At 66.6% G+C, this 115,343-nt stretch carries 105 protein-coding genes, 2 tRNA genes and 3 pseudogenes (1 of these 110 cut by a window edge); 83 read left to right on the top strand and 27 right to left on the bottom strand.

What is annotated here, in order from left to right; all coding sequences use genetic code 11:
* A pseudogene (gene glgX, locus CBI38_RS18630) lies at positions 1–553 on the bottom strand (glycogen debranching protein GlgX) (its annotated part extends 1,442 nt beyond the left edge of the window); the annotation flags it as partial.
* A gap of 50 nt (positions 554–603) precedes the next feature.
* Here glgX and CBI38_RS18625 point away from each other — a divergent pair.
* From CBI38_RS18625 to CBI38_RS18605, 5 genes are all read left to right on the top strand, one after another.
* A complete protein-coding gene (locus tag CBI38_RS18625; RefSeq protein WP_109331097.1) occupies positions 604–1,425 on the top strand; it encodes an ABC transporter ATP-binding protein in 822 nt (273 codons plus the stop codon).
* 73 nt (positions 1,426–1,498) lie between these two features.
* The gene (locus CBI38_RS18620; protein WP_109335191.1) at positions 1,499–2,389 is read left to right on the top strand and encodes an NUDIX hydrolase; all 891 of its coding nucleotides are present in this window, start codon (positions 1,499–1,501) and stop codon (positions 2,387–2,389) included.
* Between the two features lie 11 nt (positions 2,390–2,400).
* Positions 2,401–3,180, top strand: a complete 780-nt coding sequence (locus tag CBI38_RS18615) for an enoyl-CoA hydratase/isomerase family protein (protein WP_109331095.1) — start codon at positions 2,401–2,403, stop codon at positions 3,178–3,180.
* Between the two features lie 56 nt (positions 3,181–3,236).
* Positions 3,237–4,208 (top strand): class I SAM-dependent methyltransferase, encoded by a 972-nt coding sequence (locus tag CBI38_RS18610; RefSeq protein ID WP_109331093.1) that lies wholly within the window; start codon positions 3,237–3,239, stop codon positions 4,206–4,208.
* Between the two features lies 1 nt (position 4,209).
* Complete coding sequence (locus CBI38_RS18605; protein ID WP_109331091.1) at positions 4,210–5,367, top strand: THUMP-like domain-containing protein; 1,158 nt, start codon at positions 4,210–4,212, stop codon at positions 5,365–5,367.
* Positions 5,368–5,406: 39 nt separating this feature from the next.
* Here the strand turns inward: CBI38_RS18605 and CBI38_RS18600 are convergent, their stop codons facing one another.
* Positions 5,407–6,714, bottom strand: coding sequence for an outer membrane protein assembly factor BamB family protein (locus CBI38_RS18600; protein ID WP_109331090.1), 1,308 nt, complete (start codon positions 6,712–6,714; stop codon positions 5,407–5,409).
* 139 nt (positions 6,715–6,853) lie between these two features.
* Between CBI38_RS18600 and CBI38_RS18595 the strand changes: the two genes are divergently transcribed.
* Both CBI38_RS18595 and CBI38_RS18590 read left to right on the top strand, forming a co-directional pair.
* On the top strand, positions 6,854–7,597 hold the full coding sequence (locus CBI38_RS18595) for an acyltransferase (RefSeq protein ID WP_109331088.1): 744 nt from the start codon (positions 6,854–6,856) through the stop codon (positions 7,595–7,597).
* A gap of 21 nt (positions 7,598–7,618) precedes the next feature.
* A complete protein-coding gene (locus tag CBI38_RS18590) occupies positions 7,619–7,873 on the top strand; it encodes a DUF3253 domain-containing protein (protein WP_109331086.1) in 255 nt (84 codons plus the stop codon).
* A gap of 57 nt (positions 7,874–7,930) precedes the next feature.
* Here the strand turns inward: CBI38_RS18590 and CBI38_RS18585 are convergent, their stop codons facing one another.
* From CBI38_RS18585 to CBI38_RS18575, 3 genes are read right to left on the bottom strand one after another with little or no spacing between them, the layout of a single operon-like run.
* Complete coding sequence (locus CBI38_RS18585) at positions 7,931–9,175, bottom strand: glycosyltransferase family 4 protein (RefSeq protein WP_109331084.1); 1,245 nt, start codon at positions 9,173–9,175, stop codon at positions 7,931–7,933.
* Complete coding sequence (locus CBI38_RS18580) at positions 9,172–10,773, bottom strand: 1,4-alpha-glucan branching protein domain-containing protein (protein WP_204164975.1); 1,602 nt, start codon at positions 10,771–10,773, stop codon at positions 9,172–9,174. Before CBI38_RS18580 ends, CBI38_RS18585 begins: the two co-directional genes overlap by 4 nt.
* Before the next feature lie 14 nt (positions 10,774–10,787).
* Complete coding sequence (locus tag CBI38_RS18575; RefSeq protein ID WP_109335190.1) at positions 10,788–11,591, bottom strand: class I SAM-dependent methyltransferase; 804 nt, start codon at positions 11,589–11,591, stop codon at positions 10,788–10,790.
* Between the two features lie 239 nt (positions 11,592–11,830).
* On the opposite strand from CBI38_RS18575, the gene CBI38_RS18570 reads away from it, so the two are divergent.
* The 3 genes from CBI38_RS18570 (at position 11,831) to CBI38_RS18560 (ending at position 14,533) form a co-directional block, all read left to right on the top strand.
* Positions 11,831–12,631, top strand: coding sequence for an electron transfer flavoprotein subunit beta/FixA family protein (locus CBI38_RS18570; RefSeq protein WP_109331080.1), 801 nt, complete (start codon positions 11,831–11,833; stop codon positions 12,629–12,631).
* Between the two features lie 46 nt (positions 12,632–12,677).
* The gene (locus CBI38_RS18565) at positions 12,678–13,634 is read left to right on the top strand and encodes an electron transfer flavoprotein subunit alpha/FixB family protein (protein WP_109331078.1); all 957 of its coding nucleotides are present in this window, start codon (positions 12,678–12,680) and stop codon (positions 13,632–13,634) included.
* A 134-nt stretch (positions 13,635–13,768) separates the two neighbouring features.
* Positions 13,769–14,533 carry a GNAT family N-acetyltransferase gene (locus CBI38_RS18560; RefSeq protein ID WP_109331076.1) on the top strand — a complete coding sequence of 255 codons (765 nt, stop codon included), beginning with the start codon at positions 13,769–13,771 and terminating at the stop codon, positions 14,531–14,533.
* On the opposite strand, the gene CBI38_RS18555 is transcribed toward CBI38_RS18560, so the two are convergent.
* Positions 14,455–15,516 (bottom strand): IS110 family RNA-guided transposase, encoded by a 1,062-nt coding sequence (locus tag CBI38_RS18555; protein ID WP_109331074.1) that lies wholly within the window; start codon positions 15,514–15,516, stop codon positions 14,455–14,457. The genes CBI38_RS18560 and CBI38_RS18555 overlap by 79 nt on opposite strands.
* A 257-nt stretch (positions 15,517–15,773) precedes the next feature.
* Between CBI38_RS18555 and CBI38_RS18550 the strand changes: the two are divergent.
* The 7 genes and pseudogenes from CBI38_RS18550 to CBI38_RS18520 all read left to right on the top strand — a co-directional run.
* A pseudogene (locus CBI38_RS18550) lies at positions 15,774–15,935 on the top strand (phosphohistidine phosphatase); the annotation flags it as partial.
* Positions 15,932–16,852 (top strand): lysophospholipid acyltransferase family protein, encoded by a 921-nt coding sequence (locus CBI38_RS18545; RefSeq protein WP_109331072.1) that lies wholly within the window; start codon positions 15,932–15,934, stop codon positions 16,850–16,852. The pseudogene CBI38_RS18550 and the gene CBI38_RS18545, both read left to right, overlap by 4 nt.
* A 17-nt stretch (positions 16,853–16,869) precedes the next feature.
* Positions 16,870–18,090: a cysteine desulfurase family protein gene (locus CBI38_RS18540; protein ID WP_109331070.1), complete on the top strand. Its 1,221-nt coding sequence runs from the start codon at positions 16,870–16,872 to the stop codon at positions 18,088–18,090.
* Positions 18,090–19,184 carry a tRNA 2-thiouridine(34) synthase MnmA gene (gene mnmA, locus CBI38_RS18535; RefSeq protein ID WP_109331068.1) on the top strand — a complete coding sequence of 365 codons (1,095 nt, stop codon included), beginning with the start codon at positions 18,090–18,092 and terminating at the stop codon, positions 19,182–19,184. The genes CBI38_RS18540 and mnmA overlap by 1 nt, the downstream gene beginning before the upstream one ends.
* Positions 19,181–20,203 carry a methionine synthase gene (locus CBI38_RS18530; RefSeq protein ID WP_109331066.1) on the top strand — a complete coding sequence of 341 codons (1,023 nt, stop codon included), beginning with the start codon at positions 19,181–19,183 and terminating at the stop codon, positions 20,201–20,203. The genes mnmA and CBI38_RS18530 overlap by 4 nt, the downstream gene beginning before the upstream one ends.
* A gap of 41 nt (positions 20,204–20,244) precedes the next feature.
* Positions 20,245–22,335, top strand: coding sequence for an NAD-dependent DNA ligase LigA (ligA, locus tag CBI38_RS18525; RefSeq protein WP_109331064.1), 2,091 nt, complete (start codon positions 20,245–20,247; stop codon positions 22,333–22,335).
* 57 nt (positions 22,336–22,392) lie between these two features.
* Positions 22,393–22,881, top strand: a complete 489-nt coding sequence (locus CBI38_RS18520; protein ID WP_109331063.1) for a GNAT family N-acetyltransferase — start codon at positions 22,393–22,395, stop codon at positions 22,879–22,881.
* A gap of 21 nt (positions 22,882–22,902) precedes the next feature.
* Here the strand turns inward: CBI38_RS18520 and CBI38_RS18515 are convergent, their stop codons facing one another.
* A complete protein-coding gene (locus CBI38_RS18515; protein ID WP_109335189.1) occupies positions 22,903–23,553 on the bottom strand; it encodes an ACT domain-containing protein in 651 nt (216 codons plus the stop codon).
* Positions 23,554–23,902: 349 nt separating this feature from the next.
* Between CBI38_RS18515 and gatC the strand changes: the two genes are divergently transcribed.
* Positions 23,903–24,202 carry an Asp-tRNA(Asn)/Glu-tRNA(Gln) amidotransferase subunit GatC gene (gatC, locus tag CBI38_RS18510; protein ID WP_109331061.1) on the top strand — a complete coding sequence of 100 codons (300 nt, stop codon included), beginning with the start codon at positions 23,903–23,905 and terminating at the stop codon, positions 24,200–24,202.
* Positions 24,199–25,695, top strand: coding sequence for an Asp-tRNA(Asn)/Glu-tRNA(Gln) amidotransferase subunit GatA (gene gatA, locus CBI38_RS18505; RefSeq protein WP_109331059.1), 1,497 nt, complete (start codon positions 24,199–24,201; stop codon positions 25,693–25,695). Before gatC ends, gatA begins: the two co-directional genes overlap by 4 nt.
* Here the strand turns inward: gatA and CBI38_RS18500 are convergent.
* Both CBI38_RS18500 and CBI38_RS18495 read right to left on the bottom strand, forming a co-directional pair.
* Positions 25,669–27,126: an alpha/beta-hydrolase family protein gene (locus CBI38_RS18500; protein WP_109331058.1), complete on the bottom strand. Its 1,458-nt coding sequence runs from the start codon at positions 27,124–27,126 to the stop codon at positions 25,669–25,671. The two genes, gatA and CBI38_RS18500, sit on opposite strands and share 27 nt — an antisense overlap.
* A complete protein-coding gene (locus tag CBI38_RS18495; protein WP_109331057.1) occupies positions 27,123–27,764 on the bottom strand; it encodes a hypothetical protein in 642 nt (213 codons plus the stop codon). The genes CBI38_RS18500 and CBI38_RS18495 overlap by 4 nt, the downstream gene beginning before the upstream one ends.
* 165 nt (positions 27,765–27,929) lie before the next feature.
* Here CBI38_RS18495 and CBI38_RS18490 point away from each other — a divergent pair, with 165 nt between their 5' ends.
* The 4 genes from CBI38_RS18490 (at position 27,930) to gatB (ending at position 32,490) form a co-directional block, all read left to right on the top strand.
* Positions 27,930–29,099: a sensor histidine kinase gene (locus CBI38_RS18490; RefSeq protein WP_109331055.1), complete on the top strand. Its 1,170-nt coding sequence runs from the start codon at positions 27,930–27,932 to the stop codon at positions 29,097–29,099.
* 10 nt (positions 29,100–29,109) lie between these two features.
* Positions 29,110–29,772 carry a response regulator gene (locus tag CBI38_RS18485; RefSeq protein ID WP_109331053.1) on the top strand — a complete coding sequence of 221 codons (663 nt, stop codon included), beginning with the start codon at positions 29,110–29,112 and terminating at the stop codon, positions 29,770–29,772.
* 132 nt (positions 29,773–29,904) lie between these two features.
* Complete coding sequence (locus CBI38_RS18480; RefSeq protein WP_109331051.1) at positions 29,905–30,936, top strand: ATP-dependent 6-phosphofructokinase; 1,032 nt, start codon at positions 29,905–29,907, stop codon at positions 30,934–30,936.
* Positions 30,937–30,978: 42 nt separating this feature from the next.
* The gene (gene gatB / locus CBI38_RS18475; RefSeq protein WP_109331049.1) at positions 30,979–32,490 is read left to right on the top strand and encodes an Asp-tRNA(Asn)/Glu-tRNA(Gln) amidotransferase subunit GatB; all 1,512 of its coding nucleotides are present in this window, start codon (positions 30,979–30,981) and stop codon (positions 32,488–32,490) included.
* Between the two features lie 141 nt (positions 32,491–32,631).
* On the opposite strand, the gene CBI38_RS18470 is transcribed toward gatB, so the two are convergent.
* Positions 32,632–33,786: a PQQ-dependent sugar dehydrogenase gene (locus tag CBI38_RS18470; protein WP_109331047.1), complete on the bottom strand. Its 1,155-nt coding sequence runs from the start codon at positions 33,784–33,786 to the stop codon at positions 32,632–32,634.
* A gap of 98 nt (positions 33,787–33,884) precedes the next feature.
* On the opposite strand from CBI38_RS18470, the gene CBI38_RS18465 reads away from it, so the two are divergent.
* Complete coding sequence (locus CBI38_RS18465) at positions 33,885–34,748, top strand: DoxX family protein (RefSeq protein ID WP_109331046.1); 864 nt, start codon at positions 33,885–33,887, stop codon at positions 34,746–34,748.
* 75 nt (positions 34,749–34,823) lie between these two features.
* Here the strand turns inward: CBI38_RS18465 and CBI38_RS18460 are convergent, their stop codons facing one another.
* From CBI38_RS18460 to CBI38_RS18450, 3 genes are all read right to left on the bottom strand, one after another.
* Positions 34,824–36,359 carry an amino acid permease gene (locus tag CBI38_RS18460; RefSeq protein WP_109331044.1) on the bottom strand — a complete coding sequence of 512 codons (1,536 nt, stop codon included), beginning with the start codon at positions 36,357–36,359 and terminating at the stop codon, positions 34,824–34,826.
* A 314-nt stretch (positions 36,360–36,673) separates the two neighbouring features.
* Positions 36,674–38,518, bottom strand: a complete 1,845-nt coding sequence (ilvD, locus tag CBI38_RS18455; RefSeq protein WP_109331042.1) for a dihydroxy-acid dehydratase — start codon at positions 38,516–38,518, stop codon at positions 36,674–36,676.
* Positions 38,519–38,570: 52 nt separating this feature from the next.
* Positions 38,571–39,062: a PH domain-containing protein gene (locus tag CBI38_RS18450; RefSeq protein ID WP_109331040.1), complete on the bottom strand. Its 492-nt coding sequence runs from the start codon at positions 39,060–39,062 to the stop codon at positions 38,571–38,573.
* A gap of 266 nt (positions 39,063–39,328) precedes the next feature.
* On the opposite strand from CBI38_RS18450, the gene CBI38_RS18445 reads away from it, so the two are divergent.
* The 5 genes from CBI38_RS18445 to CBI38_RS18425 all read left to right on the top strand — a co-directional run bounded on the left by CBI38_RS18445 (position 39,329) and on the right by CBI38_RS18425 (position 45,728).
* A complete protein-coding gene (locus CBI38_RS18445) occupies positions 39,329–41,272 on the top strand; it encodes an acetolactate synthase large subunit (protein ID WP_109331038.1) in 1,944 nt (647 codons plus the stop codon).
* The gene (gene ilvN, locus CBI38_RS18440; RefSeq protein WP_109331036.1) at positions 41,269–41,772 is read left to right on the top strand and encodes an acetolactate synthase small subunit; all 504 of its coding nucleotides are present in this window, start codon (positions 41,269–41,271) and stop codon (positions 41,770–41,772) included. The genes CBI38_RS18445 and ilvN overlap by 4 nt, the downstream gene beginning before the upstream one ends.
* A 50-nt stretch (positions 41,773–41,822) precedes the next feature.
* A complete protein-coding gene (gene ilvC, locus CBI38_RS18435) occupies positions 41,823–42,824 on the top strand; it encodes a ketol-acid reductoisomerase (RefSeq protein ID WP_172652251.1) in 1,002 nt (333 codons plus the stop codon).
* 224 nt (positions 42,825–43,048) lie between these two features.
* A complete protein-coding gene (serA, locus tag CBI38_RS18430) occupies positions 43,049–44,644 on the top strand; it encodes a phosphoglycerate dehydrogenase (protein ID WP_109331034.1) in 1,596 nt (531 codons plus the stop codon).
* 73 nt (positions 44,645–44,717) lie between these two features.
* Positions 44,718–45,728 (top strand): 3-isopropylmalate dehydrogenase, encoded by a 1,011-nt coding sequence (locus tag CBI38_RS18425; protein WP_109331032.1) that lies wholly within the window; start codon positions 44,718–44,720, stop codon positions 45,726–45,728.
* Positions 45,729–45,742: 14 nt separating this feature from the next.
* Here CBI38_RS18425 and CBI38_RS18420 read toward each other — a convergent pair whose 3' ends face one another.
* A complete protein-coding gene (locus tag CBI38_RS18420; protein WP_109331030.1) occupies positions 45,743–46,969 on the bottom strand; it encodes an MFS transporter in 1,227 nt (408 codons plus the stop codon).
* Between the two features lie 114 nt (positions 46,970–47,083).
* Between CBI38_RS18420 and CBI38_RS18415 the strand changes: the two genes are divergently transcribed.
* From CBI38_RS18415 to CBI38_RS18400, 4 genes are all read left to right on the top strand, one after another.
* Positions 47,084–47,857, top strand: a complete 774-nt coding sequence (locus CBI38_RS18415; protein ID WP_109331029.1) for a fumarylacetoacetate hydrolase family protein — start codon at positions 47,084–47,086, stop codon at positions 47,855–47,857.
* Between the two features lie 73 nt (positions 47,858–47,930).
* Positions 47,931–49,406, top strand: a complete 1,476-nt coding sequence (gltX, locus tag CBI38_RS18410) for a glutamate--tRNA ligase (RefSeq protein ID WP_109331027.1) — start codon at positions 47,931–47,933, stop codon at positions 49,404–49,406.
* Positions 49,407–49,543: 137 nt separating this feature from the next.
* A tRNA-Gln gene (locus CBI38_RS18405) sits at positions 49,544–49,615 on the top strand.
* A 92-nt stretch (positions 49,616–49,707) separates the two neighbouring features.
* A tRNA-Glu gene (locus CBI38_RS18400) sits at positions 49,708–49,780 on the top strand.
* Positions 49,781–49,839: 59 nt separating this feature from the next.
* Here CBI38_RS18400 and CBI38_RS37920 read toward each other — a convergent pair.
* The 3 genes from CBI38_RS37920 to CBI38_RS18390 form a co-directional block, all read right to left on the bottom strand.
* Positions 49,840–50,007, bottom strand: coding sequence for a DUF5302 domain-containing protein (locus CBI38_RS37920; RefSeq protein ID WP_159926095.1), 168 nt, complete (start codon positions 50,005–50,007; stop codon positions 49,840–49,842).
* 112 nt (positions 50,008–50,119) lie between these two features.
* The gene (locus CBI38_RS18395; RefSeq protein WP_109335188.1) at positions 50,120–50,638 is read right to left on the bottom strand and encodes a pyridoxamine 5'-phosphate oxidase family protein; all 519 of its coding nucleotides are present in this window, start codon (positions 50,636–50,638) and stop codon (positions 50,120–50,122) included.
* A gap of 40 nt (positions 50,639–50,678) precedes the next feature.
* A complete protein-coding gene (locus CBI38_RS18390) occupies positions 50,679–51,380 on the bottom strand; it encodes an IclR family transcriptional regulator (RefSeq protein WP_109331025.1) in 702 nt (233 codons plus the stop codon).
* Positions 51,381–51,518: 138 nt separating this feature from the next.
* On the opposite strand from CBI38_RS18390, the gene leuC reads away from it, so the two are divergent.
* The 3 genes from leuC (at position 51,519) to CBI38_RS18375 (ending at position 54,408) form a co-directional block, all read left to right on the top strand.
* Positions 51,519–52,940 carry a 3-isopropylmalate dehydratase large subunit gene (leuC, locus tag CBI38_RS18385; RefSeq protein WP_109331023.1) on the top strand — a complete coding sequence of 474 codons (1,422 nt, stop codon included), beginning with the start codon at positions 51,519–51,521 and terminating at the stop codon, positions 52,938–52,940.
* Positions 52,941–52,967: 27 nt separating this feature from the next.
* Positions 52,968–53,576, top strand: coding sequence for a 3-isopropylmalate dehydratase small subunit (gene leuD / locus CBI38_RS18380; RefSeq protein WP_109331021.1), 609 nt, complete (start codon positions 52,968–52,970; stop codon positions 53,574–53,576).
* Between the two features lie 157 nt (positions 53,577–53,733).
* Complete coding sequence (locus tag CBI38_RS18375; protein ID WP_109331019.1) at positions 53,734–54,408, top strand: HU family DNA-binding protein; 675 nt, start codon at positions 53,734–53,736, stop codon at positions 54,406–54,408.
* Positions 54,409–54,503: 95 nt separating this feature from the next.
* Here CBI38_RS18375 and CBI38_RS18370 read toward each other — a convergent pair whose 3' ends face one another.
* The 3 genes from CBI38_RS18370 to cofC all read right to left on the bottom strand — a co-directional run bounded on the left by CBI38_RS18370 (position 54,504) and on the right by cofC (position 58,461).
* The gene (locus tag CBI38_RS18370; protein WP_109335187.1) at positions 54,504–55,439 is read right to left on the bottom strand and encodes an NUDIX hydrolase; all 936 of its coding nucleotides are present in this window, start codon (positions 55,437–55,439) and stop codon (positions 54,504–54,506) included.
* Positions 55,440–55,473: 34 nt separating this feature from the next.
* On the bottom strand, positions 55,474–57,678 hold the full coding sequence (locus CBI38_RS18365; RefSeq protein WP_109331017.1) for an RNA degradosome polyphosphate kinase: 2,205 nt from the start codon (positions 57,676–57,678) through the stop codon (positions 55,474–55,476).
* Positions 57,679–57,744: 66 nt separating this feature from the next.
* The gene (gene cofC / locus CBI38_RS18360) at positions 57,745–58,461 is read right to left on the bottom strand and encodes a 2-phospho-L-lactate guanylyltransferase (protein WP_335743628.1); all 717 of its coding nucleotides are present in this window, start codon (positions 58,459–58,461) and stop codon (positions 57,745–57,747) included.
* A gap of 123 nt (positions 58,462–58,584) precedes the next feature.
* Here cofC and CBI38_RS18355 point away from each other — a divergent pair, with 123 nt between their 5' ends.
* The 3 genes from CBI38_RS18355 (at position 58,585) to CBI38_RS18345 (ending at position 61,913) form a co-directional block, all read left to right on the top strand.
* A complete protein-coding gene (locus CBI38_RS18355; protein WP_109331013.1) occupies positions 58,585–59,583 on the top strand; it encodes an NAD(P)H-dependent glycerol-3-phosphate dehydrogenase in 999 nt (332 codons plus the stop codon).
* Positions 59,584–59,587: 4 nt separating this feature from the next.
* Complete coding sequence (locus CBI38_RS18350; protein ID WP_109331011.1) at positions 59,588–60,712, top strand: cystathionine gamma-lyase; 1,125 nt, start codon at positions 59,588–59,590, stop codon at positions 60,710–60,712.
* Positions 60,713–60,806: 94 nt separating this feature from the next.
* Positions 60,807–61,913 carry a D-alanine--D-alanine ligase family protein gene (locus CBI38_RS18345; protein WP_109335186.1) on the top strand — a complete coding sequence of 369 codons (1,107 nt, stop codon included), beginning with the start codon at positions 60,807–60,809 and terminating at the stop codon, positions 61,911–61,913.
* A 37-nt stretch (positions 61,914–61,950) separates the two neighbouring features.
* On the opposite strand, the gene CBI38_RS18340 is transcribed toward CBI38_RS18345, so the two are convergent.
* Positions 61,951–62,541: a DUF3515 domain-containing protein gene (locus tag CBI38_RS18340; protein ID WP_109331009.1), complete on the bottom strand. Its 591-nt coding sequence runs from the start codon at positions 62,539–62,541 to the stop codon at positions 61,951–61,953.
* Positions 62,542–62,543: 2 nt separating this feature from the next.
* Entirely contained in the window at positions 62,544–62,774 is a 231-nt protein-coding gene (locus CBI38_RS18335; RefSeq protein ID WP_109331007.1) for an Lrp/AsnC ligand binding domain-containing protein, read from the bottom strand.
* Between the two features lie 259 nt (positions 62,775–63,033).
* On the opposite strand from CBI38_RS18335, the gene CBI38_RS18330 reads away from it, so the two are divergent.
* From CBI38_RS18330 to CBI38_RS18320, 3 genes are read left to right on the top strand one after another with little or no spacing between them, the layout of a single operon-like run.
* A complete protein-coding gene (locus tag CBI38_RS18330) occupies positions 63,034–63,945 on the top strand; it encodes a thiamine-phosphate kinase (protein ID WP_418328270.1) in 912 nt (303 codons plus the stop codon).
* Positions 63,946–63,954: 9 nt separating this feature from the next.
* Positions 63,955–64,476, top strand: a complete 522-nt coding sequence (locus CBI38_RS18325; protein WP_109331003.1) for a gamma carbonic anhydrase family protein — start codon at positions 63,955–63,957, stop codon at positions 64,474–64,476.
* Positions 64,473–65,150 carry a uracil-DNA glycosylase gene (locus tag CBI38_RS18320; RefSeq protein ID WP_204164974.1) on the top strand — a complete coding sequence of 226 codons (678 nt, stop codon included), beginning with the start codon at positions 64,473–64,475 and terminating at the stop codon, positions 65,148–65,150. The genes CBI38_RS18325 and CBI38_RS18320 overlap by 4 nt, the downstream gene beginning before the upstream one ends.
* Positions 65,151–65,153: 3 nt before the next feature.
* On the opposite strand, the gene CBI38_RS18315 is transcribed toward CBI38_RS18320, so the two are convergent.
* Positions 65,154–65,954, bottom strand: a complete 801-nt coding sequence (locus tag CBI38_RS18315; protein ID WP_109331000.1) for an enoyl-CoA hydratase/isomerase family protein — start codon at positions 65,952–65,954, stop codon at positions 65,154–65,156.
* 122 nt (positions 65,955–66,076) lie between these two features.
* A complete protein-coding gene (gene rpmB / locus CBI38_RS18310) occupies positions 66,077–66,268 on the bottom strand; it encodes a 50S ribosomal protein L28 (protein WP_109330998.1) in 192 nt (63 codons plus the stop codon).
* Between the two features lie 235 nt (positions 66,269–66,503).
* Here rpmB and CBI38_RS18305 point away from each other — a divergent pair, with 235 nt between their 5' ends.
* From CBI38_RS18305 to mutM, 10 genes are all read left to right on the top strand, one after another.
* Complete coding sequence (locus CBI38_RS18305) at positions 66,504–68,195, top strand: DAK2 domain-containing protein (RefSeq protein WP_109330997.1); 1,692 nt, start codon at positions 66,504–66,506, stop codon at positions 68,193–68,195.
* Between the two features lie 8 nt (positions 68,196–68,203).
* Entirely contained in the window at positions 68,204–70,462 is a 2,259-nt protein-coding gene (gene recG, locus CBI38_RS18300) for an ATP-dependent DNA helicase RecG (protein WP_109330995.1), read from the top strand.
* 176 nt (positions 70,463–70,638) lie between these two features.
* The gene (locus CBI38_RS18295) at positions 70,639–74,043 is read left to right on the top strand and encodes a pyruvate carboxylase (protein WP_109330993.1); all 3,405 of its coding nucleotides are present in this window, start codon (positions 70,639–70,641) and stop codon (positions 74,041–74,043) included.
* Positions 74,044–74,053: 10 nt separating this feature from the next.
* A complete protein-coding gene (gene rsmD / locus CBI38_RS18290; RefSeq protein WP_109330991.1) occupies positions 74,054–74,620 on the top strand; it encodes a 16S rRNA (guanine(966)-N(2))-methyltransferase RsmD in 567 nt (188 codons plus the stop codon).
* On the top strand, positions 74,617–75,108 hold the full coding sequence (gene coaD / locus CBI38_RS18285; RefSeq protein ID WP_109330989.1) for a pantetheine-phosphate adenylyltransferase: 492 nt from the start codon (positions 74,617–74,619) through the stop codon (positions 75,106–75,108). Before rsmD ends, coaD begins: the two co-directional genes overlap by 4 nt.
* 108 nt (positions 75,109–75,216) lie before the next feature.
* Positions 75,217–75,990, top strand: coding sequence for a DivIVA domain-containing protein (locus CBI38_RS18280; protein WP_109335185.1), 774 nt, complete (start codon positions 75,217–75,219; stop codon positions 75,988–75,990).
* A gap of 83 nt (positions 75,991–76,073) precedes the next feature.
* Positions 76,074–76,685 (top strand): YceD family protein, encoded by a 612-nt coding sequence (locus CBI38_RS18275; protein ID WP_284707201.1) that lies wholly within the window; start codon positions 76,074–76,076, stop codon positions 76,683–76,685.
* Between the two features lie 2 nt (positions 76,686–76,687).
* A complete protein-coding gene (gene rpmF, locus CBI38_RS18270; RefSeq protein ID WP_109330985.1) occupies positions 76,688–76,870 on the top strand; it encodes a 50S ribosomal protein L32 in 183 nt (60 codons plus the stop codon).
* A gap of 19 nt (positions 76,871–76,889) precedes the next feature.
* On the top strand, positions 76,890–77,648 hold the full coding sequence (rnc, locus tag CBI38_RS18265) for a ribonuclease III (RefSeq protein ID WP_109330983.1): 759 nt from the start codon (positions 76,890–76,892) through the stop codon (positions 77,646–77,648).
* On the top strand, positions 77,641–78,519 hold the full coding sequence (gene mutM / locus CBI38_RS18260; protein ID WP_109330981.1) for a bifunctional DNA-formamidopyrimidine glycosylase/DNA-(apurinic or apyrimidinic site) lyase: 879 nt from the start codon (positions 77,641–77,643) through the stop codon (positions 78,517–78,519). The genes rnc and mutM overlap by 8 nt, the downstream gene beginning before the upstream one ends.
* On the opposite strand, the gene CBI38_RS18255 is transcribed toward mutM, so the two are convergent.
* Positions 78,461–79,132: a pyridoxamine 5'-phosphate oxidase family protein gene (locus CBI38_RS18255; protein WP_109330979.1), complete on the bottom strand. Its 672-nt coding sequence runs from the start codon at positions 79,130–79,132 to the stop codon at positions 78,461–78,463. The genes mutM and CBI38_RS18255 overlap by 59 nt on opposite strands.
* A gap of 165 nt (positions 79,133–79,297) precedes the next feature.
* Here CBI38_RS18255 and CBI38_RS18250 point away from each other — a divergent pair, with 165 nt between their 5' ends.
* The 21 genes from CBI38_RS18250 (at position 79,298) to CBI38_RS18150 (ending at position 102,285) form a co-directional block, all read left to right on the top strand.
* Entirely contained in the window at positions 79,298–79,738 is a 441-nt protein-coding gene (locus CBI38_RS18250; protein WP_109330977.1) for an OsmC family protein, read from the top strand.
* Entirely contained in the window at positions 79,738–80,667 is a 930-nt protein-coding gene (locus CBI38_RS18245; protein ID WP_109335184.1) for an NHL repeat-containing protein, read from the top strand. Before CBI38_RS18250 ends, CBI38_RS18245 begins: the two co-directional genes overlap by 1 nt.
* A 1-nt stretch (position 80,668) precedes the next feature.
* Positions 80,669–80,944 carry an acylphosphatase gene (locus CBI38_RS18240; RefSeq protein WP_109330975.1) on the top strand — a complete coding sequence of 92 codons (276 nt, stop codon included), beginning with the start codon at positions 80,669–80,671 and terminating at the stop codon, positions 80,942–80,944.
* 22 nt (positions 80,945–80,966) lie between these two features.
* A complete protein-coding gene (smc, locus tag CBI38_RS18235; protein ID WP_109330974.1) occupies positions 80,967–84,572 on the top strand; it encodes a chromosome segregation protein SMC in 3,606 nt (1,201 codons plus the stop codon).
* A gap of 66 nt (positions 84,573–84,638) precedes the next feature.
* A complete protein-coding gene (gene ftsY, locus CBI38_RS18230) occupies positions 84,639–86,054 on the top strand; it encodes a signal recognition particle-docking protein FtsY (RefSeq protein WP_204164769.1) in 1,416 nt (471 codons plus the stop codon).
* A 225-nt stretch (positions 86,055–86,279) separates the two neighbouring features.
* Positions 86,280–87,599, top strand: a complete 1,320-nt coding sequence (locus CBI38_RS18225; protein WP_418328346.1) for an ammonium transporter — start codon at positions 86,280–86,282, stop codon at positions 87,597–87,599.
* Between the two features lie 4 nt (positions 87,600–87,603).
* Positions 87,604–87,942 (top strand): P-II family nitrogen regulator, encoded by a 339-nt coding sequence (locus CBI38_RS18220; protein WP_005240467.1) that lies wholly within the window; start codon positions 87,604–87,606, stop codon positions 87,940–87,942.
* Positions 87,932–90,475 (top strand): [protein-PII] uridylyltransferase, encoded by a 2,544-nt coding sequence (locus CBI38_RS18215; protein WP_109330970.1) that lies wholly within the window; start codon positions 87,932–87,934, stop codon positions 90,473–90,475. The genes CBI38_RS18220 and CBI38_RS18215 overlap by 11 nt, the downstream gene beginning before the upstream one ends.
* Positions 90,476–90,551: 76 nt before the next feature.
* On the top strand, positions 90,552–92,135 hold the full coding sequence (gene ffh, locus CBI38_RS18210) for a signal recognition particle protein (protein ID WP_109330968.1): 1,584 nt from the start codon (positions 90,552–90,554) through the stop codon (positions 92,133–92,135).
* A 4-nt stretch (positions 92,136–92,139) separates the two neighbouring features.
* Positions 92,140–93,225, top strand: a complete 1,086-nt coding sequence (locus tag CBI38_RS18205) for an amidohydrolase family protein (protein ID WP_109330966.1) — start codon at positions 92,140–92,142, stop codon at positions 93,223–93,225.
* A 179-nt stretch (positions 93,226–93,404) separates the two neighbouring features.
* Entirely contained in the window at positions 93,405–93,866 is a 462-nt protein-coding gene (gene rpsP / locus CBI38_RS18200) for a 30S ribosomal protein S16 (protein ID WP_109330964.1), read from the top strand.
* On the top strand, positions 93,863–94,105 hold the full coding sequence (locus CBI38_RS18195) for an RNA-binding protein (protein WP_005240479.1): 243 nt from the start codon (positions 93,863–93,865) through the stop codon (positions 94,103–94,105). The genes rpsP and CBI38_RS18195 overlap by 4 nt, the downstream gene beginning before the upstream one ends.
* A 13-nt stretch (positions 94,106–94,118) precedes the next feature.
* Positions 94,119–94,664: a ribosome maturation factor RimM gene (gene rimM / locus CBI38_RS18190; protein ID WP_109330962.1), complete on the top strand. Its 546-nt coding sequence runs from the start codon at positions 94,119–94,121 to the stop codon at positions 94,662–94,664.
* Positions 94,665–94,674: 10 nt separating this feature from the next.
* The gene (gene trmD / locus CBI38_RS18185) at positions 94,675–95,367 is read left to right on the top strand and encodes a tRNA (guanosine(37)-N1)-methyltransferase TrmD (RefSeq protein WP_109330961.1); all 693 of its coding nucleotides are present in this window, start codon (positions 94,675–94,677) and stop codon (positions 95,365–95,367) included.
* Positions 95,368–95,516: 149 nt separating this feature from the next.
* Entirely contained in the window at positions 95,517–97,832 is a 2,316-nt protein-coding gene (locus tag CBI38_RS18180) for a Tex family protein (protein ID WP_204164768.1), read from the top strand.
* A 121-nt stretch (positions 97,833–97,953) separates the two neighbouring features.
* A complete protein-coding gene (locus CBI38_RS18175; protein ID WP_109335181.1) occupies positions 97,954–98,859 on the top strand; it encodes a hypothetical protein in 906 nt (301 codons plus the stop codon).
* A gap of 94 nt (positions 98,860–98,953) precedes the next feature.
* Entirely contained in the window at positions 98,954–99,295 is a 342-nt protein-coding gene (gene rplS, locus CBI38_RS18170) for a 50S ribosomal protein L19 (RefSeq protein WP_072687550.1), read from the top strand.
* Positions 99,296–99,376: 81 nt separating this feature from the next.
* Entirely contained in the window at positions 99,377–100,156 is a 780-nt protein-coding gene (gene lepB, locus CBI38_RS18165) for a signal peptidase I (protein WP_109330959.1), read from the top strand.
* A complete protein-coding gene (locus tag CBI38_RS18160; protein WP_109330957.1) occupies positions 100,153–100,833 on the top strand; it encodes a ribonuclease HII in 681 nt (226 codons plus the stop codon). The genes lepB and CBI38_RS18160 overlap by 4 nt, the downstream gene beginning before the upstream one ends.
* Positions 100,834–100,892: 59 nt before the next feature.
* Positions 100,893–101,210 carry a DUF2469 domain-containing protein gene (locus CBI38_RS18155; RefSeq protein ID WP_005240496.1) on the top strand — a complete coding sequence of 106 codons (318 nt, stop codon included), beginning with the start codon at positions 100,893–100,895 and terminating at the stop codon, positions 101,208–101,210.
* A gap of 25 nt (positions 101,211–101,235) precedes the next feature.
* Positions 101,236–102,285 carry a patatin-like phospholipase family protein gene (locus CBI38_RS18150; RefSeq protein WP_109330955.1) on the top strand — a complete coding sequence of 350 codons (1,050 nt, stop codon included), beginning with the start codon at positions 101,236–101,238 and terminating at the stop codon, positions 102,283–102,285.
* Here CBI38_RS18150 and CBI38_RS18145 read toward each other — a convergent pair.
* Positions 102,282–102,656 (bottom strand): HAD family hydrolase, encoded by a 375-nt coding sequence (locus CBI38_RS18145; RefSeq protein ID WP_109330953.1) that lies wholly within the window; start codon positions 102,654–102,656, stop codon positions 102,282–102,284. The two genes, CBI38_RS18150 and CBI38_RS18145, sit on opposite strands and share 4 nt — an antisense overlap.
* A 299-nt stretch (positions 102,657–102,955) precedes the next feature.
* On the opposite strand from CBI38_RS18145, the gene CBI38_RS18140 reads away from it, so the two are divergent.
* The 9 genes and pseudogenes from CBI38_RS18140 to CBI38_RS18100 all read left to right on the top strand — a co-directional run bounded on the left by CBI38_RS18140 (position 102,956) and on the right by CBI38_RS18100 (position 112,619).
* Positions 102,956–103,312: a YraN family protein gene (locus CBI38_RS18140; protein ID WP_109330951.1), complete on the top strand. Its 357-nt coding sequence runs from the start codon at positions 102,956–102,958 to the stop codon at positions 103,310–103,312.
* A pseudogene (locus tag CBI38_RS18135) lies at positions 103,312–104,736 on the top strand (YifB family Mg chelatase-like AAA ATPase); the annotation flags it as partial. The gene CBI38_RS18140 and the pseudogene CBI38_RS18135, both read left to right, overlap by 1 nt.
* Positions 104,737–104,770: 34 nt before the next feature.
* Entirely contained in the window at positions 104,771–106,192 is a 1,422-nt protein-coding gene (locus CBI38_RS18130; protein ID WP_109330947.1) for a recombinase family protein, read from the top strand.
* 224 nt (positions 106,193–106,416) lie between these two features.
* On the top strand, positions 106,417–106,623 hold the full coding sequence (locus CBI38_RS18125; RefSeq protein ID WP_418328269.1) for a hypothetical protein: 207 nt from the start codon (positions 106,417–106,419) through the stop codon (positions 106,621–106,623).
* A 189-nt stretch (positions 106,624–106,812) separates the two neighbouring features.
* Complete coding sequence (locus CBI38_RS37915) at positions 106,813–107,010, top strand: hypothetical protein (protein WP_162603254.1); 198 nt, start codon at positions 106,813–106,815, stop codon at positions 107,008–107,010.
* Positions 107,004–109,604: a hypothetical protein gene (locus CBI38_RS18115; protein WP_109330943.1), complete on the top strand. Its 2,601-nt coding sequence runs from the start codon at positions 107,004–107,006 to the stop codon at positions 109,602–109,604. Before CBI38_RS37915 ends, CBI38_RS18115 begins: the two co-directional genes overlap by 7 nt.
* Positions 109,605–110,569: 965 nt before the next feature.
* On the top strand, positions 110,570–110,860 hold the full coding sequence (locus CBI38_RS18110) for a hypothetical protein (RefSeq protein WP_162603253.1): 291 nt from the start codon (positions 110,570–110,572) through the stop codon (positions 110,858–110,860).
* The gene (locus CBI38_RS18105) at positions 110,857–111,171 is read left to right on the top strand and encodes a hypothetical protein (protein ID WP_109330939.1); all 315 of its coding nucleotides are present in this window, start codon (positions 110,857–110,859) and stop codon (positions 111,169–111,171) included. The genes CBI38_RS18110 and CBI38_RS18105 overlap by 4 nt, the downstream gene beginning before the upstream one ends.
* A 257-nt stretch (positions 111,172–111,428) precedes the next feature.
* The gene (locus CBI38_RS18100; protein ID WP_109330937.1) at positions 111,429–112,619 is read left to right on the top strand and encodes a phage major capsid family protein; all 1,191 of its coding nucleotides are present in this window, start codon (positions 111,429–111,431) and stop codon (positions 112,617–112,619) included.
* A gap of 328 nt (positions 112,620–112,947) precedes the next feature.
* Here CBI38_RS18100 and CBI38_RS18095 read toward each other — a convergent pair whose 3' ends face one another.
* Positions 112,948–113,238, bottom strand: coding sequence for a hypothetical protein (locus CBI38_RS18095; protein WP_109330935.1), 291 nt, complete (start codon positions 113,236–113,238; stop codon positions 112,948–112,950).
* A gap of 604 nt (positions 113,239–113,842) precedes the next feature.
* On the opposite strand from CBI38_RS18095, the gene dprA reads away from it, so the two are divergent.
* The gene (gene dprA, locus CBI38_RS18085; protein WP_109330931.1) at positions 113,843–115,021 is read left to right on the top strand and encodes a DNA-processing protein DprA; all 1,179 of its coding nucleotides are present in this window, start codon (positions 113,843–113,845) and stop codon (positions 115,019–115,021) included.
* Positions 115,022–115,343 lie beyond the last annotated feature (322 nt).

Here is a 115,343-nt window from a genome sequence, read left to right as displayed (position 1 = left end):
GATGTCGGGCGGTGTACGCGCCGAGGTGCAGTTCGTAGAGGACGGTTTCCTCCCAGGGCCTTTCGATCCTGGGACCGGTGGTCCGGGGGACGGCGGGCGTGACCACGGACAGCGGCGCGTGGCCGAGGCTGTCGAGCGGCGAAGGTTCGCCGAACGGGTCTCCGGCATGCGAGATGAGGGCACGGTGGTCGCCGGTCCCGCCGGTAATGCGTTTCGCCCACGGATCTACGAGGAGTTTGGCCGGGTTCATCCGGACTCCCGCGCGCGGGTTCCACTCTCCGTGCACCCGGTAGCCGTAGCGCTGGCCGGGACCGACGCCGTCGACCACCCCGTGCCAGATTCCGTAGGTCCGCTGCACGAGGTCGATTCGTGTCTCCGCACCGTCCGGAGAAATCAGGCACACCTGTACCAGGTCCGCGTCCGGAGCGTGGACCGAGAACTGGGTGCCGGTGCCTCGCACGTGTGCTCCCAGGGGAAACGGCGATCCGGGCAGGCGCAGGCTCGGCGGGAACGACGCTCTCTCGCCGGCACGTGAATCGATGTGAGACGACACGTAACTGATCCTGCCGCGAATGCGCCGAAGATGTGCGGGAAGATGGATCCGTGCATCAACCTGATCCTGATCTCCTCATCGATTTCGACGACGTCCTCCTCCGGCGCGGGGGTAACACTCTCGTGGGGCCGGTGTCCTGGAAAGTGGAGCTCGACGAGCGATGGGTGGTCCTCGGCCCGAACGGAGCCGGCAAGACGTCGTTGCTCCGCATCGCGGCTGCCGAACTGCATCCGACGAGCGGTAGCGCCCACCTTCTGGGGGAACGGCTCGGGCGAGTCGACATCAACGAGCTACGACCACGAATCGGGCTGTCGTCGTCGGCGCTGGCGAACCGGGTGCCTGCCGAGGAGGTGGTGAGCGATCTCGTCGTGTCCGCCGGCTACGCCGTACTCGGTCGCTGGCGGGAGCGGTACGAAGACATGGATACCGAGCGGGCGGTCGAGATGCTCGAAAGTCTCGGGGCCGAGCACCTGGCCCATCGCAGCTACGGCACCCTGTCCGAGGGGGAACGCAAGCGCGTGCTCATCGCCCGTGCGCTGATGACCGACCCCGAACTTCTCCTCCTCGACGAACCCGCCGCCGGACTCGACCTCGGCGGGCGAGAGGAACTCGTCGCGCGACTGACCGACCTGGCCGCAGATCCCGACGCTCCCGCAACCGTTCTCATCACCCACCACGTCGAGGAGATCCCACCCGGCTTCACCCACGCGCTGCTCCTGAACGAGGGCCGCGTGGTCTCGCAGGGTCTGCTCGACGACGTGATCACGTCGGAGAACCTCAGTGAGGCCTTCAGCCAGTCCATCAGCCTCGACAAGGTCGATGGACGGTACTTCGCGCGGCGCAGCCGGGTCCCGGGCGCCCACCGGGCGTGAGGGTCGAAACGGGCACCTGTTCCAGTGGGGTGCCGGTGCGACGCACATCACCGGAGGCGTAGGTTCCAAGATCATGGTCTCGAAGCAAGAACAGGCGGCAGTCGACGCCGTCGACGTGTCACCGAAGGACGCGTCGACGGTCATCCTGATCAGGGATGCAACACCGGAACTCGCGGGGGGCGGCATCGAGGTATTCCTCCTGCGCCGCGTCAAGGGCATGGCGTTCGCCGGAGGTATGACGGTGTTTCCGGGAGGTGGTGTCGACCCGTCGGATGCCGTGGCGGACGTGCAGTGGGCCGGACCTCCCGTCGAGTGGTGGGCCGAACGCTTCTCCACCGATCCCGCCCGGGCGAAGGCTCTGGTGTGCGCGGCGGTACGTGAAACTTTCGAGGAATGTGGGGTGCTGCTCGCGGGCGGAAGCACGGACACGGTAGTGGCCGACACGTCGCACTACGCGCAGGCGCGCATTGCGCTCGAACGACGTGAACTTTCCTTCGGTGAGTTCCTGGCGCGCGAGGAACTCGTGCTCAGAGCCGACCTCCTGCGCCCCTGGGCGAATTGGATCACGCCGATCGGCGAAGGGCGGCGTTACGACACCCGGTTCTTCGTCGCGGCGGCTCCCGACGGGCAGATCGCGGACGGGGCCACGTCCGAAGCCGAGGAAGTGACCTGGCTGAGCCCCGCGGCGGCCCTGGACGCATGGAAGGGGGGCGGCAGCGTCCTGCTCCCACCCACGTGGAGTCAGCTGACGGCATTGCAGAACTTCGATTCGGTGGCAGAGGTCCTCGCCGCGGAGCCGGAGATCCCGGTGATCCTGCCGACCCTCATCACGGACGAGGAAACGATTCGGGTCGAGTTTCCCGGGCAGGACGGTTATTACGAGGCAGGCCCGCACCCGTGGTCGGTGCGGGGACGGAAGCGGACACCGCCGGGTCGCGCCGAGTCGGCCGAGCGGAGCAAGTAGCCTCTTGCCTCATGGCTGAATTCGTCACTCTCGAGGTTTCCGAAGGCATCGGCACCATTCGACTCGCGCGTCCCCCGATGAATGCACTGAATCGGCAGGTGCAACAGGAGTTGCGGGCCGCCGCACGGGAAGCGACAGTGCACCCCGACGTCAAGGCAGTGATCGTGTACGGCGGAGAGAAGGTGTTCGCCGCAGGCGCCGACGTCAAGGAGATGGCCGAGATGAGCTTCGGCCAGATGACCGATGTCATCACCGATCTGCAATCGGACCTGGCCGCGGTCTCGGAGATTCCCAAGCCGACCGTCGCCGCGATCACGGGGTACGCGCTCGGCGGCGGCCTGGAGGTCGCACTCTCGGCGGACCGGCGGATCGCCGGCGACAACGCCAAGCTCGGTGTCCCCGAGATCCTTCTCGGCATCATTCCCGGTGGTGGCGGCACTCAGCGTCTCGCTCGGCTGATCGGTCCCTCGAAAGCGAAAGACCTGGTGTTCACCGGGCGCTTCGTCAACGCCGACGAGGCGCTGGCGATCGGTCTGGTCGACGAGGTGGTGGCGCCCGACGACGTGTACGAGGCAGCTCGACGATGGGCGTCCCAGTTCACGACGGGCGCCGGCCGCGCGCTGGCCGCGGCGAAAGCCGCCATCGACCAGGGATTGGACGTCGACCTGCACAGCGGACTGGCGGTCGAGCGCCAGCTGTTCGCGTCCCTGTTCGCCACCCAGGACCGCACGATCGGGATGGAATCGTTCATCGAGAACGGCCCTGGCAAGGCTCAGTTCACCGGCGAGTAGTCTGAGCCCGGAAAACTAGAACCTGTTCACTCTTACCAGCGAGTAGGATTTGCCGCATGACTGCTAGCGCCCACGACGACCCCGCTCCTCATCCGCACGCCACCGCCGAAGAGGTCGAGGCGGCGCTGAAGGACACCAAACTCGCCCAGGTGCTCTACCACGACTGGGAAGCCGAGACGTACGACGAGAAGTGGTCCATCTCGTACGATGAGCGGTGCATCGACTACGCGCGGGGCCGCTTCGACGCCGTCGCGGGAGATCAGCCCCTTCCGTACGAGCGGGCGCTGGAACTGGGCTGCGGGACCGGCTTCTTCCTTCTCAATCTGATGCAGGGCGGGGTCGCGAAGACCGGTTCGGTGACCGACCTCTCGCCAGGCATGGTCAAGGTGGCATTGCGCAACGCCGAGGGTCTCGGGTTGCCCGTCGACGGTCGTGTCGCCGACGCCGAAACGATTCCGTACGAAGACAACACGTTCGACCTCGTGGTCGGGCACGCTGTGCTACATCACATCCCGGATGTGGAGCAGTCGCTCCGCGAGGTACTGCGGGTGCTGAAGCCCGGTGGGCGCTTCGTGTTCGCCGGCGAGCCCACCACCATCGGCAACTTCTACGCCCGCTGGCTCGGCCGCGTCACCTGGGAGACCACGACGCGTGTCACCAAGCTGCCCTTCCTTGCCGATTGGCGTCGCCCGCAGGCGGAACTGGACGAATCCTCCCGCGCTGCGGCACTGGAAGCCGTCGTCGATCTCCACACGTTCGATCCGAGTGATCTCGAGAAGATCGCCGAGTCCGCGGGCGCCGCGCAGGTGCACGCCGCCACCGAGGAATTCGCAGCCGCCCTGCTCGGGTGGCCCGTCCGCACCTTCGAGGCCGCTGTTCCGCCGGAGAAGTTGGGCTGGGGCTGGGGCCGTTTCGCGTTCACCGGATGGAAGACGCTCAGCTGGGTCGACGAGAAGATCCTCCGCCATGTGGTGCCGCGCGGTTTCTTCTACAACGTCATGATCACCGGCGTGAAGCCCGGCAACTGAATTGGGCTATGCGTTCACTCCCGAAGACGTGGAGTTCCTGCAGAGTGCTGCAGGCGCAGCAGCTCTCGCCGAGGTAGACGAACTTGCGTTGACCACGTCGACGCGCCTGGCCGATATCGGCCGGGCGCGTTCGCGTTTCGGCTCTCGGGTAGCCATGCTGGTGGAGACGGTGCTGTTGCGGCGCAAGGCCTCGGCCAAGTTGCCCGGCAGCGAGCACTGGCTCTTCACCGATGATGCACTGCAACAGGCGACTCCGCGTGCCGTGGCAGCCCACCGCGCGAGGCGCCTGGCAGAGCGGAACGTTCACGACGTGACCTGCTCGATCGGTGCGGAACTCGCTGCTGTCATCGGGACGGCCGATACGGTGGTCGGCAGCGACATCGATCCCGTCCGGCTGCGCATGGCCCGGCACAATGTGCCCGCTGCGGCGATCGTGCGCGCAGACGCATTGGTGCCGTGTACCCGCGACACCGTCGTGCTCGCAGATCCGGCGCGGCGGTCGGGTGGCAGGCGCACGCATGATCCCGCTGCTCTCGAGCCGCCACTACCCGACCTCATCGACGCGTACCGAGGCCGTGATCTCGCGGTGAAATGCGCTCCCGGCCTCGCTTTCGATCGGCTCGACTGGGAAGGCGAGGTCGAGGTCGTGTCCCTCGACGGTGGCGTCCGTGAGGCGTGCCTGTGGTCGGCCGGACTGTCGGGCGCCGGAGTCACTCGCCGGGCAAGCGTCCTCGACTCCGGAGGCGCGGTGTGGACGGTGACGGACGCCGAGGACGACGACATCCCCGAACGCGCGCCGGGGGAGTGGATCGTCGATCCTGACGGGGCTGTTGTCCGGGCGGGTTTGGTGCGGCACTACGCCGCCCGGCACGGACTGTGGCAGCTCGATCCTCGGATCGCTTATCTCACGGGCGATTCGGTTCCCGCGGGCGTGCGGGGCTTTCGAATTCTCGAGCAGGTGAAATATTCGGAGAAGTCGCTGCGGCAGGAGCTCGCCCGCCACGACTGCGGTGCGGCGGAGATCCTCGTGCGCGGCGTCGACGTTGATCCGGCCGTGCTGCGTCCCAAGTTGAAGCTCCGCGGAAGCCGCTCGCTCAGTGTGGTGATCACGCGGATCGGCCGATCGGGCGTCGCCTTCATCTGCGCTCCGCGCCCGTGAGTACTTATTAACCGCCGGACGTTAATAAGTACTCACGGGTCAGCGGAGGACGAACAGCTCCCCGAGCAGCGTCGGAGTGAGGACCTCACCCTCAGGGCCGATGGACGTGCCGACGGTGAATCCCTTCGCCCCCGGCAGGGTGTCCTGATCGAGCGTTTCGCCGGTGGAGGTGTCGAACGTGAGCACCGCCAGTCCGTCGACACCCTCGCGGACCACCGAGTAGCCGGTGGATCCGGCCGTCTGGGCGGGGACTCCCAAATGCCGTAGATCCTTGCGCTCCCAAACGAGTTCGGCGTGGTCGCCCTTGTCCTGCAGTGCGAGGAGGTGGCCGTCGAGTCCGCCCGCGGGAATGATCAGACCGTCCGCGGACGTCGACGGGCTACCTGCTGCGGCGTACCCGATGTCGTAACTCCACTTCGGATCACCGGTCGCAGCGTCGATCGCCCACACCGTGCCCCAGTTGTCGTTGATGTAGACGACGGAACCGTCAGCCGACAGATCGGGGCTCGATGCGCTGCCCCCCGGCAGGGTGTCGCTGGACCATTCCTGGCTGATCGTGGGATTGTCGCCGCCGGAGTATTTCATCGCGACGAGGTCGGCCTCGGTCGCGCCGGGCGCATAGAACGTGAAGTAGAACGTGCCGGACGCCAGGTCGATGGCCGGCATGTTGGCCACCGGGCAGTCGGGGGAGCCGAAGAAGCAGCCGCTGAGGCCCTTGTCGTCGGGAAGGATGTCCACGTTCGCGCCGTCGGCGACGGACGGTGGTGGGATGAGGTCGTACGACGCCACCACTTTCTGCCCGGTCTGCGGATCGAGCACGCTGATCTGCCCGAGCTGGGTGATGAACAGGAGGTTGCCGTCGCCCGTGAATTGTGCCGACAGCGGCGTTCCGACCACCGGTGTGCGCCAACGTAACTGGCCGTGTTCGTTGAACGAGTTCATGGCGCCGTTCTCGCCCACGTAGACATTGGCGGCGCCGTCGACCACCGGGGTGGACGCCACGACTCCGGGGGCAAGCTGGCGGCACCAGCGTTTGCGGCCGCTCTCCATCTGGAAGGAGAAGAGATTGCACCCCTTCTCGGTGCGAGCGGTGAGGAAGATCTGGCCGCTTGCCGCCACGGATGCGTAGTTCGCCACCGGCCCACCGAGGGGCCGCGACCACGCGAGTGAGATGTCGCGCGACCCTGTCACCGGACTGGTGTCACTGTTGCGGGCGTCCGCATGCATCCCCGGCCACCCGCCCGCGGAGAAGATGTCGTCGACGTGCGCCCCGCCCCCGCAGCCGCTGAGGACGACAGCCGAGATCGTCGCCAGCGCCAGTACTGACGAACGTAGGACCCGCCGCATTACATCTCCTCAGTTTTCGACAAACGCTCGGCCCAGAGACTATCCCGCCGAGGCAGGCACGATCGGCACACCCCGAACGGTGTCGGTGTCCGGACACACCCGCGCACGGCTCCGGTGGGTGAACGTAGGCTGACGGGCTATGACGAGCATGTGGGGCGCACCGTTGCGTACGAGGTGGAAGGGATCCCGGCGGAAGGACAGCGAGCAGGCCCGCTTCCTGACCCTCGACTCGCTGCGCTGGGTGCTGGCGAACAAGGCGTACACCCCGTGGTACCTGGTGCGGTACTACCGGCTGGCCAAGTTCAAGCTCGCCAACCCGCACGTGATCCTGCGGGGCATGGTGTTCCTCGGCAAGCGCGTGGAGATCCACTCGACTCCGGATCTGTCCCGCCTCGAAATCGGTCGCTGGGTCCACATCGGTGACGGCAACGCGATCCGGTGCCACGAGGGGTCGCTGCGCATCGGCGACAAGGTGGTGTTCGGCAAGGACAATGTGGTCAACACGTACCTCGACATCGAGATCGGAGCGTCCACGCTCGTCGCCGACTGGTGCTACATCACCGACTTCGATCACCGCATGGACGACATCAACGTGCCCATCAAGGATCAGGGCATTGTGAAGGGCCCGGTACGCATCGGTCCCGATACCTGGGTGGCCGCGAAGGTCACGGTGCTCCGCAACACCCGGGTGGGACGCGGTTGCGTGCTCGGCGCCCACGCCGTCGTCAAGGGCGACATCCCTGATTTCAGCATCGCAGTGGGATCGCCCGCGAAGGCCGTGAAGAATCGCAGGGCCGAGTGGGAGGCCGGCGCCGAGGAGCGGGCCAAGTACATCGCCGCACTCGAGGACATTGCCCGCAAGAAGGCCGCCCGGGAGGGCTGAGCCGGGTGGCATAGTCGACCCATGGGCGTCTCGGACCGCGAACTCGAGGATCGTATCCGCGAGCTGCTGTATGCGCGGGCGGCGGATTCGAGTATCTGCCCGTCGGACGTGGCCCGCGCGATCGCCCCCGACGAGTGGCGACCTCTCATGGAGCCGGTGCGGCAGGCCGCCCGACGCCTTGTCGCGGCAGGTGAAGTCGAGATCACCCAGAGGGGTGCGGTGGTGGATCCGGACTCGGTGCGCGGTCCGATCCGGATTCGCCGTCTCCGTGAGTGAGGCGAATGTACCGTTCGGCGCGCTGGAGGCGTCCGGCGGTACATTCGCCCTCGCGACTCAGCGTCCGGGTAGGGGGCGCTCGGGAATAACCGGGCGCGCCAAGGGATGTCGCACGCGGCGTTTGGCACCGGCGTAAACGTGTGCCGTGTCCTCGGCCACTGTGTGCCAGTCGAAATCCGCGGTGAGGCGGTCGCGGGCGGCCACTGCTCGTTGCTGCGCCGCCGCGGGATCGTCGAGGACCTCCCGAACCGCGGAGGTGAGTCCCGTGACATCGCCGGGGAGGAAGGACATGCCGGTCACTCCGTCTACGACCGCCTCGCCGAGACCACCGGCAGTAGACGTCACCAGCGGAGTTCCGGAGGCGGCAGCCTCGAGCGCGATGATGCCGAACGGCTCGTAACGGCTGGGCAGCACGATCGCATCGGCGCCGTGGAGCCAGCTCAGCAGTTCGGAGTGGTCGAGATTGCCGAGGAAGTTGACGGCACGGGCAACGCGGTGAGTGCGGGCCTGCTGATAGAGCCAGGTGAACTGGGTGCCCTCACCCGCGATCGACAGCGTGGTCCCCGGGTGACTCCGGCGGATACGGGGAAGCGCGGCGATCGCATCCTGCACCCCCTTCTCGTACTCGAGGCGGCCGACGAACAACAGTTTGGGTGGACCCGATCGCGGCGCGCGCCGACGGAAATTCCACGTGGTCACGTCGATCCCGTTGCGTATCACAGTGATCGGCGGGAGCTGAGGACCGTATAGGGTGGTCACCTCGTCCTGCATCGATGCCGAGCAGGTGATCAGCGCATCGGAGTCGTTGGCCAGCCACCATTCGACCGAATGCACCTGACGGTTGATGCGGCCCGACACCCAGCCGCTGTGGCGGCCGGCTTCGGTGGCGTGCAACGTGGATACCAAAGGCACATCGTAGAATTCGGCGAGTGCGATGGCCGGATGTGCCACCAGCCAGTCGTGGGCATGCACCACGTCGGGCTGCCAGCCTTCTCCGACACCCGGCTTGTGCAGGGCGACGCCGGCCCGCACCATGGCATGCCCCATCGCAAGTGTCCACGCCAGCATGTCCTCGCCGAACACGAAATGCGGCGGATCCTCGGCGACGGCGACGACGAGTACGCCTTCTTCGATGTGGGTGACGGTGGGGTGCGTGGACGCATCGGTTCCCGACGGCCGCCGCGACAGCACCACCACCTCGTGGCCGGCGGCGGCAAGAGCGGTCGCGAGGTGGTGCACGTGGCGGCCGAGGCCGCCCACGACCACCGGCGGGTACTCCCACGACACGATGAGGATCTTCACGAGGCCACTCCCGAGACGCCGACCGCCGATGCTGCGGAACGGGCAGGCAGGCGCCGGGCGTCCAGACCGGGGAACAGGCCGTCGGCCGCGTTCCATCCGGCCGCGAGGCGCGCCGCCGACGCGTCGTTGCCCGCAGCCACCGCGGCCGCGATCTCGCGCATCGCGTGCGCGTGCTTGTGTGCCCGGTCGCGCGCATACTCCGCCGCAGAGTCCTTGCTGACCATGAATGCCCAGTCGCTCGACACCGTCATGAGTGCCTCTCGCAGAATCTGATCGTTGACGCGGTTGCGGAGTTCGGGTCTTCCGGGTGCAGAACCGAGGCTACGGGCTTTGTCGACCGTGTCCAGTGCGGCCGCGACCACCTCCGAGTTGAGTGCCACCAGATCGGACACCTTCTCGCCCGCCCACACCCGCCAGTCCTTGCCGGACCCCCACGACGAGTTCTCCAGGGGGACCGGCGCACCGACGTATCCCTGGGTGCGGGCGTCCTCGAGGGTGCCGACCCGGATTCCCGCCTCGGGGAGAGCGCGCAGCACCTTCTCGAGCCACTCGGGCCCTTCGTGCCACCAGTGCCCGAACAACTCGGTATCGAAGGCCGCAACGACGACCGCTGGGCGCCCGATTCGCTCGGCCTCTCCGCGCAGTCGCCTGCGGACCGTGGAAACGAAGTCGGCGACGTGCCGGTCGACGGCGGCGGACGCCAGTTCCGGGTCGTACGGCGCCTTGTCCGCCGAGTCCACCGTGCGGCCGGTGACCCGGGCGGGCTTCAGTCCGGTGGCATGGTCGTAGGTGTGGAAGTCCCGGTAGGCGCCATGGCCTGGGTAACCCGACTTCGGCGACCACACCCGGTAACTGACCTGCAGGTCGCGGCCGAACGCGACCACGTCGGAGTCTCGGACCGGCCGGCCGAGGGAGGTGTCCCCGCGCAGGGCGGGACCGTCGACCATGAAGTGGGTGACCCCCGCCTCGGCGTAGCCGATCTCCATGCCCGGGGTGTAGGCGCATTCGGGACCCCAGATGCCCGTGGGTGTGGTGTTCCACCTGTTCTTCGCGTCGGCGAGTCCTTCCCTCAAGGAGAATTCGCGCAGTCGTGGCTCGAGCAGCGGCTGGAACGGGTGCGCGAGGGGGCCGCCGAGAAGCTCGAAGGCTTCCCGATCGAGAAGATCGCGTAGGACGGGCGAGCCGCCGTGCCGCCACCGCAGTTCGAAATCGGTGAGGGCATCGGCGGAGGCGCGGTGCTCCCGGGCGCCGAGATCGCGGTGTGCGGCATCGGGCATTCCGGCAGCTTCGTGAGCTCGGATCTGCCAATTCCCCAGCCAGTGATGCATGCCCGACAGGCAGTGCGGATCATCGAGTTGTGCGGCGAGGACCGGGGTGATCCCCAGAGTCAGGAGGTGGGAGCGGCCTTCGTCGGACAGTCGCCGCAACATGGCCGTGAGGGGAAGGTACGACGCGGCCCACGACTGGTACAGCCACTCCTCTCCGACGGGCCAGCGGCCGTGATGGGCGAGCCAGGGCAGGTGCGAGTGCAGAACCAGGCAGAACATGCCCGGCTCCGTGTGGTCGGGCGGGCGCGTCCCGCTTCCCACGCCCCCCATTCGTGTGGAATCGGTCACTGCACGGGATCCTTCACCGCGACGGCTACGAGGTCGAGGCTGTCGTCGATGTTGCCCTCGCGCAAGACGAAGTCGTCGACCGTGATGCCCTCGACGTCACGGGTGAGTTCCGGTGGCCAGGGTTCGCCCGCGAGGGCCCGGTCGATCTGGGCGCCGATGAACGAACCACCGTGCTTGGCGTCGAGGGCCTTCAGCCGTTCACCGTGGTGGACGCCGGTCATCAGCGACACCGTGAACCCCGTTTCCTCGAGCAGCTCGGTCAACTCGGTGGCGTCGAGTTCACGGGTGTGGAAAGGGTTGAGCGGTGTGTCCCGACCGGGCGAGAACGTAATTCGGTTGGGGGTGCTGACGAGAAGTTCGCCGCCCGGCGTCAACACGCGGAAGCACTCCCGCAGAAACTGCGCTTGATCCCAGAGATGTTCGATTACCTGAAAATTGACGACGGCGTCCACCGAGGCATCGCCGAGGGGAAGCTCGGCCAAGTTGCCGTGCAACATCTCGACCCGGGGGTACCGGGCCCGAACGTGTTCGACTGCGGAAATGTCGTAGTCGAGGCCGGTGACGCGCTTCGCCACGTCGGCAATCATGTTGGCGCCGTAGCCTTCTCCCGATCCTGCTTCGAGGACGGTCCGGCCGGCGCAGCGGGGCAGGAGGTCGCGGTAGACCACCTCGTGACGCCGGAACCAGTAGTTCTCCTCGGGGATGCCGGGCACGGTCCGCTCGCCCGTGAGGGGCAGTTGCTCGTCTCCGGTTGCGGGCAGCGGTGCGTTCTCGCGGTCGCCGACAAATGATTCGCTCACCGGTGCGAGATTAGTGCCACCGACGAGGTCGCTCGTCCAGGTGGTCCACATCACAGCACCGAAAGTGATGTTCAGGCTTATGGTGAACGAGGCTTTCACGCAAGTTACCAGCGGGTAACTTAGCGTGAGGTAATCTGTCGCAGAGCAATTGTGCGAGGACATACGAAGACGAGAGCTCCGCTCATGCGGAGCAACTCGCGATAACCAGGCAAGTACACACAGGAGGTCGACGAAGACCCATGACGAACATCGTTGTTTTGATCAAGCAGGTCCCCGACACATGGTCCGAGCGCAAGCTGACCGACGGTGACTACACGCTTGACCGCGAGGCCGCCGACGCCGTGCTCGACGAGATCAACGAGCGGGCCGTCGAAGAGGCGCTTCTCATCAAGGAAGCGCAGGGCGGCGAGGTGACCGTGTTGTCCGCAGGTCCGGACCGCGCCACCGACGCCATCCGCAAGGCCCTGTCCATGGGTGCCGACAAGGCTGTGCACATCAATGACCCCGCACTCCACGGTTCCGACGCGATCCAGACGGCGTGGACGCTTGCGGCCGCTCTCGGACAGATCACGTTCGAGAACGACGAGCCCGCCGACCTGATCATCGCCGGCAACGAGGCCACCGACGGCCGGATGGGCGCGATTCCCGCGATCATCGCCGAGTACCTGGGCATCCCGCAGCTCACGCAGCTGCGCAAGCTCACGGTTGCCGACGGTGTCGCGACCGGTGAGCGGGAGACCGACGAGGGTGTGTTCGGCCTCGAGGCGAACCTGCCTGCCATCGTGAGCGTCACCGAGAAGATCAACGAGCCCCGTTTCCCCTCCTTCAAGGGCATCATGGCCGCGAAGAAGAAGGAAGTCATCACCTACACCCTGGCCGACCTCGGGGTGGACCCGGAGACCGTCGGTGTCGCGAACGCGGGCACCACCGTCACCGCCTCGACGCCCAAGCCCCCGCGTACCGCTGGTGAGCGCATCGTCGACGAGGGCGACGGCGGCAGCAAGATCGCCGCATACCTCGTCGGCCAGAAGATCATCTGATCCGCGCCCTCCACAGACCAGCAGACATATACAGGGAGAGTTAGACATGGCAGAAGTACTGGTGCTCGTCGAGCACGCAGAGGGTGCACTGAAGAAGGTCAGCACCGAACTGATCACGGCCGCTCGCGCGCTCGGTGAGCCGGCCGCAGTGGTCACCGGTCCCGCCGGTACCGCGGACAAGCTCGCCGACGCACTCGCGGCTGCGGGCGCAGCCAAGATCTATGTCGCCGAGTCGGATGACATCGAGGGCTATCTGGTGACCCCGAAGGTCGACGTCCTCGCGTCGCTCGTCGAGTCCGCTGCCCCGGCCGCGGTCATCACCGCCGCGAGCATCGAAGGCAAAGAGGTCTCCGGACGTCTCGCCGCCCGCATCGGATCCGGCCTGCTCTGCGACGTCGTCGACGTGAAGTCCGACGGCAGCGCTGTGCACTCCATCTTCGGTGGCGCGTTCACCGTCGAAGCGAAGGCCAACGGTGACGTCCCGGTCATCTCGGTGCGTCCGGGTGCCATCGAGGCGAAGCCGGAGGCAGGCGCGGGCGAAAAGGTCGAGGTCGAGGTTCCCGCGCAGGACGAGGGCGTCGTCAAGATCACCTCGCGTGATCCGATCGTTGGCGGCGACCGGCCCGAGCTCACCGAGGCGACCGTCGTCGTCTCCGGTGGCCGTGGCGTCGGCAGCGCGGACAAGTTCTCCGTCGTCGAGGAGCTCGCCGATTCGCTCGGCGCCGCGGTGGGCGCCTCGCGTGCCGCTGTGGACTCCGGCTACTACCCGGGCCAGTTCCAGGTCGGTCAGACCGGCAAGACGGTCTCCCCGCAGCTGTACATCGCGCTCGGCATCTCCGGTGCCATCCAGCACCGCGCAGGTATGCAGACCTCGAAGACCATCGTCGCCGTGAACAAGGACGAGGAAGCGCCGATCTTCGAGATCGCCGACTTCGGCATCGTCGGCGACCTGTTCAACGTGGCTCCGCAGCTCACCGAGGCTGTCAAGACCCACAAGGGCTAGAAATCGCCTTGTCGGCGGCCCCGTTCCCCTCGAGGGAGCGGGGCCGCTGTCGTATCTATACCGTTCACCCCGGCTGCATCGACACGACACCTAGTCGATGCCCCGCCGCCGCCCCTGCTCGGTAAACCTGCGCCATGACAACTTCGTCTGTTCTTCGCGCAGCGAGTGACACCGCCGATACCGTTGTAGTTCCACCCCGGTACTCCCTCGTAGTCTCCTCCGACCGCGAGCATCGGGTGGCGGCCCAGCGGCTGCGTTACCGCGTGTTCGCCGCGGAGCCGGGTTTCTCGGTTCCCGCCACCACCACTGGGCTCGAGGCCGACCGATTCGACGAATTCTGTGACCATCTACTCGTCCGCCACGAGGCCACTGGCGAATTCGTCGGCTGCTACCGCATGCTTCCGCCGGATGCCGCCGCGCAGGCCGGTGGCTATTACACGGCCACCGAGTTCGACATCTCGGCCCTGGACCCGCGAGGCAATCGGATCGTGGAGATGGGCAGGGCGTGCGTCGACCCCGACCACCGTTCCGGCTCGGTACTGAGCCTGATGTGGTCCGGAATTCTCCACTACCTGCAGCTGACCGGCTACGACTGGGTGATGGGCTGCGTGTCCGTGCCCATGCAGGAGCATCCCGATGTCCCGGCCGGCTCCAACGTGCGCGGCGTGCGAGATCTGCTCCTGAGCAAGCACGGCAACGACCCTGCGGCCCGGGTCGTTCCCCGCAACCCGGTCCGCGTGGCCGGCCGATCCCTCGACGAGATCGAGCCACCTGCCCGGCCTTCGCTGCCCCCGTTGCTGCGGGGGTGCCTCTCTATTTGTCAAGCAGCCCTTTCGGATTCTTCCTCGCGTTGTCGGTGGCTGCGTTTTTCGTCGGCGAGCATGATGCGCCAGACGTGATCGGACAGGTGCTGCTTGAGGCTGCGGTTCGCTGCGCGGCCACTCTTGCCCTCTGCGATCTTCTTGTCGTAGTAGCCGCGGCCGGTGCTGGCAGGCATCCGGATCTGGACCATCGCGATCGTGTAGAGCGCACTGTTGAGTTGCCGGTCTCCGTACCGGGACAGGCGGTGGCGATCAGTGTCGGCGCTGGCGATCTGCACCGGTGCCGAGCCGTTGTAGTTTGCGAAGGCCGCGGCGGTCGGGAACCGGCTGACGCGCCCGGTTCGGCCGATCAAGCGGGCGGCGGTCACCGGACCGATCCCGTCGACCTCCCGCAGACGGGTGCCGTGCTCGTCGAGAGCCTGGGTCATCTGTTTCTCGTTCACCGCGAGCCGGTCGTCGAGGCGCCGGAGGTCGGCGATCAGGTCGCGACACAGCCCGACGCGGGTTCGGTCCACCTCGCTGCGGGCACGGAAGCCCCGCAGCAGTGCCGTGGCCGAGGCGGCAGTCAAGGAGGTTGGCGCCCCGCCGGCCAGCAACTGTCGTAACAACGCGTGCAGCTGATTGGCGATGCGAGTGCGATTGTTGCACAAGTTTGTTCGACGTTCGTCGAGCAAGGCCAGGACGTCGGTCGGGCCTTCGGGGACGACCGGTCGGGCGTCGCCCTGCAGGGCGGCCACACACGCGGCCGCGGCGGCGTCGATGCGGTCGTTCTTGCGCCGGCCGCCGCGGGAGAGTTGCCGGACCCGGGCGGTGGCGGTGGCCGGAACGTCGAGGACCATCTCCCCGAGGACGACTAGCCATTGCGCCAGGTGATGTCCGAGCCCCTCGGCATTCTCGACTGCCCACTGGCGCTGTGGCCAGGCCTTGGCCCAGGCGATCAGCGTCTTGTAGTCGGCGAGGGTGGCGTCGATGCGGATCGAGCCGAGATCGGTGTTGGTGACGGGGTCGACCGCGGTGGCGGTGTGGGTGGACTTGTGGGGATCGATGCCGATGACGATCATGGAGGACGGTTCCCTTCTCTGCTGGGATGGGGATCCGCGGAGGACAATCCGACTTCAAGTACCTCTCACAGCAGCTTGGGGTCACGCCTCTCTCCAGTCACTCCGCGAACGCAGACCGGAAGGGGCGACAAACCCCCGCAAAGTCAACCCCGCTGGATGGGGGTGACAGGAACCTCAGGAGTCAACCCTTCCGGTCTGCTACGGCACATTACGGGCAGCTAACCCGACCACGTGCCGCTCTCACGAACATAAGTCGGTACCTCCGTCTGGGCGCGAAGGTGTGCGGGGAGCCGGCGCACGACCCGGAATTCGGTGTCGCCGACTTCGTCGCGCTGCAGGGACTGCATCACGCGAACGAGCGTTACCTCGAACGGCTGCGTTCGGCATCGGCGTACCTCGAAACCGGGACCCAGGCATGAGCACCACCTCGAGCGAGACGCCGGTTCCCGTCCACGCCTGGATGCCGTCGAGTCCGTGCGGCAGCGGATGCCTGCCCCCGGAGGCGCCGGGAGTCTCGGCTCTTGTCGTCGCGATCCGTTGGTTCCTCGTAGCCTCCGCCCTGGTGACCGCGCCGCTGCTGACGGCCGGGTGCGTGATGCCACAGAACTGGCGGACCGGTCTTCAACGCCGGTACGCGGCAATGCTGCTGCGGTGTGTGGGCCTGCGGCTCGAGGTGGTCGATCACCGCGGGAAGCGGCGGCACGAGGGTGGCATCCTGGTGGTGGCGGGTCACGTCTCCTGGACCGACGTCCTGGTTCTCAGTGCTCTTCACCCGGCGAGCTTCGTTGCGCGGGGAGACCTTCTCGACTGGCCGATCCTGGGGTCGCTCGCGCGGCGGATGCGGATCGTCCCGATCGACCGGCACGACCTGCGGGCGCTGCCGGGCACCGTGGCCGCAACAGCGACACGACTGCGGGACGGCGAAAGGGTGGCCGCCTTCCCGGAGGGGACGACGTGGTGCGGGCGCGCGTACGGAGGTTTCCGCCCGGCGCTGTTCCAGGCGGCGATCGACGCGGAGTGCCCGGTGCAGCCGGTGTCCCTGCGGTACACGATGCGCGGGGGAGAATTGACCACCGGGCCGTGCTTCGTGGGTGAGGAGACCATCGGCGGGTCGATTCGGCGAATCATTCGGCACAAAGGCGTCGTCGCCGAAGTCCGGCTGGCGCCGATCGAGTACCCGGGAGAGTCGCGCCGAGATCTTGCCGCCCGCTGTGAGCGCGCCGTGCGGGGTTCCGAGCCCATCGATCTCGCAGCGCACGACATCCTCGATCCGACGCGGGAGCCCGCCCAGCGGGCCGATACCCGGATCGAGACGGAAGAGCGCCTGATCGCCTGAGTTATCCTGGTCGGGTCATGACCTCTGCCCGCAGTGCCGACAGCCCTGTCTACCTGGACCACGCAGCTACCACTCCCATGGTGCCCGCGGCCGTCCAGGCGATGACCGACGTCTTCTCGACCGTGGGCAATGCGTCCTCGCTGCACGGCTCGGGGCGTGCCGCCCGTCGGCGTATCGAGGAGGCGCGCGAATCGATCGCGGCCGACCTCGGGGCCCGTCCGTCCGAGGTGATCTTCACCTCCGGCGGAACAGAAAGTGACAACCTGGCGGTCAAAGGCATCTTCTGGGCCCGCCGCGACGCCGATCCCGCCCGGGTGCGGATCATCACGAGTTCCGTCGAGCATCATGCCGTCCTCGACGCGGTGGAGTGGCTCGAGCAGCACGAAGGCGCCCAGGTTTCGTGGCTTCCGGTCGACGAGCGCGGTCGGGTGTCCCCGCACGTGCTGCGCGACGAATTGGCCCGCCATGCCGACGAAACCGCACTGGTCACGATTATGTGGGCCAACAACGAGGTCGGCACGATCATGCCGATCGCCGAACTGGCAGCGGTCGCGGCGGAGTTCGAAATTCCCATGCACAGCGACGCGGTCCAGGCCGTCACCCATCTGCCGGTCGATTTCACCGCGAGCGGTCTCTCCGCGCTCAGTATCGCCGCGCACAAGGTGGGCGGCCCGCAGGGAGTCGGTGCACTGCTGCTCGGACGGCAGGTGGCATGCGTTCCGTTACTGCATGGCGGCGGTCACGAGCGCGACGTGCGTTCGGGTACCCCGGACACGGCCGGTGTCGTCGGGATGGCAGCGGCATTGCGGCACGCCACCGCGAACCTCGACGCGCGCGCCGAGGAGTTGACCGTCCTGCGGGACCAGCTGATCACCCGAGTGCAGGAAATTCTTCCCGACGCCGTGTCGAACGGGCCGGTCGGTGCTGCACGCCTGCCCGGCAACGCCCATTTCACTTTCCCCGGCTGTGAGGGTGATTCCCTGCTGATGTTGCTCGACGCAGCGGGAATCGAGTGCTCCACCGGTTCGGCGTGTACGGCGGGCGTGGCTCGCCCGAGTCACGTCCTGACGGCGATGGGTGTGGACCCGGCCACCGCGCGGGGTTCGCTGCGGTTCTCGTTGGGGCACACGTCGACGGCGGGAGACGTGGAAGCGTTGATCGCGGCGCTGCCGCAAGTAGTGGAGCGAGCCCGCGCCGCGGGGCTCGCCGGTGTCGGAGCGCGTGGAGGGAATCGTTGATGCGAGTACTGGCGGCCATGAGTGGCGGAGTCGACTCCGCCGTCGCTGCGGCCCGGGCTGTGGCTGCAGGGCATGACGTGGTCGGTGTGCACCTGGCGTTGTCCGCCGATCCGGGAACCTTGCGGACCGGATCGCGGGGGTGCTGCTCCAAAGAGGACGCCGGTGATGCCAGGCGTGCGGCGGACGTTCTCGGAATCCCTTTCTACGTCTGGGATTTCGCCGATCGCTTCAAGGAAGACGTGATCGACGACTTCGTGGCGTCCTACGCCGCCGGTGAGACACCCAACCCCTGCCTGCGCTGCAACGAGAAGATCAAGTTCGCGGCGCTGGCGGATCGCGCCATCGCACTCGGGTTCGACGCAGTGGCCACGGGTCACTATGCGCAGCTTCACGACGGGGTGCTCCGGCGCGCTGTCGATGCCGACAAGGACCAGTCCTACGTTCTCGGTGTGCTCACCGCCGAGCAGTTGTCCCGGGCGATGTTCCCGGTAGGTGACACCCCGAAAGAGAAGATCCGGGCGGAGGCGGCCGAGCGGGGTCTGGCCGTGGCGAACAAGCCCGACAGCCACGACATCTGCTTCATCCCCTCCGGCGACACCAGGGCGTTCCTCGGCGCGCGGATCGGTGTGCGCCCGGGAAGTGTGGTCGACGCCGACTCGGGTGAAGTTCTCGCGGAACATGAAGGCGTACATGGCTTTACCATCGGCCAGCGCAAGGGGCTCGGCGTCCAGGGTCCCGCAGCGGACGGACAGCCGCGGTACGTCACGGCGATCGAGCCGGAGACGGGCACCGTCCGGGTGGGTTCTGCTCGCAACCTCGAGGTGCACGCGATCAGCGCCGAGCGAGCCGTCTGGACGTCGGGCCGGGTGCCGGACGCGCCGATCGAGTGCACGGTTCAGGTACGCGCGCACGGCGGCCTGGCCGAGGCCGTGGCCGAGGCAGTTGACGGCGGCATCGCCATTTCGCTGCGCGAACCCCTCACCGGTGTGGCCAAGGGTCAGGCAGTGGTCCTCTACCGAACGGATCCGGCGGGCGACATCGTGCTCGGCAGTGGAACGATCTCGGGTACCGACTCCCGTCCGACCGCGCAGTGACACACACTGTTTCGCTGGCCGGTGCCGTCACCGGCGTCGGCTCGTGGCCCGGAACCGATGCACGCGAAGCCGCCACGATCGTTCTCGGTGAACTGGGCAGGCTTCCCCACCTGGTGGAGTTGCCGGCGCGGGGGCTGGGAGCAGACTTGATCGGCCGTGCGAGCGCACTTCTCGTCGATCTGCAGCTGGACGTATCCACGACGGCGTACCGGGTGGTCTCGCGGAGAGGTTCGGTGGCCAAGCGTGCTACCGACCTGCTGAACCAGGACCTCGACGCGCTCGAAGAAGCCTGGGAGGCTGCCGGTCTGGTCGGCGCCGACCATGTGGTGAAAGTGCAGGCGGTCGGACCGCTCACCTTGGCCGCGGAAGTGGAGTTCGGCACGGGCCGCCGCGTCCTCACCGATCCGGGTGCGGTGCGGGACTTCGCCGAGTCGCTGGGCGAGGGTGTGGCCCGGCATGCCGCCGAGGTGACCCGACGTCTCGGTGCGCAGGTCCTGATCCAGTTCGACGAACCGCGGTTGCCTGCGGTGCTGGCTGGCACGTTGTCCGGCCGGACCCGTCTCGAGACGGTTCGCGCGCTGCCCGAGCCGGAGGCCCTCGCGGTGCTCGAGGCGGCTCTCACCGGCTCCGGTGGTGTCACGATGGTGCACTGCTGCGCCGCGGGGATACCCACCGACCTGCTGCGGCGCAGTACGGCACGAGCGGTCGGCCTGGACGTGGCGCAGCTGACAGCAGCCGATCTGGACGGGATCGGGGAACTGCTCGACGCCGGGAAGGAGCTGGCTCTCGGATTGATCCCCAGCATGGCGCCGTCGATCCCCACCACGTGGCGTGACCTCGCCGCACCGGCCGTGACGCTGATCGACCGACTCGGTTTTCCCCGCACGACACTGCGCACCCAGGTGGCGGTCACGCCGGCATGTGGGCTCGCCGGAGCAGACGAGCAGTGGAGTCGTGAGGCCCTGCGTCTGAGCACTGAAGTGAGTAGTGCGTTCACCGACGACCCCGAATCACTGTGACTCGCGGGTTGGCTGTCGGCCCGACCGGTTAATCTTCGGACGTGACTGAATCGACCGAAGCCCCGACACCGGCCCCCGGCGACGTACGGGAGCGGTGGAACGAACTGGCCGAGGAAGTGCGGCAGCATCAGTTCCGCTACTACGTCCGCGACGCGCCCGTCATTTCCGACGGTGAGTTCGATGCGCTGCTCGGACAGTTGAACGACCTCGAGAACCAATACCCGGACCTGCGCACCCCCGACTCGCCGACCCAGCTCGTCGGCGGCGGCTTCGCGACGGATTTCACCTCCGTCGACCACCTCGAGCGCATGCTCAGTCTCGACAACGTGTTCGCCACAGACGAGTTGCGCACCTGGATCAGCCGGGTGGAACAGGAGGCGGGCGCCGATCTGCCCTACCTCTGCGAGGTGAAGATCGACGGCGTCGCACTCAACCTCGTGTACGAGAACGGCCGACTCGTGCGCGCAGCCACTCGCGGTGACGGGCGCACGGGCGAGGACGTCACACTCAACGCACGCACGATCGACGACATTCCGGAAAGACTCACCGGCACAGACGAATACCCGGTTCCCGCCTTGCTCGAGGTGCGCGGCGAGGTGTTCTTCCGGCTCGAGGATTTCGCGGCTCTCAACGCCGCGCTCGTCGACGAAGGCAAGGCGCCCTTCGCGAATCCCCGCAACTCCGCAGCCGGCTCGCTGCGGCAGAAGAATCCCGCGGTCACTGCCCGGCGCCGTCTCGGAATGATCTGTCACGGTTTCGGCCGGATCGAAGGGTTCGAGCCCGTCTCGCAGTACGACGCCTACACGGCGCTGGCCGCGTGGGGTCTGCCCGTCTCCTCACACACCTCCCGTGTCGTGGGCGCCGACGCGGTGGTGGCGAAGGTCCAGTACTGGGGTGAACACCGGCACGACGTCGAGCACGAAATCGACGGACTGGTGGTGAAGGTCGACGAGATGTTGCTGCAACGCCGGCTCGGTTCCACCTCGCGAGCCCCGCGGTGGGCGATCGCGTACAAATACCCGCCCGAGGAAGCCACCACCAAGCTCCTCGACATCCGGGTCAATGTGGGGCGGACGGGACGGGTTACACCTTTCGCCTACATGGAACCGGTCACCGTCGCCGGTTCCACCGTGTCTCTCGCCACCCTGCACAACGGCTCCGAGGTCAAGCGCAAGGGTGTCCTGATCGGTGACACCGTGGTAATCCGCAAGGCTGGTGACGTCATCCCAGAGGTTCTGGGCCCCGTCGTCGACGTGCGTACTGGCGACGAGCACGAGTTCGTCATGCCGACGCACTGCCCCGAGTGCGGCACCCTCCTGGCCCCGGCCAAGGAGGGGGATGCCGACATCCGCTGCCCCAATCAGCGCTACTGTCCCGCGCAGCTCCGCGAGCGGGTCTTCCACGTCGCGGGCCGCGGCGCGTTCGACATCGAGGTGCTCGGTTACGAGGCCGCGACGGGGCTGCTCGAGGCCGGGGCGATCGAGGACGAGGGTGACCTGTTCTCGATCACGGAGGACGATCTCCTGAAGACGTCGATTTTCCGAACCAAGGCGGGGGCTCTCTCCGCCAACGGCCGGCGGCTCCTCGACAACCTCGACTCCGCGAAGGACAAACCGCTGTGGCGGGTGCTCGTGGCGTTGTCGATTCGTCATGTGGGACCCACGGCTGCCCGTGCGCTTGCCGGCGAGTTCGGTTCGCTCGATCGGATCCGCCAGAGTTCTGTCGAGGAGTTGGCGGCAGTGGACGGCGTGGGCGGCACCATCGCCGCCGCGGTCGCGGAATGGTTCGGAGTCGACTGGCATCTGCAGATCGTCGAGAAGTGGGCGGCGGCCGGGGTGCGCATGGAAGATGAACGTGACGAATCGATCCCGCGCAACCTCGAAGGCTTGTCGATCGTGGTGACCGGATCACTCGAGACGTTCTCGCGTGATCAGGCCAAGGAAGCCATCCTCGTCCGAGGCGGCAAGGCCGCGGGTTCGGTGTCGAAGAAGACGGCCTATGTGGTGGTCGGGGAATCACCGGGCTCGAAGCATGACAAGGCCGTCGAACTCGGTGTTGCTGTTCTCGACGAGGACGGATTCCGGCGACTGCTCGAAGGTGGGCCGGAGGCTGTGGCCGATTCGGAGATGTGACCGGTTCCTCACTCCCGTTTTTTGGGCACCGTGAGGTGTACTGCCATAGTTCTGGACATGATCGAAATACGGGATGTGACCCCGGACGAGTACGAGGTCGTCGGCGACCTGACGGTGATCGCGTACGTCGGCGGCGGATTCGTCGAAGCGCACGATCCGTACACCGAACGCCTGCGCGATACGGCCGGACGTGTGGAGAAGGCGGATGTCCGGGTTGCCGTCATCGACGGCCGGGTCGTCGGCTCCGTCACGATCGCGGATCCGACGTCGCCCTACGCGGATGTGGCACAGCCGGGCGAACTCGAGTTCCGCATGCTCGCGGTGTCGCCGGACGCGCGCGGCTCCGGCGTCGGTTCGGCGTTGGTGCGGCACGTACTGGACACCGCCTACGACCGGGGCGACCGCGCCGTTGTGATGTCGACGCAGCCGTCGATGGAAGCTGCCCGGCGCATCTACGACCGCAACGGATTTGTTCCTGTGGCCGAACGGAATTGGCATCCGGTACCCGGCGTGGAGTTGACCGTCCTGGTCCGCGAACTGGTGTGAGGCAGGCCGCGGGTCAGGCCCTCAGCCCAGCACGGTTGCGATGATGCCGGCCAGATATCCCAGCCGCGCGACTTCCGAAGGGCGGAACTCCGGACCCCCGGGCCGGCCCAGCATCAGCACGCGGCCGGTGGCGCCGAGTGGGGCCGCGGCCAGGGTGGTGTTCATATCGCGCCACACCCGCGGTACCCAGTCACCCTCACCGTCCAGCGCCGTCGGCTTCTCGAGGGGCATCCACGGGATGTCCGTGGCATGGGTTTCCGGAGCTCCGGAACTGCCGACCACGCGGTAAGCGCCCCGCGGTCCCAGGTCCGCGACCACGGACCAGCCGACGCGCAGCACCCGCGGAGCGCCGTCGACCAGGACCTGCAGACGGTCGTCCGCCGCGGTGGCCACCTGATCGATCAACTCGAGTTCGCGGTGGGTGTCGAGTATTCCGGCGTAGGGACGAATGGAATCGATGGTGACGTCGGGGAGGGCCTCGGCGGCGGTGATCAGGGTGTCGGGGAGGGACCCCGGCTCGACATCGACCACGAGGTCGTCGATGGCGAATCCTGCACCCCGCTCCACAACGTCGAGCGACAGAATGTCAGCGCCCACCGAACCGAGGGCGACGGCGAGCGAGCCGAGGCTACCTGGTCGGTCGGGGAGCTGGACGCGAAGCAGATACGACACGTGCGTCCCTTTCACCACGAGATAAACGCGGGAGTGCTACCTGCGACCCCCGTCACGACCATCCTTGCACTTTCGGTTCCGAGTATGCGGTCCCCCCTCCGCCTTCGGGGACCGGCTGCGCGGGAGTTGCTGGTCGCGCTCGATTAGTTGACACCCCCGATACCGAATCGCCTCATTCGCGAAACATGTCGACTCGAAACCTGGGCCCGTCACCACCACACCGGTCGTGGTCTTCGTGGTTCCCCACCCTTCCCGACCGTCGGGAAGCGGCGCTGGCTGCACGGCTGATCCGGCCACGCTCTAGGCTGGGAAGGACATTGTGTACGTCCGACCTGAAAGGGGCCCCGCGGTGCCTGCCATCTCCCGTGACGAGGTCGCGCACCTCGCGCGGCTGTCTCGACTCGCCCTGACCGACGCCGAACTCGACGAGTTCGCGGGTCAGCTGGACTCGATTCTCAGCCACGTGAAGGTGGTCACCGAGGTTCCCGCAGAAGACGTCCAGCCGATGGCGAACCCGAACGCGGTCACCAACGTGACCCGTCCGGATGTGATCGTTCCCGGGCTCACCCCGGAGCAGGCGCTGTCCGGCGCGCCCGCTGTCGAACAGGATCGCTTCGCCGTCCCGCAGATTCTCGGAGAGGGCGAATGAGCGCCGAACTGACCACACTCGACGCGGCAGAACTGGCGTCGAAGATTCACAGCCGTGAGGTGTCGTCCGTCGAGGTCACCCAGGCACATCTCGACCGCATCGCGGAGGTCGACGGCGGACTCGGAGCCTTCCTGCACGTTGCGGGGGAGCAGGCCCTCGTTTCGGCGAAGGAGGTGGACGGCGCACTCACGGCCGGTGAGGCTCCTGTTTCGCCGTTGGCGGGAGTTCCGTTGGCGCTCAAAGACATCTTCACGACCACCGACATGCCCACCACGTGTGCCTCGAAGGTCCTCGAGAACTGGGTGGCCCCCTACGACGCGACTCTCACGAGCAAGCTCCGCGCCGCCGGAATCCCGATCCTCGGCAAGACCAACCTCGACGAGTTCGCCATGGGCTCGTCCACCGAGAACTCCGCGTACGGCCCCACCCGCAACCCGTGGGACACAACACGCGTCCCGGGTGGCTCGGGTGGCGGCAGCGCCGCGGCGCTCGCATCCCGGCAGGCTCCGCTCGCGATCGGTACCGACACCGGTGGATCGATCCGTCAGCCCGCCGCCCTCACCGCGACGGTGGGCACCAAGCCGACCTACGGCACGGTGTCCCGTTTCGGCCTGGTCGCCTGTGCGTCGTCGCTGGACCAGGGTGGGCCCTGTGGTCGCACAGTTCTCGACACCGCCCTGCTGCACGAGGTGATCGCCGGGCACGATCCGCGCGACTCCACCTCCATCGATGCGCCGGTCCGCCCGGTGGTCGCCGCGGCGCGGGAGGGCGCGGGCGGCAACCTGCGGGGTGTGAAGGTCGGCGTAGTCAAGGAACTGCACTCCGACAGCTACCAGCCCGGCGTCCTGTCCTCGTTCGACGCTGCCGTGGCACAGCTCACCGAACTGGGTGCCGAGGTCGTCGAAGTGTCGTGTCCCAACTTCGAATACGCGCTCGCGGCGTACTACCTGATCCTCCCGAGTGAGGTGTCCTCCAATCTCGCCCGGTTCGATGCCATGCGTTACGGACTGCGGATCGACGAGGGTGACATGAGCGCGGATCAGGTGATGGCAGCTACCCGTGCCGCGGGCTTCGGCCCGGAGGTCAAGCGTCGCATCATGATCGGTACCTACGCACTCTCGGCGGGGTACTACGACGCGTACTACGGCCAGGCGCTCAAGGTCCGGACTCTCATCTCCCGCGACTTCGACAGGGCCTATGAGAAGGTCGATGTCCTCGTGTCGCCCACCAGTCCGTTCACGGCCTGGAAGCTGGGGGAGAAGGTCGGCGATCCACTCGCGATGTATCTGTCGGACCTGTGCACCCTGCCTACCAATCTCGCGGGCCACTGCGCCATGTCCGTTCCGTCCGGGCTGTCGGCGGACGACGGTCTCCCGGTCGGGTTGCAGATCATGGCGCCGGCGCTGGCCGACGAGCGGCTCTACCGGGTGGGTGCGGCGTTCGAAGCTGCTCGTGGTCCCCTCGAATCACCGAGTGAGGTCGCAGTCGGGTAGGGTGGTGCCCTGTTCCTTCCCGTAGCGATGCCCATGCCCGGCGGGGAAATTCAGCGCCGACAGCAGGTCGACGCTCGCCTGGAGGAACGTCAGGCCGGGAATCCACTGTGGGACAGGAGCATCGGCCACGGCCCGTGACAGATCGGGCCGGCGCAGGATCAGGTCGGGTGACCACCACACGACGGGATCGGACGTGTTGGCCAGAACCGTTGCGCCGTCGGTCATCACGGACCCGGCGGGCGGTCCGGCCCACAGCGCCCCGCATGCTCGCCGACCGAGATCTGCCGCGTCGGCGAATTGCGCGCTCCCGCCGACGGATCCGAGGCTCTGACCGTAGACGTAGAGAGCGGGACGGATCGCATCGGGTAGTGCCGTGATGCGATCGGCGACCGCATCGAACAAGGCTGCCGCCGATTCGTCGGCCGCCGAACGGCCGAAGACGAAGGTGATCCAACTCGGTGCGTAGGAATATTGGAGCCCGACTATCGCGACGTCGTCGTCGAAGCGGTCCTCGAATCCTTCCGCCGCGTTCTCGTCGATCCAGCCGGAGCCGGTGGGGACGGTGACGACGATGGCCGAGCGGGCGAATCCACCGGCCCTCTCGAGTTCCGAGACTGCCAGCGCCGCACGGGACTTCACGTCCGGTGCCGAGTTCATCCCGACGTAGGTGCGGATACTCCCGGACTGTTCACCGGCCGCCACGAAGCGACGTCCCTGCCGCCCGAGCGACTCCCAGCTGACGACGGACTCGGAGCTCCCCGCTCGTGCGGCGGACATTGGACGCTGCAGCGAGACGTCGACCACGTCATTGGAATCGCTGTAGGAACGCGACATCATCTCCCATACCGCGGGCCCGGCGACCAGTTGCAGACCGGTCGCGAGAACGACGGCCGTCGTAGCACTGCCGATCCAGCCGAGACGGTGGGCCACCGAGGAGACGGTCGCACCGGCGACGACCACGACCACGAAGGTCGTTACGGCTCCGAGGAGCACCTGCATCCAGTGGCCCGGGCCGACGCTGCTCATCCCCATCACCTGTCGGAGGGAGTCCTGCCAGTGATCGGCCGCGACCATCGCCCAGGTGGTGGTGACCATCGCGCCGAGCAAGGCGAGGAGTCGAACGGATTCCCGTGGTACCCGGGAGCCGGAGGAGCGGGTGAGCACCTGTCGCAGCCGACGAGCGAGGACGAGCATCCCGAGCCCCGTCGCAGCGAGGACCCCGGTGAACAGGGCCTGCGTCAGGGCGCTTCGAGGGAGCAATGACGGTGTGAGAGAGGCGAGTACGCAGAGAGTGACGACGATCGTGGAGGACGCCCGAGGAAGTGCCGACACCGGAATCGTCGTGGCGAGGGCCCGGCGCAGCGCAGATGCCGGTACCGGGCTGCCGTAGTCCCCGGGAGGTCGGGTGCTCAAAACGATGGTCGTGCTCATGCGACGGCTCCCTCGGGTTCCGGACGGCGGCGGAGGGACCAGACGGCGCCCGCGAGAAGCGTCACACCGAGACCGCCTGCGAGCCCGTACTTGACTCCGGACTCCGCGACGGGCGCGGAATATCCCTGGCGCCAGCTGTTTCCCGTGACGGCAGTGGCCGCGATGTTCGCCATGACGGAGCAGGATGCGCGGGCCCGTTCGTCGACGCGCGTGTCACAGGCCGCGTGCATGCGTCGATCGAGCTGTGCGTCCAGGCTCTGTCGGGCCCACGGCTCGAGGTCGTTCCCGGACCGGGAGGCGTAACGGAGGAGGTCGTATCCGAGGTCGTGGGCCTTGCACGACGCAACGAATTCGACCGGCAGCGGAACCGGGGACGAGCAGTCGCCGTCCGGGTCGGCGAGCATTCCCTCGACGCGCTGGGGTGTGTACCCCATGACGGATTCGAAGTCCTCGGGGATGGACGCTTCGCCGAACTCCTCGGCGGAGGTGAGCGTGCGTACCGCGTCCGATGCGGCGGTGTTCTCCGCCCGGGGTGTGCCCGCGGTCCCGGTGCCGGAAAACCCGGTTGTGGTCAGAAGTGCCGTTGCGGCACAGGCCACCGCTGCCCACGTAGTTCTCCGTGTCCCCGTCGTTCGCATGAGGACGACGGTATGAACAAGCGTTACGCAGCCACATCACACCGGAGTCCGGTTCGATTCCTGGCTTCGGAGGACCAGTCGGCTGAAATCTCATACCTCGGTACTAGAAGTACCTCGGCCCGCGGAGTGAGGACGCGCTGCGAAGGCAGCTCCTACGCTCGACGTGTGGACAAGAAGACGCGAATCCGGAGCGTTGCTCGAGGTCAGTGGCTCAACGTGGCAATTGTCTCGGTCACAGCGATTCTTTTCGCTGTCGCGTGGCCGACACTGCAATTGACGCACCAGGTCAGCCCACCGATTCAGCCGTTCGTTGCGGCGCTCGCAGCGTTCCCCTTCGTTCTGATCCGCGCCAACCCTGCACTCGGGTGGGCTGTCTCTGCAGTGTCGGCTCTGGTCATTCCGCGAGTCTTCGGACTGCAGGAGGGTTACGACTATCCCTGGCAGGTAGTCCATATCCTGGTGATCCTCGCACTCCTGGCGGCTGTGAGTATGCGGGCGGCGATTCCCGTGGTCGGTGTCGCGTGGATCTCGACGGTGCTCCTCTTCCTCGCCGACACTCCCGGCACCAACGGCCGCGGCTGGGCCGTCGGGCTCACGGCGATCGTCGTCTTCGGCCTGCTGATCCGCTGGCTCGTGCTCTCCCGCAGGCAACTCGCCCGGCAGGAGGAGTTGAGCGAGCTCGAACGCACCCGTCGCACGATTCTCGAGGAGAAGGCGCGCATCGCCCGCGACCTGCATGACGTTGTCGCACATCACATGTCGATGGTCGTCGTGCAGGCGCAGAGCGCTCCCTACCGCATCGCGAACGTGTCGGCCGAGACCCGCGCGGAATTCGAGTCGATCGGCGCCGCCGGGCGCGCCGCACTGAACGAGGTGCGCGGACTGCTCGGCGTCTTGCGGAGCGACGGCCAGCTCGCCGAGCACGCCCCGCAGCCGGGGGTGGACCAGATCGGAGAGTTGCTCGAGGGCAGTCGGCGGGCCGGGATTCCGGTCACCTGGACTGTGTCCGGTGATCAGACACTCGTGTCCGAGTCGGTCGGATTGGTGATGTATCGCATCCTGCAGGAGTCACTGGCCAATACCGCGCGGCACGCATCGGGTGCGGCGGTCGAGGTGAAGATCACGTACCAATCTCCGATCGTGTCGCTTGCCGTGGTCAACGGTCCGGCGAAACGGAGTCTCGCATCCGCGCTGACCAGGCACGAATCCACCGGAGGCAACGGAATCATCGGCATGCGCGAGCGTGCGCAGGCCGTCGGGGGAGTGCTCACCACCCGGATGCACGACAACGGTGGATTCGAGGTGCACGCCGAGTTTGCGGCCGCGTCAGCCTAGGCTGACGGGCGTGGCCATCACCGTGTTCATCGCAGACGATCAAGCCATGGTCCGTCAGGGCTTCGGCGCCCTCCTCTCCTCACAGCCCGACATCAGCGTGATCGGCGACGCACCGGACGGGGCGGTGGCGGTGACCGAGGTCAAACGTCTGCGTCCCGACGTGGTGCTCATGGATGTCCGGATGCCGGAGATGAACGGCCTCGATGCGGCGCGCCTGATCCTGTCGGCCGGATTCGACCCCCCGGTGCGTGTGCTGATGCTCACCACCTTCGACGTCGACGACTATGTCTACGAAGCACTCAGCATCGGAGCCAGCGGTTTCATGCTCAAAGATGCGCCCGCCGAAGAACTGGTTCGTGCGGTCCGCGTCGTCGCCGATGGGGAGGCACTTCTGGCGCCGACCGTCACCAGGCGTCTCATCGCCGACGTGACCAGCCGCCGCAGCACTACCCGTCGTAAACCCGCTGCGCTGTCGGCGCTGACCCCGCGCGAGCGGGAGGTTCTCGAACTCATCGCCCGCGGGATGTCCAACACCGAGATAGCCGATCGCCTGTTCGTCGCCGAGCAGACCGTCAAGACGCACGTCGGAAAGGTGCTGTCCAAGCTCGATCTCCGCGACCGCGCACAGGCCGTGGTACTCGCCTACGAGAGTGGCCTCGTCACACCGGGCTGAAAAAGAACCCGGCGGTCCGAGGTGCTCTCACGGCGCCGGAGCGGCAAGATGGATAAGGAGAACCACCATCACCACACGAGATGCCGTCCCTCCGGGGCGCGGCGCCGCAACGGGAGAACGAGGGGTGCTTGGATGCGGATCGGGATCCTGACCGGCGGCGGCGACTGCCCCGGACTCAATGCGGTGATCAGGGCGGTGGTGCGCACTGCCGACGGTCGGTACCGCAGCTCGGTGGTCGGATTCCGGGACGGGTGGCGCGGCCTGCTCGAGGATCGCAAGGTTCCGTTGTCCAACGACGACCGGATCGACCGCATCCTCACCCGCGGCGGCACGATCCTCGGAACGGCCCGGGTGAACCCGGACAAATTGAAAGCCGGACTGGACCAGATCCGGCAGACCCTCGACGACAACGGGATCGACGCCCTCATTCCGATCGGAGGTGAGGGAACGCTCACTGCCGCAGGATGGTTGGCAGAAAGCGGTGTCCCGGTCATCGGGGTTCCGAAGACCATCGACAACGACATCGACTGCACCGACGTGACGTTCGGCTTCGACACCGCGCTGTCCATCGCGACGGATGCGATCGACCGGTTGCACACCACGGCAGAGTCGCACCAACGGGTCATGCTGGTGGAGGTGATGGGCAGACACGCCGGCTGGATCGCGCTGCACTCGGGTCTGGCGACGGGCGCTCACCTCACCCTCGTTCCCGAGGTGCCGTTCGACGTCGCTGAGGTGTGCGACATGGTGAAGAAGCGGTTCCAGCGGGGCGACTCCCACTTCATCTGTGTCGTCGCCGAGGGTGCGGCACCCACCCCCGAGTCGATGACGCTGCGCGAAGGCGGCATCGACGAGTTCGGGCACAAACGATTCACCGGTGTCGCGCAGCAGCTCGGCGCCGAGATCGAGCGCCGCATCGGCAAGGAAGTACGGACAACGGTTCTCGGGCACGTGCAGCGGGGCGGCACTCCCACCCCGTACGACCGGGTACTCGCCACCCGCTTCGGGGTGCACGCCACGGACGCGGTCCACCGCGGAGACTTCGGGCAGATGGTCGCCCTGCATGGCACGTCGATCGAATTGGTGGCGCTCACCGACGCCACCCGTCACCTCAAGACCGTGCCGCGCGAGCGGTACGACGAGGCAGCCGCCTTTTTCGGCTGACCGCGTTTTTCGGCACACGAGCAGGCGCATAAACTCTTCTGCATGACTGCTGTCGACGCGCCGGCCCTCCTCGACTACGACGATGTGCTCGCCAAGTACGAGCCTGTTCTCGGCATGGAGGTGCACGTAGAGCTCGGCACCAACACCAAGATGTTCTGCCCGTGTCCCACCGAGTTCGGTGCGGAGCCGAACACGCAGGTATGCCCGGTGTGCCTGGGCCTGCCGGGGTCGTTGCCGGTGGTCAACGAGGCGGCGGTGGAGTCCGCGATCCGGATCGGTCTGGCGCTGAACTGCTCGATCACGCCGTGGGGCCGTTTCGCGCGGAAGAACTATTTCTACCCGGACCAGCCGAAGAACTATCAGATCTCGCAATACGACGAGCCGATCGCCACCGACGGTTACCTCGACGTCGTTCTCGACGACGGCACCACCTGGCGCGTCGAGATCGAGCGTGCACACATGGAAGAGGACACGGGGAAGTCGCTGCACGTCGGTGGCGCGACCGGCCGTATCCACGGAGCAAGCCACTCGCTGCTCGACTACAACAGGGCGGGCGTGCCGCTGGTCGAGATCGTGACCAAGACCATCAGCGGTGCCGGTGCGCGAGCGCCCGAGGTGGCCCGCGCCTACGTCACCGCTCTGCGTGATCTGCTGAAGTCGCTGAAGGTGTCGGACGTGCGCATGGACCAGGGCTCGATGCGCTGCGACTCCAACGTGTCGCTGATGCCGGTCGGTGCTACCGAACTGGGAACCCGGACCGAGACGAAGAACGTCAACTCCCTCAAGAGCGTCGAGGTGGCGGTCCGGTACGAGATGCGCCGTCAGGCCGCCGTGCTGGAGTCGGGGGGTGCGGTGATCCAGGAAACACGCCACTTCCAGGAGGCGGACGGCACCACCTCGCCGGGCAGGCGCAAGGAGACCGCCGAGGACTACCGCTATTTCCCGGAACCCGACCTCGAGCCCGTAGCTCCCAGCGCCGAATGGATCGAGGAACTCCGCGGCACACTGCCGGAGTTGCCGTGGGTCCGTCGGGCCCGGATCCAGGCCGACTGGGGTGTTTCCGACGAGGTGATGCGCGACCTCGTGAACGCAGGTGCCCTCGACCTCGTGATCGCCACGGCCGAGGCCGGAGCCTCCCCGGAAGCCGCACGGTCGTGGTGGGTGTCGTACCTCGCCCAGCAGGCCAACACCCGCGGCGTGGAGTTGACGGCCCTGCCGATCACCCCGGCGCAGGTGGCCGAGGTGGTCGCGCTCATCGACAACGGCACACTGAACAACAAGGTGGCGCGCCAGGTGGTCGACCGCGTCCTCGACGGCGAGGGCGACCCCAAGCAGGTTGTCGCAAACCATCCGGAATTCGTGGTCGAGCGGGACGACACCAAGCTGAAGGCGGCCGTCGACGAGGCCTTGGCAGCCAACCCTGATATCGCCGACAAGATTCGCGGCGGAAAGGTGGCCGCTGCAGGCAAGATCGTCGGCGACGTGATGAAGGCGACGCGGGGTCAGGCAGATCCCGCACGCGTCAAGGAACTCGTCATCGAGGCGTGCAGCTAGACCCTTACTGTTGCGCTGGTCTCCGCGGGCGAGTCAGCCACACCCCGCCGGTGCACGAACGGGACGTTCGTTCGGTTCAACCGAACGAACGTCCCGTTCGTGCATGTGTGCAGGGGTGCACGCGGGGCGGAGCGGAGCCGATCAGTCGAACCCGCCGCCGCCTGAGGGCAACGGCATCTTGATCACACGGTCGTCGTTGGGGCCGGGCTGACCGGCTGTCTTGTTCACCGTACTGACCCAGATCAGCCCGTCCGGCCCGAGGGCGGCCCCACCGAGCTGGCCGTACCGGTCCTGGACGATGACGCCCGGGGCAGTGGTGACCGCTCCGGTGCTTGGGTCGGCGGCGAGCGCCGACATCGCCTTGGCCGTGCTCAGCGACACCGCGACGACATCCTGCGCGGCCACGCAGCCGCCCACTCCGGGGCGCTCCGGCCACGTCCACACCGGGGAGGACACGGCACCGTCGGCACTCACGCGCTGCAGGCGATCCTCGAGGGGGGTGCGGTCGGTGACCCAGACCGCCACACCGGGGTCGACGCACACCCCACCGGCGGTCCCGATGCCGGACAGGACGACCTGCGGGCGAGGCTGTGCGGGGGTCGGGGCGGGTGTCAGCGCGGTCACCTTCAACAGCTTGCCCGCGAGAGAGGCGGGATCGGACGCGGCGGCCGGGTTGCCGGCGTTTCCGGTGAGCACCATGAGGTCGTCGCCGGAGAATTCGAGTGAACCGGCATTGCCGACATTCCCCCGTGGTATCCCGCCGAGCACTTCCTTGGCCGTATCGCCCGGTGCCACGCGCACCACCCGGTTGTCGGTGGGAGTCGAGATGTAGGCGTAGATCAAGTTGTCCTCGACGAAGCTCGGTGACAGGGCGATATCGAGAAGTCCGCCGTCGGAACTGGCGTCGACGTCGATGTGCGCTATCTCTCTGGGCTGGCGGCCCTGCGCGACCTCGAGGATGCGTCCGGTGCGTCGTTCTGCGACCAGCGCGGTGGCTGCGTCGGGAAGGACGACGAGCCCGCCCGTGGTGTCGAGACAGGTGGCGATCACACTGGGGTCCGGATCCTGGCACGGTCCGAGCGGCCCGCTGGGCGGTGGGGGTGTGGTGGTGGACGGAGGCGGACTCTCGGGCTCTACCTCGGCACCCGACGCCTCGGAAGGTTCGGGGCTGAACGGTGAGGACGCCGAATCGTCGAACTTCGCACAGCCTGCTGCGAGCAACGCGGTGACACACAGCACGGACACCATCCATGTCGATCTGCCGGTCGTCCTGCGGCTCAGCCCACCCACCATCATGAGTGAAACGTTACGGAAGGGTGCGGCGTCACCGCCACGCCGCACCTGCTTCCCCGCGATGTTCCCTGCGCCGACCTACCCTGGACGGTGTGACTGACATGCGGAAAGATCCCAGCGAGTCGCCGGACCCCGGTGCCTCGGACCACGGCGCCTCACCGGACTACGGTAAGGTCTCCAGCCCGTACGACTCTCCGACGGAGCGTTTTCCGACGGCCACGCCGGCGGCGGGTTCCGGGGGACGCACGCTTCCGCACACCGACGACGAACTGGATTTCGGCGACGCGCGGGGCGCGGGTCTGCCGACCGAGCAGATCCCCGCCTACCGGGACTCGGGGTCGTTCGGATCGGATCAGCCGACGGAGGTTCTCGGCGGCACTTCCGCCGCAGCGGCCGCATCGCCGGGTACGACCGCGGTCGGGACGGCGGGCGACGGTGACGTGAAAATCGGTCGCGGAACCCTGGACCTCGGGTTGCTCGCACTGCGCCTCGCAGTGGGCGGCACGGCTCTGGTGCACGGACTGCAGAAGTTGACGGGGATATGGAACGGCCCGGGTCTCGACGGGTTCGAGGAGATGCTGGCGAACTCCGGATTCCAGCAGGCGAAGCTCCTTGCGATCCTGGGCGCTGTCGGTGAGGTCGCCGGTGGGGCGTTGCTGATCCTCGGACTGGTGACGCCACTGGCCGCTGCTTCGGTTCTCGCGGTCATGATCAACGCGTGGGCGTTCCGCCAGACGGCGGAACCGGGCCTCGAGTACTTCGCGCCTGCGGGAACCGAGTACGAGACCCTGCTCGGTGTGTGCGCCGGAGTCATCATTCTCACCGGGCCCGGTCGTATCTCTCTCGACGGTCGCCGGGGTTGGGCGACCCGTCCGTTCATCGGTTCGTTCGTCGCGCTGATCCTGGGTGTCGCTGCCGGCGTCTGCACCTGGATCTTTCTCAACGGGGCCAACCCGCTCATCTGACTTCGCAGGCGACTCCGCCGCACCTCCTCATGGAGGTGCGGCGGAGTCGTGTCTCTCAGGTCAGTTCTGTGCGAATCAGTTCTGGGCGAACTCGGGGAGCTTCTCCTCTTCCGGCGGCTCCGCCTCGGCGGCGAGACGCCGGCCCAGGACGGACTTGCGCCGGCCGTAGGCGAAGTAGATCAGCACACCGAGTGCCATCCACCCGACGAACCGGATCCACGTCTCCACCGAGAGATTGAGCATCAACCATCCGCAGGCGGCGACGGCGAGGATCGGAACCAGCGGGACCAGCGGGACGCGGAAACCACGCGGCAGGTCGGGCCGCGTGCGGCGAAGAATGATCACACCGATGCAGACCAGCACGAACGCGAACAGCGTGCCGATGTTCACCATCTCTTCCAGCGTGCCCATGGGGAAGAACGCGGCGAGGAAAGCCACGACCGCCCCGACGATCAGGGTGATCCGAACGGGCGTCCCCTTGGTGCCCGTCTTGGCCAGCCCGCGTGGCATCAATCCGTCCCGAGACATCGCGAAGAGCACTCGGGTCTGTCCGAGCATCATGACCATGACCACGGTGGTCAGGCCGGCGAGGCCGCCGAAGTTGATGGCCGTCTGCGCCCAGGTGATGCCGTGTGCCTCGAAAGCGGTGGCGAGAGTGGCACTGCTGTCACCGACCAGCGGACTCCCGGTCTTCAGATCGGTGTACTTGACCATGCCGGTGAGGACGAGGGTAACGGCGACGTAGAGGACGGTGACGATGGCGAGGGAGCCCAGGATGCCGCGGGGCAGAGCCTTCTGCGGGTTCTTGGTTTCCTCGGCAGTGGTGGCGACGACATCGAACCCGATGAAGGCGAAGAACACGAGGCTGGCCGCGGCGAGCAGGCCGTACCAGCCGTAACTGCTGCCGTCGGCGCCGGTGAGGAAGGAGAACAGGGTCTGGTGCACGCCCTGCGCAGTACTCGACGCACCCTCGGCGGGCGGAATGTAGGGCGCGTAGTTCTCCTTCTTGATGTAGAAGACGCCCACCGCGATGACGAGAAGAACGACGGCGATCTTGATGGCCGTGATGATCGCAGAGACGCGGGAGGAGACCTTGGTGCCGATGGCGAGCACGGCGGTGATGGCGCCGACGATGATCAGCGCACCCCAGTCGAAGTCGATCGGCCCGAGATGCGCTGTGGTGGCGCCGCTGAAGCCGAGCGCGTTGCCCAGATACAGCGACCAGCCTTTGCCCACCACGGCCGACGCGAGCGCAAATTCGAGGATGAGGTCCCAGCCGATGATCCAGGCGACGAATTCGCCGAAGGTGGCGTACGAGAAGGTGTATGCGCTTCCGGCCACCGGAACGGTGGACGCGAACTCGGCGTAACACAGCGCGGCGAGCCCGCACGCGATGGCGGCGAGTACGAAAGCGAGCGAGATGGACGGCCCGGCGACGTTGCCTGCGGTGCGGGCCGTGAGCGTGAAGATGCCGGCACCGATCACGACAGCCACGCCGAAGACGGTGAGATCCTTGGCGGTCAATTCCCTCCGCAGCCGAGTGTCAGGCTCGTCGGTGTCCGCGATCGATTGCTCGACGGATTTCGTTCGCCATATGCCGACTCCTGGCATGTGTCGCTCCTAGGTTGTGTTCCCGGTGGCCTCGTGGGCCGGAGGATGGTGGCTGTGCGCCGATGTGATGTAGGTCTCATCGGCCAACTGAGGGAACCACTACTGAGCGCCGTGTGCAAGGAGCGGGCCGGTAACTGATCAGAATGGTCAGTGGAGGTCGTGCGAGCGGCTCAGGCTCTGAGCGAGTTGACTACCTCGTGATTGCGGTCACGTCACGGCGGATCGGCTCTCGCTGAGGCAGAAAGAAACCGGGCACCGCGGCGAAGGAAGCTCCGCAGCGGTGCCCGGCATCGTGCACCCGAATAGATCGTCGGTCAGGGGACCTGGCGCACCGCTCCCTTGTCGGCGGAGGTCGCCAACGCCGCGTAGGCGCGCAGTGCGGTAGTGACCGTGCGTTCGCGGTTCACCGGCTGCCACGGACGTTCGGACGACTCCATCTTCGCCCGGCGCTCGGCGAGCACCTCGTCGTCGACGAGGAGCTTCAGCGTGCGGGTCGCGATGTCGATGAGGATCTGATCGCCGTCCTCCACGAGGCCGATGGCGCCGCCGCTGGCGGCCTCGGGGGAGATGTGGCCGATGGACAGTCCGGAGGAACCACCGGAGAACCGGCCGTCGGTGATCAGCGCGCACTTCTTCCCGAGGCCGGAACCCTTGAGGAATGCCGTGGGGTGCAGCATCTCCTGCATGCCCGGCCCGCCGGCGGGACCCTCGTAGCGCACGACGAGGACCTCACCGGGCTGAATCTTCTTACCGAGGATCACCGACACCGCCTCTTCCTGCGACTCCACGACGCGCGCGGGCCCCTGGAAGTGGAACAGGTCTTCGTCGATTCCCGCCGTCTTGATGACTGCGCCGTCGACGGCGATGTTGCCGCGGAGCACGGCCAGACCGCCCTCGACCGTGTGCTTGTGCTCGAAGTCGCGGATGCAGCCGTTCGCCGCGTCCGTGTCGAGTGACGACCAGCGGTTGTTCGTCGAGAACGGCTCGGTGGTGCGGACACCACCGGGTGCGGCATGGAAGAGTTCGACGGCCTCGTCGGAAGCCTTGCCCGACCGGATGTCCCACGTGTCGAGCCACTCGTCGAAGCTCTTGGTGTGCACGGTCGAGACGTCGCTTTCGAGCAGCCCGGCCCGGCGGAGTTCGCCGAGAATCGCGGGAATTCCACCCGCTCGGTGCACGTCTTCCATGTGGTAGTCCGAGTTGGGTGAGACCTTGGACAGGCACGGCACCTTGCGGCTGATCTCGTCGATCTTGTCGAGATCGAAGTCGTACACCTCGCCCTCCTGGGCGGCGGCGAGGGTGTGCAGCACCGTGTTGGTGGAACCACCCATCGCGACATCGAGGGCCATCGCATTGCGGAACGCGGCGGGCGTCGCGATCTTGCGCGGGAGGACCGACTCGTCGTCCTCCTTGTAATAGCGCAGGGCTGCTTCGACGACGGTGGTGCCCGCGCGGGTGAAGAGCGCGCGCCGGGCCTCGTGGGTTGCCAGTGTGGAACCGTTGCCGGGCAACGCGAGTCCGAGTGCCTCCGTGAGGCAGTTCATCGAGTTGGCGGTGAACATGCCCGAACAGGACCCACAGGTCGGGCAGGCGCTGCGCTCGACCTCGGCCAGCCCTTCGTCGTCGACCTCGTCGCTCGCGCTCGCCGAGATGGCGGTGATGAGGTCGGTCGGAGCCTGGGCCACACCGTTCACGACCACCGCCTTGCCGGCTTCCATGGGCCCACCCGAGACGAAGACCGTGGGAACGTTCAGCCGCAGTGCGGCATTGAGCATGCCCGGAGTGATCTTGTCGCAGTTCGAGATGCACACGAGTGCATCGGCGGTGTGGGCGTTGACCATGTACTCGACGGAGTCGGCGATGATTTCCCTGCTGGGGAGGGAGTAGAGCATGCCGCCGTGTCCCATGGCGATTCCGTCGTCGACGGCGATCGTGTGGAACTCGCGAGGTACCCCACCGGCAGCGCGCACGGCGTCGGCGACGATGTCACCCACGTTCTTGAGATGGACGTGCCCGGGGACGAACTGGGTGTAGGAGTTCGCAATCGCGACGATCGGCTTACCGAAGTCGGAGTCGGTCATTCCGGTGGCACGCCACAGCGCGCGGGCGCCGGCGGCATTTCGTCCTGCGGTGGTTGTTCGGGACCTCAGCGGGGGCATGAGCGTATTCCTTAGTCAGCGTACGGAAGTACTGATCAACGCTACTCGCGCGTTACGCGCCGTCAGTGCGCGGCTGGTTCTTGTCCGGGTCTTCACCGTCGGAGGCCGGGTCGGGCGCCTGCTCCGCGTCCGCCGCGGCCGCCGCGTAGGGGTCCGGGATCCGTCCACCGCTCGCCGCGGCGAGCTGGGGAAGACGATCGAACGTGACGACAGGGAGAGCCACCTCGCCGCCGTCGGTCAGCGTGGCGCGCGCCCAGCCGCGTTTCGGGAAGCGGAATCCGGTGATCTCCGACCACGAGAGGGCCCGCCCACCGACCAGTCTTCGCACGTGAAGTCCCTCGGGTGTGACGGTGGTCCGAACCCGGGCGACCCACGCCGCGGCGAGGATCGGGGCCACGAGGAGCCACCCGAAGGCGGCCGGCCAACCGAAGATGGGGAACGAGACGGCGAAGAGCAGAAAGGCGCATCCGATATAGGCGAGTGGCGAAATTCGGATGACCTGCTTGGGGATGTCGGTCGTGTGGGATGATGACTCTGGTGGCACGGGCTGCTGCGGAGTTGACACCTCTACATCTTCGCACCGCAGCCGACGTATCTCACATTCTGGGACGGCCGACTCACCAAGTTGACTGTTCACCATTAGCGCGCCTACCGTCGAGCGCGTGAAACAGAATGAGTTGCTCGTAATCGGCCGGCGCGTCGTCGCCTGAGTCGATTTCTTCAACTCGCCAGAAACGACGCGCCACCCTCGTACAGCATTCGCTGACGGGGGTTTTTTGTTGCCCGGAGCCAGAATCAGAGGATTTCCCAGTGAGCGCACCAACCGCACGGCCTCAACCCACGCCGCGCAAGTCGGGGGCTGCCAGCCCTACGACCGCGGCCGCCGCGACGCAGACCGGTAGCCGCCGCCAACTCGCCCCAGAGCGGGTCAGCGGCGCCCAGTCCGTGGTCCGAGCCCTCGAGGAGCTCGAGGTCGACACTGTATTCGGTATTCCGGGTGGTGCGGTTCTGCCTGTCTACGACCCTCTCTTCGACTCGAAGAAGGTCCGGCACGTCCTCGTTCGTCATGAGCAGGGTGCAGGCCATGCCGCCACCGGGTACGCCCAGGCGACCGGCAAGGTAGGTGTCTGTATGGCGACGTCCGGCCCGGGTGCCACCAACCTGGTCACGCCACTGGCGGACGCTCAGATGGACTCTGTTCCGGTCGTGGCGATCACCGGCCAGGTGGGCCGCAGCCTGATCGGAACCGACGCCTTTCAGGAAGCCGACATCTCCGGCATCACGATGCCGATCACCAAGCACAACTTCCTCATCACCGACGGCGTCGACATCCCGCGGATCATCGCGGAAGCCTTCTATCTCGCGTCGAGTGGGCGCCCCGGTGCGGTACTCGTCGACATCCCGAAGGACGTCCTGCAGGCGCAGACGACGTTCTCGTGGCCGCCGGAGATGCGGTTGCCCGGCTACCGTCCCGTCACCAAGCCGCACGGCAAGCAGGTCCGTGAGGCAGCGCGCCTGATCGCCGACTCCAAGCAGCCGGTGCTGTATGTCGGTGGCGGTGTGATCAAGTCGGAGTCCTCACCCGAACTGCTCGAGCTCGCCGAGCTGACCGGTATCCCGGTGGTCACCACCCTCATGGCGCGCGGTGCGTTCCCGGACAGTCACACCCTGAACTGCGGCATGCCCGGCATGCACGGCACAGTCGCGGCCGTGGCCGCCTTGCAGCGCAGTGATCTGCTGATCACCCTGGGCGCGCGGTTCGACGACCGCGTCACCGGTCAGCTCGACTCGTTCGCGCCCGACGCCAAGGTCATCCACGCCGACATCGACCCGGCCGAGATCGGGAAGAACCGGTACGCGGACGTTCCGATCGTGGGCGACTGCAAAGAGGTCATCGTCGAGCTGATCGAGGCCATCAAGGCGGACCGGGCGACCGGGACGACTCTCGACCTCACCGAGTGGTGGGCGTATCTCGACGGGATCCGACGGACGTACCCGCTCAGCTACGACCGCCCCTCGGACGGCGCGTTGTCTCCCGAGTTCGTCATCCAGGCGGTCGGCAAGCTCGCCGGTCCCGACGCGATCTACTGCGCCGGAGTCGGACAGCACCAGATGTGGGCTGCGCAGTTCGTCAACTACGAGAAGCCCCGTACGTGGCTGAACTCCGGCGGGCTCGGCACGATGGGCTACGCCGTGCCTGCCGCCATGGGCGCGAAGATGGGCAAGCCGGACACCGAGGTGTGGGCCATCGACGGCGACGGCTGCTTCCAGATGACCAATCAGGAACTTGCGACGTGCGCGCTCGAGGGCATCCCGATCAAGGTTGCGCTCATCAACAACGGCAACCTCGGCATGGTTCGCCAGTGGCAGACGCTCTTCTATGACGAGCGCTACTCCAACACCAACCTCGGTACGCACGGTGCGATCCGCATCCCCGACTTCGTCAAGCTCGCAGAAGCGTTGGGGTGTCACGGAATCCGGGTCGAGCGCGAGGAGGACGTCGAGGCGGCGATCCGTGAGGCGCAGTCCATCAACGACCGGCCGGTGGTGATCGACTTCATCGTCGGCGCCGACGCCCAGGTGTGGCCCATGGTCGCAGCGGGCACCAGCAACGACGAGATCATGGCGGCTCGGGGCATCCGGCCGCTGTTCGACGACGACGAGGCCGCGGCGGAGCCCGCAGTCATTCACGAGGCCATGGAACGCGAACAGCGTTCGGGCGCGGCCACAGCGGCCGGGAAGGAAGATCAGTGAGCACCAGCCACACCCTCAGTGTTCTCGTCGAGGACAAGCCGGGCGTGCTGGCCAGGGTGGCCGCGCTGTTCTCCCGTCGTGGATTCAACATCGAGTCGCTCGCCGTCGGCGGCACCGAGATCCCCGAGATCTCGCGTATGACCATCGTCGTGACCGTCGACGAGTTCCCGCTCGAGCAGGTGACGAAGCAGCTCAACAAGCTGATCAACGTCATCAAGATCGTCGAGCAGGACGGTGACGCCTCCGTCGCCCGCGAGTTGCTGCTCATCAAGGTGCGTGCCGACGCCAGCGTGCGCACTCAGGTGATCGAGACAGTGAATCTGTTCCGCGCCAAGGTGATCGACGTCTCCCCGGAGTCGGTCACGATCGAGGCGACAGGAACGCGATCCAAGCTGGATGCATTGTTGCGGATGCTCGATCCGTACGGCATCCGGGAGATCGTGCAGTCCGGGGTCGTGGCCGTGGGACGGGGGCCGAAGTCCATCACGGCCACTCGCTAGTACTTTAGATACGCAAATTCCAAGAAAGAGGTTGAACTGTGGCAGTCGAGATGTTCTACGACGACGATGCCGATCTGTCGATCATCCAGGGCCGTAAGGTCGCTGTGATCGGATACGGAAGCCAGGGCCACGCGCACTCGCTGAGCCTGCGCGATTCGGGCGTCGATGTCCGCATCGGTCTGAAGGAAGGCTCGAAGTCGCGCGCCAAGGCCGAGGAGCAGGGCCTGACGGTCGGCACGCCGGCCGAGGTGTCCGAGTGGGCCGACGTGATCATGGTGCTCGCACCCGACACCGCTCAGGCGTCGATCTTCACGAACGACATCGAGCCCAACCTGAAGGACGGCGACGCGCTGTTCTTCGGACACGGCCTCAACATTCACTTCGACCTGATCAAGGCCCCGGAGTTCGTCACGGTCGGCATGGTCGCCCCGAAGGGACCCGGCCACCTGGTTCGCCGTCAGTTCGTCGACGGCAAGGGTGTTCCCGCGCTCATCGCGATCGACCAGGACCCCAAGGGTGAGGGCCAGGCGCTCGCGCTGTCCTACGCCAAGGCCATCGGCGGCACCCGGGCCGGCGTCATCAAGACCACGTTCAAGGAAGAGACCGAGACTGACCTCTTCGGCGAGCAGGCAGTGCTCTGCGGCGGCACCGAGGAACTGGTCAAGACCGGTTTCGAGGTCATGGTCGAGGCCGGCTACGCGCCCGAGATGGCGTACTTCGAGGTGCTGCACGAGCTCAAGCTCATCGTCGACCTCATGTACGAGGGCGGCATCGCCCGCATGAACTACTCGGTGTCCGACACCGCGGAGTTCGGCGGCTACCTCTCCGGCCCGCGCGTCATCGACGCCGGCACCAAGGAGCGCATGAAGGCGATCCTCGCCGACATCCAGTCCGGTGAGTTCACCCGCCGCCTCGTCGCGAATGTCGAGAACGGCAACACCGAGCTCGAGGGCCTGCGCAAGGCCAACGCCGAGCACCCGATCGAGGTCACCGGCAAGAAGCTGCGCGACCTGATGAGCTGGGTCGACCGGCCGATCACCGAAACCGCTTAGGTTTCATCGCTTTACCGTTGCGCGCACGACGCCGGCCCAATGTCACCTCGGTCTCGACAGAGCACCCGGGTGTGGCGTTGGGCCGGCGTCGTATCGGACCGTTTCCGGTGTCGCGGGCGTCCACTATGTGGTATTGCCTACCGGGATGCGGATTCCCGGTGAGGGCGGACTAAGCTGTGTGTGGTTAAAACACCTCCACACCCACCTAATCAGGGAGTTTGCACGTGAGCCAGCCAGGCCGTCCTGTTGTTCTGATCGCCGACAAGCTCGCGCCGTCCACCGTCGAGGCATTGGGCGACGGTGTGGAGGTGCGTTGGGTCGATGGACCTGATCGCCCGGCCCTGCTCGCGGCGGTGCCCGAGGCCGATGCGATCCTCGTCCGCTCCGCCACCACCGTCGACGCCGAGGTGCTCGCCGCCGGTACCAAGCTGAAGATCGTCGCCCGCGCCGGTGTCGGGCTCGACAACGTCGACGTCCCGGCCGCCACCGAGCGCGGTGTCATGGTGGTCAACGCGCCGACGTCCAATATTCACACTGCAGCCGAGCACGCTGTCGCGCTGATGCTCGCCGCGGCCCGCCAGATCCCCGCAGCCGATTCCACCCTGCGTGACCGTGAGTGGAAGCGCAGCAAGTTCAACGGTGTCGAAATCTTCGGCAAGACCGTCGGCGTCGTCGGGCTCGGCCGGATCGGTCAGCTCTTCGCTCAGCGTCTTGCGGCGTTCGAGACGCACGTCGTCGCCTACGACCCCTACGTGTCCGCGGCCCGTGCCGCCCAGTTGGGCATCGAGCTGGTTTCGCTCGACGAGTTGCTGCAGCGCGCCGATCTGATCTCGGTCCACCTTCCCAAGACTCCGGAGACCAAGGGCCTGATCGGTACGGAAAACCTGGCCAAGACCAAGAAGGGTGTCGTCATCGTCAACGCCGCCCGCGGTGGCCTGATCGACGAGGCGGCGCTGGCCGAGGCCATCAAGTCGGGTCACGTGCGTGCTGCGGGCCTCGACGTGTTCGAGACCGAGCCCTGCACGGACAGCCCGTTGTTCGACCTTCCCGAGGTCGTCGTGACGCCGCACCTCGGCGCCTCCACGAGTGAGGCTCAGGACCGCGCCGGCACCGATGTCGCGAAGTCCGTATTGCTGGCTCTTGCAGGCGATTTCGTTCCCGACGCCGTCAACGTGTCCGGTGGCGCCGTGGGTGAGGAAGTCGCCCCGTGGCTCGAAATCGTTCGCAAGCAGGGTGTGCTCCTCGGGGCGCTGTCGGGCGAGGTCCCCGTCAATCTGTCCGTCGATGTGCGCGGCGAGCTCGCCTCCGAGGACGTCGAGGTGCTGGCACTGTCGGCTCTGCGTGGCGTGTTCTCGGCGGTGATCGAGGACGCCGTGACGTTCGTCAACGCGCCTGCCCTCGCGGAAGAGCGTGGCGTGACGGCCGAGGTCACCAAGGCCGCCGAGAGCCCCAACCACCGGAGTGTCGTCGACCTTCGCGGCGTCTTCGGTGACGGCAGCGTCATTAGCGTGTCGGGTACCCTGACCGGTCCTCAGCAGGTCGAGAAGATCGTCAACATCAACGGACGCAACTTCGAACTGCGCGCCGAAGGCCTGAACCTGGTGATCAACTACACCGACCAGCCGGGTGCGCTCGGTAAGATCGGCACCCAGCTGGGCAACGCCGGCATCGATATCCAGGCCGCACAGCTCAGCCAGGACGCCGAGGGTGAGGGTGCCACCATTCTCCTGAGGGTCGACCGCGAGGTTCCTGCCGACGTGCGTGACGCGATCTCCACCGCAGTGGGCGCCACCAAGATCGAACTCGTCGACCTGGCCTGAAATCCTTTCGTGCGCGTGTTCCGGTACCTCGTGCCGGAACACGCGCACAGTTCTCTGATGAAGTGAGGCGTTCATGAAGCTTGCGGTCATTCCCGGTGACGGAATCGGTGTCGAGGTCACTGCCGAGGCGCTGAAGGTGCTGCGGAAGCTCGTACCCGACCTGGAAACCACCGAGTACGACCTCGGCGCCCGTCGATACAACGCCACCGGTGAACTTCTGCCGGACGCTGATCTGGCGGCGATCCGCACCCACGACGCGATCCTGCTGGGTGCCATCGGCGACCCGTCCGTGACACCGGGCATCCTCGAGCGAGGACTCCTGCTCACCATGCGGTTCGCGCTCGACCACCACGTGAATCTCCGTCCCTCCCAGCTCTATCCGGGAACGAAGTCGCCGCTCGCGGCACAACCGGACATCGACTTCGTGGTGGTGCGCGAGGGGACCGAGGGTCCGTACACGGGTAACGGTGGCGCAATCCGAGTCGGTACTCCCCACGAGATTGCCACCGAGGTGTCGGTCAATACGTGGTTCGGCGCGGAGCGGGTGGTGCGCTACGCCTTCGCGCTCGCGCAGACTCGACGCAAACACGTCACCCTGATCCACAAGACGAACGTGCTCTCCAACGCCGGTGCAATCTGGACCCGTGCGGTCGAGACCGTCTCGGCCGAGTACCCGGACGTCGAGACGGCGTACTGCCACATCGACGCGGCAACCATTTACATGGTGACCGATCCGTCGCGCTTCGATGTCATCGTCACCGACAACCTGTTCGGTGACATCATCACCGATCTCGCGGGTGCGGTGACCGGTGGTATCGGTCTGGCGGCGTCGGGCAACATCGATGCGTCCGGCACCAATCCCTCGATGTTCGAACCGGTTCACGGTAGTGCCCCGGACATCGCCGGCCGTGGCATCGCCGACCCCACCGCGGCCATCTTGTCTGCGGCCCTGCTGCTGCGCCATCTCGGGCGTGACGAGGATGCCGTCCGTATCGAGACCGCTGTCGAAGCGGATCTGGCTTCGCGGGGTGACGCTGCGGTCGTGACCGCAGAGGTGGGCGACCGGATTGCCGCAGCGCTCTAGAAACGCGGTGGTCTCTAGTCTTCTCCGGTCCCCCTGGCCGGGTCTGCGGACCCGGCCAGGGGGATCATCGGTATGGAAATCACCGGAAAGGCTGCCGCGATAGCGAAGGTCAGTGGGAAGCCGAGTATTCCGATCAGCGCCCCGAAGGTGGGCGGGACCAGTGACGCAGCGACGAATTGTCCCGTGTTCTGGACTCCGAGTGCGCGTCCGCCCCAGAACGGACCGGCGATCTCGGCGACGGCCGTGAATGCGAGGCCGTTGGGAGCCACGGTGGCAACGGAAGCGGCGACGAGCGCCGGTATCGCCAGTAGGGACGGGGCCGAATCCGACAGGGCCAGCGCCGCCATCGACAGTCCACCGGCGGCGGCCACCCAGCGAAGTGGCCTCAATCGGCTACCGACGGCGTCCGACCAGACGCCGACTGCCATCCGTCCGAGTGCGCCGAGAACCTGAGCGACGGTCACCAGTAGGCCTGCAGCGGTTGCCTCCCAATGCCTTTCGGAGATGAGCCAGACGAGGGCGTAGGTCCATACCGTGTATTGCGGGACGACGAGTAGCACCGATACGGCGTGGATTCGCCACAGAGTACTGCTGTTCCGGTACGGATTCGCCAGCATCTCGAGACCCGCGGCCGACGTGCGACTCGGTCGTGGTGGGTCGACGACTCCGATTGCGCAGGCGAGTGCTGCGGCCGCGCACAGGGCGGTCGGCAAGGCCAGGGCCCAGCCGATGCCGTGTTCGTGTGCGAGGGAGGGCATGGTGAGCGCAGCACACGCGATCCCGAGGGGGAGGGACATCTGCCTGATTCCCATGGCCAGACCCCGCCGTTCGGGTGGGAACCAGCCGACCACGACTCGTCCGCTCGCCGCGTTCGCGGAGGCTGCGGCCATACCGCCGAGGACGAGGAACACTCCCGTGGCGGAGAGTGATCCGGACGAGGCGGCTCCGAGTCCGGCGGCCGCGGTCACCGCCATTCCGATGGCGAGCACGGTGCGTTCGCCGTACCGGTCGGCCAGCGCGCCCCACGCAATCAACGTCAGCATCACGCCGACGGTGGGCGCGGCGACGAGAAGTCCGGTGCGGGCCAAACTCAGGCCGTGGCTCGCCTGCAGTTCCGGGATGAGGAAGGCCACGCCGTTGACGAAGACCGCCTGTGCCGCCTGCGCAAACATCCCGAGTGCCAGCATCCACCACTTGCGCGCCGATCCGACGGCGGTGGTCTCGACGTTCGTTGCAGTCATGTCAATCTCAGTATCTAGGATTAAGGTCCCATATATTGGCGAACGGTCGGAGTCTATACCCTCCCGGGTGGGAATGCCGGAGGCCGCCCGATGCCGGGCGATAGACTCTCGGGCATGCGTCTTGGTCGAGTGGCAAGTCCCGATGGTGTTGCGTTCGTGAGTATCGAGGGGGAGGACGGCTCCCTGACGGCCCGGGAAATCGCCGAGCACCCTTTCGGCACTCCTACTTTCACCGGTCGTAGCTGGCCACTGGACGACGTTCGCCTGCTCGCCCCGATACTCGCCAGCAAAGTGATCTGTGTCGGCAAGAACTACGCCGCCCACGCCGCGGAAATGGGTGGGGAAGCGCCTGCGGATCCGGTGATCTTCCTCAAGCCCAATACGTCGATCGTGGGCCCGGACGCGGCGATCGTGCTGCCGAAATCCTCGAACGAGGTTCATTACGAGGGGGAGTTGGCCGTGGTGATCGGCCGGCCGTGCAAGGACGTCCCGGCGGCCAAGGCCCTCGATGTCGTTCTCGGCTACACGGCCGCCAACGACGTGTCGGCGCGTGATCATCAGCGCCAGGACGTTCAGTGGACTCGAGCGAAGAGCCACGACACCTTCTGCCCCCTCGGGCCCTGGATCGAAACGCAGCTCGATGCGTCGGATGTCGACATCACGACCGAGGTGGACGGAGAGGTGAAGCAGAGCAGCAACACTTCGCTTCTGCTCCATGACATTCCGAAGATCATCGAATGGGTGTCCGCGGTCATGACTCTCCTGCCGGGCGACGTCATCCTCACGGGCACGCCGGAAGGCGTCGGGCCGATCGTCGAGGGTCAGAGTGTCAGTGTGACCATCGGTGGTATCGGGACACTCACCAACCCCGTGACCGCAAAGCGCTGACGGCTCTCGTGTCGACCTGGGGGGCGGACTAGCCTGTAGAGGTCCGTTTTCCCAGCGTCGACCCAAGTGAGCCATGACCACAAGCGAAGTTCGCGTCCGTTTCTGCCCGTCGCCCACCGGAACCCCGCACGTGGGGCTCGTCCGTACCGCCCTGTTCAACTGGGCCTTCGCCCGCCACAACGGCGGGTCGTTCGTGTTCCGTATCGAGGACACCGATGCTGCTCGTGACAGTGAGGAGTCGTACCAGGCGATCCTGGATGCGCTGCGCTGGCTCGGCTTGGATTGGGACGAGGGCCCGGAGATCGGTGGGCCCTACGAGCCCTACCGGCAGTCCCAGCGACGCGAACTCCACCTGGACGTGGTCGGGAAGCTTCTGGCGGCGGGTGAAGCCTACGAGTCGTTCTCCACGCCGGAAGAGGTCGAGGAGCGGCACAAAGCCGCCGGCCGCGATCCCAAGCTGGGATATGACAACTTCGACCGAGATCTCACCCCGGAGCAGCGCCAGGCCTATCTGGACGAGGGGCGCAAGCCCGTCGTCCGGTTGCGTATGCCCGATCACGACCTCGGCTGGGTCGACCTCGTCCGTGGTGACACCACGTTCAAGGCCGGTACGGTGCCCGACTTCGCGCTCACCCGTGGAAACGGCATTCCTCTGTATACCCTGGTCAATCCGGTCGACGACGCCCTGATGAAGATCACCCACGTGTTGCGCGGCGAGGATCTCCTCTCGTCGACGCCCCGGCAGCTGGCCCTCTACGAGGCTATGCAGCGCATCGGTGTGGCGGATTTCACGCCGCAATTCGGCCACCTCCCGTTCGTCATGGGTCAGGGCAACAAGAAGCTGTCCAAGCGGGATCCCGAGTCGAATCTGTTCATTCACCGCGACCGCGGCTTCGTGCCCGAGGGTCTGCTGAACTACCTCGCCCTCCTCGGCTGGGGCATTTCCGACGATCACGACGTGTTCTCGCTCGACGAGATGGTCGCAGCCTTCGACATCACGAAGGTCAACTCCAATCCCGCGCGGTTCGACCAGAAGAAGGCCGACGCCATCAACGCCGAGCACATCCGGCTCCTCGAGCCCGCCGATTTCGCGGCGCGGTTGCGCGCCTTCCTCACCGTGCACGGACATCTGGGGGAGACGGTCGACGAGGCGGTGTTCGCGACGGCAGCAGAACTCGTCCAAACGCGGATCGTGGTGCTGTCCGACGCCTGGGGACTGCTGAAATTCTTGTTCGTGGACGAGGACGATTTCACCATCGATCCCGCCGCCGCAGCCAAAAACCTGGGTGCCGATGCTGCGCCCGTCCTCGACGCCGCCCTGGCTTCGTTGGAAGCTCTCGCGGTGTGGAATGCAGCGTCGCTGGAGGAGGCCCTGAAGGCGTCGCTCGTCGACGGACTGGGTCTCAAGCCGCGGAAGGCGTTCGCCCCTGTCCGAGTCGGCATCACCGGCTCGCACATCAGCCCGCCCCTCTACGAGTCGATGGAACTGCTCGGGCGCGACGTGTCACTGTCCCGGTTGCGTTCAGCTCGCGCGAGTATTGCCGACTGAGAGTGGCCGACGGCCGAAGGATGAGAAAAACCGCCTTTGACCAGGCGATTTGGTAAATCCCGCCACTAGGCTGGTAATCTCTTCTTCGGCCCGAGCGGCCCGCGGAGCCCTCCGGCTCAGCGGTCCGAACAGGCCATTGGGGTATGGTGTAATTGGCAACACAGCGGTTTCTGGTACCGCCATTCTAGGTTCGAGTCCTGGTACCCCAGCGGAAGTTCGGCCGATTTTGTTACCGAACTTCAGCAAGTTATGCTTGCTGAGCTTCCAGAGCAACACCTGGTTAGTGCAATACCAAGTTCTTGGCCCCGTCGTCTAGCGGCCTAGGACGCCGCCCTCTCAAGGCGGTAGCGCGGGTTCGAATCCCGTCGGGGCTACACAAGAAACACCCTCCACTTCGGTGGAGGGTGTTTCTCTTTTCTGTCAGTGTGCTCGCTTATCCACTCTTGCGGCGGAATTCGCGTTTGTGATCGGCCGGGCCGTGCACGTGATGCACTTTGGAATTGCCGTCCTTGTGCTGAGTGGACATTCCGGCCTGATGATTCTTCCGTTCGAGTGCCTCACGGAATTTCTTTCGCATTTCTTCGTTACTCGCTTCGGCCACGGCGAACTCCCTCGGTAGATGGTTCACTGTGTGAAGTTACGCCGGTGGAATGGAGAATGCCCCTCATTTTTCCCGGGGGCGCGGCAGTGGCAGAAGAATCAGCCGTCGCGCGTCACTGTCGGCGAGCGGGCTGCGTCAGGTAGGCGGCGGTGGTCCCGGCGACGGGCATGGCCGGGAGACCGAGCTTTGCGTGGTCCCAGCTCCGGACACGGTCGGGAACCACACGAACAGCGATCCGCTTGTGCATCATCTGGTCGACCGCGGGCCGGAGTTCGTCGGAATAGGGGCCCGTGTACCGCTCCCAGACGCTGACGCCGACGGCAAACAGCGCGTCCGGATCGTCGACGACCTCGGCCCGTCCGTCGATCGACACACCCCGCAGGGTGTCGTAGGTGTCACCGTCCTCGATGAGGATCGTGACACGGTCGTCTCGCCGCAGATTGACTGCCTTCTGCGACTTCGCCTTGGTCTCGAACCAGATCTCGCCGTCGATCACGGCGTACCACATGGCCACGAGGTGCGGTCGGCCGTCCGCACCCACCGTTGCGAGAGTCGCGACCCTACTGTGGTCGACGAATTCGGTGATCTCCGAATCCGTCATCGTGATCTGTGCTCGCTGATTGCTGCCCATCATGTCTCTCCTGTCGCGGTACGGATGAGGCCGAGCATATTCACAGTCGCTTGTGCAACGCTTCCGCAGCGGCGAGGAGATCAGCCGCCCATCGGGCTCCGGGCCGTCTACCCATCCTGTCGATGGGCCCCGACACCGAAATGGCGGCGATGACAGAACCGTTCCCGTCGCGAACGGGCGCGGCGACGCTGGCGACGCCCGGTTCCCGTTCGGCGGCGCTCTGCGCCCAGCCTCGCCGACGGACTTCCAGGAGGACGCGTTCGCCGAACGCGGCGTCGGGAAGAACGGCGCGCTGAGTCTGGGGATCCGCCCACGCGAGTAGCACCTTGGCGCCCGAGCCCGCGCTCATCGGAAGCCGGGCACCGACGAGGACGGTGTCGCGCAGGCCGGTCGGCGGTTCCATGGCCGCCACACAGATGCGCTGGGTGCCTTCCCGGCGGTACAACTGCACGCTCTCCCCGGTGATCTCGCGCAGCCGCGGAAGCACGAGCGCTGCTGCCGACACGAGCGGATCATTGGCTGTGGCAGCGAGTTCGGCAAGGCCTGGGCCGGGGCACCAGAGTCCGTCCGTGTCCCGGGTGAGGAGGCGGTGCACTTCGAGACCTACGGCCAGCCTGTGTGCGGTGGCACGGGGTAGTCCGGTGCGCGAGCACAGTTCGGTGAGGCTGCAGGGCTTCTCGGCCACGGCATGTAGCACGCCTACCGCTTTGTCCAGCACTCCGATGCCGCTATGCTGTCTCATAGGTCGATACCAGTTTCTCGCATGGTGGGATCATAGCGCACCTACGGCTTCCGTCGAGTGCGTGCCCGGGATGAGACTGACGACATCAAGCGCACCGCGGACCGGCCCGAAGCCCGCTGTGCGAAGTGACACACAGAGGTGGAGAAGATGGCGGAGAAAGCACGCACCCTGGCAGAGAAGGTGTGGGACGACCATGTCGTCGTTCGGGGTGAGGGGAACAATCCCGATCTCATCTACATCGACCTGCATCTCGTTCACGAAGTGACGAGCCCGCAGGCGTTCGACGGATTGCGGCTCGCCGGCAGGCCCCTGCGCCGGCCGGATCTCACGATCGCCACCGAGGACCACAACGTTCCCACCGTGGACATCGACAAGCCGATCGCAGACCCCATCTCCCGGACTCAGGTCGACACGCTCCGGCGGAACTGCGAGGAGTTCGGTGTCCGTCTTCATCCGATGGGAAACATCGATCAGGGCATCGTGCACGTGGTCGGCCCTCAGCTGGGTCTGACACAGCCGGGCATGACGGTGGTGTGCGGTGACAGCCACACCTCCACGCACGGCGCCTTCGGCGCACTCGCGATGGGAATCGGCACGAGCGAGGTCGAGCACGTCATGGCGACCCAGACGCTGTCGCTGCGGCCCTTCAAGACGATGGCCGTCACCGTCGACGGCGAATTGCCCGACGGTGTCACGAGTAAAGACCTCATTCTCGCCGTCATCGCGCAGATCGGAACCGGCGGCGGTCAGGGCTACGTTCTGGAATATCGCGGCGAGGCGATTCGGAAGCTGTCGATGGAAGCGCGGATGACCATCTGCAACATGTCGATCGAGGCGGGTGCCCGCGCCGGGATGATCGCACCCGACGAGACCACCTACGAATTCATCAAGGGTCGTCCGCATGCTCCCCAGGGCGCCGACTGGGACGCCGCAGTGGCGGCGTGGGAACAGCTGAAGACTGACGAGGGCGCCGTTTTCGACAACGAAGTCCACATCGACGCGAGCACTTTGACGCCGTTCGTGACGTGGGGCACCAACCCCGGGCAGGGTCTGCCGCTCGGTGAGGCCGTTCCCGATCCGGCAAACATCGCCGACGAGAGCGAACGGCAGGCGGCCGAGAAAGCGTTGACCTACATGGGACTCGAAGCCGGGACCCCGTTGCGTGAGGTTGCGATCGACACCGTCTTCGTCGGCTCGTGCACCAACGGCCGGATCGAGGATCTTCGTGCCGTTGCCGAGGTTCTGCGTGGCCGCCACGTCGCGGAAGGCGTCCGGATGCTCGTTGTGCCCGGCTCGATGCGGGTTCGCGCGCAGGCGGAAAAGGAAGGACTCGGCGAGATCTTCACCGCTGCGGGTGCCGAGTGGCGTCAGGCCGGGTGCTCGATGTGCCTCGGAATGAACCCGGATCAGCTGGCGCCGGGGGAACGTTCGGCCTCCACGTCCAACCGAAACTTCGAGGGACGTCAAGGCAAGGGAGGTCGGACGCATCTCGTCTCGCCGCTCGTGGCCGCCGCGACCGCGGTCCGGGGAACGTTGTCCGCTCCGGCAGATCTGGCCTAGGACTCAAGGAATTTAGGAGATTTTTCGATGGAATCCTTTAGCACACACAAAGGTATCGGCGTTCCGCTGCGGCGATCCAACGTGGACACGGACCAGATCATTCCGGCCGTCTATCTGAAGCGAGTGACGCGCACAGGTTTCGAGGACGGCCTCTTCGCCGCGTGGCGGGGCGACCCTTCCTTCGTTCTCAACGTCGCACCGTACGACAAGGGCAGCGTTCTGGTCGCTGGTCCCGACTTCGGCACGGGGTCGTCCCGGGAGCACGCGGTGTGGGCGCTATCCGACTACGGCTTTCGGGTCGTGATCGCGTCGCGGTTCGCCGACATCTTCCGTGGGAACGCCGGCAAGGCCGGCCTGCTGGCCGCTCAGGTGGCCCAGTCTGACGTGGAACTGCTCTGGAAGTTGCTCGACGAGCAGCCGGGTCTCGAATTGACTGTCGATCTCGAAAACAAGACGGTCACGGCCGGAACCACTGTGGTGCCCTTTGAGATTGATGACTACACCCGTTGGCGCCTGATTGAGGGTCTGGACGACATCGGATTGACATTACGGCAGGTAGAGGCCATTTCTGAGTTCGAAAAGTCAAGGCCTTCTTGGAAACCAACGACGCTTCCGGAGCCTGTTTCGACCGACTGACAGAGCAAATCCGAGTCTCTCCGCCAGATAACAATTCCCTGAGAATGGTGCCGCGTTGTATGAGAATTGGCGTGGCACATAGACTCCTGCGGTATTCGGGTTTACCGTAGTTCGTAGTCGGTCCAATGGTGGGCCATTAGTTCGCGGAGGATTTTCAATGAATAAGGCAGAGCTCATCGATGTTCTGACCGAGAAGCTGGGTTCGGACAGGCGCACGGCAACTGAAGCTGTCGAGCATGTTGTGGACACCATTGTTCGGGCAGTGCACCGCGGCGACAGTGTGACCATCACCGGATTCGGCGTTTTCGAGCAGCGCCGCCGTGCGGCCCGTGTCGCACGTAACCCCCGCACGGGTGAGACCGTGAAGGTCAAGCCCACGTCGGTGCCGGCATTCCGCCCGGGCGCCCAGTTCAAGGCGGTTATCGCTGGCGGCCAGAAGCTTCCGGCCACGGGTCCCGCGGTCAAGCGCGGTGCATCGGCAACCGCCACGAAGGCTGCGGCCAAGAAGGCAGCGGCGAAGAAGTCGGCCGCCGCCAAGAAGACGGCCGCGAAGAAGGCGCCGGCGAAGGCGACGGCCACCAAGACCGCCGCCAAGAAGGCGCCCGCGAAGACGACGGCCACCAAGACCGCCGCCAAGAAGGCTCCGGCCAAGACGACGGCCACCAAGACCGCCGCCAAGAAGGCTCCGGCCAAGACCACGGCCACCAAGACCGCCGCCAAGAAGGCGCCCGCGAAGACGACGGCGAAGAAGACCGCCGCCAAGAAGGCGCCCGCGAAGACGACGGCGAAGAAGACCGCCGCCAAGAAGGCTCCGGCCAAGCGCAGCAAGTAGAGCTCGCGCACGCAGCGCTCCGCGTGACAGCAGGCGCCGACCACGATCTCGTGGTCGGCGCCTGTGTGTGCTGCCCGGTCGAAGCTTCGGGCAGCTCAGTCTTGACGAGACAGTGGGAGGGGGCTGTCGATGTGGTCGGCTGCGATGAGCTTGCCGCCTGAGAGCGAGAGCACCCACGTGCTCGCTTTCCGGTTGCGCGCCGGCGGTAGTGAGACACCATCAGTCTTCGCCCACCACTCGAGCAGATCGGGAATGACCCCGCCCTGACTGCAGATCACCTGCACTCCACCGCGTGCGGCGATTTTGCGCACCAGGGTCCGTGCGGCGGCGGGATCGGCCTTGTAGCTCTCCTCGGACAGCAGCGGCTCGACCCGGATCGTGGTGTCCAGCGAGAGCGCCAGCGGTTCCATGGTCTGTGTGCACCGCGTGCGATCCGCAGAAGAAATCTCGGTGGCTCCGAAAGCCCGGAGCTGCGTGACGAGTGCGTCTGCCTGCAATTCGCCGGTCGGATCAAGCGGTCGGGTGTTGTCGTCACCCTTGTACCGTTTCCGACTCCCTGCCTTCGCATGGCGTACCAGCAACACTGTTGCGGTGTCGGGAGGTAAGGCACTGAATCGGCGCAGAATTTTGCGATCCATCGGATACGACAATTGATCGGCGACCTGGGGGACGGGAAGCCAGCGCAATTCGTCTACTTCGTCATTGGCCTCGAAAACGCCTTCCCGCGCCTCGGCTGCCCAGTATTCGACGCGCTTCAATCGCCGGTGTCCGGGGATGGGGTAGGTCAATGCCCCGAGGTGGCGACCGAGACGTCCTCGGAGGCCCGTTTCTTCCTCTACCTCGCGCACCGCGGCAACGACCGCGGTCTCCCCGGGATCGAGCTTGCCCTTCGGGAAAGACCAATCCTCGTATTTCGGCCGGTGAACGAGCGCGACCTCCGTCTCGTCGGGATTGTCGGGAGATTTTCGCCACAACACCGCACCGGCGGCGAAGATGTTGGCTCTGACGGGTTTGTCACCTGAGATGCTCAACGGGTTCCTTCCTTCTGCCGCGCCGTCGTCGCGTTCAGGATCCGCCACCCATCCGCGTCCGCATCATGGCCTCCTGGTGCTCGCGCACATCCTCACCGTCCGCCGGTGCCGCCGCCCAACGTCCGTCCGGCTGCAGCAACCAGCACCGAGTGGTGGGGTCGAGGGAAGAATCGAGAATGTCCGCCATCTGCGCTGTGAGGCGGGGATCTTTCACCTGCGCCATCACTTCCACGCGCCGGTCGAGATTGCGGTGCATCATGTCGGCGCTGCCGATCCAGAACTCGTCGGCGCCGCGGAAATGGAAGATTCGGGAATGTTCGAGGAATCGGCCGAGGATGGAGCGAACCACGATGTTTTCGCTCATTCCCGGAACTCCCGGTTTCAGAGCGCAAATTCCCCGGACGACGATGTCCACCGGAACGCCGGCCTTGGACGCACGATAGAGCGCGTCGATCACCTGTTCGTCGACCAGCGCGTTGGCCTTCATGCGAATTCCGGCTTCATGGCCCTGCAGTTTGCGGGCCACCTCGGCGTCGATCCGCTCGATGATTCCCCGGCGGACTCCGTAGGGCGCAACGAGGAGATTGCGGTAGTGGGTCTTGCGGGAATAGCCCGTCAACGAGTTGAACAGATCGGTGAGGTCCGCGCCGATCTCGGGAGCGGCTGTCAGCAGCCCCACGTCTTCGTAGAGCCGGGCCGTCTTCGGGTTGTAGTTGCCGGTACCGATGTGGCAGTAGCGGCGGATCGCCGAACCTTCACGCCGGACGACGAGGCAGGTCTTGCAGTGCGTCTTGAGTCCGACGAGTCCGTACACCACGTGAACGCCTGCGTGTTCGAGTTTGCGGGCCCACTTGATGTTGGCCTGCTCGTCGAACCGGGCCTTGATTTCGACTAGAGCCACAACCTGTTTGCCTGCCTCGGCGGCGGCGATCAGCGCGTTGACGATCGGTGAATCACCGGAAGTCCGGTACAGGGTCTGCTTGATCGCCAGAACCTGCGGATCGGCCGCCGCCTGCTCGATGAAACGTTGCACGCTCGTAGAGAAGGAGTCGTAGGGGTGGTGCACCAACACGTCGCCGTCGCGAAGTGTGGAGAAGACACTCTTGGGAGTCTCCCGCTCGCCGAAAGCCGGATGGGTCGCAGGCACGAACGGCCGGTCCTTGAGGGCCGGCCTGTCGACCGCGTACACCTGCCACAAGCACGACAAGTCCAGGAGTCCGGGTACCTGAATGACGTCACCCGGGTCGACGTCGAGTTCGCGCAGCAGCAATTCGAGCATGTGCTCGGTCATGTCGTCGGCTACTTCGAGACGCACCGGTGATCCGAAGCGCCGACGGGCCAGTTCCCGTTCCAACGCCTGCAGGAGGTCTTCGTCGCGATCTTCCTCGACTTCGAAATCGGCGTTGCGCGTGATGCGGAAAGCGTGGTGCTCCACGATCTCCATACCGGGGAACAACACGTCGAGGTGGGCCGAGATGAGGTCCTCCATGGGGAGGAAGGCGTCGATCGAAGACGGGGTCTCGTTGCGGTTGACGCGGACGAACCGACCCACGTTGTCCGGAACCTTGACGCGAGCAAAGTGTTCGCCGCCGGTGGCCGCGTCCTTCACCGTCACCGCGAGGTTGAGACTGAGCCCGCTGATGTAGGGGAACGGGTGCGCATGGTCCACAGCGAGGGGAGTGAGCACCGGAAAGACCTGCTCCTGGAAATGCACCGACAGGCGTACCCGGTCGTCGTCGGTGAGATCGGACCAGCCGATGATGGAGATCCCTTCCGCGGCAAGCGCCGGACGCACGGAGTCGAGGAACACCCGAGCATGCTTGTCGGAGATTTCCTGGGTGCGCTTTGCGATCAGCGAGAGCTGTTCCCGGGGGGAGAGACCGTCCGCGGAACGCACGGACAGACCGGTCTCGTCCCGGCGTTTCAAGCCCGCGACCCGCACCATGAAGAACTCGTCCAGGTTGGACGCGAAGATCGCGAGGAACTTTGCACGCTCGAGGAGCGGCAGTGACGTGTCCTCGGCAAGCGCGAGAACACGCGAATTGAAGTCGAGCCAACTGAGTTCCCGATTGAGATAACGATCTTCGGGCAGTCCCTCGGTGAGGACGCTCGCGGGAGCATTCGTAGCCGCAGGAGGCGCCATCGGGATGCTCGTCGAGTTCACCACGAGGGTGCCGTCGCGCGATCCGTTCTTGTCGTCGACGTCGGTCTGCCGGTCGAGTGCTTCGCCATTACTCACATCACGATCATCCCTCGAGGAAACTCCTGCGGACAATCGATGGGGCAAATTCACACTGGTCGTCGGCTACGACTTTCCGCCCGGGGAAGCGGCGATAGGGGTTGCAGCGTCGAGTGCGGCGCGCGTGGCAGGCCCGACTCCGAGTGCGCGAGCGGTATCCAGGTCGTCGGCGGTGTCTACATCGGTTCGCAAACCCGGCCAGTGCCCGTGCAACGGGCGGGCCCCCGACTCGAGGTGTCGCCGGGCCGATCCTGGCCCGAACTGCGGATCGAGCGGAACGGAAGGGTCGCACGAGAACAGTGCCGCGGTGCCGGTTCCGTGATGGTCGACGACCACCGATCGGCCGCCGGTTCTGGCCGCAGCGAGAGCTTCGCCGAATTCGTCTCTGCGCAGCGACGGGAGATCGGCCTGCAGGGCGACGACATCCACACCCTGCTCATTCTTTCGAACATGGTCGGCCGCGGCTGCCAGCGCCGCATTGAGTCCGTGCTCGCCCTGGTCTCCCTCGCTACCCTGCTCGTCCACACTGCCCTCGACCGGCGTCGATGTGGGATCGGCATAGACGTGGGCGCCGACGCTGCGCGCGAGACGCGCGACCGCCGCATCGGGCGTGACCACCGTGACACCCACCACGGAGTCGACGTCACGGACCACCGTCAGGGTGTCGCGCAGCATCGACAGCACCAGGCCGGTGCGGTCGGCGACGTCGAACACTCCGGACAGGCGGGTCTTGGCCACGTGAAGTTCTTTGACCGCGACCAGTACGTGCGCGCGGGGCGTCACGGGTGGAGTCGCGGTGCTCATGCCCGATATCTTGCCAGTCCAGTCCAGACGCTGCGGTGTCGTGCCCCGGTATCGGCGCTACTGTGAGCGGGATACGAAGAGAATCGATGATGAGGGGGCTGTGTGAGCAAGGCAGCTGTACTGGGGGCAGGCTCGTGGGGGACGGCTTTTGCGAAGGTCCTGGCCGATGCCGGAACCGATGTCACCATGTGGGCGCGCCGCGCCGAGGTCGCCGAATCGATCGCCGGGCGGCACGAAAACGTCGACTATCTACCCGGCGTCGCGCTTCCGTCGACGCTGACTGCCACCGACGATGCGGCGGCTGCGCTGGACGGTGCAGACTTCGTCGTTCTCGCCGTTCCCTCCCAGTCGTTGCGAAGCAATCTGGCGGAGTGGAGTCCGATGATCGGCGAGGATGCCACCCTCCTCAGCCTGGCGAAGGGGATCGAGACCGGCACACTGATGCGGATGAGTCAGGTCATCGTCCAGGTCACGGGCGCCGATCCGGGGCGTGTCGCCGTCCTGTCCGGACCCAATCTGGCCCGCGAGATCGCGATCGAACAACCGGCGGCGACAGTGATCGCGTGCACCGACTCGACGCGCGCGCTTGCGCTGCAGAAGGCGTCGGCCACGGGGTACTTCCGTCCGTACACGAACTCCGACGTGATCGGCTGCGAGATCGGTGGCGCATGCAAGAACGTGATCGCCCTCGCGTGCGGCATGGCAGCCGGAAGTGGATTGGGCGACAACACAATTGCGAGCATCATTACGCGCGGCCTGGCGGAGATCATTCGTCTGGGTGTTGCCTTGGGCGCAAAACCGACCACCCTTGCAGGGCTCGCCGGCGTGGGCGACCTGGTAGCCACGTGCTCGTCACCGCTGTCGCGGAACCGGTCCTTCGGTGAGCGGCTGGGGCAGGGCGGGTCCATGGAGACCGCGCAGGAGGCCACTCACGGACAGGTGGCCGAGGGCGTGAAATCCTGCTCGTCGGTTCGGGCGCTCGCATCCAGCTACGACGTCGAAATGCCGCTCACCGACGCCGTGCACCGCGTGTGTCATGAAGGTCTCGTCGTGCAGGACGCGATCGGCCAGTTGCTCGGCCGTCGTACGAAGTCGGAGTGACCGGGTGAGCGGAGATTCCACCCGTTGTGTCAAAGCTGTTGCGGCAGAAGCGCATCCAGGGTCTCCGATGCAGCGGGGTCCGGTGTTTGCCGCCCCGTACCAGCTGAGCGCCGACGAAGGAACCGAGTCGGACACGTATGCCCGGGCATCGAATCCTGGCTGGCGCGATCTCGAATCGGCGCTCGCCATGCTCGAAGGCGCCTCCGGGGCACTGGTGGTCGGCTCCGGGATGTCTGCCGTCACCGTCGCAGTGCGCACTCTTCTCACGGCAGGGGACACGGTGATCGTTCCCGCGGACGGGTACTACCAAGTCCGTGCCTATGCGCGGGAGCGGTGGGAGCCGCTGGGCATCACCGTGCACGAAGTGACGACCTCGGACATGGCGAGCGAGAGCACCGCGGCGCTGTTGGCGTCGGCGGAAGGAACGACGGTTGTCGTCGCCGAAACTCCCGCCAACCCGTCCCTCGACGTCGTCGACCTACGCGCGCTGTCGCGGCGGTGCCGGGATGCCGGGGCCGTGCTCGTCGTCGACAACACGACGGCGACCCCACTCGGCCAGCAACCTCTGGAACTCGGCGCAGACGTCGTTGTTGCCAGTGGCACAAAGGCATTGAGTGGGCACAGCGACCTCCTCATGGGCTACATCGCGGTATCGGACGCCGAATTCCTCGCCGGGATGGAGCGGGAAAGAGCTTTGTCGGGAACGGTGCTCGGACCCTTCGAGACATGGCTTGCACACCGAAGTCTCGGAACTGCGGGGCTGCGTTTCGAGCGGCAGTGCGCCAACGCGTCGGCTGTCGCAGACCTTGTGGCCGCGCACCCCGCGGCGCAACGGGTGCGCTATCCGGGCCTGGCGAGTGATCCTTCCCACGCTGTCGCGTCGGGGCAGATGCGCCGATTCGGTGGACTGGTGAGTTTCGAACTCGGCTCCGCCGAGCAGTTCCATCGCTTCGTGGCAGGCAGTGAACTGCTCGTTTCGGCGACGAGCTTCGGTGGCCTCCACACCACGGCCGATCGCCGGGCGAGATGGGGAGATGCGGTTCCCGACGGGTTCGTACGACTGTCCTGCGGGATCGAGGACACCGACGATCTCCTTGCCGACGTCGAACGGGCACTGTCGGGAGTGTGACCGCGGTTGTCGGCTCGAAGTCGTGAGGTCGGCGAAGTATCGGCGATCGGAGGTGGGTGCGGTAATCACGGCGGGGCGGCGGTACGGTTTGTTCGTGAGCACACCGCGTACCCGGGTAGCCGTCATCTTCGGTGGCCGTAGCAACGAGCATTCCGTTTCCTGCGTCTCCGCCGGGAGCGTCCTGAGGAACCTCGACCCCGAACGGTACGAGGTGGTGCCGATCGGTATCACGACCGAAGGGTCGTGGGTTCTCGGCTCCACCGATCCCGCCTCCCTGTCCATCCGCGGCCGGTCGCTGCCCAGCGTCGATGCCGGGGGTTCCGCGTTGGCCCTGACGGCCGACCCCACCCGCTCGGGCGATCTCGTTGCTCTCGACGACGGTGAAGCAGGGAAGATCCTCGCCTCGGTGGACGTGGTATTCCCCGTCCTGCACGGCGCCTACGGCGAGGACGGCACGATCCAGGGTCTGCTCGAGCTCGCCGGAATTCCGTACGTCGGCCCGGGCGTCCTCGCGAGCGCTGCCGGAATGGACAAGGAGTTCACCAAGAAGTTGCTTGCGGCCGAGGGGTTGCCCATCGGATTTCAGGTGGTGCTGCGGCCGGGCACCGACAATCTCACCGAGGAGCAGAAGTCCCGCCTGGATCTGCCGGTGTTCGTGAAGCCCGCGCGAGGGGGCTCGTCCATCGGTATCACCCGGGTCGCCGACTGGGCCGCCCTCGACGATGCCATCGCCCACGCCCGTGAGCACGATCCCAAGGTGATCGTCGAATCGGGGATCAGTGGACGTGAGGTGGAGTGCGGGGTTCTCGAATTCCCGGACGGCGAAGTCCGGGCCAGCGTCGTCGCCGAGATCCGGATGCCGGCTGCGTCGGGCAGCGACGAGGCGTTCTACGACTTCGACAGCAAGTACCTCGATGATGTGTGCGAGTTCGATGTGCCCGCGAAACTCGACGAATCGGTGAGCGAAGACATTCGCGCTCTCGCGGTGCGCGCCTTCGCCGCCCTCGACTGCCAGGGTCTCGCGCGTGTCGACTTCTTCGTCACCGAAGACGGTCCGGTCATCAACGAGATCAACACCATGCCCGGGTTCACCTCGATCTCGATGTATCCGCGCATGTGGGGAGCGATCGGAGTCGACTACGGCACCCTCGTGTCCACCCTGGTCGATACTGCGCTCGCCCGGGGCACCGGGCTGCGCTAGACGATGTGCGCGCCCGGCTTGCTGCGCGCGCTGTGGTTCACGGATTGGGGACGGGTGCGGGGTCCAGCGGCTTCTGTGGCAGAACCTTCGACACCGCATCCGACATTTCCTGCAGCGGCGTGGGTCCGACGCCCCGGGGAACGGTAAGTCCCACGTAGATCCCGCGGTCCACGGTGAACCAGCTGCTCGCGTCGATTCCTGCGCTCTCCCCGGAGATCTCGAACCACTGCACCCCGTTGATCACCTGCAATGACGACGCCTGGTCGAACTCTGCCGGACGATCGAGGCCGCATCGCAGAACGAGTGGTTCACCCTCGGCCGGTTGCCACGCCGCGGTCGCCGCGGGTGCCGGTGGAGTGAGTTCGGCTCGCGTGTACTCGCCCAATGCGTCCGGGAGACCGGCCATCAACGCCGTGCACTCCGCGGAGGCAGCCGCGGGAGCGGGCACCGGACCCAGCGACACGGGGGATTTCGCAGGGTTGCGCCCGGCAATGACCGCGGCGACGACGATGCCGATCACCAACGCGACCGGAAGCGCCACCGCAGTGGCGATGAGAGCAGGATTACGCCGCTCGACGGGTTCGGTATCGGTAGCTGCGTCGGTCGGGTGCGATTCACGTTCGGGCATGCTCAGATCGTCTTCGGCTTCTCGGGAATGTCGCAGGTGAGGGTGCGGGTGATACCGGGGACTCGGCGGATCTCCTGCGTCACCGGCGCGATGTCGTCGGCGCTGACCCGCGCGATCACGTCGTACGGCCCGATCACGTCCTGCGCTGATTGCACCCCGGTGATCTGCGCGATCTGCGCCGCGATGGCCGAAGCTCGTCCGACCTCGGTTTGGATCAGGATGAACGCTTGCACTCTCGCTCCGGCCCTTCCCTGCTCCGCCCCGCATGTATCTCGGTAGAGTCGCGGGTGCTTCGGCGCGCTGATCGGTCACGTGCCGGAGAGTCCCGGCAACAGCTAAAAGGTACCGCAGTCGCACATTCCGTCGACCGGCCACACTGGCGCTGCGCCGGGTGATCCGACACAACGGCGCTCGTGGAGGCACACCATCACACCAACGGATACCCCGGGTTCCCCCGTTCCCCGCACCGTCGCGGATGTCGGGGAGTTCGCCGTGATCGACCGCGCCGTGGAGGGTCGCGTCCAGCCGCCCACCACACTTCTCGGCCCCGGCGACGATGCCGCGCTCGTCCGGGCGGGAGACGGCCGCGTCGTCGTGTCCACCGACATGCTGGTGCAAGGCAGGCACTTCCGGCTCGACTGGTCGTCTCCGCGTGAGGTCGGGCGCAAGGCGGTGGCCCAGAACGCGGCCGATGTCGCGGCGATGGGGGCGCGGCCCACCGCGTTTCTCGTGTCGCTCGGTCTGCCGCCGGATACCCCGGTGGAGGTGGCGGACGGTATCTCCGCGGGAATCTGGGATTCTGCCGAGGAACTCGGTGCGGGCGTGGTCGGCGGCGATCTGGTTCAGGCGGATTCCGTCGTGATCTCTGTCACGGTGCTCGGTGACCTCGCTGGGCAGCGCGCCGTCCTTCGCTCGGGCGCCCAGGCGGGCGACGTCGTCGCTGTCGCAGGCACGCTGGGTGCATCCGCCTGTGGTCTGGCCCTCTTCCTCGCGGAATCGACTCGGTTTCCCGGACTTCTCGCCGCTCACCGCGTACCGCACCCACCGTATGCAGCGGCGTGGACCGCCGCCGAGGCGGGCGCACACTCGATGACCGACATCTCCGACGGGCTACTCGCCGATCTCGGGCACATCGGCGCCGCGTCGGGAGTCGGGATGGCGCTCGCGCGGGACGACATCGCCGTGTCGCCGGACCTGGTGTCCGCAGCTGCGATCCTGGGGACCGACTACTGGGAGTGGGTACTGACCGGGGGAGAAGACCACGGTTTCGCCGCCACCTTCCCATCCGGCGTGCCACTACCCGAGGGCTGGGTTCGCATCGGAACGGTCCATGACGGGACGGGCATCACGGTCGACGGCCGGCGGTGGCCGGGGGCCTCCGGCTGGCAGAGTTTCTCGGTATAGGTTGCACCCATGGCTATCTACGCACTCGGCGAGCAGGAACCGGACATTTCCCCGGACGCTTACGTCCACCCCGACGCGGTGGTGATCGGGAACGTCACGCTCGCGGCGGGCGCATCGGTGTGGCCGCAGGCCGTGCTCCGCGCCGACTACGGCACCATCTCCATCGGTGCCGGGACCAACATCCAGGACGGCACCGTCATCCATTGCACGCCGATCGACCCCACCGTCATCGGGTCCGGATGCGTCGTCGGACACGCGGCACACATCGAGGGTTCCACGATCGGGGACAATTGCCTCATCGCGTCGGGTTCGGTGGTGTTGAACGGTTCGGTGATCGGGGCCGGTTCCGTGGTCGGGGCGGGCGCTGTCATTCCGTTCAAGTTCGAGGTGCCGCCGAGACGGATGGCACTCGGCGTGCCCGCGAAAATCCGAGAAGGCTATGAGGTTCCCGAGGGGCACGTGGAAATGAACGTGAAGATGTACTCGGCCAACGCGGCGTACTACCGCGACGCCCTGCGTAGGCTCGACTGATGGCTGCGCCGCTATCCGATCTGGTCGAGGCCGGCTGGGCCGAGGCTCTCGCTCCGGCAGCCGATCGCATCACCGAGATGGGTGCATTCCTCCGCGCGGAGATTGCCGAGGGCAGGGAGTATCTTCCGTCCGGCGACAACGTGTTGCGCGCGTTCACGCACCCCTTCGCCGAGGTGAAGGTGCTGATCGTCGGTCAGGACCCGTATCCAACTCCCGGGCACGCCGTGGGGCTCAGCTTCTCGGTGGCGCCCGACGTGCGACCCGTTCCCCGCAGTCTCGGCAACATCTTCGCCGAGTACAGCAAGGACCTCGGTTTTCCGACGCCGTCCACGGGAGATCTGACACCGTGGTCTCGTCAGGGCGTGTTGCTGTTGAACAGGGTCCTGACCGTCCAGCCCGGACTTCCTGCCTCCCATCGGCGGAAGGGTTGGGAAGCTGTCACGGAACAGGCAATTCGCGCGTTGGTGGAGCGAACCGAACCCCTCGTCGCCATTCTCTGGGGCCGGGACGCGTCCACCTTGAAGCCGATGCTTGCAGACGTGCCGACGATCGAGAGCGCTCACCCTTCACCGCTGTCCGCGTCGCGAGGATTCTTCGGTTCACGTCCGTTCAGCAGAGCGAACGAACTGCTCGACAGCCTCGGCGCCGAACCCGTGAATTGGGAACTGCCCTAGCGTTTACGCCCGCACTTCCTTGATCGATGCGAAGTCTGCGCGTCTCTTCTCGACGAAGGCATCGACGCCTTCACGTCCGATCGGGCTGTCGGCTGCGACGGCGATCGAGGCGGCCTCCGCGTCGAGTTGCTCTGCCAGAGTGCGTGTCGTCGATGCGGAGAGCAGAGTCTTGATCCCGGAGTACGAGGAGGTCGGACCCGCAGCCAGGGTTCGCGCGAGTCGAAGCGCCTCGTCCTGTACCACGTCGTCACCGACCAAGCGGCTGAGAATTCCGAGGCGCACTGCCTCGTCGCCGCTGAGAACCGCATCGGTCAGCAGGATTTCGCGAGCACGGGCGATGCCGACGATCCGCGGAAGAGTCCACGACATGCCGCCGTCCGGTGTGTAACCGATCGAGGGGTACGCCGGCCGCATCTTGGTGCCGGGCCCGCCGATCGCGACATCGGCGAGGCAGACGAGGCTCATTCCCGCGCCCGCAGCCCACCCATGCACACCGGCGATCACCGGAACGGTCACCGCGTCGAGAGCGCGCACGAAGGCGTGGAAGACGCGCGCGATCTCGGCGACGTACTCGCTGCGCACGGGTGCGGCGGCGAAGGCGCGGACATTACCGCCGGCACAGAAGTTCGGCCCTTCGCCGACGAGGAGAACGCTGCCGATCCGATCGCCCACGGCCTCGAGGGCACGTGTGCCCTGATCGAGGCCTTCGCCGTCCAGCGATGTGCCGTTGTCGGCGGTCGAAATCGTGATGCGGAGCACGCCCTCGTCGAGCTGTACTTTGCTGAGTCCATCGAGAGAAGTCACGGTTGCACCCTACGTGGCGCCCGACCCGCCATCACCACGACCCGATGTGCTGCATGGATGCGATATGACGAAGCCCCCGGCACCGAGGTGTCGGGGGCTTCGGAACACACGCAGCGTCGGGGTCAGCCCCGAGCAACCTTTCCAGCCTTCAGGCAGGACGTGCAGACGTTGAGCTTCCGGGTGTTTCCGGGGGCAACTTCGGCACGAACAGTCTGAATGTTCGGGTTCCAGCGACGATTGGTACGCCGGTGCGAGTGCGAGACCGACTTACCGAAGCCGGGCCCCTTGGCGCATACGTCGCAGACGGCAGCCATAGTCGCGAACTCCTTCAAGATAGTGAACTGTGAAATTTAACTGGCCCCACGTAGGCAGGCCGCAGTGATCGCGGCCCTTACGAGGCAACCGTGCAAGAGTAGCCGCTCGAGTGCTGATTGGCCAAACTCGGCCGGATGGCCGAGCACGTCAGACTCGATCGGCGTCCCGCGACTAGTCTGACGGCACCTTCGATTGAACCCGTGAGAGAGGATGCCAGTGGTTCCTGAGCGCCCGATGGACGGCCGAGTCCTGACGTCGTGGGCGAGGACGGCGGTCGCGGGACTCGAGGCACGGTGCGAGGAGATCAACAGTCTCAACGTGTTCCCGATTCCGGACGCCGACACCGGAACCAATCTGCTGTTCACCATGCGGGCTGCCCTCGAGGCAATCGACAAGTATGCCGGAAACGACGGCCACCAAACGGACGTCCGTCAAGTGGCCATCGCGCTGGCCCGCGGCGCGGTGGCGGGTGCCCGGGGCAACTCGGGGGTCATCCTTTCCCAGGTGTTGCGCGGTGTCGCCGAGGCAGCGGTCACCGGCGTCGTCGACACCAGAACTGTCCGGACCGGACTGTTGATGGCTACCAACCTGGTGACCGACGCGGTCAGCTACCTGGTCGAAGGAACGATTGTCACGGTCCTGCGCTGCGCTGCGGACGCGGCAGCGGAATTCCCGGACGATGCGCCTGTCGCCGACACAGCGCGCTCCGCGGCAGATGCCGCGGCCGCCGCACTTGCCCGCACACCCGGCCAGCTCGACGCGCTCGGGACCGCCGGTGTGGTCGACGCCGGCGGGCTGGGGCTCGTCGTCATTCTCGATGCCTTCGTCGCGGCGGTCACCGGTGAGCGGCCGGACCGTGCCCCGATCGCGCTGCGAGTGCCACGCCGCCAGCCGTCTCCGGATTCAGGCACGGAGTCGTCGGACGTCGAGTTGCCGGATACGAGCGACGACCTTGCGCATCGGGGCCACCATTCCGCTTGTGAAAGCTCGCATCAGGATTTCGAGGTCATGTATCTGGTGGCCGACACAGACGAAGCCCGGATGGCAGAACTGCGGAACGCACTCGACGAGCTGGGGGATTCCACGGTGATCGTCGGTGACGGCGACGGGGGATGGTCGGTGCACGTGCACTGTGCGGATGCCGGGGCTGCTGTGGAGGCGGGTCTCGATGCCGGACGCGTACACAGGATTCGCGTCAGCAGTTTTCTCGTCGACGCGCGCGAACAGGGCAGGCTCCTACCTCCCGTCCGCACTCGCCCCGATCAGGACGACCGGGGCATCGTCGCGGTCGTGGCGGGCGACGGCGCGGCCGACCTCTTCTCCGGGGAGGGTGCGACCGTGCTCCGATGCGACGCCGCCCCCGTCACCCGCGCGCAGTTGCTCGGCATCATCCGCCAGTTGGGACGCCGAGAGGTGCTGGTCCTTCCCAACGGGGCGCTGTCGGCCCAGGAACTCGTCGCGGTGAGTGCCGCAGCTCGCGATTCCCGGCACGAGGTGCTTCTCCTCGCAACCTCGTCCATGGTGCAGGGGCTGGCATCCCTCGCAGTGCACGATCCGGAACGCGAAGCGGTCGACGACGCTTTCGCGATGTCCGAGGCCGCGGCCGCCACCCGGTGGGGTTCGTTGCGCATCGCGCGGGAGCGGGCCCTGACCTACGTGGGCACCTGCGAACCGGGAGACGGTATCGGTCTGATGGGGCACGAGGTGATCGTGATCGAACCGGACGCGGTCGCCGCCGGAAAGCGTCTGGTCGACGTCGTCCTCGGGGCAGGCGGCGAACTGGTCACGCTCCTGATGGGCGCGGAAGCACCGGCCGGGCTCGACACGGAATTGGCCGATCACATCTCCCAGCGGCATCCCGGCGTCGAGGTGATGGTCTACCACGGCGGACAACCGGGAGATCTGTTGCAACTCGGGGTGGAATGAGGAATTCGATGGCCACACTCGCCGACAGGCTCGATCACCTGCTGGGTCGCAAGACCGCCGATGCGCTGGACACGGCGTTCGACATTCGCACCGTCGAGGACCTGTTGCGGCACTACCCGCACCGGTACGCCTCCCAGGGCCGTGAACTCGCCGAGAAGGATCCGCCGGAGGGTGAGCACATCACCATCATCGCGCGGGTGTCGTCGGCGGCAGTCGTGAAGATGAAGAACCGTCCGGGCAGCATGCTGAAGGTGGTTCTCGCGACCGATACGCAGAACGTCGACGTCACCTTCTTCAGTCCGCAGAAGGTCAAACACGTCATCAAACCCGGTGTGCGCGCGATGTTCTCCGGCACCGTGAAGTATTTCCGCAGCAAGTGGAGCCTCACTCATCCGAGTTACCTGATCCTCCCGGAGCCTCGTGCGGGCAGCGACGACCCGGTGGTGAACGTCGGGCGGATTCGCGGGGCGGGGGATCTCGCGGGTATCGCACGGGCTGCCCAGGAGCCGGGCGCGGGCGTCGACATGTCCGTGTTCGACCGCGCCCTGATCCCGCTGTATCCGGCGACGCGGGAGGTGGAGAGCTGGACGATCATGAAGTGTGTTCGGCAGGTCCTCGACCAACTCGACCGGATCGACGACCCGCTCCCCGAACGGATCCGTCGAGAGCGCAACCTCATCGGTCTGGACGAGGCGCTCCGCCTCGTCCACCTCCCCGACACTCGTGACGACATCGAGAATGCGCACGACCGGCTCCGCTTCGACGAGGCGGCGGCCCTGCAGCTGGTGCTTGCTCGACGCCGGCACGACAACGCCGAGCGGGTGGCGCCCGAGTGCCCGCCGGTACCGGGTGGAATCGCGGACGAGTTCGAGCGCAGACTTCCCTTCCAGCTGACCGACGGCCAGCACGCCGTGGCCGAGGAGATCTCCGCGGATCTGTCCCAGCCGCATCCGATGAGCAGGCTCCTGCAGGGTGAGGTGGGGTCCGGTAAGACCATCGTTGCCCTGCGGGCCATGCTGCAGGTTGTCGATGCGGGGTATCAGTGCGCCTTGCTCGCCCCCACCGAAGTGCTCGCGACGCAGCATGCGCGTTCGCTGCGGGCTCTGCTGGGGTCACTCGCGACGGCGGGCGAGCTCGGCGCGGACGAGAAGGCGACCCGCGTAGCGCTGCTGACCGGGTCGATGCCGGTCGCTGCGAAACGGGCCGCGCTCCTCGAGGTGGTGACCGGCGACGCAGGGATCGTCATCGGCACGCACGCCCTCATCCAGGACAACGTCGAGTTCTTCAACCTCGGCATGGTGGTGGTCGACGAACAGCATCGGTTCGGCGTCGAACAGCGCGACCGGCTCCGGTCGCGGGCGCGCGAAGGCCTGAGCCCGCATCTTCTGGTCATGACGGCGACGCCCATACCCCGCACAATCGCGATGACGGTGCTCGGTGACCTCGACGTATCCACCTTGCGCCAGCTTCCGAAGGGCCGTTCGCCGATCAAGAGCAGTGTGGTACCAGCGTCCCAGAAACCGCAGTGGGTCGCACGCGCGTGGGAACGGATCCGCGAGGACGTGGCCGAGGGACGGCAGGCATACGTCGTCTGCTCGCGGATCGGTGACGGTGAGAAGGGCGACGGCGAGGATGCTGTCGACGACAAGCAGCCCGACACCAAGTCGGCCGTGGAGGTCTTCGAGGAACTGGGCGGCACCATCCTGCCCGACCTCCGTGTCGGGCTGCTGCACGGCAGGCTGCCCACGGACGAGAAGGACGCCGTGATGCGGGACTTCACGGCCGGCGACATCGACGTCCTCGTCTGCACCACGGTGGTCGAGGTGGGCGTCGACGTCCCGAACGCCACGATCATGGTGATCCTGGATGCCGACCGCTTCGGGGTCAGCCAGCTCCATCAGCTCCGCGGCCGGGTCGGCCGGGGTGCCCACCAGGGTCTGTGCATTCTCGTCACGGAGATGAATCCGGGTGCGCCTGCCTTCGGGCGCCTGCAGAACGTGGCGTCCACCAACGACGGCTTCGAACTCGCGCAACTCGACCTGGCGACCCGGCGGGAGGGTGACATTCTCGGGGCAGCGCAATCGGGTACCACCTCGACGCTGCGGTTGCTCTCACTTCTCGGCCACGAGGACGTGATCGCCGCGGCTGCCGAGTTCGCCCGGTCGGTGACTGCCGACGATCCGCGCCTGGAAAACCACCCGGGCCTCTCTGCGATGGTCACTTCGGCGCTCGATGCGGACCGGATCGAGTTCCTCGAGAAAACGTGAAAAGTCGACGATCAGGGTGAAGCAGTTACTTCCGGTCACGTAATTCTTCACTGCTCTGTTTCGGGCCCATTGCAGAATTCGCACACGTCAGGGGCTGCTTTGTGAAGATTGCGGACGATCCTGCATAATGGGATACCGTTTCTCCGCTGCCGGAGTTGGCGGGGTAGTTTGCTCAAATGTTCTCCAAAGTCCTGGTCGCCAACCGTGGCGAAATTGCGATCCGCGCTTTCCGTGCCGCCTACGAACTAGGTGCTGGAACTGTTGCGGTGTTTCCGTACGAGGATCGGAACTCGATCCACCGTCTGAAGGCCGATGAGAGTTATCAGATCGGTCAGGAGGGGCACCCGGTTCGGGCGTATCTCTCGGTCGAGGAGATCGTCGCCGCCGCGAAGCAGGCGGGTGCCGATGCGGTCTATCCCGGTTACGGGTTCCTGTCCGAGAATCCGGATCTGGCTGCGGCGTGCGCGGAGGCGGGCATCACCTTTGTGGGCCCGTCCGCGGAGGTCCTCGAGCTGACCGGTAACAAGGCCCGTGCGATCGCGGCCGCGAAGGCGGCCGGCCTGCCGGTGCTGGCGTCGTCGGAGCCGTCGGCGGATGTGGACGAGTTGCTCGCGGCGGCGGAGTCGATGCAGTTCCCGATCTTCGTGAAGGCGGTCGCCGGCGGCGGTGGCCGCGGCATGCGCCGGGTGGCCGAGCGGTCCCAGTTGCGGGAATCGATCGAGGCGGCCGCGCGGGAGGCGGAGTCCGCGTTCGGCGATCCGACGGTGTTCCTCGAGCAGGCGGTCATCGATCCGCGTCACATCGAGGTCCAGATCCTGGCCGACGGTCAGGGCAACGTCATCCACCTGTTCGAGCGGGATTGTTCGCTGCAGCGCCGTCACCAGAAGGTGATCGAGCTGGCGCCGGCGCCGAACCTGCCGGACGAGGTGCGGGCGAGGATTTGCGCGGACGCGGTGGCGTTCGCGAAGGAGATCAATTATTCCTGCGCGGGCACTGTCGAGTTCCTCCTCGATACCCGCGGCAATCATGTGTTCATCGAGATGAATCCACGGATCCAGGTCGAGCACACGGTGACCGAGGAGGTCACGGACGTCGACCTGGTGCAGTCGCAGTTGCGGATCGCCTCGGGGGAGACCCTCGCCGATCTGGGCCTGAGTCAGGACAACATCACGTTGCGTGGTGCGGCGCTGCAGTGCCGGATCACCACCGAGGACCCGGCCAACGGGTTCCGCCCGGACACCGGTCGAATCACCGGCTACCGCACCCCGGGCGGTGCCGGTATCCGCCTCGACGGCGGTACGTCGGTCGGGGCCGAGGTTTCGGCGTATTTCGATTCGATGCTCGTCAAGCTCACCTGCCGCGGCCGCGACTTCGACACCGCCGTCGCCCGGGCGCGCCGGGCGGTCACCGAGTTCCGCATCCGAGGGGTCTCGACGAACATTCCGTTCCTGCAGGCGGTTCTCGACGACCCCGATTTCAAGGCGGGCCGGGTCACCACCTCGTTCATCGAGGAACGCCCCCAGCTGCTCACGCTGCGCAGCTCCGCCGACCGCGGCACCAAGATCCTCACCTACCTCGCCGACGTGACGGTGAACAAGCCGCACGGGGAACGGCCGTCCGCGGTGTACCCGCGGGACAAGCTGCCCCAGATCGACCTGTCCACCCCGCCGCCGGACGGCAGCCGCCAGAAGCTGCTCGCTCTGGGGCCGGAGGGATTCGCCAGGGCGTTGCGGGAGCAGAAGGCCCTCGCCGTCACCGAGACCACGTTCCGCGACGCCCACCAGTCGCTGCTCGCGACCCGGGTGCGGACCAGCGGTCTGCTCGACGTCGCCGGGCACGTGGCCCGGATGACCCCCGAACTGCTCTCGATCGAGGCGTGGGGCGGCGCGACGTATGACGTGGCACTGCGGTTCCTGCACGAGGACCCCTGGTACCGGCTGTCGGCGCTGCGGGAGGCCGTACCGAACATCTGCCTGCAGATGCTGCTGCGTGGCCGTAACACCGTCGGCTACACCCCGTACCCGGAGAAGGTGACGCGGGCGTTCGTCGACGAGGCCGCGGCCACCGGTATCGACATCTTCCGCATCTTCGATGCCCTCAACAATGTCGACCAGATGCGGCCGGCCATCGACGCCGTCCGCGAGACCGGTACCACGCTCGCCGAGGTCGCCCTGTCCTACACCGGCGACCTGTCGAACCCGAACGAGAAGCTCTACACCCTCGACTACTACCTCCGCCTGGCCGAGGAAATCGTCGAGGCCGGAGCGCACATCATCGCGATCAAGGACATGGCCGGGCTGCTCCGCGCCCCGGCCGCGACCACCCTGGTCACGGCGCTGCGCCAGAACTTCGACCTGCCGGTGCACGTGCATACCCACGACACCCCCGGTGGCCAGCTCGCCACCTATCTGGCCGCCTGGCAGGCGGGTGCGGACGCCGTGGACGGCGCCTCCGCGGCGATGGCCGGCACCACCAGCCAGCCGGCGTTGTCGGCGATCGTGGCGGCGGCCGCGCACTCGGAGCACGACACCGGGCTCGACCTGCAAGCGGTGTGCGACCTCGAGCCGTACTGGGAGGCACTGCGCAAGGTGTACAAGCCGTTCGAGTCCGGGCTGCCGGCCCCGACCGGCCGCGTCTACACCCATGAGATCCCCGGTGGGCAGTTGTCGAATCTGCGTACCCAGGCTGTCGCCCTGGGTCTCGGCGACCGTTTCGAGGACGTCGAAGCCAACTACGCCGCCGCCGACCGCATGCTCGGACGCCTGGTCAAGGTGACGCCGTCGTCGAAGGTGGTCGGCGACCTCGCCCTGCACCTCGTCGGATCCGGTGCCTCCACCGACGAGTTCGCGGAGAACCCCGCCCGCTTCGACATTCCCGATTCGGTCATCGGGTTCCTGCGCGGCGAGCTGGGCACCCCGCCCGGCGGGTGGCCCGAACCGTTCCGTACCCGGGCTCTCGAGGGCCGCGGGCCGGCCAAACCCGAAGTCGCCCTGTCGGTGGAGGACGAGAAGGCGCTGTCCGGTACCTCCGCCGAACGCCGGGCGACGCTCAACCGGTTGCTCTTCCCCGGTCCGACCAAGGAATTCCTCGAGCACCGCGACAAGTACGGCGACACCTCCCAGCTGTCGGCCAACCAGTTCTTCTACGGCCTTCGGAGCGGCGACGAGCATCGGGTGCGGCTCGCCCCGGGTGTCGAGCTGATCATCGGTCTCGAGGCGATCTCCGAGCCCGACGAGCGCGGCTACCGCACCGTCATGTGCATTCTCAACGGCCAGTTGCGTCCGGTGTCGGTGCGTGACCGTTCCATCGCCAGCGAAATCCCCGCCACGGAGAAGGCCGACAAGAGCAATCCCGGCCACGTCGCCGCCCCGTTCGCCGGCGTCGTCACCCTCGCCGTCACCGAGGGGCAGCACATCGAGGCCGGCGATACTCTCGCCACGATCGAGGCGATGAAGATGGAAGCGGCCATCACCGCGCCTCGCGGCGGAACCGTCACCCGCCTGGCCATCGGCTCCGTCCAGCAAGTCGAGGGCGGCGACCTCCTCGCCGTCGTCTCGACGAAGGAGTCCGCAAGCGAGTGACGGACGTTCGATGACCCGCATCATCGCGGGGCTCGCGGGCGGCCGACGCCTGCGGGTCCCGCCGAGCGGAACCCGGCCCACTTCGGACCGGGTCCGTGAGGCGTTGTTCAGCGCCCTGCACAGCCGGATGGATCTCGAGGGCGCCTCGGTTCTCGACCTGTACGCAGGTTCGGGGGCCCTGGGGCTCGAGGCGCTCTCGCGGGGCGCCGATCGTGTCCTGCTCGTCGAATCGGATGCGAAAGCTGCGGGGATCATCTCGCAGAATGTGGGTGCGGTGGGATTGCCGGGTGCAGCGGTGCGGACGGCTCCGGTGTCCGCGGTGCTGGCCGGCACCGCCGACCGCGTGTACGACCTGGTTCTCGCGGATCCGCCGTATGCGGTGGATGACGGCGCGGTTCAGACGGTTCTGAGTGATCTGCGGGGGCACGGCTGGGTGGCGGACGGGTCGCTCGTGGTCCTGGAGCGCTCGTCGCGGTCACCGGAGACGTCGTGGCCGGAGGGTTACGCGCCCGTCAAGGCGAAGAAGTACGGTGAGGCTCGGATCGAGCTGGCGACCTGCTACGGTCTGGACTCATGACTGGCGCTGTCTGCCCCGGATCCTTCGACCCTGTAACCAATGGTCATCTCGACGTAATCGGCAGAGCTGCCGCGCAGTTCGACGAGGTCATCGTCACGGTGATGATCAACAAGAGCAAGCGTGGCCTCTTCACGGTGGAAGAGCGGATCGAGATGCTCGAGGATGCCATCAGTGCACTGCCGAACGTGCGAGTCAGTTCCTGGCACGGCCTGCTCGTGGATTACGCGAAGCAGCAAGGGATCACAGCGATCGTCAAGGGTCTACGTGGCGCCAACGACTTCGACTACGAACTGCAGATGGCGCAGATGAACCAGAAACTCACTGGCGTCGACACGTTGTTCATTCCCACCAACCCTGCCTACAGCTACCTCTCCAGCTCACTGGTCAAGGAGGTGGCCACCTTCGGCGGCGACGTCACGGGAATGCTGCCCGAGAAGGTGCACGCCCGTCTGCTGACGAGGATCGCCGAGCGGGCCGCCGAGAGCTGATACCCGACACACCGGCCGTCGCGGCACACCCCTGGCGTCCCCATCCGGCAGACTTGCACGAAGAAGGCTGCGCCGACCTGCTGAGGTCATGAAAGATTGGGGTTGCTCGTGTACCGGGTTTTCGAGGCGCTCGACGAACTTGTCGCGATTGTCGAAGAGGCACGCGGTGTGCCCATGACCGCCGGCTGTGTGGTCCCACGCGGCGATGTTCTCGAATTGCTCGACGATGTGCGCGACGCCATTCCCGGTGAACTCGACGACGCCCAGGACGTGCTGGACCACCGCGACAAGCTGGTCGGTGACGCCAGGTCCAACGCTGAAAAGACAGTCGCCAGCGCCAACGCCGAAGCTACGTCGACGATCGAGAATGCACGGGACGACGCCGATCGCATCCTCGCGGACGCAAAAGCTCAGGCCGACAGGATGGTCGCCGAGGCGCGTGCGCACGCCGAGCAGCTGGTCGCCGACGCAGAGGCAGAATCCGAGGCGACCATCGCCGAGGGGCAGCGCGAGTACGACACTCTCACCACCCGCGCCCGGTCCGAAGCCGATCGCATGATCGAGGCAGGGAAGGCGTCGTACGAGCGCTCGGTCGCGGAAGGTACCGCCGAGCAGGAACGCCTGGTATCGCAGACCGAGGTCGTGCAGCAGGCGCATGCCGAATCCGCCAGGGTGATCGACGCCGCACACGCCGAATCCGACCGGCTCAGATCGGACTGTGACCTGTATGTCGACACGAAACTCGCCGAGTTCGAGGAGTTCCTGTCCGGCACTATTCGCTCCGTCGGACGGGGACGCCAGCAGCTGCGGACGGGTTCGGGCGTGCCCGACTACGCTTCCGACTACGACGCAGACGACCGGCGGGCCGAGCGCCGCCGCTGACCGGCATTTGGATCATCCACGCCGATTGCGTATCGTGGAGTGGTTGCCCAAAGTCGTTCTCCTCATCTCGAAAGTGAAGTGTCTTGTCAACCCATCGCCGCAGCTCATCGCGTTCCCGTAGGGACGCGGATTTCGTGCTGGACACGGTCAAGCTAGGCCGTCGTCCTGGTTCGATGCGCACCGTCGAACGGGTGGTGACGGCGCCGCGGCGCATCGGACTCGACATGATTGCAATCGAGGAGGGATCGGAGATTGATCTCGATCTCCGTCTGGAAGCCGTGTCCGAAGGCGTCCTGGTCACCGGTTCCGTCAGCGCCGACACCGTCGGCGAGTGCTCGAGATGCCTCGAGCCGTTCAGCGGATCTGTCGATCTCAGCCTCACCGAGCTGTTCGCCTACCCGGACAGCGCCACCGAGGAGACCACGGACGAGGATGAGATCTACCGCGTCGAGGACGACGAGATCGACCTCGAGCCCGTCATCATCGACGCGGTCGGACTCGCGCTTCCTCTGCAGCCGCTCTGCAGCGACGACTGCCAAGGACTGTGCCCAGAATGTGGCGTTCGCCTGGCGATTGCCGAATCTGGTCATGGGCATGACATACTTGATCCTCGCTGGGCTGGTCTTGCAGCCAAATTTGGCGTGGAATCAGATCCCAGCAAGAATCTTGTGAACAACGAAGCCGAGGAGAAGTAGAAGTGGCTGTCCCCAAGCGCAGAATGTCGCGATCCAACACGAGGTCGCGTCGCAGCCAGTGGAAGACCACTGTGCCCACCCTCGTTACCTGCCCCAACCGTGGCTGCGGCGAGAAGACGCTGCCCCACATCGCGTGCCCGTCCTGCGGCACATACAAGGGCCGCCAGGTCACTGCCGCCGTCTAGTTCGCCACGGAGAGGCGTCGTGACGAGCGACATCAGTAATACACCCGCCGGCGGCGAGGAGGATCATGCTTCCCTCCTCGCCGCTCTCGGCGTCGAAATCGAACCTTCGCTGCTCACGTTGGCGTTGACCCACCGCTCGTATGCCTACGAGAACGGTGGCCTTCCCACCAACGAGCGACTCGAGTTCCTCGGTGACTCCGTGCTCGGAGTCACCATCACCGAGCAGCTGTACCTTGCTCATCCGCAGAAATCCGAGGGCGACCTCGCGAAGATCCGCGCGAGCATCGTCAACATGCACGCGCTCGCCGAGGTGGCTCGTGCACTCGGTGACGGCGGCCTGGGAGCGCATCTGCTCCTCGGCAAGGGCGAGGAGATGACCGGCGGGCGCGACAAGCCGAGCATTCTGGCGGACGGCATGGAGTCGATACTCGGGGCGATCCATCTGCAGCACGGGATCGAGACAGCGCGGCGAGTGGTACTCGACCTGTTCAGCGACCTACTCCAACGGGCTCCGCGTCTCGGCGCAGGGCTCGACTGGAAGACGAGCCTGCAGGAACTCACTGCCGAACGTGGTGTCGGGGTCCCCTCGTACGAGATCACCGCAACGGGACCGGACCACGACAAGGAATTCACTGCCACCGTCGTAGTGGGCGGCAAGGCGTTCGGTGTCGGAATCGGCAGATCCAAGAAGGAAGCCGAGCAGAAGGCCGCGAGTACTGCGTGGAACGCTCTGTCCGACGGTGGCCCGGACGTAGCGGCCGACGGCGTCAGTGCCTGAACTTCCCGAGGTCGAGGTAGTTCGCCGCGGACTCGAACGGCACATTGTCGGAGCTTCCATCGATTCGGTCGACGTCCTGCATCCCCGCGCGATCCGGAGGCATATCCTCGGCGCAGAGGATCTCGCCGGACAGCTCACGGGCGAACGAATCGCGCAAGCTGACCGCCGCGGAAAGTACTTGTGGCTGGTCCTCGAGCCCAGTGCCGTCGCGCTCGTGGTCCACCTGGGGATGAGCGGGCAGATGCTCGTGCAGCCACCCGAGGCCGTCACCGAGAAACATCTGCGCATTCGGGCGCGGCTCGATTCCGGACTCGATCTGCGGTTCGTGGATCAACGCACCTTCGGCGGATGGGCGCTCGCGCCTCTGGTCGATGTCGACGGCTCGCTCGTCCCTGATTCGGTTGCGCACATCGCCCGGGATCCACTGGACACGAGATTCGAATCTGCGGCGACCGTTACGGTGATGCGCCGCAAGCACACCGAGATCAAACGTGCTCTTCTCGATCAGACGGTGGTGTCGGGGATCGGGAACATCTACGCCGACGAGGCCCTGTGGCGCGCGCAGATCCACGGGACCCGCCTCACCGATCGATTGACTGCTGCGACCCTCCGCCAGCTGCTCGGGGCCGCTCAGGAGGTCATGCGCGAAGCCTTGGATCAGGGCGGTACGTCCTTCGATGCCTTGTACGTGAACGTGAACGGCGAGTCCGGTTACTTCGATCGATCGCTGTCCGCATACGGGCAGGAGGATCGTCCCTGCCCGCGGTGCGGCACTGCAATTCGTCGTGAGAAGTTCATGAATCGCTCGTCGTTCAGCTGCCCGAGGTGCCAGCCTGCGCCGCGGCGAAGTCCGCCGAAACGCCCTGCCTGAGCTCTTCATCGTGTCGCAGGGTCGATTTGGCCTCGAAATAGTCGCCGCCCTTGCGCTTGACGTCGTCCGTGCCCCACTCCCGGTGGTGCGGTACGGGCGCCATTCGTGGAATGTGCTTGCGGCAGTGGATATACGCCTCCTCCACGTCGACGACGACCCATCGCTCTGGCACCCGGCCCTTGGTGTGATCTGCTGGTAGATCCGGGATTTCGGAACGCAGGTCCGCGTCTTCCACGATCCGGGCGGAACCGTTGACGTGCAAGCCGATCAGGTCGTGGACGAAGTCCACGAGCATGATTCCCACGTGGGGATTTTCCCGGATGTTGCCGAGACTCGCCATCACTCCGTTGCCACGATATTCCGGATACGCCACCGTCTTCGGATCGATGACGTGCATGAAACCGGGTGCGCCGGCGCGCAAGCTGTTGTCACATTCGCCGGACGCGTCGGCGGTAGCGACGAACGCGAGTTCCTGGCGGCCGACGAAATCGATCATCGTCGGATTGAGGTGGTCGAGCACCTGGTCAGAGTAGAATTTCGCGGCGCGATCCTCGGTGCCGTACTCGACTTGAAGGGTTCGCTCACCCGCGCTACCGATCTGGCCCATCTGCATTGCCCCGCTTACGTGTCGGCGTCATTGGTCGGTTCACCCTACGGTGCACCGAACGACCGTGCCGTGCTTCGGTGCCTGCAATCCACAGCCGCCCCCCGACTGCCCGTCGGGAGGATGGACGCCCACGGTGCAGGTCCGTCGGCCCCGAGTGGCAGGATTGTGCGCATGGCAGAACAGACTTCCGACACGCCGGCCACTACCTCGTTGTGGGTCGAGCGAACGGGCACCCGCCGCTACACGGGACGCAGCTCACGCGGCGCCGAGGTCCTGATCGGCTCGGAGGGCGTCGAAGGTGTATTCACTCCGGGTGAACTGCTGAAGATCGCGCTCGCGGCGTGCAGCGGGATGAGCTCTGATTTCCCTCTCTCTCGACGGCTGGGTGACAACTACGACGCCACGATCCGGGTGTCGGGTGCGGCCGACCGGGAGAACGAGGTGTACCCGCAGTTGGACGAGGTCCTCGAACTGGACCTGAGCGAGCTCGACGCTGCCGCGCAGGAGCGTCTCGTCGCGCTGGTAGAGCGCTCGATCGACAAGGTATGCACCGTGGGCCGGACTCTGAAGACGGGAACGAAAGTCACACTGACCATCGAAAGCGACGCATGATGCGGCGTGAGCTGACCGCCCTCGCCGGAGGGTTGGTAGTGAGCGCCGGCCTTCTCGCGGCCGCACCCGCTGCTGCCGGACCGGCGTTCGCGCCGCCGGTCGGAGCGTGCACGCCCTGGTCGGTGTCCGAAGTGATCTCCGGCGCGGGCATCCTCGAGAACCTCGCATTCGACGGGGCGGGAACGATGCTGGTGTCCCGGACCGGTCTCGTCGGCGGCGGCGCCCTGGACGGCGTGGAGCCGGACGGAACGGTCCGCTCGATCGTGCCCGATGTCGACGCGCCGGGCGGAATCGCGATGCACGGCTCCGACGCCTACTTCGCCACCGGAAATTCGTTCTCCGCCGGAGTTGCCGGGACGGAAAGTGGAACGATAGACGTCGTGAATCTCGACACCGGGGATACGCACACGGTGGCCAAGGGACTCGTCATGCCGAACGGGCTGGTGCGGCTCGGGAACGGCGACCTCCTCACCGCGCGGAATCTGGGGTCGGGCGCAGGAGTGACCCGTGTTCCGGCCGCGGATCCACACACACCCGAAGTGGTGCGTACCGACTTGGGAACCGTCGACGGCCTCGCTGCCCACGACGGGAACATCTACACGGTGACGACGTTCGATACGACCACCACGTTGCGCATTCTGCGAGAGGACGACCTGACCGGCCCGGTGGTGTCGATACCGTTGCCAGGGGCCGGTCCGCTCAATGCCGCTGACGACCTCACCGTAGGACCGGACGGCATCGTGTACGTCGCGTACAACGGCGGTGGCAAGGTGGTGCGCGTCGATCCGGCGACCGGGGAGAGTTGTGCACTCGCGTCCGGGCTCCCGCTGGTGTCGTCGGTGCGGTTCGGCGCCGGACCGGGCTGGAACGCGGACGCGCTGTACGTGACGAGTTTCACCGGGACCATTTACCGACTGGAACGGCCGTGACATGACGACGGAACGACTGACAGCATGGGTTCACGGGTACGTGCAGGGCGTGGGGTTCCGGTGGTGGACGCGCGCGCGGGCGCTGGAACTCGGTCTCGTCGGTTATGCGGCCAACCAGGCGGACGGCCGGGTGCTGGTGATCGCCGAGGGCCCGCGCGACAAGCTGGACGCGCTGCTCGCACTCCTGCGTTCGGGCAACACACCGGGCACCGTGGACCTGGTGGTCGAGCAATGGGATTCCGCTCGCGGAGACGTCACCGGGTTCGTCGAACGGTGATCCGAAGGTAAAGTCGTCCGTCATGCATCTGAAGAGTCTGACGCTGAAGGGATTCAAATCCTTTGCGTCCGCAACGACTCTGCGATTCGAACCCGGTATCACGTGCGTCGTGGGACCCAATGGATCGGGAAAGTCCAATGTGGTCGATGCCCTCACCTGGGTGATGGGGGAGCAGGGCGCGAAAGCCCTGCGCGGCGGCAAGATGGAGGACGTCATCTTCGCGGGCACGGCGGGCAGGGCACCGCTGGGCCGCGCCGAGGTCACGCTCACCATCGACAACTCCGACGGCGCACTCCCCATCGACTACTCCGAGGTCTCGATCACCCGTCGAATGTTCCGCGACGGTGCGGGCGAATACGAGATCAACGGCAGCTCCTGCCGACTGATGGATGTGCAGGAACTGCTCAGCGACTCCGGCATCGGACGGGAAATGCACGTCATCGTCGGGCAGGGGCGTCTGGCGGCCATCCTCGAGTCGCGGCCCGAGGACCGGCGTGCGTTCATCGAAGAAGCAGCGGGGGTGCTCAAGCACCGCAAGCGTAAAGAGAAGGCCGTCCGCAAGCTCGACTCCATGCAGGCCAACCTCGCCCGGCTCAACGATCTGACGGCCGAGTTGCGTCGTCAGCTCAAGCCACTGGGGCGGCAGGCGGAGGTGGCTCGGCGCGCGCAGACCGTGCAAGCCGACCTTCGCGATGCCAAGCTGCGGCTCGCTGCCGATGACCTGGTGACCCGCCGGGCGGAGCTGGCGAATCAGGCGCAGGACGAGAAGAGAGCCCGTGAGCAGCACGATGCCGTCACCGAGGCACTCGACGAGGCCACTCTCGAGCTCGGCCGTCACGAGCAGGAGCTGTCGCGGTTGACGCCGGGCGCCGAGGCGGCAGCCCAGACGTGGTTTCGGCTGTCTGCCCTCGCGGAGCGCGTCAATGCCACTATTCGGATCGCCCGCGAACGGGCTCGGCATCTCGATTCGGAGCCTTCGGCGCATCGCGGTCAGGATCCCGACGAGATGGAGGCGCGTGCCGATCGGCTCGCGGCGGAGGAACAAGAACTGGCCGAGGCTGTCGAGATGGCGCGCGCGGCACTCGACGCGGCCAAGGAGCAGCTCGCCGCGGGGGAGGAGGCGGCCGCAGAAGCGGAACGCGCACACATGGCCGCCGTCCGTGCCATCGCCGACCGCCGCGAGGGGCTTGCCCGGCTGTCGGGCCAGGTCGACACCCTGCGGACGCGCGCCGACTCGGTGGACGCCGAGGTGTCGCGGTTGACGGTGGCGATCGAGGAAGCCAGGGCGCGCGGCGACGCCGCGCAAGCCGAGTTCGAAGTGGTCCAGGACGAGATCGGTGACCTCGACGCGGGGGAGGTCGGACTCGACTCCCACCACGAGCGAGCCGTCGAAGCGCTGCGCCTGGTCACCGAGCGTGTCACCGAACTGCAGAGCGCCGAACGCGCGGCAGGTCAGGAAGTGGCATCGCTTCGTGCCCGGATCGACGCCCTGTCTATGGGACTCGAACGCAAAGACGGGGCAGGCTGGCTCGTCGAGAATCGCCGCGATGACGGCATTGCGGGACCGCTCGGTGGTCTCATCACCGTAGAGAAGGGGTACGAAGGCGCGGTCGCAGCGGCGTTGGGTCCGGCAGCCGATGCCGTCGTCGCCGACTCACTCGATGCGGCCCGCGCAGCGGTCGGCGCGCTGAAAGATACCGACAGCGGACGGGCCGCTCTGGTGATCGGAAGTGACCGGATTCCCTCGTCCGGTGCCGCGCTCACCCTCGGCGCTCGTTGGGCGGCCGACGTCATCGAGTGCCCGGCAGAGCTCCGAACAGGCTTGTTCGCGCTCCTCGCCGGTGTAGTGGTGGTCGACTCGATCGACGACGCCGTCGAGATTGTCGACTCGGCACCGGAACTGCGCGCCGTCACCCGAGACGGAGACTTGCTCGGTGCCGGGTGGATCAGTGGCGGTTCGGACAGGCAGCCCAGCACTCTCGAGGTTCAGGCCGCGATCGACAACTCGGTGAGCGATCTGGCGCACGCCGAACGGCGTGCCGAGGAATTGTCCGCGGCGTTGTCGGGAGCGCTTGCCGAACAGGTCGCCCGACAGGAGAACGCCGAGCAGACCCTCGCCGCCCTCAACGAGTCCGACGCCGCGATGTCCGCCATCTACGAGCGACTCGGCCGCCTCGGGCAGGCGGCACGCGCGGCACATGCGGAATCCGATCGCCTCACTCGGCAGCGGGAGAAGGCGGAAAGCGGGCGCGAGGAGACCCTGGCGGCTCTCGCCGAACTCGAAGAGCGGCTGCGCCTGGCCGAGCAGGACGCCACGCCCGGCGGCACCGAATCTGGTGGGTCAGACTCCACGAGCTACGAGCGCGAGATGGCGGCCGCGGCGCTCGCCGAAGTGCGCGCCGTCGAGGTGGAGGCCCGGCTCGCGGTTCGCACAGCCGAGGAGCGGGCGGAGTCGGTGCGCGGAAAGGCGGATTCGCTGCGCCGGGCAGCGCAGGTGGAACGCGACGCCCGGGCGCGTGCGGAACGTGCGATGAAGGCACGGCAGAACGCTGCCGCGGTCGCGGCTGCGGTGGCCGAATCGGGACAGCGGGTGGCCGACCATCTCGGTGAGGTGGTCGCAGCGGCGATGGCGCACCGCGACGAACTCGCCAGGTCGCGCACCGAGCGGACCGAGCAGCTCGAGCAGGTCAAGGAGAAGGTGCGTCAGTTGACTGCACAGCTGGCTTCACTGACCGACGCCGTCCACCGCGACGAGGTGGCCCGCGCCCAGGCCGCGACGCGCATCGAGCAGCTCGAGGAATCGATCCTCGAACAGCACGGCATCGGGTTGGACGACCTGATCGCAGAATACGGGCCGGATGTGCCGTTGCCGCCCTCGCCGCTGGAGATGGAGGAGTACGAGCAGGCGAAGGAGCGGGGGGAGCAGGTCACGATGCCTGCGCCGATTCCCTACGACCGGGCTGCGCAGGAGCGTCGAGCGAAACGTGCGGAGAAAGATCTGGCGACACTCGGCAAGGTCAACCCGCTGGCCCTCGAGGAGTTCGCGGCCCTCGAGGAGCGGTACAACTTCCTGTCGACTCAGCTCGAAGACGTCAAGACAGCCCGCAAGGACCTGCTCGGTGTCGTCGCCGATGTGGACGCCCGGATCTTGCAGGTGTTTACCGAGGCGTACGCCGACGTCGAACGGGAGTTCGTGCAGGTGTTCGCGAAATTGTTCCCCGGTGGTGAAGGACGGTTGGTGCTCACCGACCCGTCCGACATGCTGACGACCGGCATCGAGGTCGAGGCCCGTCCGCCCGGAAAGAAGGTCAAACGACTGTCGTTGCTGTCGGGTGGCGAGAAGTCACTGACCGCGGTCGCCATGCTGGTCGCGATCTTCCGGGCCCGGCCGTCACCCTTCTATGTGATGGACGAGGTCGAGGCTGCGCTGGACGACACGAACCTGCGTCGTCTCATCGGCTTGTTCGAGCAGCTGCGGGAGAAGTCGCAGCTTATCGTCATCACCCACCAGAAGCCGACGATGGAAGTTGCGGACGCTCTCTACGGTGTGAGCATGCGCGGTGACGGCATCACCACCGTCATCTCCCAGCGTCTGCGGGGTCAGGACATGGCCGCCGCCGGGGCCTGATCCGGCTGCGGTGGGAGCCCTCGCACGTGGGAAGGCACTGCGCGGGCGAAACCGGAGCCTGAAACAATGGGCGACGTGACTACCGGAGCCTGGATTGCCATCGCGGCCGCATTGGCCGTTCTTCTCGTCGTTCTCGTTGTCGGATCAGTGCTGTACCGGCGACGCCGGATCTCCCTGAAGGCGCCCGACACTCCACAGATCGCCACGGAGAAGGACCGGTCGGGCGGCTATCGCGCAGGCACCGGTTTCAGTTTCAGTGAGGGGTCGACGGCGACCGCTCCGCCGCGCGAACCCGCGCCGGCGCCACGCCCCCCGGCCCCCACACCGGCGCCCACTCCCGAGGTGGTCCCGCCCGCGAAGCCGACGACGACGCCGGACGAGGTGATTCCGGCTCCCGAAAAGCCCGCGGACACGGATTCCGTGATCACACCCGAGCCCGTGGTCGCGCCGGAGCCCGTGGTCGCATACGAACCGGTGGTCGCACCCGAAACCGTGGTCGCACCCGAGCCGGTGGTCACGCCGGAACCGGCAGCGCCGTCCGTGCCCGCGCTCGACGAGATCGCCCCGACCGAGGGCCGACTCGACCGCCTGCGCGGTCGGCTGTCCCGCTCCCAGTCTGCTGTCGGGAAGAGCTTGCTGGGCCTGCTCGGTGGCGGCGACCTCGACGAGGATTCGTGGGAAGAGGTCGAGGACACTCTTCTGATCGCGGACCTCGGCTCGGCGACCACAACGAAGGTGGTCACCGCGCTGCGTGAGCAGATGGCGGCGCGGAGCGTCCGTACCGAGGCGGACGCCCGGGCACTGCTGCGCGAAGTGTTGGTCGCCGAGCTGCGGCCCGAGCTCGATCGGTCGATTCGTGCGCTGCCGCACGACGACCACCCTGCGGTCCTCTTGGTCGTCGGAGTCAACGGCACCGGCAAGACGACCACCACCGGCAAGCTCGCGCGTGTGCTCGTTGCCGACGGCAGACGCGTCCTGCTCGGGGCAGCGGACACGTTCCGCGCCGCGGCCGCGGACCAGCTCCAGACGTGGGCGGAACGGGTGGGTGCCGAGGTGGTTCGGGGCAAGGAAGCAGCGGATCCGGCTGCCGTCGCCTTCGACGCCGTATCGAAGGGCATCGAGAACGGCGTCGACGCCGTGCTGATCGACACAGCGGGCCGCCTTCACACCAAGACAGGCTTGATGGACGAGCTCGGCAAGGTGAAGCGGGTGATCGAGAAGAAGGCGTCGGTCGACGACGTGCTTCTGGTTCTCGATGCGACGATCGGCCAGAACGGTCTGGCGCAGGCACGCGTGTTCGCCGAGGTCGTCGACATCACCGGAGTGGTGCTCACCAAGCTCGACGGCACGGCCAAGGGTGGCATCGTCTTTCAGGTGCAACACGAACTCGGTGTTCCGGTGAAGCTCGTCGGACTCGGTGAAGGCGCCGACGATCTCGCCCCGTTCGAGCCGGGTGCATTCGTCGACGCCCTGTTGGGCTGAGCGGAACGACCCCGAAAAAACATGGAACTGCCGTGACGAAACCTGTACGCAACACAAATGGGTGATGCGTTCACCTGCGCGAAACAGTGCAGTGGCACGGCTGAAACACCGCATGAGCACCCTTCTTCTCAGGTCGTCAGCCAGCAACGGGCTGGGCTGAGAAGGAGGAGGCTCAAGGTGGATTTCCCCACTATCGGTGCACCGGACACCGGGGACACAGCGTGGATGCTGACCAGCGCCGCGCTCGTGTTGCTCATGACTCCGGGTCTTGCGTTCTTCTACGGCGGCATGGTTCGTGCCAAGAGCGTGCTGAACATGGTCATGATGAGCGTCAGCGCCATGGGCGTCGTCGGCATCCTCTGGGTGCTCTACGGCTATTCCATCGCGTTCGGTGAAGACCAGTCGAACCTCTTCGGTGACCCGTTCCAGTACTTCGGCTTGAAGGGGCTGATCGGCGGCTCGTACCTCGCGGAAACCGATGACGCCGGTTCGGTCATCGCCGACTCGGCGATCCCCCTCGTCGGGACGATTCCCGCGACGGTCTTCGTGGCCTTCCAGGCGATGTTCGCCATCATCACCGTTGCACTGATCTCGGGTGCCGTCGCAGATCGCCTGCGCTTCGGTCCCTGGCTGCTGTTCGCCGGCCTCTGGGCGACGGTCGTGTACTTCCCGGTAGCGCACTGGGTCTTCGCCTTCGACGGCGTCACCGCCGAGACCGGTGGCTGGATCGCCAACAAACTCGCCGCCATCGACTTCGCCGGTGGTACGGCCGTGCACATCAACGCCGGCGCCGCCGGACTCGTCCTCTGCATCATCCTCGGGAAGCGCCAGGGCTGGCCGGGCACGCCCTTCCGCCCGCACAACCTGACCTTCGTGATGCTCGGCGCAGGCCTGCTGTGGTTCGGCTGGTTCGGCTTCAACGCAGGTTCTGCCGTCGGCGCCAACGGAATTGCCGGAGCGACCTTCATCACGACCGTCGTCGGAACGTGTGCAGCGATGCTCGCGTGGCTTCTCGTCGAACGCATCCGCGACGGGCATGCGACCACCCTCGGTGCCGCGTCCGGAATCGTGGCCGGTCTGGTTGCCATCACCCCCTCCTGCTCGTCCGTGAACGTCCTCGGTGCGTTGGCGATCGGTGTTGTCGCCGGTGCCCTCTGCGCACTCGCCGTCGGGCTCAAGTACCGCCTCGGCTTCGACGATTCACTCGACGTGGTGGGAGTGCACCTCGTCGGCGGCATCGTCGGAACGCTGATGGTCGGACTCGTCGCAACCACGGAGGCACCCGCGGGCGTCGACGGACTGTTCTATGGTGGAGGTTTCGATCAACTCTGGCGTCAGGCAGTGGGCGCCGGAGCAGTACTGCTTTACTCGCTCGTCGGTACGGCCATCGTTGCGTTGATCGTGAAGTTCACCATCGGTCTGCGGGTCAGCGACGAGGGTGAATCACTGGGAGTGGATGAGTCGGAACACGCAGAAACGGCTTACGATTTCGCTGCACTCGGCGGAAATTCGTCAACCGCTCGCGTGTCCGGCAAGGAGGGATGAGGAAATGAAGCTGATCACCGCAATTGTCAAGCCGTTCACTCTCGAGGACGTCAAGACGGGACTCGAGCAGGCGGGCGTCCTCGGAATGACCGTCAGCGAGGTCCAGGGTTACGGCCGCCAGAAGGGTCACACCGAGGTCTACCGCGGGGCCGAGTACTCGGTCGATTTCGTACCGAAGGTTCGAGTCGAGGTCGTCGTGGACGATGCGGCAGTGGACAAGGTCGTCGAGGTGATCGTCGAAGCAGCCCGCACCGGAAAGATCGGTGACGGCAAGGTGTGGGTGTCACCCGTCGAGTCGGTCATCCGGGTACGCACCGGGGAACGCGGCGCGGATGCGCTCTGACCCCAACGGGTCCGGTAAGACCGGCCCTGGTCCCGTCGCGAAGGCGACGGAACCAGGGCCGGTTGCGTCAGGCGGATCGAACGAAGCTGCGGACCTGGCCCGCGCACGCCGACAGCTCCTCAGCGGCGGTTCGGAGAGCACTCCGGGTGCAAGGGGAGGACACGGCCGAAGGCTGGACGCGCCCGCGCTCCGGCACGCCCTCGTCGACCTGCACGAATTCTGGCTGACCACGAAAGGCGCCGAGCTCGGTATCAAGCCCGACTGCGGGTTCGCGCTCGTCGCGGTCGGCGGGCTCGGCCGCCGCGAGCTGCTGCCGTACTCGGACCTCGATCTCGTGCTCCTCCACGACGACATGGATCCCGCCGTGGTGTCGCGGGTTGCGGACCAGCTCTGGTATCCGCTGTGGGACGCGCACATCAAACTCGACCACAGTGTCCGCACCATCCCGCAGGCATTGCAGGTCGCATCCACGGATATCACTGCCGCACTGGGGATGCTCGAGGCGCGGCACATCGTCGGCGACGTCGAATTGAGCAACCTTCTCATCAGCGGAGTCCGGCGCCAATGGCGCACCGACATCCGCAACCGCTTCGACGAGCTGATCGCCCAGACCAGGTCGCGGTGGGAACGTAGCGGTGAAATCGCCCATCGCGCCGAACCGGACCTCAAGAGCGGTCGCGGTGGACTGCGGGACGTACAGCTGCTCAACGCGCTGTCCATCGCGCAGCTCACCGACGGCATGCCCGGACTCGGACCCGAATCGCCCGGTGGCGGACTCGCATTGGCGCATCGTCGTCTCCTCGACGTGCGTACCGAGCTGCACCGGGTTGCGGGACGCCCCCGTGACCAGCTGCGGGCCCAGGACGCCGACGAGATCGGCGCGGCACTGCGGATCGGGGATCGCTTCGATCTGGCCCGCATGCTCAGCGACGCCGCCCGCACCATCAGCTACTCGGTGGATGTCGGGGTGCGGACGGCGGGAAATGCCCTGCCCCGCCGTGGTCTCGCGCGACTGCGAAGGCCGCCTGTGCGGCGACCTCTCGACGAGGGTGTGGTCGAGCATGCCGGCGAAGTGGTTCTGGCGCGCGATGCCCGGCCCGGCAAGGATCCCGGTCTCGTCATGCGGGTGGCGGCAGCGTCGGCCACCACGGGCATGCCGATGTCCGCTTCGACGCTGAACCGCCTGGCCGACCACGCGCCGGAACTGCGGGAACCATGGCCCAAGGAGGCGGTCAACGACCTTCTGGTCCTCCTCGGCTCGGGAAGCAGGGCCGTCGCCGCGATCGAAGCGCTCGACCGTACGGGACTGTGGGGGCGGCTTCTGCCGGAGTGGGGAGCCGTCCGCGACCTACCGCCGAGGGACGCCGTGCACACGTGGACGGTGGATCGTCATCTCGTCGAAACCGCGGCGTACGCGAGCGGTTTCACGACGCGTGTCGCCCGGCCCGACCTGCTGATGCTCGGCGCTCTGCTCCACGACATCGGGAAGGGGCGGGGAGGTGACCACAGCGTCGTGGGAGCCGAACTGGCGATCCAGATCGGTAAGCGGCTCGGGCTGTGGCCGTCGGACATCGCGACGTTGACGGCGATGGTGCGTCATCACCTGCTGTTGCCGCAGACCGCGACCCGACGCGACCTCGACGATCCGGAAACGGTGGAACGGGTCGTGGAGGCGCTCGGCGGGGACGGGGTACTCCTGGAGCTGCTGCACGCATTGGCCGAGGCCGATTCGCTCGCGACGGGTCCCGGCGTGTGGGGCGACTGGAAGTCGTCGCTCATCGGGGAGCTGGTCCGCAGGTGCCGCATGGTCATGGCGGGTGAGGATCTTCCCGCGCCGGATCCGCTCGATCCGGAACATGTCGCGCTGGCGGCGGGCGGTGGGGTCCATGTCGCGCTGAACCCGGCCGACAGTCCCCACACCTACGTGGTCACCGTGATCGCCCCCGACGAGCGCGGACTGTTGTCGAAAGCCGCCGGAGTGCTTGCGCTGCATTCCCTTCGGGTCTATTCGGCCTCGTTGGGCAGCTCCGGCGATTCGGCCGTCAATTCCTTCGTCGTGTCGCCGCGCTTCGGAGCACCGCCGCAGGCAGGGCTGCTCCGGCAGGAGTTGATCCGGGCGCTGGCCGGCGAACTGGATCTGCTGGACATGCTCACGGCCAAGGAGGACGAGGCCCGCGAGAGCCAGCGCGTCGCGGCGGAGGAAGAGCGGGGAGACGCCGTTCCCGTGTTGTACGCGCAGGCCCCGCCGCGGGTCATCTGGTTCGACACCGCGGCCCCCGGCGAGGTGATTCTCGAACTGCGCGCGGAAGACAGGCTGGGTCTCCTGTGCCGGCTGGCCGCCGCATTCGACAGTTGCGGCGCGGACGTCCGGTGGGCGAAGGTGACGACGCTGGGATCATCGGTCGTCGACTCGTTCTGCCTCGATCTCGGTGATCACGACACGCGGGCGAGCAGGGAAGAGGTCGAGCGGGCCATCCTCGCCGTCGTTCCGCTGCCGAAGCCGAAGAAGCAGGCGGGCAGCGGGCGGGAGTGATCGGCCGGACCGGAGCGGTTACGCTGGTGCCCGAGAATATCCACCGCATACTCGCACGACTTCAGGAGCGCACTCGGTGTTCGAATCCCTTTCCGACAGGTTGACCGGAGCCCTCAAGGATCTGCGTGGCAAGGGTCGCCTTTCCGGGGCCGACATCGACGCCACGTGTCGTGAGATCCGGTTGGCTCTGCTCGAGGCGGACGTCGCGCTGCCCGTGGTGCGCGCGTTCATCGCGAGGATCAAGGAGCGGGCCAAGGGCGTCGAGGTGTCCGCGGCGCTCAATCCGGCGCAGCAGGTCGTCAAGATCGTCAACGAGGAACTCGTCGGGATTCTCGGCGGTGAGACCCGTCGACTCGCGTTCGCCAAGACACCGCCGACCGTGATCATGCTCGCCGGTCTGCAGGGTTCCGGTAAGACCACTCTCGCCGGCAAGCTCGCCAAGTGGCTGCGCGATCAGGGGCACACCCCGCTGCTGGTGGCGTGTGACCTGCAGCGTCCGGGTGCCGTCACCCAGCTGCAGATCGTCGGTGAACGCGCAGGCGCCGCCGTGTTCGCGCCCCACCCGGGCACGTCGATCGGCGGCGGTGACAACCCGCTCGGGATCACCGCGGCAGACCCGGTCGAAGTCGCGCGGTCCGGTATCGACGAGGCCCGCACCAAGCAGTACGACGTCGTCATCGTCGACACCGCGGGGCGCCTGGGTATCGATGCCGATCTGATGGCGCAGGCCGCGGGCATCCGTGATGCTGTCGATCCGGACGAAACTCTCTTCGTTCTCGACGCGATGATCGGCCAGGACGCGGTCAGTACCGCCGAAGCCTTCCGTGAAGGCGTCGGATTCACGGGTGTCGTGCTCACCAAGCTCGACGGTGACGCCCGCGGTGGCGCGGCTCTGAGCGTCCGTGAGGTCACCGGACAGCCCATCCTCTTCGCCTCCACGGGTGAGAAGCTCGAGGACTTCGACGTCTTCCACCCCGACCGGATGGCCAGCCGTATCCTCGGCATGGGTGACGTCCTCAGCCTCATCGAGGCGGCCGAGCAGCACTTCGATGCCGAGCAGGCGGAGGCCACCGCGCAGAAGATCGGCTCGGGGCAGCTGACCCTCGAGGACTTCCTCGAACAGATGATGGCCGTCCGCAAGATGGGGCCCATCGGCAACCTCCTGGGGATGCTTCCCGGCGCTGGACAGATGAAGGACGCCCTCGCCAACGTCGACGAGAAGCAACTCGACCGGGTGCAGGCCATCATCCGGGGCATGACGCCGGCGGAGCGCGAAGACCCCAAGATCATCAACGCTTCGCGCAGGCTGCGGATCGCCAACGGCTCGGGTGTCAAGGTGTCCGACGTCAATCAGCTCGTCGACCGCTTCTTCGAAGCCCGCAAGATGATGGCGGCGATGGCCGGTCGGATGGGCATGCCCGGATCCCGCAAGCCGCAGCGCAGCAAGAAGGGCAAGAAAGGCAAGAAGGGCGGGAAGGGTCCGACGCCGCCGAAGGTGCGCGGAGGATTCCCCGGGGGCATGCCGGGTGGTTTCCCCGGAATGCCCGGTGGCCTTCCGGCGGGCATGCCGGATTTGTCGAGCATGCCGAAGGGGCTGGACGAGCTACCTCCCGGTCTCGAAGGCATCGACCTGTCGCAGTTGAAGCTGCCGAAGAAGTAGAGCGATGAGCGCACTGCACTTGCGGGGTATCGGCCTGCCCGGCGAACAGCCCGTCGAATACTGGGTGGATCAAGGGGTCGTTTCCACCGAGCCGATCGCCGGTGCCGAGACCATCTGTGATTCGGGGTGGATCGTTCCCGGACTGGTCGATGCGCACTGCCACGTCGGGATCAAGCTCGGCGGCGGCGGTGGTGAGAGCATCGAGGGGCTGATCGCGCAGGCGGAGACCGAGCGCGATGCCGGTGTCCTCCTGATCCGCGACGCCGGGTCTCCCGTGGACACCCGATTCCTCGACGAGCGGGTCGACCTGCCGCGGATCGTCAGGGCAGGTCAGCACATTGCCGCACCCAAGCGATACATACCGGGGCTGCCGGTAGACCTCGAGGACGAGGAGCAGTTGCCGGCCGAGGTTGCGCGGCAGGCGCGCGCCGGTGACGGCTGGGTCAAGCTGGTCGGTGACTGGATCGACAGGTCGATCGGTGACCTCGCACCCTTGTGGAGCGACGACATTCTGGTGGAAGCCATCGCCGCCGCCCACCGAGAAGGCGCACGGGTCACGGCCCACGTCTTCGCCGAGGACGCGCTTCCCGGTCTGATCAACGCCGGTATCGACTGCATCGAGCACGGTACGGGGCTCACCGACGAGACGATCGAGCTCATGGTGGCGCACGGTACTGCCCTCGTCCCGACGCTCATCAACATCGCCACCTTCCCCGAGATCGCCGACTCTGCGACGCGGTACCCGGTGTACGCGGCTCATATGCGGGACCTGCACTCGAGGGTGAAAGACACGATCGGCGCGGCCCACGAGGCCGGAATTCCGATTTACGCGGGCACCGATGCCGGCGGATCCATCGTGCACGGCCGGATCGCCGACGAGGTCGAGGAGCTCAAAGCCGTCGGGCTGTCGCCGACCGACGCGCTCGGCGCTGCGTGCTGGAACGCCCGGACCTGGCTGCGGCATCCCGGGCTGGAACCGGGCGCACCCGCGGATCTGCTCGTCTACCGGGACGACCCACGTACCGGAAGCGATGCCCTCGCCGCACCCGCCATCGTGGTGCTGCGCGGAAATGTCGTCAAGACGCGATGACCTGGTTTTACCCTGACGGTGCTCGTCTGGCAGAATGATCCGCTGTTCGTCGCATCCGGTTCCGTACCGCGCGGCGGTCACAGGTGAGAGGCAAAACCGGACGCACTATTCCTGTGCGTCGCTGAATTGCACGTGACAATGTGTGCACTTGGTGTGCGCACCGAAGGAGAAGTACAGCAGTGGCTGTCAAGATCAAGCTCACCCGGCTCGGCAAGATCCGGAACCCGCAGTACCGCATCGTCGTTGCCGACGCCCGCACCCGTCGCAACGGCCGCGCGATCGAGACCATCGGCAAGTACCACCCCAAGGAAGAGCCCTCGCTGATCGACATCGATTCCGAGCGGGCGCAGTACTGGCTGGGCGTGGGCGCGCAGCCCACCGAGCCCGTCGAGGCACTCCTGAAGATCACGGGCGACTGGCAGAAGTTCAAGGGCCTGCCGGGTACCGAGGGCACTCTCCGCGTCAAGGAAGCCAAGCCGTCCAAGCTGGAGCTGTTCCAGGCTGCGCTGGCGCAGGCCGAGAACGAGCCGGTGTCCGAGGCCATCACCCCGAAGAAGAAGAAGGCCAAGGCCGACGACGATGAGGCTGCTGCCGACGCGTCGGGTGCAGAGGCCGAGAACTCCGAGGCTGCTGACAAGTGAGTGCCGTCGTCGCCGATGCCGTGGAGCACCTCGTTCGTGGCATCGTCGCCAATCCCGACGACGTTCGTGTCGAGCTGATCACCGGGCGTCGGGGGCGCACTGTCGAGGTTCACGTCAATCCTGACGACCTCGGCAAGGTCATCGGACGTGGCGGTCGCACAGCGACAGCGCTGCGCACGTTGGTCTCCGGTATCGGTGGCCGCGGGATCCGTGTCGACGTCGTCGACACCGATCAGTAGCGGCCGCACAGCAGTGGAGCTCGTCGTCGGCCGTGTCGCCAAGTCACACGGCATCAAAGGGGAAGTCGTCGTCGAGGTTCGCACCGACGAACCCGAACAGCGTTTCGCTCTCGGTGCCGTGCTGCGGGGACGGAAGCCGCGCGAGCAGAACCTCACCACGTACACGGTAGAAGCCGCCCGGGAGCATTCCGGGCGGCTTCTGCTGCGCCTCGAGGGTGTAGCGGATCGTGCTGCCGCCGATGCGTTACGCGGCACGCTCTTCGTCATCGACAGCGCGGAACTCGAACCGTCCGAGGACCCGGACGAGTTTTACGATCACGAACTCGAGGGCCTTGCCGTTCGGCTGGCGGACGGCACTCCGGTGGGTACCGTCGTCGAGGTACTGCATTCGGCGGCAGGCGAACTCCTGTCCGTCCGTCGTGAGGGGGCGCCGGAATTACTCGTTCCGTTCGTCGCCGCGATCGTGACCTCGGTGTCCGTTGCGGACGGTGTCGTCGAGATCGACCCACCGGAAGGGTTGCTCGACCCTGACTTCGGTGAATCTCCTGTCGGCGAATGAGCCGGTAAACATGCGTCTCGACGTGGTCACCATCTTCCCGGAGTATCTCGAGCCCCTTCGCGCTGCCCTGCTCGGCAAGGCGATCGACAAGGGACTCCTCTCGGTAGACGTGCACGATCTGAGGAACTGGACGCACGACGTCCACAAAGCTGTCGACGACTCGCCCTATGGCGGTGGCCCCGGAATGGTCATGAAACCCAGTGTGTGGGGACCGGCCCTGGATGACGTCCTCGCCAGGGGCGGGGACGATGGCGACACACTTCTGGTGGTCCCCACACCGGCGGGCGTCCCCTTCACACAGGCGACGGCGGAACGCTGGGCAGGGGAGCGCCACATCGTTTTCGCCTGTGGGCGATACGAGGGCATCGACCAACGAGTCATCGACGACGCTGCCCGGCGCGTGCGGGTCGAAGAAGTCAGCATCGGCGACTACGTCCTCATCGGGGGTGAGGCGGCAGTGCTCGTCATGGTCGAGGCCTTCGTCCGGCTGATTCCCGGTGTCCTGGGCAATCAGCAGTCACACCAGGAAGATTCGTTCAGCGACGGGCTCCTCGAAGGCCCGAGCTACACCCGGCCTGCCACGTGGCGAGGACTCGACGTCCCACCGGTGCTCTTGTCGGGTGACCACGCCAAGATCGCCCAGTGGCGCCACGAGCAATCGTTGGAGCGCACCGCGGAGCGCCGGCCGGACCTGTTGCCCTGAATCAGCCCAGCGGCTGTACCCGGTCGTCGATGCCCCGCGCACCGGATCTGCTCCCCGGAGGCGACGGCCGGCACGAAACGCCGCTTTCGCACTCCCGACCGCCTCTCCGCCGACGAGGGTGTCCCCCGGTAGCGGTAGGGTCCATTTTTGTGACTCTGAAGACCGTGAACCAACGCATTGCCGAGGAGCTCGACGTCCGGGAGGGACAGGTCGCGGCCGCTGTGGACCTCCTCGACGGCGGGGCCACCGTTCCCTTCATTGCCCGTTACCGCAAGGAAGTCACCGGAACCCTCGACGACGCTCAGCTTCGCCAGCTCGAAGAGCGGCTCCGCTACCTGCGTGAGCTCGACGAACGGCGTGTCGCGGTACTCGATTCGATCGAATCGCAGGGCAAGCTCGACGACCAGTTGCGCGGACAGATCATGACGGCCGAGACCAAGGCCCGGCTCGAAGACATCTATCTGCCCTTCAAGCCGAAGCGGCGCACCAAGGCGCAGATCGCCCGCGAGGCGGGTCACGAGCCTGTTGCCGATGCGCTGATCACGGACCCCGCTACCGACCCCGCGTCCTATACGGCCGAGCAACTCGAGGGTGCGCGAGCGATTCTCGTCGAGCGTTTCGCCGAGGACGCCGACCTGGTGGGCGATCTGCGCGAGCTGATGTGGACGCGCGGGAAGCTGGTTTCCGTCGTCCGCAAGGGCAAAGAGACAGAAGGCGCGAAGTTCGCCGACTACTTCGAGTTCTCCGAGCCGTTCACCACCCTCCCCTCGCACCGAATCCTTGCCGTGCTGCGTGGTGAGAAGGAAGAGGTACTGACGCTCACGCTGGCACCGGACAGGGACGAGCCGGTTCCCGGTGAACCGACCGTCTACGAGGGCCGAATCGCGAGCCGGTTCGGGATCGCCGACCGTGGCCGGCCGGCCGACAAGTGGTTGCTCGACACGGTGCGGTGGGCGTGGAAGACGAAGCTGCTCATCACGCTGGGCATCGACGTCCGGATGAGGTTGCGTCAGTCGGCAGAGAAGGACGCTGTCGACGTCTTTGCCAACAATCTCCGCGACCTGTTGCTCGCGGCGCCGGCAGGCACCCGCGCCACGATGGGTCTCGACCCGGGTTTCCGCACCGGAACGAAGGTGGCCGTCGTCGACGCGACCGGCAAGGTAGTTGCGCACGACACCATCTACCCGCACCAGCCCCACAACAAGTGGGACGCCGCGCTCGCCACCCTCGCCGACCTGGTGGCTCGCCACGGTGTGGAGTTGATCGCTATCGGAAACGGCACCGCCTCGCGTGAGACCGATGCGCTCGCCACCGAACTGATCGCGAAGTCCGGTGCTACCAACCTCACCAAGATCGTGGTGTCCGAGGCCGGCGCGTCGGTGTACTCGGCATCTGCATACGCGTCGCAGGAACTACCTGACCTCGACGTCTCCATCCGCGGCGCCGTGTCGATCGCCCGTCGACTGCAGGACCCCCTCGCGGAGCTGGTGAAGATCGACCCCAAGTCGATCGGTGTGGGGCAGTACCAGCACGACATTTCGGAGACGCTGCTCGCCCGGTCCCTCGGCGCTGTGGTCGAGGACGCGGTGAACGCGGTCGGTGTCGATGTGAACACGGCGTCCGTGCCGTTGTTGTCCCGCGTGTCCGGTATCGCAGGCTCCCTGGCAGAGAGCATCGTCGCGCACCGGGACCAGAATGGCCCGTTCCTGAGCCGCAAGGGACTCAAGGATGTTGCTCGACTCGGGCCCAAGGCGTTCGAACAGTGCGCCGGCTTCCTCCGCATTCCCAACGGCGACGATCCGCTCGATGCATCCAGCGTGCACCCGGAGGCGTACCCGGTGGTGCGCAAGATCGTCGGCGCCAGCGGCAGCGGTGTGCGCGACGTCATCGGCAACACGGCGGTTCTCCGCCGCCTCAATCCCGCAGACTTCGTCGACGACCGCTTCGGACTGCCCACGGTCACCGACATCATCAGTGAGCTGGAGAAGCCCGGGCGCGACCCGAGGCCGGAGTTCAAGACGGCGACGTTCGCCGCGGGCATCGAAAAAGTGGCGCACCTGAAGCCCGGGATGACACTCGAAGGCGTGGTCACCAACGTGGCAGCGTTCGGCGCCTTCGTGGACATCGGCGTGCACCAGGACGGTCTCGTCCATGTCTCCGCCATGTCTCACAACTTCGTGAAGGACCCGCGCGACGTCGTGAAGTCGGGCGACGTGGTGAAAGTGAAGGTGCTCGAGGTGGACGAGGCGCGCCAGCGGATCGGGCTGACCCTGCGGCTCGATGACGAGGTGGGCGCGGCGGCGCGCAAGAGCGAGGGCCCACGCGGCGGGGGACAACGGCAGGATCGCCGCGGGGGCGGTAAGCCCCAGCAAGGTGGCCGCGAACGCGGCGGTCGGGATGCGCGCCCGGCCCCCGCCGGTGGCTCGATGGCGGATGCCTTGCGGAAGGCAGGCTTCGGCAAGTAATCAGCACCGTGTCTAATCGGCACCGTGTCTAATCGGCACCGTGTCTAATCAGCATCGGGTCGGGCACGAGCATTCGCTATTCGATGGAGTGACCAGTTTTTTGCTGGGATAGTGGATGTCCATGTACGAATGGCTGGATCGGGAGATCGTCGGGCACGGGCGCCTGCCCCTGCTCTTCTTCCTGCTGGGGTTTCTCGGGGCCTTCCTGTTCATTCGACTGAGCGTCCGGATGATCCGCGCGGAGGTGTCGTGGTGGCCGGGGAATGTCAAGCCCGGCGGGCACCATGTGCACCACGTCGTCTTCGGTGTAGTCACCATGCTGATCTCGGGTGTCGCGCTCGTCGCCGTCTACGTGGACGGGACACAGACCACCGGCGCGGTGCTCGCCACCTTCTTCGGAATCGGCGCCGCACTGGTGCTCGACGAGTTCGCACTGATCTTCTATCTGCAGGACGTGTACTGGGCCGACGAGGGGAGGGCGTCGGTGGACGCCGTCTTCGTGGCGATCGCCGTCACAGGCCTGCTGCTGCTCGGACTCAGACCGCTCGAGTTGATGGACGTCACCAGCTTCCGCGACTCACCCGATCCGTGGGTTCGGGTGGCGATCGGCGTGCTCTCCGTGGTCAATCTGCTCATCGCCGGCGTGGTGCTGCTCAAAGGGAAGATTTGGACCGGGCTGCTGGGTCTGTTCATTTTTCCGATCCTGCTGGTCGGTGCCATCCGGTTGAGCAGGCCGAGCGCGCCGTGGGCCCGCTGGCGATACACCAGCAAGCCCAAGCGGATGCTTCGCGCGCTCGAGCGCGAGCGGAAATTGCGCCGGCCGGTGATCCGAGCCAAGATCTTCGTGCAGGACTTCATCGCGGGGACTCCGAGCGCCGAGCACGTGAAGGAGGCTGCCGAGCACGCCAAGGTGGCCGCGGAGGCGGAACTCGACGAGGTGGTGCATCCGGCGCCCCCGCCGATTTCGTCCCGCGCGGTCGCGTCTGGCACAATGGACAGGTTGCCTGGACCAGGCAGCATTACGTGAACTGGGCACGAACCAGACGAGCAACGGCGTTTCACGAACGTCCGGGTGCCGCTCGGTTCCTCTGCTCCTGCGAATACGCAAGGATGGAACACCGATGAACACGCTCGATTTCCTGGACAAGAAGTCCCTCCGCGACGACATCCCCGACTTCCGTCCCGGTGACACCCTGAACGTGCACGTCAAGGTCATCGAAGGCTCCAAGGAGCGTGTGCAGGTCTTCAAGGGTGTCGTCATTCGCCGCCAGGGCGGCGGCGTCCGCGAGACCTTCACCGTCCGCAAGGTGTCCTTCGGCGTCGGCGTCGAGCGCACCTTCCCCGTGCACAGCCCCAACCTGGCCCAGATCGAGGTCGTCACCCGCGGTGACGTCCGTCGCGCCAAGCTGTACTACCTCCGCGATCTCCGTGGCAAGGCTGCCAAGATCAAGGAAAAGCGCTGAGCTTTCCCAGAAGCCCGGCACTGCGTTCGCGCAGTGCCGGGCTAATCTGATTTCGTGACAGATTCTTCGAAGGAGCGGGCATTGTCGTCGGAATCCGATACCACCGGCGATCCCGCGGTCGCATCCGCCCCTGCAGGTGCGACCAAGCCGGAGAAGAAGCCCCGCTCTTTCCTGCGCGAGTTGCCGATCCTCATTCTGGTCGCGCTCGTGCTGAGTTTTCTTCTGCAGACCTTCATCGCCCGCGTCTATCTCATCCCGTCGGAGTCGATGGAACCCACCCTTCACGGATGTGCCGGGTGCACCGGCGACCGCATCGTCGTCGAAAAGGTCGGTTACCACTTCGGCGAACCTCAGCCGGGTGACGTCATCGTTTTTCGTGGTCCCGACTCCTGGTCGCAGGATTTCGTCTCCATTCGTTCCTCGAATGTGGTGGTTCGCGGCGCCCAGGAACTCGGTTCATTGGTCGGCCTCGTGCCGCCGGACGAGAACGACCTGGTCAAGCGAGTAATTGCCACCGGCGGCCAAACCGTCGAATGCTGCGACGAACAGGGACGCATCCTCGTCGACGGCAAACCCCTCGACGAGCCGTACGTCGTGACGGACTTCCCGTTCGTGCCCGGTTCGCAGGCCTGCGACACCGCTCTGAAATCGGCGCGCTGCTTCGGTCCCGTTACCGTCCCGGAGGGGCACGTGTGGGTGATGGGTGACAACCGCAGCAATTCGGCGGACTCGCGGTATCACGTCGGCGACGACATGCAGGGCACCATTCCGCTCGACAACGTCATCGGCAAGGCGGTCGTCATCGCATTGCCACCGTCGCGGATGGGCACCATCAGCTCCCCCGATATTCAGGGCAAGTGACTTCCTGGCCGCCACGTATCGTCATCCGCAGGTCGGCTGGTCTGCGGACGATGGAATCGGCCCTCATTCGTAGCGGGCTGGGGCCGGTGGCGGGCGTGGACGAGGCCGGCCGGGGAGCATGTGCGGGTCCACTCGTCGTAGCGGCCTGCGTCCTGGCCCCCAAGCCCTATCCCGCCCTGGCTCGGCTCGACGACTCCAAGAAGCTCACCGAGCGGACGCGTGAGGAGCTCTACCCGGCTATCACCCGGCTTGCCCTGGCATGGAGTGTCGTGTCCATTTCGGCCGAGGAGGTCGACCGCATCGGAGTACACGTGGCCAACATCGAGGGTATGCGTCGGGCGGTTGCCGGGTTGTCCACCACGCCGGGTTACGTCCTCACCGACGGTTTCCGCGTGCCGGGCATCCCCGCTCCCTCCTTGCCGGTCATCGGTGGTGACGGCGCGGCGGCATGCATCGCGGCCGCGAGCATCCTGGCGAAGGTCACCCGCGACCGCGTCATGGTGGAGATGGACGACGAGTATCCGGGTTACGGGTTCGCGATCCACAAAGGCTATTGCACATCCGCACACACGAGCGCGCTCGAGGCGTTGGGCCCCTGTCGCGAGCACCGCCGGTCGTGGGCGAACGTCGCCGCGGTACGGAACCGAGTGCAGGGCACCGCGGCACCGAGTGGATAACCGTTCGGAAAGTGCGAGATGATGACTATTCACACCAGAGCAGGAGGACTCCGAGACCGATGAGTGCCGAGGATCTCGAGAAGTACGAAACCGAGATGGAGCTGTCGCTCTACCGCGAGTACCGGGACATCGTCGGTCAGTTTTCTTATGTCGTGGAGACCGAGCGCCGGTTCTATCTGGCCAACTCGGTGGAGTTGCTTCCGCACAACGCGGACGGTGAAATCTACTTCGAGCTGCGCATGTCCGACGCGTGGGTCTGGGACATGTATCGGCCCGCGCGGTTCGTGAAGTATGTCCGGGTCATCACCTTCAAGGATGTGAACATCGAGGAACTGGACAAACCCGACCTGCGGCTGCCCGACAACGGGTTGTCCTGAGGTTTCGTCCACGTACGATCAGCCGATGGCCGAACAGAGGCGCGTTGCGCTCGCTCTGGGCAGCGGGGGAGCGCGCGGTTATGCGCACATCGGAGCGATTCAGGTGCTCGAGGAGCACGGTTTCGAGATCGTCGGGATTGCAGGGTCGTCCATGGGCGCTCTTGTCGGGGGTGTCTACGCGGCCGGAAAGCTCGACGACTTCACGCGCTGGGCGTTGAGCCTGACTCAGCTCGATGTGATGCGCCTGCTGGATCTGTCGGTCTCGGCTCCCGGTGCCATTCACGCGGAGAGAATTCTCCACAGAGTTCGTGAGGTACTGGGCGAGGTCCGGATCGAGGACCTTCCTATTCCGTATACCGCGGTCGCGACCGATCTGGCAGCGGGACGATCGGTCTGGTTCCAGCGGGGGCCTGTCGACGCCGCGATCCGAGCATCGATCGCCATCCCCGGAGTTATCACGCCCTCCGTGCTCAATGGTCGCGTACTTGCCGACGGCGGGGTGCTCGATCCGTTGCCGTTGGCCCCCCTCGTGGCTGCGGGGCCGGCGCTCAGAATCGCGGTCAGTCTGGGTGCCGACGACAGGGAAAACCGGTCTCAGGCTCCCGAGAACGCGAGCGCGGACTCGCGACCTGTCGACGAGTGGCTCGCGAGGTTCCGCCGCAGTACTGCCCAGCTCCGTGAACTGGATATCGTGCGATCGGTCGTCGGCCGATTCGGTACTGCCCATGCGGAGCTCGATTCGCTGGACGACACGGTCGAGGTGCCGGGCGGGGACAGCGTGAATGCGGACGGGGCGATGGCTGTTCCCAAGTTCAGCCGATTCGCAGTGATGAACCGCTCGCTGGACATGATGCAGGCAACACTGGCTCGATACCAGCTCGCTGCGTACCCACCGGACGTCCTCGTCCGCATTCCGCGCACCGCATGTCGCAGTCTCGACTTCCATCGCGCGGCGGAGATGATCGAACTGGGTCGCGCCCGCACCGAAAGTGCTCTTGCTGACGCCGGACTGACTGCCACGGTCAAGGACTCTGCCGGCTTCACCGGATCGGACACCGGCATGTCGGGGACCTAGCCCCGCTCCGAACCGAGGTCGTACGTCGAGCCGTCTCGGCGAGTCACACGCAGAGCAAGGATACCGTGGGCGTTCATCAGCCGGCACACGTCGTCGCGATCGTCGTAGAAGACGCTCACCCGTAGCTCCCGGCACTTGTCGAGTTTCAGTTCGGGTGCTTGGCGCGGATGGTCGAACCTGACCTCGTACACCGGTATGGCGGTACTGAATCCCAGTGTCCGGACGTCACGTTCGACGGTGCCTGCGGTGCGATCCCCGACGGCGGAGATGATGACCACGTCGTGGCCGGCCGACCGATGCATGTCGGCGAGCTCGCGAAAATACTCGGGATAGTGGCTGATGACCTGCCAATAGTCGAATCCGACCACCATGGCGCCGACTCTCCTTCTCGTTGTCCGGTGCACGTTCTTTCGTCCAGCATTCCGCCCGGTGCGGTCGGCCGCCAGCGAAGTTCGAATCGTGGGCGTGTTTTCCGAGCTTGACACGATTGACCAGCGGTTCGAGTGCTGATCCGAGGCGTAGATCGCCTAGTTGTCCACAACCTGTGGTTGCTCCACAGGTCAATTTTTTCGACCAGCTCGCAGGGTCTCGCACGATTCGCCCTGCGGCACAGTGATGGAGGGGCGCGGTCCGCATCGGTGGACCGCCGGGGGAGTCGACGGAGGCTGCGATGGCGCACAATCTTGCGCTCGGCGCACATGGGGAAGATCTGGCGGCCCGGTATCTCACCGATGCGGGTATGGAGATCGTCGACCGCAACTGGCGGTCGCGGTACGGGGAGGTCGATCTCATTGCAGCAGAGGCTGACTGGCTCGTATTCGTCGAGGTGAAGACACGCCGCGGTCTCGGTTTCGGTAGCCCGGCCGAGGCGGTGACGTTCTCCAAGCAGCGAAGGATCCGATTGCTGGCGGTGGAATGGCTGCGCGACTCGGGCCGGCACTGGTCCCGGGTGCGTTTCGATGTCGTTGCGATCATGGTGAACCGTGCCGGGGAACCACAGATCGAGCATGTCCGGGACGCGTTTTGATGGCGCTGGGGCGCGCGCATTCGGTAGCGGTGACGGGGGTGGACGGTCAGCTGGTGGAAATCGAGGCGGACATCGGGCGCGGTCTTCCGGCCGTGCACCTCGTGGGATTGCCGGACACGGCGCTACAGGAGGCGCGCGACCGAATTCGCGCCGCCGTGACCAATTCGGGCGAGCAGTGGCCGGATTCGAAGGTCATCCTGGCCTTGTCGCCGGCGACCTTGCCGAAAGTCGGGTCCGTATACGACCTCGCACTGGTGGCGGCGGTGCTCGATGCGGCAAAGCAGGTCAAGCGTGATCGGCTCCGTGAGACGGTGTTGCTCGGCGAACTCGCGCTCGACGGCCGGCTTCGTGCGGTGCGCGGTGTGCTCCCTGCGGTTCTCGCGGCCAAGAACGCGGGATGGTCGACGGTCGTGGTACCCGTGCAGACCTTGCCCGAGGCCGGACTCGTCAGCGGGATCGAGGTCCTGGGCGCGCGTGATCTGCGGTCCGCTGTTGCATGGATGCGCGGCGAGTACGAACTCGAGTATCCCGAACCGACGGAGCGTCTGATTCAGCCTGTGCGCGGTGACCTCAGCGAGGTTGTCGGTCAAGCGGAGGCGCGCTGGGCCATCGAAGTTGCTGCGGCGGGTGCGCACCACCTCATGCTCACCGGTCCACCCGGTGTCGGCAAAACGATGCTCGCACAGCGGCTTCCGGGCATACTGCCACCGCTGACCGAAGGCGAGTCGCTCGAGGTGACCGCGATTCACTCGGTGGCGGGCCTGCTGCCACCGGATAGGCCGCTGATCGACGTCCCACCCTTCATCGCGCCACACCACACGGCTACGGTCAGCGCTCTCGTCGGCGGGGGCAGTGGCGTCGCGAGGCCGGGCGCCGTGAGTCGTGCACACCGGGGCGTGCTGTTTCTCGACGAATTCGCCGAAATCGGCACCAAGGTACTCGAGGCCCTTCGCACGCCCCTGGAGGACGGCGAGGTGCGGATCGCCCGCCGGGACGGTGTGGCGCGCTACCCCGCTCGTTTCCAGTTGATCCTCGCCGCGAACCCGTGTCCGTGTGCCCCGGCCCGTGAGGCCGACTGCATCTGCGCTCCGACGGCGAGGAGGCGGTATCTGGGGAAACTGTCGGGGCCGCTCCTCGATCGTGTGGACCTGCGTGTGCGGATGCAGGCGGTGGCGACCGGCGCGTTCATCGATGAGATCGGTGAGAGCACCGAGAACGTCCACCGGCGGGTGGCCGCTGCCCGCGCCGCGGCTGGGGAGCGCTGGTACGACCACGGTTGGCGTACCAACGCGGAGGTGCCGGGGCCGGCTCTGCGCCAGAAGTTCCGCTTGTCCCGGCCCGCACTCGCACCGGTGGAGCGTGCGCTGCAGAAGGGAATGATCACCGCGCGTGGCGCCGATCGGGCACTGCGGGTCACGTGGACGTCAATATAGCGGACGTCTCGCCTAGAATCGTGACATGACCCAGCGCGCCGCCCTCTACTTCCGCCAGTCCCAGGACCGGGACGGGACGGAGTATGGCATCCAACGCCAACGGGAGGACACCGGCCGACTCGTGGAATCCCGTGGGCTCCAGGTGGTCCGGGAGTACGTGGATAACGACGTCTCCGCCACGAGCCGGAAGCCGCGGCCCCAGTTCGAGGAGATGATGGAGGCGGTGGACCGCGGGGAGGTGGACGTCATCGTGGCGCGCCACGTGGACCGGCTCGTCCGGCGGCTCGTGGACCTCGAGGGCGTCCTCGAGCGGTGCGACCGGCACGGAGTCACCATCGTTACCGCCTCCGATGGTGTGGACACCTCCACGGACGGAGGCCGCCTCGTGGTCCGGATTCTGGGCTCCGTTGCGCAGGGGGAGATGGAGCGTAAGTCCGCCCGCCAGAAGTCCGCGGTACTCCAGGCCGCCGCCCAGGGGCGCTACGTCGGAGGGCGGCGGGCGTTCGGCTACGAGCCGGACGGAATCACCATCCGGCCGGACGAGGCCGCGGCGGTGGCGGCGGGATACGAGGCGGTCCTTGCGGGGGAGCCGCTTACCGCGGTGGCACGTGCCTGGACCGCCGCGGGGCTCACGACACCCCAGGGGATGCCCACGTGGAGGGCCACCTCCGTCCGGGACGTGCTCCTCAACGCCCGGAACGCCGGACTCCGCCGCCACCGCCCGGAGGGGACCCACGTGAGCTACCGCCAGGACCCCACGGCGTTCGTGGTGGGGCGGGCCGTGTGGGAGCCCATCGTCCCGGAGGAGACCTGGCGGGCGGTGGTTGCCATCCTCACGAGCCCCGGCCGCCGGAAGTCCCGCCCCGGTCAAGCGGTAGCCCTCCTCACCGGCTTGGCGCGCTGCGGAGTGTGCGGAGCCACTGTTCACGCGGGTGGGGCCCGCCGGGTCTATCGCCAGTACCGCTGTTCGGAGGGCCACCATCTCCAGCGGATGGCCGCCCCCGTGGAGGATTTCGTGGAGGCGCTCATCGTGGGCCGCCTCTCCAAGCCGGACGCGCTGGCGCTGTTCGCGCCCAAGGTGGAAGCGGACACACGGGACCTCTCCGCGGAGGCGGACGTCCTACGCCGCCGCCTCGAGGACCTGGCGGAGGACTACGGGATCATGACGCGGGACCAGTTCCGCACCGCGAACGAGAAGGTCCGGACCCGGCTGGCGGAGCTGGAGGCGGAGATAGCCGCCGCTGGGGCGGCGGACGTCATCGCTCCGCTGGTGGCATCCGGTGACGTGGCGGCGGCGTGGGAGGACCTCACCACCGCGCGCAAGCGTGCCGTGATTGACGTCCTCGCGGACGTGACCATTCATCCGCCCGGACGGGGGACGCGGACGTTCCGCCCGGAGACGGTTCTGGTGGACTTCCAGCGGAAGCGGTCTCAAGGGAAGTCATAGGGCAGTCACTAAGGGCCGCAATAGATTACGCGCACCTCCGTTGTTGCGCGCTCCACGGTCCCCGTGTACCGTCGGGTCTCCAGCGGGTTATGTAGGGCCCGCGGCAACCCTTCTGGGAAGCCAAGACAACGCGGCGTCGTGTAGACCAGGGCCACGGCAGTAATCCCGCCTACGGGGAGCTCTGACCGGGTGCCTGGTGTGTTCTCGCACACCAGGAGCAACCCGTGGCTATGTCGTCCCGGTCCCGCAGCATCGCGGGCCATATCGGAAATGCCGTCAAGCGTGACCCATCCGCCGATACGACGCCCCTTCGTCGTGACTTGGCGGCCTCCCGTATCCAGGACGTGGTGGAGGCCATCCTGGCCGACGCCCCACCGCTCACCCCCGAACAGGTAGACCGGCTGGCGGCCATCCTCCGGGGCGGGGCGTGAACCATGACTACAAACAGAAACGGCCCCCTTGCGGAGGCCGCTTCCATGGATGACCTGTTGGAGTCGGTTTCAGAGTCTACCCGGGTCTGCCCAGATTGCGGGCAGACGGAGCACGCGGACACCTGCCCAATCACCGTGGCGCTCCGCGGAGAGTCGGACGCGGACCGTGCCTGGTTTGAGAACCACCCGATGGCCACGGAGTATTTCCGGGAGCTCTCCTCGCGTGAGGAGTACCTCCTCCGCCGCCTCCTGGACCTCCCGGCGGACGCCGTCCCCCACGGACGAGTCCACGTCACCCAGATAGAGCCCGGGCTCCGCATACGAGACTGGCGGGCCATCGGCTGGTACCTGCCCATCTCCGCGAGCGGCGGTGACCGTTCATGCTGAACACGGCCGCCAACGAGCTGGATTCGATCATGCGAGACATGGGCGGGGTCTCGGTCCTGGACGCCGCCCTCGTATTCGCCAAGGCCGGCGCGTCCGTGGTGTTCGTGGAGACCCGTCCCGGGCGTGACCCTAAGGCTCCGCTGGACCTCCGGACCGCCAGAGAGCGGGCGAACGATGACCGCAAGGCTCAGGACGCCGCCCGGGAGGCCGGGGACCCCGATTGGGAGAGTGTCACGTCCGGGTCCGGACGTGAGGCCGCCACCGACAACCCGGCCCGCCTCAAGTCCTATTACCAGCGCTACATCACCGACTCCGGTGGCCGGGAGCCCAACGTAGGTCTCCACGTGGAGCGGTCCGGCATCACCGATATCGACGCGGATACGGCGGACGAGGTCCGGGCGGTGCGGGAGCTGGCGGTGGCCGGTACGGACACGCCGCCGGACCTCTACCCGATGACCACCGCCTCCCCGGGCCAACAGGACGCGGACGGGCGGTGGGTCCACAAGGACGGCGGCCACTTCATCTACGTGAATGACGTCCCAGACCTCCCGCTGGTGGACGAGTTCAAGCTCCCCGGCGGGGCGGTGGTCTCCATGGCGAAGCGGTACATCTTGGTCCCGCCCTCCTCCCGCGCGGAGGGAAGTTACCGCAATGTCGGTCCAGTGCAACGCCTCTCGGAGAGCCCGTGGCTGGTGGAGCTCATCCGCGCCCGGGCGGCGGAGAACGAGCTCGTCCGGGAACGGAGAGTCCAGGCGGCGGAGGAGCGGGCGGAGCGCCGGACCGCCGGGGACGACACGCTAGGGGAGACCGTGGCGGCGTGGAACGATGCCCACCCGTGGGCGGAGATTCTGTCCTGGTACGGCTGGACTCCGTCTCCGCGTATGCGGGACGGTGGCTGCCAGTGCCCGGTCTGGAAGGCTCCCGGAGACCACGGGTCCGACAAGAGTGCCACCGCACACGAGGCGGGATGCACCAACCCGCGGGTGGAGCTGGAGGGAGACTCCGGTCCCCTCATGCTCTGGACCGACAACCCTCCGGAGGAGCTGGCCGGGTCCAAGCGGTGGACCAAGCTCCAGTTCCACGCCGCCATGGAGCACAAGCCCGTGGAGCGGGTCATGGTGGAGCTGGGCATCATCGGACCGGCCCCGGCGGCGTGGGACGTGAGCCAGGCGGTCCTGGACGTGGACGAGGAGGAGGCTTTCTGGTCCAGTTCCACAGTGCTTGAGGATATCCGGACGTTCGCGCGTCTCCGGAGGGCGTCTCCGTGGGGGGCTCTCGGGGCGGCTTTGGTCCTCGTGTCCGCTGCCATCCCGCCCTACGTCACCATCCCGGCTCTGGCCGGGGACCGCGCCTCCCTCAACCTGTTCGTAGGACTCGTGGCGCGGTCAGGTAGAGGCAAAGGGACCAGCACACGGACCGCCCATGCCGCCCTGGCGGGGCTCCCGGATATTCCCTCCGCGGAGGCGGGCTCCGGTGAGGGGCTGGTCAAGGCGTTCGGGCTCCGGCGGCGTAGCCCACTGGACCCAACCACGTACATGCTCACGGAGAGATTCCTGGTGGACGTTCCGGAGGTGGACTCTCTGGTGTCCGTGTCCGGTCGCCAGGGGGCCACCATATCCCCGGTTCTCCGGAAGGGCTGGAGCGGGGAGGCCCAGGGATTCCAGTACGCGGACACCACCAAGGCGGTGAAGCTCCCGGCCATGGCCTACCGCCTGGCAGCCATCGTGGGCGTCCAGCCGCTCCGTGCTGGTGGCCTCCTCGGGGAACACGGGGGCGGTCTGCCTCAACGGTTCGTGTTCCTGCCTACCAATGACCCAGGGTTCACCACGGAGGACCGGGAGGCGTTACGGGCGGCGGTGGGCACCCTTCCGCCCCGCGTGGACGTCTCGTTCATTGCGAAGCGGTGGCCGGGTACGGACCCGCTGGTGATACCGGACTCTCCTACGACGCCGGACGGGGACACCGCGGAGGAGAGCGGAGACGACCGCCCCGGACTCCGCCCCTACCTACCCATCCCAGAGGGCAAGTTTCAGGACGTGGAGGTGGGCCCCGCCGCGGTGGCGGCGGTAGATGCGGACGCGGACGAGCGGCTGGCAGAGCTCATCGACTCCGACGACGGCCAGGAGGACGAGCTGGCCGGCCACCGAACGCTCCTCCAGCTCAAAGTGGGCGTAATCCTATCCGTCCTCATCGGCCAGGAGGGAGACGTCACGGACGAGGTCTGGGACTTGGCCGGGACCGTGCTGGCCAAGTCGGACGAGACCGTGGCCAGGGTCCGGAAGGTTCTCCGCCACCAGGAACGGAAGGCGGCGGAGGCCAAGGGCAAGGCCCAGGCCGCCCAAGCGTGGGCCGCCGCCCAGCACACGGGGGAGGCGGTGGAGGACCTCCGGAAGCAAGCCCACGAGAAAATCCACAACTACCTGGAGGGCGGGGACTGGAAGCCGCGGCGTCCCCTCCGGGACAAGTTCAAGACGGGGCCGCGACGGGATGCGTTCGAGTCCATGCTCCTGGAGCTGGTCAATGACGGGAGCGTGGAGGAGGACAAGGTGGGGCGCGCACAAGTGCTCCGCCTTGTCGGGGAGACGGGCTCGTGACCGGCGGGGTGGGGGCGGCGTATATGGCCGCTCCCACGGGGCGCGCTCCGAACTGGGGACCTGGGGAACTGGGGACCTGGGGACCGCCCCGACAAAACACACACGCCGCCCTCTTGCTTAATATCAGCCACCTTTTACGTGTTTTTACTGGTAAAGGGCTGTTTTCGGTTACGCGGGCGGTGTGTGTTGTCTCCAGCCCAGTCCCCGGTCCCCAGGTCCCCAGGTCCCCAGTAGGCAATTTGTCCCCACTTCGGGGAGCTCTCTGGGGCGGTGGTCTACGGGCCCGCGACGGCCCCCAGGGCGGCGTACCCGCCCACCACCCAGCCAAGGAGAGGACGGAACGATGACGACACCAACCATCCGGACGGCCACGCGGTGACGGGCCGCGCGTCCCCCTGGAAGGACCGGACACCCTGGCCCCGGTCCGAGACCACCAGGCGTGGCCGGGACGAGGCAGCCGCCGCCGCCCTCCTCGTTGCTCGTGACGTCCCACCCCCGTGCTCACGGTCTCCCCACCTGTTCGATGGCCTCCACTCCAGTGAGCGTGTCTGGGAGGCGGTGGGGCGGTGGCAGGAGGCAGAGGCGCTCTGCAAGGGTTGCCCGCTGCTGGAGGACTGCCGGGTGGTGGCGGACGGGTTCACAGGCGTGGCCGCTGGCGGTGTCCACGGCATTCGTTCCGTGCCGAACGGCACGCCGCCGTCCCGGTTGCAGACGCGCCGACGACGTCGGGACTCGTGACCGGGCGGACCCCTGGGGGGTGTCCAGATCGCTCCGACCTCGAGCTGCGGACACCGGCCGGGCAACTGCGCACGCGCGTGCTCAGATTAAGCAATCAGGCTTAGACTGCCCTGCCGATGAAATCCGCTGTTGCTCAACGATATTGGGCTATGGCTCCATCCGGCCCGCCGCCGGCCGGAGGTAAACGCCCAGTTCGCACCATGAAAACACTACGGAAGGACCTCATCATGACCGAACTACACGACACGGCCCACCTGGACGAGGCGGAGGCGGCGCTCGTGGCCTCCGTGGCGGCCCGCGCCGCTCTGGCAGGGGACGCGGAGCGGCTGGCGGCGTCCCTCGAGGGCCTGGACCGCCCCGCCCTCGTGGCGGTGGCCTCCATCCTGGCCAGGAGCCTCTCCGACGCGCTGGCGGCGCTCCACGGCACGGACGAGGCCCGCCGCCTCCTGGACGTGAGCCTGGAGGCGGCGCTACTGGACGCGGCGGTGGCCCTCCCCTCCGCGGAGACGGACCGATGAACGCCCCGGATGGACGCCACGCCGCCGCCCGTGCCGCGGTGGCCCTTGTTGGGCTGGCGTTCCTCGAGGAGGACCGCGCGGCCATGGTGGAGACTCTTGAGGCGGCGGAGCGGGACGGAGTGGCCCTGGAGGTGGCCCTGGCGGCGGCGGAGGCATACGCCGGGACCCTGGAGTCCCTTCTGGGCTCCGACAAGGCCCGCGCCGTCCTGGAGAGGGCTCTGGAGGCGGCGGAGCTGGACCTCACGATGGCGGCCCCGTCCGCCCCGGCTCCGCGGAGTAGCCCGGGGGAGTCGGGGATAGTCCCTGGGTAGTCTGATCCCTTCTCCGACAATGGATTCCGGCATCCGGTCATGTATTCTCGGCCGTGGAAGTACCCCCATCGCTCCGGTGACCGTCCGTGTTGGGACGCCAGCGCCAGCGGTCCGGAGCGGTGGGCCCTTCCCAAGGCCAGCGGTCAATCCGGATGCAGCCGTCCGCCCCGCCACCACGAGCGGGGCCAGCGGAAACGGAGTCAACCCGTCCGCTTTGAGTAGATGCAGCTCGATCCACTCGAAACGGAGTAATCCCCATGAACACCAAAAAGATTCAGACTCTCCAGGCCGCCGGACGTAAGGCGCTCGAAACGGCCCGTGCCATCGAGGCCAAGGCAAAGGCGGAGGGCCGTTCGTTCACCGCGGACGAGCGCAAGGCCCACGGTGAGGCCATCGAGGAGGCCAGGGCTTCCGTAGCCGACATCAAGACGGCCAGGGCAGACCAGACCGTTCTGGACCAGGCCAAGGCGCTCGAGGCGGAGATTGGCGGTCCCGCCGGTAATGGCAACGGCACCAAGCGCCGCGGTCTGCCCATCACCCGCAAGGCAGGAGCCGCCCAGGTTGCCGCCAAGCTGGCGGAGAAGATGACCCAGACCGGCTCCCCGGACAGCCAGAAGGCTCTGGCCCCGTCCGGAGCGGTGGTCACCGGGACCCCGATGGACGCCGCGGTCCAGTCCCTGGCGGACCCTGGCGTGTCCATCCTGGACGCGCTCTACACCATCCCCAACTCCACTCCCACCTACCGCTACCTCAGGCAGACCGTCCGCGACGACAACGCCGCGGTGGTCCCGGTGGGCGGTACCAAGCCCACGTCGGTCTACAACCTCGTGCAGATTGACGAGGCGCTCAAGATCGTGGCCCACCTCTCGGAGGGAATCCACGAGTACTGGCTCCGTGACAGTGCCAGCGTTCAGCAGTTTGTGGAGACGGAGATGTTTCAGGGCCTCCTCCATGGCATTGAGGGCCAGGTAATCAACGGCGACGGTCTCGGGGATAACTTCACTGGCCTTCTCAACGTCTCCGGGGCCCAGGTCCAGACGTTCGCCACGGACGCCATCACCACGGTCCGTAAGGCCATCACCAAGCTCGAGGCCCAGGGCCACGCCGCGGGACTCATCGTGCTCAATCCGGCGGACTGGGAGACCATCGAGCTCTCCCGGACCGACACCGCCGGCCAACTGGAGATGACCGCCTCCCCGGTGGACCGCGCGGCCCGCCGTCTCTGGTCCACCCAGGTGGTCCCCTCCACGGTCGTGGCGGCGGGAACGGGCATCGTCTTGGACACGACGGCGGTGGCGCTCCGGATGGATGGGGCTATCGACCTCCGGTGGTCGGAGTCGGATGGCTTGTTCGAGAAGAACGAGCTCCGGGCCCGCATCGAGACCCGCGCGGAGCTCGACATCTACCAGCCGCTCGGCATCGTCACGGCGGCGGTGGCCGCCGCGTAAATAGACCCCCGCCGCCCTCTCGGCCCTACCTCTGAGAGGGCGGTGGGACCAACTCCCGCCTCCGGCTCTCCTCGTGCCGGTCCTGGAGCGGGAAACGAGAACGCCCCACCGGGTTGAGCCTCCGGTGGGGCGTTCTCGTGTAACAGCCGTCACTCCGGGAGCGCTACACCAAGTAGGCCGGAGAGGCAGAGGAGGCGTTCCATGATGATGCCTGGCTACGAGTGGTTCTACTGGTTGATGGCATGGTGGCAGTCCGTTACGTGACGTGACACGAGGAGGCCCGCCCGGAATCCTCCGGAGCGGGGCCTCTCTATGTTCGGGGCGGTGGCTACTTCGCTTCCGTCCTCGTCATCAACTCGTCCAGGGTGTCTCCGACTTCCACGGGGCCGCCGTTGGGCAGGACGATGGGGACCTCGTTTACCGCCACGTCTACCGTGACGGTGGTCAGAACGTCGCGGTCCGGGAAGTCCTCAGACACCTTGTGCTCCACGCCCAGCACAGCGCCAACGAGGAAAGTCGCGCGGTCCACGCCGTCCGCCGGGTAGACCAGGGAGACTTTCACGTACTGACCGATGTGGGAGGCGTTGAGGTCCTCCGGAGCAATCTCATGTTTTGCCATGGGGGAGACCGTAGCGGTAGTGGCCGACAGTGAATGGTGAACGCCGCGCCTGGTGGCCCAACGGAACGGGCCTGGCGGCCCGTACTGTCCCGGACCTCGAGGACACCCAAGGGTGCCTGTGCTACTGCCCCCTTCCCCAACGTTGCCCGGTCACCATGCCGCCATAGACCTTCTGGCCCAGCACTTCTAGCCCGTCCTCGAGGAGGACGAGCTGGGACTGGACCGCCACGTTCCGGGCCCTGGAGCTCGTAGCGGTGCCGCGTGCCGTTCACGCGGACGATGGATAGATCCCGGACCGTCTCGGTTTACGTCGGAGACGACAGAAGCGACGCGGACGGGGGAGCTACGCCGCGTCGTCCCAGGCCGCAACGGAGGCGGCGGGGACGGATAGAGTGCTGGAACGGTTCATGACGGGCTACCTCCGTTGTGTTCCCAGGCCCCGGGCGGTGTTGCGAGCACCGAACGGGGCCGTTCTGTGTGGGGACCACATACGCCATCAGGCAGCGTTAGCGGTGGCATGGACGGTAGGCGATCTGGCCGGTCTCGCGATGCCCGGACCGGAGCAAGTGGTGACCGCCTTGGGATTTCGTGATCGGAGTTTTCAATGACTGTGGAGATCCGCGGCGGTACCGATAATCGGCCGGGTGCACACGATCCGCGTCGGTTGGCCTGGGCCTATCTGTCGAAGGTGGTGCAAGGTCCGTGCCCGGCGCTGTCACGACTTGTCGACGAGGTGGGGCCGGAGGAGGCTGCGCGCGCGGTGCGTGAACGGGATCTGTCGGAGTTGCTGGGGGAGAAGACTGTTGCGCGGGCGCACGTAGATACTGCCGCCCATGACCTCGATCTGGTGACCGGGATGAGTGGTCGGCTCATCACTCCCGACGACGACGAGTGGCCACAGTGGCGGCTACTCGGGTTCGACACTCTGTCGGCGTCGCGGGAGGACGGCGCGCCGTTTGCGCTGTGGGTGCTGGGTTCACGTTCGCTGACCGAGCTGACTGAACGCGCGATCTCTGTTGTGGGCACCCGCGCGGCGAGTGGCTACGGCGAACACGTCACTGCAGAGCTGGCGGGTGACCTCGCCGTCGACGGTTGGACCATTGTGTCGGGGGCGGCGTTCGGGATCGATGGCGCCGCGCATCGGGCGGCATTGGGTGTCGGTGGTCTGACCGTGGCGGTGCTGGCATGCGGAGTGGACAGGGCGTATCCGGCCGGTCATGCCCGCCTGTTGCGCCAGATCGCGCAGAACGGCGCGGTGATCAGTGAGTATCCGCCGGGGACGACACCGGCGAAGTACCGGTTCCTTGCCAGGAACCGGCTTGTGGCGAGCTTGTCCGACGGTGTCGTCGTGGTCGAGGCAGGGTGGCGCAGTGGTGCCCGGAACACGGCGAGTTGGGCGCGCAAGCTCGGGCGCCCGGTGATGGCGGTGCCGGGGCCGGTGACGTCGGTGTCCTCGACAGGGTGCAATCGCATGATCCGGGAGGGGGAGGCTCGCCTGGTGGCGAATGCGGTGGATGTGGTCGACGAGGCGGGTCCGATCGGTTTGCGTGCGGGAGTCGATGGTGATGTCGAACGCGATCTCGATGCCGTGCGTGCTCTCGACGGACTGTCGGGGGATGCGTTACTGGTGTATGAGGCGTTGCCGGCGCTCGGTGCCAGCGGAGTGCGAGAGCTGTCGGAGGCCTCGGGTATCGCGGTTCACAAGGTGCGGGCGGTGCTGCCGATGCTCGAAATGGAAGGTTTCGTGGACTCCGGCGACACGGGGTGGTCGCGGCAGCGATGAAGATGGTCGGCGCTTCGTTCGACGGCGTGAAGTGCGAGTCGAAGCACCCGATCGGCTACGAGCTGAGGTACAACTTTCGTAGTGCGCACCTCCCAATCGCAGACGAACCGGGAAAAGGTTCGGATCACGTAAGGAGTGAGACATGGGATCAGCGGGTGATCTGTGGCGGAACTTCGTCGCACACGTGTTGAGCTTGTTGATTGCGTCCGGCTCGTAGAGCCGAAAGCAGTGGGGTCCGATCCTCTTCGGAACGGGTCGGAATCCCGCTGTGCGAGGCCGGTGGTTACCCTCCTGTACCGTAGTTAGGTAAGACTAACCAACT

Origin of the sequence: Rhodococcus oxybenzonivorans (assembly GCF_003130705.1) — a bacterium.
Classification (GTDB): domain Bacteria; phylum Actinomycetota; class Actinomycetes; order Mycobacteriales; family Mycobacteriaceae; genus Rhodococcus_F; species Rhodococcus_F oxybenzonivorans.
This window is presented reverse-complemented; position numbering and strand designations above follow the sequence as displayed.

Bases quoted from the DNA above. Each gene is read 5' to 3' on its own strand.
- ilvD (WP_109331042.1), bottom strand. From the start codon at position 38,518: ATGCCCCCGCTGAGGTCCCGAACAACCACCGCAGGACGAAATGCCGCC.
- CBI38_RS37915 (WP_162603254.1), top strand. From the start codon at position 106,813: ATGGCCACGGAGTATTTCCGGGAGCTCTCCTCGCGTGAGGAGTACCTC.
- CBI38_RS18100 (WP_109330937.1), top strand. From the start codon at position 111,429: ATGAACACCAAAAAGATTCAGACTCTCCAGGCCGCCGGACGTAAGGCG.
- CBI38_RS18240 (WP_109330975.1), top strand. From the start codon at position 80,669: ATGACGACGGAACGACTGACAGCATGGGTTCACGGGTACGTGCAGGGC.
- rplS (WP_072687550.1), top strand. From the start codon at position 98,954: ATGAACACGCTCGATTTCCTGGACAAGAAGTCCCTCCGCGACGACATC.
- CBI38_RS18595 (WP_109331088.1), top strand. From the start codon at position 6,854: ATGACGAGCATGTGGGGCGCACCGTTGCGTACGAGGTGGAAGGGATCC.
- CBI38_RS18570 (WP_109331080.1), top strand. From the start codon at position 11,831: ATGACGAACATCGTTGTTTTGATCAAGCAGGTCCCCGACACATGGTCC.
- CBI38_RS18590 (WP_109331086.1), top strand. From the start codon at position 7,619: ATGGGCGTCTCGGACCGCGAACTCGAGGATCGTATCCGCGAGCTGCTG.
- CBI38_RS18215 (WP_109330970.1), top strand. From the start codon at position 87,932: ATGCGCTCTGACCCCAACGGGTCCGGTAAGACCGGCCCTGGTCCCGTC.
- ilvC (WP_172652251.1), top strand. From the start codon at position 41,823: ATGTTCTACGACGACGATGCCGATCTGTCGATCATCCAGGGCCGTAAG.
- CBI38_RS18150 (WP_109330955.1), top strand. From the start codon at position 101,236: ATGGCCGAACAGAGGCGCGTTGCGCTCGCTCTGGGCAGCGGGGGAGCG.
- CBI38_RS18420 (WP_109331030.1), bottom strand. From the start codon at position 46,969: ATGACTGCAACGAACGTCGAGACCACCGCCGTCGGATCGGCGCGCAAG.
- CBI38_RS18565 (WP_109331078.1), top strand. From the start codon at position 12,678: ATGGCAGAAGTACTGGTGCTCGTCGAGCACGCAGAGGGTGCACTGAAG.
- CBI38_RS18205 (WP_109330966.1), top strand. From the start codon at position 92,140: ATGAGCGCACTGCACTTGCGGGGTATCGGCCTGCCCGGCGAACAGCCC.
- smc (WP_109330974.1), top strand. From the start codon at position 80,967: ATGCATCTGAAGAGTCTGACGCTGAAGGGATTCAAATCCTTTGCGTCC.
- CBI38_RS18115 (WP_109330943.1), top strand. From the start codon at position 107,004: ATGCTGAACACGGCCGCCAACGAGCTGGATTCGATCATGCGAGACATG.
- CBI38_RS18500 (WP_109331058.1), bottom strand. From the start codon at position 27,126: ATGAGCACGACCATCGTTTTGAGCACCCGACCTCCCGGGGACTACGGC.
- CBI38_RS18465 (WP_109331046.1), top strand. From the start codon at position 33,885: ATGCGGAAAGATCCCAGCGAGTCGCCGGACCCCGGTGCCTCGGACCAC.
- CBI38_RS18295 (WP_109330993.1), top strand. From the start codon at position 70,639: ATGTTCTCCAAAGTCCTGGTCGCCAACCGTGGCGAAATTGCGATCCGC.
- CBI38_RS18110 (WP_162603253.1), top strand. From the start codon at position 110,570: ATGACCGAACTACACGACACGGCCCACCTGGACGAGGCGGAGGCGGCG.
- CBI38_RS18600 (WP_109331090.1), bottom strand. From the start codon at position 6,714: ATGCGGCGGGTCCTACGTTCGTCAGTACTGGCGCTGGCGACGATCTCG.
- CBI38_RS18545 (WP_109331072.1), top strand. From the start codon at position 15,932: ATGAGCACCACCTCGAGCGAGACGCCGGTTCCCGTCCACGCCTGGATG.
- CBI38_RS18560 (WP_109331076.1), top strand. From the start codon at position 13,769: ATGACAACTTCGTCTGTTCTTCGCGCAGCGAGTGACACCGCCGATACC.
- CBI38_RS18615 (WP_109331095.1), top strand. From the start codon at position 2,401: ATGGCTGAATTCGTCACTCTCGAGGTTTCCGAAGGCATCGGCACCATT.
- CBI38_RS18580 (WP_204164975.1), bottom strand. From the start codon at position 10,773: ATGGGGGGCGTGGGAAGCGGGACGCGCCCGCCCGACCACACGGAGCCG.
- CBI38_RS18095 (WP_109330935.1), bottom strand. From the start codon at position 113,238: ATGGCAAAACATGAGATTGCTCCGGAGGACCTCAACGCCTCCCACATC.
- CBI38_RS18325 (WP_109331003.1), top strand. From the start codon at position 63,955: ATGGCTATCTACGCACTCGGCGAGCAGGAACCGGACATTTCCCCGGAC.
- CBI38_RS18480 (WP_109331051.1), top strand. From the start codon at position 29,905: ATGCGGATCGGGATCCTGACCGGCGGCGGCGACTGCCCCGGACTCAAT.
- gatA (WP_109331059.1), top strand. From the start codon at position 24,199: ATGAGCGCCGAACTGACCACACTCGACGCGGCAGAACTGGCGTCGAAG.
- gltX (WP_109331027.1), top strand. From the start codon at position 47,931: ATGACCACAAGCGAAGTTCGCGTCCGTTTCTGCCCGTCGCCCACCGGA.
- CBI38_RS18415 (WP_109331029.1), top strand. From the start codon at position 47,084: ATGCGTCTTGGTCGAGTGGCAAGTCCCGATGGTGTTGCGTTCGTGAGT.
- rpmB (WP_109330998.1), bottom strand. From the start codon at position 66,268: ATGGCTGCCGTCTGCGACGTATGCGCCAAGGGGCCCGGCTTCGGTAAG.
- CBI38_RS18470 (WP_109331047.1), bottom strand. From the start codon at position 33,786: ATGATGGTGGGTGGGCTGAGCCGCAGGACGACCGGCAGATCGACATGG.
- CBI38_RS18555 (WP_109331074.1), bottom strand. From the start codon at position 15,516: ATGATCGTCATCGGCATCGATCCCCACAAGTCCACCCACACCGCCACC.
- CBI38_RS18245 (WP_109335184.1), top strand. From the start codon at position 79,738: ATGCGGCGTGAGCTGACCGCCCTCGCCGGAGGGTTGGTAGTGAGCGCC.
- CBI38_RS18520 (WP_109331063.1), top strand. From the start codon at position 22,393: ATGATCGAAATACGGGATGTGACCCCGGACGAGTACGAGGTCGTCGGC.
- CBI38_RS18145 (WP_109330953.1), bottom strand. From the start codon at position 102,656: ATGGTGGTCGGATTCGACTATTGGCAGGTCATCAGCCACTATCCCGAG.
- CBI38_RS18620 (WP_109335191.1), top strand. From the start codon at position 1,499: ATGGTCTCGAAGCAAGAACAGGCGGCAGTCGACGCCGTCGACGTGTCA.
- coaD (WP_109330989.1), top strand. From the start codon at position 74,617: ATGACTGGCGCTGTCTGCCCCGGATCCTTCGACCCTGTAACCAATGGT.
- recG (WP_109330995.1), top strand. From the start codon at position 68,204: ATGGCCACACTCGCCGACAGGCTCGATCACCTGCTGGGTCGCAAGACC.
- gatB (WP_109331049.1), top strand. From the start codon at position 30,979: ATGACTGCTGTCGACGCGCCGGCCCTCCTCGACTACGACGATGTGCTC.
- leuD (WP_109331021.1), top strand. From the start codon at position 52,968: ATGGAATCCTTTAGCACACACAAAGGTATCGGCGTTCCGCTGCGGCGA.
- CBI38_RS18540 (WP_109331070.1), top strand. From the start codon at position 16,870: ATGACCTCTGCCCGCAGTGCCGACAGCCCTGTCTACCTGGACCACGCA.
- CBI38_RS18105 (WP_109330939.1), top strand. From the start codon at position 110,857: ATGAACGCCCCGGATGGACGCCACGCCGCCGCCCGTGCCGCGGTGGCC.
- CBI38_RS18305 (WP_109330997.1), top strand. From the start codon at position 66,504: ATGGACGGCCGAGTCCTGACGTCGTGGGCGAGGACGGCGGTCGCGGGA.
- CBI38_RS18140 (WP_109330951.1), top strand. From the start codon at position 102,956: ATGGCGCACAATCTTGCGCTCGGCGCACATGGGGAAGATCTGGCGGCC.
- ftsY (WP_204164769.1), top strand. From the start codon at position 84,639: ATGGGCGACGTGACTACCGGAGCCTGGATTGCCATCGCGGCCGCATTG.
- CBI38_RS18155 (WP_005240496.1), top strand. From the start codon at position 100,893: ATGAGTGCCGAGGATCTCGAGAAGTACGAAACCGAGATGGAGCTGTCG.
- CBI38_RS18390 (WP_109331025.1), bottom strand. From the start codon at position 51,380: ATGAGACAGCATAGCGGCATCGGAGTGCTGGACAAAGCGGTAGGCGTG.
- CBI38_RS18460 (WP_109331044.1), bottom strand. From the start codon at position 36,359: ATGCCAGGAGTCGGCATATGGCGAACGAAATCCGTCGAGCAATCGATC.
- dprA (WP_109330931.1), top strand. From the start codon at position 113,843: ATGACTGTGGAGATCCGCGGCGGTACCGATAATCGGCCGGGTGCACAC.
- CBI38_RS18375 (WP_109331019.1), top strand. From the start codon at position 53,734: ATGAATAAGGCAGAGCTCATCGATGTTCTGACCGAGAAGCTGGGTTCG.
- CBI38_RS18495 (WP_109331057.1), bottom strand. From the start codon at position 27,764: ATGCGAACGACGGGGACACGGAGAACTACGTGGGCAGCGGTGGCCTGT.
- CBI38_RS18220 (WP_005240467.1), top strand. From the start codon at position 87,604: ATGAAGCTGATCACCGCAATTGTCAAGCCGTTCACTCTCGAGGACGTC.
- CBI38_RS18425 (WP_109331032.1), top strand. From the start codon at position 44,718: ATGAAGCTTGCGGTCATTCCCGGTGACGGAATCGGTGTCGAGGTCACT.
- CBI38_RS18175 (WP_109335181.1), top strand. From the start codon at position 97,954: ATGTACGAATGGCTGGATCGGGAGATCGTCGGGCACGGGCGCCTGCCC.
- CBI38_RS18610 (WP_109331093.1), top strand. From the start codon at position 3,237: ATGACTGCTAGCGCCCACGACGACCCCGCTCCTCATCCGCACGCCACC.
- CBI38_RS18255 (WP_109330979.1), bottom strand. From the start codon at position 79,132: ATGCAGATGGGCCAGATCGGTAGCGCGGGTGAGCGAACCCTTCAAGTC.
- CBI38_RS18130 (WP_109330947.1), top strand. From the start codon at position 104,771: ATGACCCAGCGCGCCGCCCTCTACTTCCGCCAGTCCCAGGACCGGGAC.
- trmD (WP_109330961.1), top strand. From the start codon at position 94,675: ATGCGTCTCGACGTGGTCACCATCTTCCCGGAGTATCTCGAGCCCCTT.
- rsmD (WP_109330991.1), top strand. From the start codon at position 74,054: ATGACCCGCATCATCGCGGGGCTCGCGGGCGGCCGACGCCTGCGGGTC.
- CBI38_RS18340 (WP_109331009.1), bottom strand. From the start codon at position 62,541: ATGCCCGAACGTGAATCGCACCCGACCGACGCAGCTACCGATACCGAA.
- CBI38_RS18395 (WP_109335188.1), bottom strand. From the start codon at position 50,638: ATGGGCAGCAATCAGCGAGCACAGATCACGATGACGGATTCGGAGATC.
- CBI38_RS18225 (WP_418328346.1), top strand. From the start codon at position 86,280: ATGCTGACCAGCGCCGCGCTCGTGTTGCTCATGACTCCGGGTCTTGCG.
- CBI38_RS18250 (WP_109330977.1), top strand. From the start codon at position 79,298: ATGGCAGAACAGACTTCCGACACGCCGGCCACTACCTCGTTGTGGGTC.
- mnmA (WP_109331068.1), top strand. From the start codon at position 18,090: ATGCGAGTACTGGCGGCCATGAGTGGCGGAGTCGACTCCGCCGTCGCT.